The following is a 112,964-nucleotide window of genomic DNA, read 5'->3' as shown; positions in this document are numbered from 1 at the left end:
CGTACCGATCTTCACCTGGTCGATCGCGAGCTCGATCGTCCTAAGCGGCCTGTTATTCCCGGTCATGAAATCGTCGGCACGGTGGCGGAAGTGGGCGCCGGCGTGACGGGTTTCGCTGTCGGAGATCGCGTGGGGGTGCCGTGGGTCGGCTATACGTGCCGCCATTGCCGCTACTGCCTCTCGGCGCGGGAAAATCTCTGCGACGAGGCCCGTTTCACCGGCTATACGATCGACGGCGGTTACGCTGAACGCACGGTTGCGGACAGCCGCTACTGCTTTCATCTGCCGGTACAGTACTCCGATATCGAGGCGGCGCCGCTGCTATGCGCAGGACTCATCGGCTACCGCACCTTGAGCATGGCGGGCGACGCACGGCGCATCGGTATTTACGGTTTCGGTGCCGCGGCGCATATCGTCGCTCAAGTGGCGCGTCATCAACGGCGCACGGTCTATGCATTCACGCGGCCCGGCGATCAGGCGGCGCAGCAACTCGCACTACGGATGGGTGCGGCGTGGGCTGGTGACAGCAACGAGGCGCCGCCCGACGAACTCGATGCGGCGTTGCTGTTCGCCCCGGTCGGCGCGCTCGTTCCACAGGCTTTGCGCGCAGTCGTGAAAGGCGGTGTAGTAGTTTGCGGCGGAATCCACATGAGCGACATTCCGTCGTTTCCCTATTCGTTTCTATGGGGCGAACGGCGCCTTGTTTCGGTCGCAAATCTGACTCGCGACGACGGGCTGGCTTTCATGCGCATTGCGAGTGAAGCGCGGCTCACGCTTGAAACCACGACTTATGCGTTGGAGGACGCAAATCGCGCACTCGCCGACCTGCGCGATGGCCGCCTGACGGGCGCAGCGGTGCTCGCCATCAAACCCGAATGAGGCCGTCGTGATCGAGAATCCGGATGTCCTTGCCGCGCGCATCGAGTAAGCCGTCGCGCTGGAACCGCGACAGCATCCGGCTCACCGTTTCGAGCTTGATCCCAAGATAGCTGCCAATTTCCTCGCGCGTCATGCGCAGATGGAACTCGGCCGGCGAATAGCCGCGCTTTCTCAGGCGCTCCGACAGATTCAGCAGGAACGTGGCCACACGCTGTTCCGCTGACATCGTGCCGAGCAGCATCATCTGCGACGATTCACGCACGATCTCGCTGCCCATCATACGGTGCACGTGCTGCTGAACGGCCTTCACTTCGCGGCACATCGTCTCGAGCAGATGAAACGGAATGATGCAGACCTTGCTGTCCTCGAGCGCTACCGCATCGCAGCTATGGTGACCGGAGCACACGCCGTCGAACCCGAGGGAATCGCCGGCGAGATGAAAGCCCGTCACATGCTCCCGGCCGTCGCGGTGCATGACGACGGTCTTGAACGACCCCGCCCGCACTGCATAGATGCTCTCGAACGGATCGTTCGTGCGGAAGATCGTCTCACCCTGCCTGATAGTGCGTGACGGACAGATGAGCGCTTCGATTCTCTGCAACTCCTCGGGCGTCAGGCCTTGCGGCATGCACATCGGACGCATCGAACACGACGAGCAGCGCATCGCGTCCTTGCGCGTCGCGCGGTCCGTGGTACGTCCCTGTTCCGGCGTCGATGCAACATGCAGCGGGACGAATGTGCGAGAGCTGACCGGATAAGAGACAACGTCAGACATGATTTGCTCCAGATTGAAGAGGGGTGCGTGCACGATGTTCGCTGGCGATCCGCTGGATCGCGCTTCGCGCAAGTTCGAATTCGCGAGTCTTGTCGAAAAAGTATTGCGCGCCGCACGTCAGGCACGCGCGCCGGAACCAGGCGCCGGATCGGTTCGTCAGCACCATCGTGATGACGTGAGGCATGCGTTGCGCGAGCAGGGCCAGCAATTCCATGCCGCTACCGCCGTTCAGATGCAACTCCGTCACCACAAGGTGAGCTGCGCGAGCCTCGATGCCCGCGAATGCAGCACCGGGCTCCTCGGCCTCACCGACAATTTCTACGCCCTCGAGTGAGCCGAACAGCGCAGCCATACGGCGCCGTACCGGGAATGCATCGTCGACGAGAAAGACACGCAGGGCGGGGTGGTTGAGGCCTGAGTTCATGCCTCGAAGTATCGGCCGCGCCATCTCAAAATAAAATCGGCGAGGAGCGAACTTGGAGTAGGCGACGAAGAAGGGCTGTAGGGCGATTCCTACAGCATGCGTCGCAGGCCGCCAGCGGGGCGGTGGGGGCGTTTAAATATCGTCCTCTTCGTCGCTGACCAGTTTGTGACGCATCGCATAACGCACCAGCGCGGCTTCGTGCGGCATCTGCATCTTTTCGAGGATGCGCGTCTTGTAGGTGCTGACGGTCTTGGAGCTCACGCACAGCTCCGTCGCGATTTCCGTGATCGTCTGACCGGCAGCAATGCGCTTGAGGACGTCGAACTCACGGTCTGACAGGCGCTGATGTGGCAACAGATCGGTGGGCTCGTTCAGGCTCTGCGCGAACCGCTCGGCCATCGCAAGGCTCACGTAGACGCCGCCTGCGGCCACCTTTGTCACCGCCGCCACAAGCTCGGCGCTTGCGCTTTCTTTCGTCAGATAGCCGGACGCGCCCGCCTTGAACGCGCGCACTGCGTATTGCTGTTCGGCATGCATGGTCAGCACGAGGATACGCAGCGCCGGCTTTTCCTCCTTGATCTGTTTTATCAGTTCGACGCCGTTGCGGCCCGGCATCGACAGATCGAGCACCAGCACGTCTGCAGCGGAAGCGCGAATCAGCGCGATGGTACTCGCACTGTCACTTGCTTCGCCCACCACTTCGAAGCCGCTGGCCCCCTTGAGGATATGACGTAGACCATCGCGCACAAGTGCATGATCGTCGGCGAGCAAGACCCGGGTCATGATTGCAGCTCCTGCATTTGCACTGCCTCCGCTGGAATGGTGACGCTCAACGCAAAGCCGTTGCCTTGTGAGGTTTGAATGTCGACGGCGCCCCCGAGCATGTGCGCGCGTTCGCGAATGCCGAGCAGACCAAACGACTTGCCCGCCAGTTCGCCGTCACGATGCGCGCCCTGGCCGTTGTCGGCGATGCGCAGCACGAATGCCTCGTCGCCGGCGCGCAGGCTGAGTGTGACGAGCGTGGCGTCGGCATGGCGCGCAACGTTCGTCAGCGCCTCCTGCACGATCCGGAAGAGGGCAGTTGCGCCCGCGGGGCTGAAGCGGGCGTCGCCGGTTTCGATGTCGCGCTCCACGTCGATGCCATAGCGGTTCGTGAAGTCGTTCGCGAGCCACTCGACTGCGGGGATCAGTCCGAGGTCATCGAGCATCACCGGCCGCAGATCGGCGGCAATGCGGCGAACCGACGCCACGGTCGCGTCGATCAGGCGGCGCATGCCCTGCAAATGGTCGCGCACCAGCTCGCTGGCTGACCCGCCAAGCGTCTCTTCGACCGATGAAATGTCCATTTTCAGCGCAGTCAATTGCTGACCGAGGTCATCGTGCAGTTCGCGTGCGATGCGCGTCTTTTCGTCTTCGCGGATCTTCTGCAGGTTGGCGGACAGTTCGCGCAGTTCCTCGCGCGCCCGCTGCTGGGCATGCTCGGCTCTGACCCGTTCGGTGACGTCCCGCAGCATCACGGTGTAGAGCCTCGCGCCGCCGTCGCGAGTCTGCGAGATGGAGGCCTCGATCGGGAATTCCTCGCCGTTTGCGCGCAAGCCGGACAGCACGCGCTGCCGGCCCATTTGCCGGTCGGACACGCCCGTCACGCCGAACTGTTCGACATGCCGGGCGTGCGCTGCGCGAAACCGCTCCGGAATGAAGCGTTCGAGCGATGCGCCGATCGCCTCCATTGCCGTGCAGCCGAAAACCTGTTCTGCCATTGGATTGAAGAGCACGATGCGCTGCTGTTCGTCGATGGTGATGATGGCTTCCATTGACGAACGGATGATCGCCATCATGCGCGCTTCGTTCACACCGGACTGATTGATTGCAACGCTTGCCTCGCTGCGCGCGGAAGAGGCTTCCCGGCGCGCGCGCAGAAGCATGAATGCACTCGTGGCGACGAGCAGCGCCGCGGCGACGCAGATGAACAGCACCGGATCGAGCCAGCGCCGCGCGGCCAGCATCACTGCCAGTGCCGCGACGAAGGCGGCGGCTGCCGCGAGCGCGGGTCGCGCCGCAAACCAGTTCGACCGCTCGTGCGGCACCGCAGTGTGCGGCGTGGGCGTTTTACCGCTGACGGGCATGTGCGCCTCTTGACATGATTGCAAACGGGAATCCTTGCGCTGGAAAACGCCGCCGCAATGCTGCGCCAGAGCCAGGCACTTCGGTTGAGGGGCGGGTCTGCGGTCCACGTGGCGGGGGACCGCAGTCTATTCGCGCGCAAAGCTGATAGTTGCTCTCATTGTCCGCGATACGCCGGATTCGTGCTAGTGCGCGCAAGCTGCACCGGCGGATGCTTGCCGATCAGTGCGACATCAGTACGGGCACGGTCATCGACTTGAGGATCGTGCGCGTCGCGCCGCCCAGCACCAGTTCGCGCCAGCGTGCATGACCGTATCCGCCCATCACCAGCAGGTCGGCTCCTGTGTCGGCAACCTGCGAGAGAAGCACTTCGCCGATCGAGCCATCCGCACCTGTTTCGATGTCGAGCACATCGGCACGCACGCCGTGCCGCGCGATCACGGTGGCGATATCCGCGCCGGGAATGCGTGCGCTCCCGTCTTCCTGCATGCCGTTGACAGTGAGAATCGTGGTGTTTTGCGCCGCGCGCATGAACGGCAGGGCATCATGCACGGCGCGCGTGGCTTCGCGGCTGCCGTCCCATGCCACCAGGATCCGGCTGCCCGTCGTCCGCTCGTTGCGCGCATACGGCACGAGCAGCACCGGACGGCCGCTCGAAAGAATCAGGTTCTCCGGAAAGAAGTCGCCGACATACGATTCGGCATCGTCCGGATTGTCCTGGCCGGCGACGATGAGATCGGCACAGTGGCCAAGTCGCGGCATCGCAAAGCTCGCGGACTCGTCCACGGCGATCCATTCGCCTTCTACTTCGGCACGCCGCAGTTCCGCATGGAATAACCGCTGGAGCGCCTCGCGCCGTTCCGCGCGTCGCTCTGCGTGCTCGCGGTAGTACTCGGCGGTACCGGCCATCACGTACAACGACCGCGGGTCGGGCGAGAACAGCGCGAATACGCCGGTCAGATGCGCGCCGAACTGTTTCGCGAGAGACAGTGCGGTCTCGAGCCGCGGATGGGCATTCGCGCTCGTGTCGAGGTGAACAACGATGGTCTTGTAGCTCATGGCGGAGGCTCCGGGAGAGTGAACGTGACTCTGGGACAGGTGAGCTTGAGTCTAGGAACGATGGCGTCTGTCCCGTTGATGCAGATCAATGGCGATACACGCGCCCCGGGTCACGGGATGGTTTGACCTGGGTCATGTGCAGCCGTACGTCCGCCTCTATGCTCGGGACATGCATGGCGCACGAGTGCGCGCCAGTGAGCTTTCCATCAAAGGAGCGAGTCATGTCAAAGCCACGCGTTCTCATCGTCTTTTTCTCACGTACCGGTAGCACGCGCGTGCTTGCTACCGCGCTTGCGGGCGTCCTGTCCGCCGACGTCGAGGAAATCTGCGACCTCAGCGAGCGTCGCGGAGCGTTGGGATATCTGCGCTGTGTTATCGACTCGTGGCGCAAGCGGCGGGCCGAGATCGTCCCGGCGGGGCTCGATCCTTCACAGTACGACCTCGTGCTCGTGGGCACGCCTGTCTGGGCGGGAGCGGTGTCGGCGCCGGTTCGCGCGTACCTGCTCCAGCACCGCTCCAGGTTTCGCCACGTCGGGTTTTTCTGCACTTTCGGCGGCCTCGGCGCCGAAGCCGCTTTCGAAGAAATGCACTCGCTTGCAGGCAAGGCGCCGGTCGCGCAATGCAAGGTGCGGGCTGCCGAGATGCAGCGCGGCGTGGCGACGGCGTCGTTTGAACTGTTCGTCGGCGTATTGGAACGTCACCTCGCGCACTACACCGCGCTCGAATGGGCTTGCTGATTCGCTGGCTCGTCTAGCGCGGCGGCGATCGCGTTTCCCCTTGAGCAGGCGCGTGCTTCGTCGAGGGTCATCGGCTCGACAGCCGCCCGGCGCACAGCATCGTTCCGTTAGTGATGGCGTAGCTCGGAAGCCGCGCCGTAGACCACGCGCGGATCGTGTTGACCTTTATACACAGCCGGAGCCGCCCGGTTCAACCCGAGCAGCGTGTAGACAGCGGTCTGAGCAGAGCGAATCGAATATTCGACGGTGAACACGACGTCGTTCGGCAACTCGCAGAACTGTCCGACAAACGCGAGGTTCGCCCAACCTTCGGGTACGACTTGCGGCCGGTCGCCGCGCTTGCGGCGCAGGAACTGACTGGTAATAAACGGCATCACGCAGGGGATGCAGATCGCGTCGTCGAGAATACGCTGGGCCTGCGCCTCGATCTTCAGATGGCCGAGCAACTCCGTCATGATTTCGCGGCCTGTGCATTCGACCATCGGCTTCGCGATGAAATTGCCCGGGCGGTCGACAAAAAGCCCGTAACCCCACAGCACCTGGACGTCTTTCGGCTGACCGATGAAATGCGGTTGATGCGGCAGCACGATTGACGCGAGCCAGTTCGATTGCGGGAACGTGATCAGACCGCCTTCGCCCGGCACGTTGCCGGTCAGATCGCGAATGAGACGGAACAGCGTAGGATCGTGCAGCGTCGCGGTGAAGGAGAGCCACCTGGATTCGTCGACGTGATCGGCGAAAACGGAAGGATGGCCGAACTCGGTGCGCCCGGCGGCGATGGTTTTCCAGAGCGCCCATGCGCCGCTGCTGTCGTTGCTGTCGTTGCCAGCACATGCGGCTGGGCGGTCCGTGCCGCCCAGGCTCGAGCCCGCTGTCATCGAGCCGAGCGTAACGATTACTTTGTCGTGTTCGCCAAGCGGAATTTCATCGCGACGATTGTCGTGCTCGCAGACGATGGCCGCAACCCTGTACAGCTCGCCGCTTTCGTCATATCGAAGGTCCACCACGCGTGTGTGGTTGCGGAACACCACGCCGTGTTCGTCGAGCCATTTGCGCAGCGGCCGCACCATCGAGTCGTACTGGTTGTAGACCGTGCGCATGATGCCGTGCAACTGATTGAAGCCCGGCGTCATGTGCGCGAACCTCAGCAGATAGCGGCGAAACTCGGCGGCGCTGTGCCAGGGCTGAAAGGCAAACGTCGTGCACCACATGATCCAGAAGTTGGTGTCGAAGAAATCAGCGTCGAAGTGATCCGAGATGCGGCTATCGCCAAGCAGCGCTTCCGGTTCGAACGAGAGGCGGCCTAGCGTGAGCAGATGCGATTCGGCGAGGCCATAAGCGGGTGCGTCCTCGCGCTTGCCGTCGCGCACGAGCCGCGCTTTCGACGACGTGCGTATCGTCCTGTTCCAGTCGAAGATTTCCTTCGTCACGCTGCTGCGGCCGTCGAGGGTGGGGATCGAGTCGAACAGATCATACGTGCACAGGTACTTGCTTTCCAACATGCGGCCGCCGCGTACGACGTAACCGTCCCGCGGTGTGCCCGCGCCGTCGAGGCTGCCGCCCGCGTCGCCGAGTGCTTCGAGAATCGTGATGCGGCAGCCTGGCACATCGGCGTCGCGGATCAGAAACGCCGCTGCCGCGAGCGACGCAATACCGCCGCCGACAAGATAGAAATGGCCAGAGTCAATCGCTTCGTCGCGAGCCTGACGCGTGAGTGCGCTCACGCCGGCATAGTCGGATCTTTTCATGATGGTCCCGCAAGGTAATGGCCGTGAACGTATAGACCATACCCGCGGAGTGGAAATGCGCGTTGCGCTGGATCAACGGGGCCTACGGTGGCGCGGCCCCAATACCTCGTTGACGCAAGTCAACCGCCAGGCATGGATACGCGCCCATGATGGTCTCGTCGGCTCACCGATCCGCGTGGCTTTCGCGGCCGCAGCGGTCGAGAGGAAGTACAGTTCGCGCGGAGGCGGTATGGGAATCGATATGCAGATCGTCTATCTCGGCTTTGCGGGGTCTGCGAAGATCGAGTCCGAGGCGGCCGCACAACTGGTGCGCCTCGAGCGGTTCGGCAGATGCATCTCGGGGTGCCATCTGGCGCTGGAAGCCATCCGCGAGCGTGCAGGGTACGGCGTACCGGGCGTGCGCCTTGACGTGCCCGAAAACGTTTCAGACCAACGCCTGTTCGATGCGCGCCTTGACCTCGTGCTGCGCACGGGAGAACTCGTTCCCATTGAGCATCGGCAAAACCACGATCCGGATGAAGCGGTGCGAGCAGCCTTCGACGCGGCTGAGCGGTTTCTGGGGCGCCGTATTGCTCGCGCCTGACTTGCGATACGGGTTCCGGGTGCCAGGACCAACGTTTTTCAGGAGGCAGCTATGTACGCAAATGTTGTGGTGGCGCTCGACGGCAGCCAGGCAGCGAAGCACGCGCTAAGCGAGGCGATTCAATTAACGAAGCTCTCTCGCGGCAAATTGACGGCCGTCTACGTGCTGGATCAGTCGGCGGCTTTCACCTACGCAGGAGCATGCGATCCGCATCTTCTGACTGACGCCGCACGGCAGATCGGAACTACGCTGCTACACGACGCGCTGCACCAGATGCGTGAACTGAACGTCGTGGGCGACAGCGAGATCGTGGAGACACAAGGCTTCGCGGAAGATATTGCCAGCGCGTTGCTGCGCTGCGTGCAACGGCGCGGCGCGGACCTCGTCGTGATGGGCACTCACGGACGGCGCGGGTTTCGGCGCATGGTGCTTGGCAGCGTTGCCGAGCGCTTCGTTCGCCATACGACCTGTCCCGTTCTACTGGTTCGCGAGCCCGCAGATGCAGAGCGTCAGGCGCCGCTTTGAGCGATCACGCCTTCGGTCTATCTACTCATTCGATGCATGCCACCGCCGGCGCTTTGACCCGCGAGCGCGGTCCGCACGGGTCGCTAGTCGATTGCGCATACCGACCCTGCGATCGCCGTCGCGCTCGACCTCGAACAGACGCTTCATTGCGGCTCTCACAAATCGGCTGCATCGAAGTGGCCGACGGTCTGTGCGAGGACCGGCACGCTATCGCGCGACAGGCGCATTTCGGCACCCAAGGTGCTTCGGTTCAGCCAGCTTCTCGCCGCTACCGCCAATCCAGCCGCGGCACAAAATAGATAGACGTTTTGCACAATGGCGCCAGCGCTTGCATAGGCAAACGGCTCGCGTTGAGACGAGGCAATGTCCTGCATGCGCGCGAGGTCGGCGACATACACCAGTTCGACGGGCGCCTCGCCGACAAAATCCTGATAGCCGGTCAACGCCCGCAGATCGGCTGCGATCACGAGATCGAGGCCATGCTGTAGCGGATCGTAGAGATACATGCCGCGTGCGAGTGCAACATAAATCTGGATTTCGTGGAGTGCAAGAACAGAAGGCGCTGTGCGTCTGTCGTTTCCTTCGGGGTCTCTCCGGTTCACGCCGTTGGCGGCCCAGAGCAGCTGTCCGAGCGTTGCGTCGTCAAGCCCGGTTGGCGCAAAGCGTCGCGTCGTGCGCCGTTTGGAGAAGGCGTCCATGATGGGCATGCCGCCGCTCGACTTGGGCGGTGGCAAGACGATGCGCGGTATGGGCTCGCCATGCACTGGGCGCGCCTGCGTCGCGTTGGGTGTAGTCGTGCCAAGTCTAAAAAAATGCTTCATAGCAGCTTCATCAAACGGACGTTGGCCCTTCAGGACACGCTTTCGGCAAGCGGTCGGCGCGGTGAATGAACCGCCTGCTGGCCACGTCCGACGCGCAGCAGGACTTGCGGAACGGCGTCCATTTTTAGCGTGGTACGCAGCCGCTCGCGCAGCGTACTTATCTCGGTCGGCTGATTAAGATAGGACGCAGTGATGCCGGCGTTCGCCGCGACCAGCAACAGCCGCTCGAGTGCCTGGCCGGCCGAGAGCCACGCAGGCGCGTCGTCCGTCGACGTCCCAAGGCAGATGAGAAGCGGTGAGCCCGCGGCGAGCGCATGGTGCGCGGCGGCAAGTCCGCCGCCCAGATCGAACGTGCGAACAACCGAGGCAAGCAGTGGCGCGGCAACATCGAGCAGCGCGGCCATGCCGTGCGACAGGGCAGGCATGCCGTCATCGCGGCGTCGAGGGTGAATCCAGCTCGCCAGTTCCCGGCGAAAGCGCGGGTCGTCGAACTGGATGCGGTCAGCATCGGCGACGAGCTCGGCAAGTTTCTCGCGCAGCGATGCGCCCAAAGCGCAGGCGGCATCGGCGCCCTCGGCCTCGGCGGCATCGACGAATTGTTGAAGGAGCCCTGAGGGTAATGGCTCGTCCTGGAAGATCTCGCGTGTCGTAACACGTTGGCGGATTGCCGGAAACAGCGGTGGCAGCGCTGCGTCGCAACGGCCGTCGGGAACGATTTGCACATGCGCCAGCACGTCTGGATCGAGGCGCGAGGGAAACAGCGTGATAGCGTAAGCGAGCGCGAAGTGGCTGAGCGCCACCCGCAGGTTAAATAGCGCCGCGCCGCAACTGATGATCAGCTCGCGATCGAACGGATCGACCACCGGCAATGCGCGCCGCCGGTCCGCGCAGAGCGCCACGCTGTCGCCGTCGACGATGAAATGCCAGGGCTGCGTGTTGTGGTTGGAGGGCGCCAGCACCGCATAGCGCAGCGCAAATCGCAACTTTTCGTGGATGCTCGCGGTGCTGTCCAGCTCATGTTCGTCGACGGACCAGGCGGCCCTTTGCGGCAGTGCGCTCATGTCGTGGTCTCCTGCACGAATTCATGTCGTCACTGTGTCAGGCCGGGCCGTGCGCGGGTTGATCTGGATCAGCCGTCGTGCAGCGGGTTACCGGCACACGAGATCGCGGCGAGCTCGTCGGCGGATTCCAATTACGCAGCAGCAGATAACCGTACAGTCCTCCATCAAACGTGAACCTGCGATGCGGCTCGCTTGACGCACGTCAATCGGGCTACCTGAGCCGGGTCTAGAGTCATTCATACAGCGCGCGGCAGTCACGCTGACGTGTAAGGTCGACTCGGTAGCCGTGCGCGGTGCTGCGTGGGCAGTGCCGGGTGTGCATGCGGTCGTCGACAACTTGACGGGGGCATACATGCGCCTCTGCCCGCTTGACCACAGGACCGGTGCCGCTGACGCGTCCCGGTCCGTTCGATTCACGGAACTCCGAGTAACGGGGAGCGTTTCATGACGATTTCGGGCAACGTGGGCGACGGCGACTGGTCCGTTGTTGCCACTACACACTGTACGGCGGGCGGCTTCGGCTGCGCGATCCAGATCAGTCATCACACGCCGCAAGGCGTATTCAAACACGAGTTCACACACAGCAGCATCTTTCCGACCGAGCGCGAAGCGATACTCGCGGGTCTGAGCGAGGGGATGGACTGGGTCCGGCTCAAGATGTCGAACACGCTTTCCGTGCGTGCTGGCTAATGCAGGGTGAAGGCGACAGGGTGAAGGCGGCAGGGTGAGGGCGGCAGGGTGAGGGCGGACGGAGCTTCGCGCCGCCCGCCACTGGCGCCGCTCAGTCGAGCTTCAGCACGATGCGGCCATCTACCTTACCGTTCTTCAGTTCCGCGAGAACGTGATTGATGTTGTCCAGCCGGTCGAGGTGAATCCGCGCGCGCACGCGACCTTGTGCGGCGAAGTCGAGCGATTCCTGCAAGTCCTTCCGGGTGCCGACAATCGAGCCGCGCACAGTAATGCCGTTGAGCACCGTTGAAAAGATCGGCAGTGGAAAGTCGCCGGGCGGCAATCCGTTCAGCGCCACGGTGCCGCCACGGCGGACCATGCCCAGCGCCTGTGCAAAAGCGCTGCGTGAGACGGCGGTCACGAGCACACCGTGCGTGCCGCCTATTTCCTTCTGGATTGCGGCTGCGGGGTCGCACTCCAGAGCGTTGAATGTCAGCTCAGCGCCAAGCTCGCGTGCAAGAGCCAGCTTGTCGTCCGCGATGTCGACGGCCGCAACGCGCAGGCCCATCGCGATCGCATACTGAACCGCAACGTGGCCGAGTCCGCCGATTCCGGAGATCGTGATCCATTGGCCGGGCCGCGTATCCGTCACGCGAATGCCCTTGTACACGGTCACGCCGGCACACAGAATGGGCGCGATTTCTTCGAACGGGACAGACGCGGGCAAATGTCCGACATAGTTCGGATCGGCCAGCACATATTCGGCGTAAGCACCGTTGACGGAGTAGCCGGTGTTCTGCTGCTCGTGGCACAACGTTTCCCATCCGCCCAGGCAATGCTCGCAGTGACCGCACGCCGTGTAGAGCCATGGCACGCCGACGCGATCGCCTTCCTTGAAATGGGTGACGCCGTCGCCGACGGCCGCGACGTACCCAACGCCTTCGTGGCCCGGAATGAACGGCAGTGCGGGCTTCACCGGCCAGTCGCCGTCGGCGGCGTGCAGGTCCGTATGACAGACGCCCGATGCCTTCACATTGACGAGAATCTTTCCGCGCTCGGGCTTCGGGACGGGAACTTCCTCGATGCGCAAGGGCGCACCGAATTCGTGAACCACAGCGGCTTTCATAAGCTGAGCCATGAACTTTCTCCTCATGATGGTTACCTAGCGTCCAGTATCGGCTTCATGCATCCAACGAAATTGACCTCGGTCAGTCAACCGTGACGAAACGCTGTCGCACGCAAGCGTCGCCGGGATGATCCACGTCAAGCGGAAGGGGGGCGTGCAGGCCTAATCTGATATTGCACAGGGGCTTGTCGGCGTCACGGATTGACATGTGCGCCGTCTAGCCCCGAACTGAACGACTTAACCTTGAGGAGGCTTACCATGCGCGCATCTGATGTCATGACCACCAACGTGATCTCTGTCACGCCCGACATGACCATCCGTCAGGTTGCCAAAGTTTTTGTCCATAACGGCATCAGCGGCGCGCCGGTGCTGGATACGGACGGCAGCATCGCCGGCATGATCAGCGAGGGCGATCTGCTTCGCCGTTGCGAGATCGGAACCGACGAGCGCAAGCCTACGTCGTGGCTGGATATCTGGTCCGCGAGTCACGAGGCGCGCGACTACGTCAAGACCCATGCGCTCAAGGTGAGCGACGTGATGACCACCGAGGTGGTGACCGTGCAGCCCGACACGCCGCTAGGCGAGGTTGCTGGCATTCTCGAGGCACGGCACATCAAACGAGTGCCCGTGACGAATGCCGGACGTGTCGTCGGAATCGTTAGTCGTGCCAATCTCGTCCAGGCGCTCGCGAGCGTGCCAGATGAACCGGTGTCGGACGCGACACTCTCCGACGCCGAAATCCGTGCTGCCCTGATGGGCGAACTGGCAGGGCGCAAATGGGGTTTTGCTGGCCGCAATATCGTGGTGACGGACGGCGTCGTGCATCTATGGGGCGTCTTCCAGTCGGCGGAGGCGGTGAATGCCGTTCGCGTTGCGGCGCAAAACATACCCGGCGTCACGCATGTGGAGGATCACACCGAGCCGTATCAAATGATACCTGGCATCTAGCAGGCGTGGGGCAAGGCGGGCCGGTTCGGCGCACCGCACCCGGAGCGTCATGATCGTGTCGCCTATGCGGTCCCTGGCAGTGGACTGGAGACGAGAACGGCAGCCGAGACGAGCACAGCTGCGAGCACAATCGATTCGACGTGCAAGACAGCGGCAAACCGCTTCAACGGTCGTGCACTGAACTCCGTAGACGTTTCTCTCAGCGAAGTGAGCAGCTGGGGCATCTCGAAGAACCGGTTATGTCCGCCAAGCGCGGCGGCAATACCCACGAGAGCAAGCTTAACCATCAGGACGCGTCCATACGTCGATGTCCAGAGGTACTCCGCTGCATTGACTCCGCGCCAGCCACTGTAGGCGCCAGTGATGAAGATAGTGACGAGCGCCAACGTCGCGGCGTCGGAAAGCGATTGAATGAACGCCGCAGTGTCCGCCCGCTCAGCGGCGGGCGCACGACATATACGGGGCATCACGATGTAAGTTGCGACAAGCACGAGCCCCACCCACACGCTGATAGCAAGCAGGTGCACCCAGTCTACCCATACCGGAAGACTGAATGCGCCTGCATCGATGGGGTGTCCTCCGTGGCTGCGCGCCAGCGCAACTCCTGCGAGAGCGAGCCAGATCGCGGGCTTGAAACGAATCGGACGTCGAGCCTGCACTAGCGACAGAATCACCACCAGTAGCATGAACCCCGCGCCTGCCAGCCAGGCATGGCCGAAGTCGGTTTCCACAAGCATTGCACGAGCGGCTGGACCCGCCTCTTCGAGGGTCGACTCACTCATTAGCGCGCAATGAATCCAGAACGCGAAAGCACTGGACACCAGCGCGGTAAAAGAAGCGATGCGCAAGGTGAGAAGCAGATGGACACTGACGCTCGTCTGCCATCGTGAAGTGCTGCGGGAAAGCCACCTGTCACTGAGCAGAACACCTATAAGAATAGCGAAGCTGATGTTCTGCAGTGCCACAGATGCCAGCCGCAAAATGCCGAGGAAACCGTCGTTCATTACTTCACCGCGAATGTATAAGAGCCTTTGGTTTTGTGAGCATCATGCGTCATGACTGCCCACTGCACCGTGTACGAGCCGGAGGCGAGCTTGGGGACCTCGACCATGAGTACGCGCGGGTTCGACGAATCTACCTTTGCTTTGTCCTTACTCGCCGTTGTGCCCGACGCGTCAACGACCTTGATCGAGCTAAACGCGGATTCGAGGTCTTCATTGAAAGTCAGACGCAGCATGTCAGGCGACGAGTCGACCGCGCTGCCGGCCGCTGGGATGGCGCTCTCCAGCTTGCCGTGCGCGAACGTGATAACAGGTGAAAGCGCGGCAGCGGCGGTCGCCGCTGCTGTAACGAGTAATCTGGATATCTTGATGTTCACGAGTGTGTCCTCCCTTAACTCAATCGCGGTGCAGTGTGTACTGCACCGCTGGAGCGCTATTAAAAGCTCACTGCTTCTGCAGTTTCGTCACAGTGAGCGCGCCGTCAATTTCTTCGGCAACGAAGTCAATCTTGTCGCCCACTTTTACCTGTGAAAGCATGGCTGGGTCTTTGACCTTGAAAACCATCGTCATGGCCTCCATATCCAGATTTTTGAGCGGCCCGTGCTTGATGGTCAGCTTCCCGGCGCCGTTGTCCACCTTCTTTACTTCGCCGTGCGACATGTCGTTCTTCGCGTCTGCGCCCTGTTGTGCGCCGCCTGCCATATTCATGTTGCCCGTATCGCCCGCGGCATATGCGGTCGCGGATACGGCTACAGTGCAACCCATCACGATGGAAACAATTGCGTTCTTCATCAAGACTTCTCCCACAGTTGAATTAACAAATATCGGCCGGAGCCATGTCCGGCGTGTCACGAAATCAGCTATCCGGCAGCTCACCGGTGTATTCGTACGCGACCGTTCCCTTCGGATGTTTGAACCAGCCTGGGTCACGGTAGTCGTTGCGGCCCAGTCCCTCGCGCACCTTCACGACGCTGAACATGCCTCCCATTTCCAGGGCACCGAACGGCCCGGTACCGGTCATCATCGGTAGCGTGTTGTCCGGTAGCGGCATTTCCATCTCGCCCATCGAACCGCCCGCGCTGCCCATTGCCATGTAGTCCGGGACGAGCTTGTTGATGCGTTTGGCGAGGTCCTTCTGCGGCACGCCAATCAGGTTCGGGACTTGATGCCCCATCGCGTTCATCGTGTGATGCGACTTGTGGCAGTGAAACGCCCAGTCGCCAGGCCGGTCCGCGGTGAACTCGATGGCACGCATCTGACCGACGGCAACGTCGGCGGTCACTTCAGGCCAGCGTGCGGCGGGAGGGATCCATCCACCGTCTGTTCCTGCGACCTCGAAGCTGTACCCATGCAGATGGATGGGATGATTGGTCATCGTCAGGTTGCCGAAGCGGATGCGCACGCGGTCTCCTGCGCGGACCGGCAGCGAGTCGATGCCCGGAAAGACCCGTGCATTCCATGTCCACATGTTGAAGTCCGTCATCTCATTGACGCGCGGCGTGAAGCTGCCCGGGTCGATGTCGTAGGCGGACATCAGGAACACGAAGTCGCGGTCCACCCGCATGACGCCGCGGTCTTTCGGATGGACGATGAAGGTGCCCATCATGCCCATCGCCATCTGCACCATCTCGTCGGCATGCGGGTGATACATGAACGTGCCGTGCTTCTCGAGCTGGAACTCATAGACGAACGTTTTGCCCGGCGGAATGTGCGGTTGCGTGAGACCGCCCACACCGTCCATGCCGGACGGCACCAGCATTCCGTGCCAGTGAACCGTCGTGTGTTCCGGCAGCTTGTTGGTCACGAAGATTCGAACCTTGTCGCCTTCCACCGCCTCGATGGTCGGACCGGGCGCCTGGCCGTTGTAGCCCCACAGGTTCGCCTTCATGCCGGGCGCCATCTCGCGCACCACGGGCTCGGCAATCAGATGAAATTCCTTCCAGCCGTTCTTCATTCGCCATGGCAGCGTCCAGCCGTTCAGTGTGGCTACGGGCGTATACGGTCGGCCGTTGGGCGGCACCAGCGGCGGTTGCGTGGCGGTCTTGTCCATAGTTGGCGCTTCTGGAAGTGACGCTGCGCCAGCCTTGCTGACCAATGCTGCGCCGAGTAGCGCCGCGCCGGAGCCGCCGAGAAATGTTCGACGTGAGACCATGATCATTTACCCTCTGAATTCGTCGGCGATGCCGGGTGGGTCGCGGAAGCAGACAACGGCGAGTCCTGCATCGGGGCCGGTGGAGTTGGCGGCGCGTCGCTCTGCGGTGCGCCAGGCGTCGGTGCCATTGCGAGCGGCGGAAGGCGGCCGCCAAGCGACTGTTGCAAGTCCGTCTCCGCAAGCCAGTAATCTTTCAGCGCGTCGATGTATCCGTTGACGGCAGCCACCTGGTCGCGCGAATCGGCAAGCAGTTCGAACACGCTGGCGAGCATGCCGTTGTAGCGCAACAGCATTTCGTCCGAGATAGTCTTGCGTACGGGCACGACCTCGTCGCGGTAATGCTTCGCAACGTCGTAGCTCGTCACATAGCCGGAGTACGACTCGCGCACTTCGGAGCGGGCGTCAGTCGCCGTCTGGGCAAGCCGGTTCGCCGACTGCATATAGATGGCTTCGGCGCGTGCGACCTTCGCGCTGCCCCAATCGAAAATGGGAATCTCGACACTGATTTCGTATCCGTGCTCGTGTCCTTTATCGGTCTCGAAGTTGTCGAGATAGCCGACATCGAGCGCATTGATGAATCGGGTCGCCTTGCTGAGTCCCAGCGAGGTTGCAACGCCTTGTGTCCGCAGCTTCGCCGCCTGTATGTCGAGGCGGTTCTGCATCGCAAAGCTTTCTAGGTCGTTCAGTTGCGGCCTGTCCTTCGGGAGGTCAGGCAGACGGTCCGGCAACTTGTATTGGGTCCCTGAGCCCCACAGGCCCATCGTGCGCGTGAGCTTTTCCCGGGCCATGACTGACTGCTGCCGTACCTTGGCCAGCTGCGCAACCGACTCGGCGTAAAAGGCCTGTTCGCGCGCATAATCGAGCTTGCTGAAGTTGCCTGCCTGCCGCATGCGCAACGCAAGTTCTGCCCCGGCCTCGGCGGAATCCTTGACCTGAGCGGCGTATTGGGCTGCCTGCTCCGCGGCCACGGCATTCACATAGGCCTTGCGGGCCTCGGCGGCGACGATGAGCATCGCGTTGGCCGTCTCGAGCTTTGTCTGTTCGAACCCCCGGCTCTCGATGCGCGTCGCCACAGGCAGCGTGAGCACACCCAATACGCCCATGGAGAACGCTCGGCTGATACCGAAGCCATCGCTCCAGTGCGTCCGGCTGAACGTAAAACCGGGATTGGGCAGGCGGCCCGCCTGGACGAGGTCGGCTTCGGAAATACCGAGCTCGGCGTACGACGCCTGAAGTCCCCGGTTATTCAGCAGCGCGACCTGAACGGCGTCATCCATGCCGAGTGGCTTCGACAGCAGTTCCTGCGTACGCTTGAAAGCAGCGACGCGGTCTTCGTCGTTTTTCAGGTAGACGGCGTCCTTACCAAGTCGCTCGGACGCAGTCGTCGATACGGTGTTGAATCCGCCGTCCTTTGAGAACGTCGTGCAGCCGGCCAGAAGCATCGTCGCGAGGGCAATGCATCCCACGCGGTTCGGGGCGAGATATCGAATCATTTCGACTCGCCTCCGTGCCCGTGGCCGCCTTTTTCACCCGCTGTCGCAAGTGGTTGCTGACTGTGCTTGATGCCCGCCGTGCTTCGGGTTGGCGCAACGGCACGGTTTAGCTGCTGCCAGCTCGGCGCGTCACGGTCTTGCCATGACTTGTAGCCGTCGAAGGCAGACTGAACGGTGACGACCGGGACCGATGCCGCTGCATCAGTTGGGTCGGGAACTGCAGTCGTAGCGTGCGCGAGCGACGACAACGCTGCGCCCGCGCCCAGGAGCGCCGCAGAAATTGTTCGCATGAATTTTTCTCGTCGTGAACCATCCAGCGTCCGTTACGGACACCGGAAAACTTGCAAGCGCAGCCAACGGATGCGCTTGCGCGGACTAGACGAGATTGAAGCGGGGAGGACGTTCGATGCCGTCAGTCAGAAACGACACGACAGCGGCAGCAGGGGGCAGTGGAACGGGGAAGTGGGCCCGGTCAGCCGAAGCGGAAACCGCAGGCACGGGCGGTAGCGCAGCACCGACGCAACAGGAGGCGCAAGTCAAACACGCATGAGTGTGATGGGCACCGCTGTGGTCGTGGCCACGATGGTCGTCATGGTCGGCTACGAGCACATGTCCGTCAGATGATTCGTCCAGATGGAGATGGTCAGCGGTTGCTTCATCGACCGCTTCCGGGGCGGCACAAATCATCGAGACGGCCGCAAACGACTGAACCGGAAGGCTCAGTGCAAGCAGCACGACGAGGAAGAGTTTGCGCCAGTAGGACATGGGTGCAGAGTCTAGCATGCGCTCAAGACTTCTGTAATCGTCCGGAGGTGTCAGTCAGTAACGTTAAAGCGGGTGCGTCGTGGCAGCGGCCTTCGGCACCCAGTCTCATTCGACGTCGCGCGAGGAAGGATTAGGAGCCAGAATCACTTCGTACTCGGGCTCCCACGTCACGCTGTCCAGTTCGGCGATCTGCTCGCCGCTGTCCGGACGCGGATCATGACGAGCAGCGAGATAGACGGGCGCGTCGGCGCGCAGCGGCAGAATCGTCAGCATGAGCGGTGCGTCCGGATCGATCGCCACATTGCGCACGCCAATCCGCCACGGCAAACCGTTATAGAAGTGATCGTCGATCAGTTCCGTCCCGCTGAAAAGGCGCGCCACGTCGCCCCGATAGCGGATCGTCAGGTGAGCGTTGCTGAGACCATGTGCATCGACCGCGTCGCGAGTCACATCGATGCGCCAGGCGGCCGTCTTGCCGAACGTTTCCGGCAACGGCGCGACAGCGGCGTTGGCCGTGCCGCCGCGCATGACCGGCGGTACGGCTTGCGGCGCGCGAAGCGGCGTGACGCGCACGTCGAATGCCGACTGTGGAACGTGCACACGCAAACGCTGGAACACGCCGTGGCTCGATGCGTCGATGGTTGCGTAATCCGCCTGCAATGCGGACGGCAACTTTTGCAGCGGCGGATAGACATCGACATCGAACGCCGAAGCACTGTTCGAGCGCAGCACGAGATGGCCGTCGCGTTCGAAGGCGAACGCGTCGCTCAATATGAGCCTGCGCCGGCCGTCGAACGGCAACACGCTCAGTCTCTCCGCGTCCTTCCGCAAAAGCGTGAGGAAGACGAGGCGCGCGCCGTCGCGATCCGTGACGACGAACGCCGCGCCGTTGCGCGGCCGCACCACGAGCACGCCGTCGTCTTCATGCTGGCTCAACGCCGGCTCACCGCCAGGCGCGGGCGTCATACTGCTTTCCAGCGCGGCGATCGTCGCCACGCTGCGGGAGTCGAATGCGAACTCGGGCGCGATGCCGTCGGTGGCCGCGAACACCTGAACATCGCCATCGTCGCTCGATATCCGCGTCACCGGCTGCGCGGTCGCGTAACGCAACTGCACGCTGCCGAATCGCAAGCCGACCGGCCAGATGAACGATGTGCCCGGCGCAATGTCGACGGGCTCCACAGGCAGCGCGACGCTGCCGCTCGCAAGCTTCACCGAGAAACGCATGCCTCGATGCGCTGGCATCGCATGTTCGCGGACGTGATTGTTGAAGAACAGGAACCCCTGGTCGCCATTCGCGCGTACGGCGAAGCGCGGCGTCGCGAGGTCGGCGGGGCCATGCGATACGGTGTCGGGTGCATACACATCACATGGCGCAAGCACTGCGCCCCACTGCTTTAGGAAAAGGTGAATCGGCCGCAGCTTGCCGAGCACTTCGCGCGCCTCGCCATTCGCGCCGAACGGAGCCTGGAAGTCGTAATTGACGATCGGCACGTCGTTGTAGCCGCCGCTAGCCGTCGACTCCTGGCCGTCCATGTCGCCGGGCGGATTGCGTCCGCCGTGCAGCATGTAGTAGCCGTACAGGTTGACGCCCGAGCCGAGTTGCACGGGCAGCATCGCGGCGATGTCGTCGGCGTCGAGGACCGGCCGCCGCCGGTACATTGCGGGCACGCCGCCGCCGAACTCCGCGCCGAGAAAGGGCGTTTCGTGCGCGACGGCGTCGGCATCGCCCGGCGCGTCGCTGTGAGTCTGAGCGCCGAGATCGCCACCCACCCGGCTGGCGAAGCGGAATCCATAGACCTCGTTCGGCGGCGACATGTGCGGCGACACGCCCCACGGCAGATCGGAATAACCGCCGAACACAGGCGCGACTTCGCCGCGCGGAAAGACCGCGTTGTCCCACCCCGTCACCGTGTACAGCGGCACGTCGAGCCCCGCATCGCGCGCGAGGCGCTTGAGCGTCGCGATGTGCGCGGCACCTTGCTGCGGACCGCTCAGGTTGTACTCGTTCTCGAGCTGGATACCGATAACAGGTCCGCCGTCCTTCCATAACAGGCCGTGCAGCTGCGCGGCGATCTGCGAGAAAAGTCTTGCCACGTAGTGCAGATAAAGCGGGTTGTCGCCGCGCGTGGGCATCTGGTCGACGACCCAGCCAGGCAGCCCGCCATAGCGAACCTCCGCATGCACCCACGGCCCCACGCGAATCAACGCGAGCAGATCACGCTTCGCGCATGTTTCGACGAAGCGTCGCAAGTCCAGGCGTTCGCTCCAGTCGAACGTGCCCGCGCGCGGCTCGTGATGGCGCCACACGACATACGACGCGACGATATCGACGCCGGCTGCCTTCGTCTTAAGGAGCGTGTCGTCCCATTGACTGGCCGGCAGCCGCGCGTAGTGAATCTCGCCCATCACCGGCAGCCACGGCTTGCCGTCGCGTGTCAGATAGCGGCTGTTGATGCCGAGGGTGCCGCCGTCGGGCGAGGTCGATGTACCGACGCGCAGCGTGTCGTGCAACGGCGCGGTGGCGGGCGCGCTGGCGTCGATGCTCAGCGTGAGCGTTGCATGGCCGCCGGCCGCGCTGCCGGTGTTTGCGTCGGCGTCGTCGGCGGCGTGGCCGGTCAAGCTCGTCATGCCTGAGTCCACACGCACACGTCCGCGGTGCCGAGCGTACGGCTGCCCAGCACGAAGCGGGCGTTTGCCGGTGCAGGCGCTTCGACGGCTTGCGCGCCGAAGTTGAACGCGAAAGTCAGCGGGCCGCGCCTGCGAATGCGCACGCCTTCGGGCAGGTGAACGGGATTCAGCGACGCATCGCGTGCCGCCGCTTCGAGCAACGCGCGATGCAACGGCGGATCGAACCATGCGCTCGCGTAGCGGACGCGATCGCGCGCGACGACAGCCGGCCAGCCGTCGTCGAAGCGCGCCAGCACTTCGACGCCGTCGCGCGTTTCCAGATGCTCGCGCCAGTGCAGTGCGATCCCGGACACGCCGCCGAGTGTGGTGGAAGGTTGCAGACTCGGGCGCAACGAGTCGACCTCCAGCACCTTGAACGGCAGCAGCGTCTGCAACGGCCCCGGCGGCAGTTCGGAAGGAATCGCGAAGTCGAGTGTCTTCGAGCCCGTGCGCGGCCCGATCACCCACTGCGCGCCCGAGCGGCGAACCGTGTCGACGAAGCCGGGCGGCAAGACTGCGAGCCCCGGCACGACGATCAGTGCGTAGCCTTCCAGGTCCGCGTGCGCCGATACGATATCGACGTCCAGTGACATCTCGCGCAAGGTCCGGTAGTACTCGAACGCGAGCGTCTGATAGTCAAAGTCTTTGGCGTGGCGCTGAATCTCGAACATCCATTGCGTCTCGTAATCGAACACGAGAGCGACGGGTGCGCGGCCCGCCGGCCCGCTTTGCGCGAGCGCCGACAGTTCCGCAGACTTCGCGATTTCCTGCGCCGCACGCGCCACCTCGCGACCGCCGGGCGACGGCGTGTTGTCAGGCAGGTGCAGGCCCGAATGCATCTGCTCCTGGGCGAACGGCGCCTGACGCCAGCGGAAATACGACACCAGTTCCGCGCCGTGCGCGAACGCTTCGTAGGCCCACAGCCGCACCATGCCGGGCGCGGGCACGGGATTCCACGGCGCCCAGTTCACCGGTCCGGCCTCCTGCTCCATCACCCAGAAACGGCCGTGGCCGATGCCGCGATAGCGGTCGTGATCGAACGCGGACACGTCGGGATGTCCGGTGCGCGCATAGCGGGCCTTGTCGGCTTCCGTGAGCGCAATGACTTCGGTGCGCGCAATTGGGTAACTGTCCCATGTCGCCACGTCGATGCTGCCGTTCGAGGCAAAGCGGTAGTGATCGAAGGTGGTGAAGAAGCCCATGAAATTGTGCAGCACGTCTGCATGCGGCGCGTGCCGCCGCACTACCTCGGCCTGTTCCCGATGGAAGCTCGTCACCTCGTCGGACATGAAGCGGCGGAAGTCGAGCAGATGAATCGGGTTTGCGTCCGTCGGCGTGAGGTTCGGCAATTCGATCGAGTCGAACGACGGATACTCCATGCTCCAGAACACGTTGCCCCAGCGCGTGTTCAGTTCGCCGACAGTCTCGTAGCGGCGCGCGAGCCATTCGCGAAACCGCTGGCGAGCCGCGTTCGAATAGCTCGGCACGGTCTCGTGACAGCCGAGTTCGTTATCCGTCTGCCACGCGACGACGGCCGGATGCGCGCCGTAGCGCGCGGCCATTGCTTCGGTGATGCGCACGCATTCGCGCCGGTAGGGCTCGCTGCAAATGTCGTAGTGACGGCGCGAGCCGTAGTTCCATGTCGTGCCGTCGGCGCGCACCGGCAGCATGTCGGGAATCGCTTCGACGAGCCACCTTGGCGGCGACGCCGTCGGCGTGCCGAGCACGATTTTCAGGCCCGCGCCGGCCAGCGTGTCGATCGCCCGGTCGAGCCATGCCCATTCATAGACGCCCGCGCGCGGCTCCATGCGGCTCCATGCGAATTCGGCGATACGCACGTGCGTGATGCCCATGTCGACCATGCGTCGCGCGTCGTCGGACCACATCGTGTCGGGCCATTGTTCGGGGTAGTAGCAGACACCCAGTTGCATTGTCGTGATCTCCAAAGATCGGTGTTGTGCCGCGCTGCGCTCGCACGCGCGGTCTACGTTGAGCGACCGCTCAGCCCTTGCTGGCGCCGAAAGTGAGTCCGGCAACGAAGTGCTTCTGCATCGCGAAGAACATCAGCACCGACGGCAGCGCGGCCAGCACCGAGCCCGCCGCGACCAGGTTCCAGGCGGTCGTCCATTGGCCTTTGAGCGCGGCGACGCCGACGGTGATCGGCGCGGCGTCGTCGCCTTGGGTGAGGCACAGCGCCCAGAAATAGTCGTTCCAGACGAAGGTGAAGACGAGGATGCCGAGCGCCGCGAGGGCAGGGCGGATCAGCGGCAAGACGATGCGCGCGTAGATGGTCCATTCGCTCGCGCCTTCGACGCGCGCGGCCTCGATCAGCTCGAAAGGCAATTGCTTGATGAAGTTGCGCAGAAACAGCGTGCAGAAGCCCGTCTGAAATGCGACATGAAAAATGATGAGCGCCCAGACGGTATTGAACAGGCCCACTTTGAGCGCCATGTCGCGCACGGGAATCATCAGGATCTGCACCGGCACGAAGTTGCCGGCGACGAACGTGAACAGCACGACGATGTTGCCGCGAAAGCGATACGTGGCGAGCGCGAAGCCAGCCATCGACGCAAGCAGGATCGCGCCGAGCACGGACGGCACCGTGATCAGCATGCTGTTGGCGAAGTAGTGCAGCATCGGCGTTTGCGTGAGCGCCGCGCCGTAGTTGTCGATGAGCGCGAAGTGCTTCGGCCAGGTCCAGTAGTCGCCTTGCGACAACTCGTCGGACGAACGGATCGACGTGATGAGCACGGCGAGCATCGGCAGCAGCCACACGAACAGCGCGACGGGCAGCGACGCTTTGTACAGCGCGCGGCTCCACGGTTTCCAGTGTTCGACGGGAAGAGGGTACATGTGAGTCTCCTTTTTCGCTCTATCGGGAAGCGCGCGGCTCAGCGTTCCTCGCGCAGCATGCGGCGCAGATGGAACACGATGTAGACGAGCATGATCGCGAACAGCACGACGGCAATCGACGCCGAATAGCCTTCGCGGTAGTACTTGATGGCCTGGTCGTACATGTAGTACGCGAGCACGGTGGAGCTGTCGAACGGACCGCCGCCGCTCATCACCGAAATCAGATCGAAGCTGCGCAATGCGCCGATTACCGTCAGCACGACCGCCATGAAGGTGGCCGGGCGCAGTTGCGGAAGAATCACGTGCCAGAGCAGGTTCCAGCCTTTCGCGCCTTCCATGCGGGCGGCCTCGACGACTTCCGGATTGATGGAGGTCAGCCCCGTCAGATACAGCACCATGCAGTAGGGCGTTTGCGGCCACAGCGCGGCGAAGACGATGCCGAAGGTCACCGTGCGCGGGTCCCCGAGCACGGGAATGCCGTGTCCGACGATCAGCTTGAGCAGACCGAAAGCGGGATCGTAGAACCAGCTGAACACGAGTCCCACCACCACGCCGGACAACACGAACGGCGCGAAGAACAGCGACTTCACCACGCGCATGCCTTTGATCTGCTGGTTCAGATACAACGCGAAAAGCAGGCCGAGCGGCGGAGCGAGCAGGAAGAACACGAGCCAGATCAGGTTGTTCTTCAGCGCGAGATAGAACGTGTCGGCATGGAACAGCTCGACGTAATTCGCGAGACCGATGAAGGTCCTGGGCGTCATGCCGTCCCAGTTGTAGAAGCTGAGCGCGATGCTGGAGAAGATCGGATAAATCACGCAGAGCGCGAACAGCGCACAGCCTGGCAGCAGGAAAAAGAACGCGGCGCGATGGCGGGCGCGGCCCGAGGCGGACGCGCGTCGGCCGCGCGCCGTCGGCAGACGGGCAATGGACGTGGACATGACGAATCCCTCTTTCGATGCAGAAGCGGATCAGTGTGGCGGAGCGTGGCGCGGCGCACGATTGCCGGCGAGCCGCGCTGCTGCGAAGCCCTGCGGCGGCGTGGACGTCTGCACGACGACCACGCTGGACACGCCTGCCGCCAGCAGACTCAGTTGTGGTAAATGCGCTTGCGCGTCGCTTCGAGACGAGCAAGCAGCGAGTCGAGTTGCGATGGGTCGTTGTAGAACTGCTGCATCGCCTTCATGCCTTCGTCCGCCATTTCTTTCGTCATGTCGCGGTCGTAGAACTGCGCGATGCCGCCGGTCGTGCTGGCGAGCGTCTGGAACCCGACTCGGGAAATCGGATCGGCGGGTTCCGTTGCCTTGCTGTTCGACGGCAACTGGCCCCAGCCGCGCGCGAGGTCCGCGTTGATCTCGGGCGTCTCCATGAAGGCGAGCAGACGGCGCGCGTCAGTCTTGTTCTTCGCTTTTGCGGGGATCAGCAACACGTTCACAGGGCCGTCTTCCGCCACCGGCACTTTGGGATCGATCACGGGGAAGCGCATGAAACCGATCTGTCCTTTCACACTCGACGGAAGGCCCGCCGAGAAGAACGTGCCCATCAGCATCATCGCGGCTTTGCCGTTCACGAGGAAAGGCCCGATCGAATCGAGGTCGTACGAAAGCGCGTTGTCGATGTAGTAATGGTCGTCCATCAGCGTCTTCCAGGTCGTGTAGACCTTCTTCACGCGCGGATCGGTGTAGCGCACTTCACCTGCCATGAGCTTCTGGTGGAACGCGTTGCCGTTGATGCGCAAGTCCAGATAGTCGAACCACGCGGCGAGCGTCCAGCTATCGCGCGCGGCCACGGCAATCGGCGCGACGCCGCTCGCCTTCAGTTTTTTGCAGGCGTCGAGCAGTTCGTCCCAAGTCTTCGGTTCGCTCGAAATGCCCGCTTTCTCGAACAGATCCTTGCGGTAGAAAAAGCCATATGCGTCGTAGCCGAGCGGCGCGGAATACTGCTTGCCGGCGTATGTCGATGCCTGTTTGACCGACGCATACTGCTGGTCCCAGCCGTTTTTCTTCCAGTCGCCCGAGAGATCTTCCAGCAAGCCGCGCTTCGCGTAGTACGCCATGCGCTCGCCGTTGTGCCAGGAGACGACATCGGGAGGATCGGTCGCGAGCCAGCCGCCCATTTGCACCTTGTACGCTTCCTCGGTGATGTACGTGACCTTCAGGTCGACGTCGGGATTCGCTTTCTTGAACTTGTCGAATGCGTCCTGCCACGTCGAGCGCTGATTGCCGCGCGCCGACACGTTGATGTTCAACTGACCGGCGTCGGCTTGCGTCGCGAAACCGCTCAGCACCGTTGCCGAGAGAGCGAGCGCGACCGTGACGGCGCGCGGACTGAATGAGGCAAGCCGTGCAAAGCGGCTCGTGTGCGTAAAGGCCATCGTGTTGTCTCCTGTGACTGCGTTGTCGGCCGCCCGCGTCCGCGAACGGCGGTTGCTGCGAGCCGCGACGGCTCTATGACCGGCTGCGGCGTTTCGCGCGCGACAAGGCCTGTTGCGAGCCTTGCGCGCCGCATTCTCATGCCGTCTGTAGCGCGACGGCCTGCGCGTTGCCGACGATGGTCCGGTGCAGTGCAATGCCGTCTTCGTCGAACAGGTGACTCGCATCGGCGGGCAGATGCAGTGCGAGCCGCTCGCCGGTGCGCACATGCAGGTCACCCGGCGCTTTCGCGATCAGCGTGCCGCCCGCATGGTCGGCGTGAAGATAGCTGTGCTCGCCGAGCTGTTCGGTCAGCAATGCGTTGACGGCGAGCGTCTGCGTGCCGCCGGCGAACCGCACGTGTTCGGGACGAATGCCAAGCGTGACGCGCTGTCCTGGCTTGAGGCGCCTGCCGTCGACCAGCACGCGCAACGCGGTGCCGGCCATGCTGACTTCCACGCTGTCGTCGGCGATGCGCTCCACGACGCCGTCGATAAAGTTCATGCGTGGCGAACCAATGAAGCCCGCAACGAACTTCGACCGCGGCCGGTGATAAAGCTCCAGCGGCGCACCGATCTGCGCGATGCTGCCGAAGCGCTGCGTTTCCGCGCCTGCGTGCAGCAGGACGATCTTGTCGGCGAGGGTCATCGCTTCAATCTGGTCGTGCGTCACATAGACGACGCTCGCCTGTGCGTAACGCTGATGCAGCCGCGCGATTTCGATACGCGTCTGACCGCGCAGCGCGGCGTCAAGATTCGACAGCGGTTCGTCAAACAGGAACACACCCGGCTCGCGGACAATCGCGCGGCCGATCGCCACGCGCTGGCGTTGCCCGCCCGACAGTTCACGCGGCTTGCGTGCGAGGAGGGCGTCGAGTTGCAGCACGTGCGCCGCTTCGCGCACCTTGCGGTCGATCTCCGCTTTTGGCGTTTTCGCCAGCTTCAGACCGAAGGCCATGTTCTCGTAGACCGTCATGTGCGGGAACAGCGCGTAACTCTGGAACACCATCGCGACGCCGCGCTCGGCAGCCGGCACGCTGTTCATCGTACGGCCGCCGATGCTCACGTCGCCGTCGGTCTGATCTTCGAGTCCGGCGACGATGCGCAGCAAGGTCGACTTGCCGCAACCCGAAGGGCCTAGGAACACGCAGAACTCGTGTTCGCTGATCTCGAGGTTCAGGTCGCGAAGGACCGGCGCGTTGCCGCCGAAAGTTTTCTAGAATGCCGCGCAGGGAAATGGCCGCCATGGTTCGTCCTCCGTTTAAGCGCTTAAAAATCGGTTTACGAAAAATGCCGAAACGCTTGCGGCGTGGTCATTTAAGCGGTTAAATTGGGGGATGCGCGGCAGGGTGCTCATGACTGTCTCCTGATCGTTTCGAGAAAAGGTAGCGCAAGCCGGATGCGTCGCGCAACATCTGATTGGCGCTCCCTGAATATGGGAAAATTCTTAATCTTCTGCTTATGGCCACATTGAGTGATGTCGCGCGTCGCGCGAATGTGACGGCGGCGACCGTTTCGAATGTGCTGCGCAATCCCGACAAAGTGCGGCCCGAAACGTCCGAGCGGGTGATGCGCGCGATCCGCGAACTGGGCTATCGGCCGAATCTCAATGCCCGCGCGCTCGCGGAGGGCCGTTCGCCAACACTCGCGTTGATGCTTTCCAGCATCGCCAATCCGTTCTATCCGGAGTTCGTGCTGGCGGCCGAACGCGCCGCGCGTCGCGCCGGCTATTTCCTGATGGTGTGCAACACCGACGACGACGCCGAGACAGGGCGCGCATACCTCACGCAGATCGCCGGCACGCTTGCCGAAGGTGTGCTCGTGCTGAACACGGACATCGCGATCAACGAGCTGTGCGCGTCCGCGGCGGTCGGCGCGCCAATCGTGTTGAGCCTATGGGAGCATCCCGAGGACTTGCCCGCCTTGCCGTGTGTCGCCGTCGACTTCGCGCATGCGGGCGCGCTGGCGGCGCGTCATCTGCTGGAACTGGGACACCGCGACATCGGCATGCTGGTGGGAGACGGTTGCGGCGGCTTGCAGGACGCGCGCGCGAACGGTTTCAGATCGGTGATGCGCGATGCGGGCCTCGAACCCGACGACGCCGCCGTGCTGCAGATTCCCGACACGATCGACGCGGGCTTCACCGCCTGCATCGAATTGATGGAGCGCGAGCCGCATCTGAGCGCGCTGTTCGCGACCAACGATCTGCTGGCCATCGGCGCGTTGCAGGCGCTTGCCACGCTCGGACGCAAGGTGCCCGACGACGTGTCGGTGATCGGCATCACCGATATCCAGCTGGCGCACCAGGTGCGGCCCTCGCTGACGACGGTGGCTATCAACACGCAAGCCATCGCGGAGGCGTCGATCGAGTTGCTGATCCGGCTGATTCATGCGCCGGATGCCGCTGCGCCGCCGCCTTCCGTCGTCGCGCCGTTGCCGACGCTGGTGCGCCGGCAGTCGACGTGAGCGGAAGTTGATGAATCCGACAGTTGAACGATGGGGCACGCCGTTTTCTTATTTGGCAATTTGGTGGGCGAGGTCGTCTTGCGGGAGATCATCGTTGGTGATTTGACATAAGATAAATTATCACCTGAATGGATGTCAGGGCTTTTTAGAAATGTCCGGTTCGAGCCAGTTAGAAATGTCCGGTTCAGGACTGCCCGGGGCGCATGCTATCGACGCGCAATCCGGCGGAGCCTGCCATGAATGAGCCAGGACTGGTGACGATCAGCATGAACGAGCTACGACGCGTCAAGATTATCGAATCGGTCGTTGAAGGCCGTCTGAGCGGCGTGCGCGCGGCTGGGCAGATGGGACTGAGCGAGCGTCAGGTGTCGCGTCTGCGGCGCCGCTTCGAGGCCGCCGGGGCTGCCGGTCTGGTGTCAGCCAAACGCGGCAGACCGAGTAACCGGCAGTTTTCGATGAATCTGCGTGCCCGGGTGCTGGCCATCATCCGAGAGCGCAACGCGGATTTCGGACCGACGCTGGCGTCGCCGATGCTGCGATTGCCGCCAAGGACGCCGGGCTTGATGTCATCGCGATCACCGATACCCTCGCCTCGCCGCTCGTGCCGCCCGCGCGTCATGCGTTCTTGGTTCCGCACGATAGCAGCTTCTTCAGCAACAGCATGAGCGCATATCTGGTGTTTTGTGAGGGCCTGATGAATGTCGTCGCGGCCCATCTCGGAAAGCGCTCGCTGGAGGCGCTCGAACGGCGCGAGCGTCTAATCACGACGCTTGGCATCGAAATGTCCTGACAAGAACACCGGGAATGCCTGAGAGCGCGCGTCAGCAGATTACGTTCGTAGGTCTATAGGGGAGCTCGGCCGCGCGAAGACCGCCCCCCGAGCCAGCGAATGACGCTTCATGGCCGAACCCGGAAATCCAATGGCGGACTACGAACCGCCCGCGCGATCTGAGCGGCGGACCTTCCCTAGCCGCCCCACAACCGCCGATCAATATTGCCTGCAAATAACGTCCGCCTCGGAAACCGCTCCGACATCGTCGCTCTTTGAACAGTGACGCGAAGTTACGAGCCCACACGATTCCCTGGCAGCTACTTCTGACATTGGCCGTACCGCCGTGTCGACGCTTGATTGGTTGCGTTGCGGCGGCGTCAACCGACCGCTTACCCCAACGCGTGATTCGGAGCAAGCCGGAATACGCGGACAGTCGCCCTCAAACGCGCAGCCTGTTCGTCGAGCGACGCCGCCGCCGCGGTCGCCTGCTCGACCAGCGCCGCGTTCTGCTGCGTGACTTCGTCCATCTGCGAGACCGCGCGATTGACCTGCTCGATCCCGGTGCTCTGCTCGAGCGACGCGGCGGCGATCTCGGCCATAATGTCGCTCACGCGCTTGATCGATTGCACGATGTCGCGCATCCGTTCGCCGGCCGTCGCGACCTGCGCCGTGCCGCCCTCGACACGCGCCACCGACGAGCCGATCAGCGCCTTGATGTCCTTGGCCGCTGTCGCGCTGCGTTGCGCGAGCGAGCGCACCTCTCCGGCGACCACCGCGAAGCCGCGCCCCTCTTCGCCGGCGCGCGCGGCTTCGACCGCCGCGTTCAACGCAAGGATGTTGGTCTGAAATGCGATCCCTTCAATCACGCTGATGATCTGCCCGATCTTGTGCGACTCGTCGGCGATCTCCTGCATCGTGCCGATCACCTGATCGACCGCCGCGCCGCCGCGCGCGGTCGCGTCCGACGCGAGCACCGCGAGCTCACTCGCCTGGCCAGCGTTGTCGGCGTTCTGCTTCACGGTTGCGGTCAGTTGCTCCATGCTCGCCGCGGTTTCCTGCAGCGATGCTGCCTGCTCTTCGGTGCGTTGCGACAGATCGGTATTGCCTTGCGCGATTTCGCCGCTGCCGCTAGCAATCGTTTCGCTCGCGTTCTGAATGTCGCGCACGAGATCGCGCAGCTTCACGCGCATTTCGTTCAGCGCATAGAGCATGCTTGATCGGTCGCCGGGCGCGAGCGCGATTTGCGCGGCGAGATTGCCCGAGGCGATCTGCGCGGCGAACTCGCTCGCGTCGGCCGGCTCGCCGCCAAGCGTGCGACGGATGCTGCGCGTCATGAACCACGCCATCGTGGCGACCACCGCGAAGATCACTATGCCGATCGCGATCAGCGTGCGCGCGAGCCGCCAGAACACCGCGTTGATGTCGTCGTAAAAGAAGCCGGTGCCGATCCACCATTGCCATTGCGGAATCGCTACCACGCCTTGCAGTTTGGGGACCAGCGGCGCGTCCTGCGCCCGCTTGATCAGCACGTCGACCAATGCGATGTGCCGCTCCTGAAGGCCCTTCGCGTACGCTTGCGTGTCGGTCAGATCGCCCTCGAGCGTGCGGTTGCCGCCGGTCTTCGTGCCGACCAATGCGGCATTCGGATGGACTAGGTTGACGCTGTCGGTGCTGGTAATCCAGTAATAACTGCTGGCGTTTGCATTCAGTTGCGCGATCGCTGTCTTCGCGGCAGCCTGTGCATCCGTGCGGCTCAGCTTGCCACTCGCCTCCAGCGATTGGTAGTGCAGCGCGAGATGTTCGGCCTTATTCAGCATCTCGGTGATCTGCGCCCTTCTGCCCTCAATCAGCGCGCGGTCGAGTTGGGTCAGCGCAATCGCGCCGATGCAGATGACACCGGCGAGGGCCGCACCTACCAAAGAAATGAGTTTTGTGGAGACTTTCATGTTTGTGCGCGTTGTGAGGCCATTGGCAACTGAATGGCTTGCCTTTTTATCGGCGCCACGCCGGCGAACTTGAGCGACAGTTGCGCGAAAGCTTCCGCGCCGGTCCCTTGAAAACCCGAACAGTCAGGCGGCCCGAGCCCGAGCCTGCGCGAATTCATTATCGAGTCCGCGCCCGGCGTCATTACTCCGTCGATGCCGTTTAACTTCGTCAGGCGCTGCGCAGCCCTGTCAAAGCCACGCTAAGCCCTGGCCGGTGGTTGTTGTTCTTCAGGCAAAGCGTGGCGTTATGGCGATCGGCAATGCGCGCCGCAATTGCCAGTCCCAGACCGCTGCCTTGCCCCTTGGTCCCTGCGCTGCGATAGAAGCGGTCGCAAACCCGATCCAGTTCGTGCTCGCAAATTCCGGGACCGCTATCGACAACCGTTACGCTGACCTCAGTTCCCGCCCGGGCAAGTATCACGTCAACTTTTCCATGTTCCGGCGTGTAACGGATAGCGTTGTCAATCACGTTATTCAGCAGGACTTCGATACCGGCGGCTTCTGCGTGGATGTCATACGGATCGTCAGTGATTGAAGGGTCGGCGAAGTCCAAGCCGAGATCGATCTTCCTGGCTTCGGCAAGAAAGGAAGCGTCCGCTACGGCACGCTCCGCGAGTCCACGCAAACTGACGACTTCAAACTGATCAGCGCGGGGCGCATCTTCGCGTGCAAGAATCAGCAACTGGTGCACGAGGTGAATCATCCTGTCGAGTCGTCCCTTGATGCGCTCGAATGTACCTGGACTAGTCAACGAGCCATCCCGCTCGGCCGCCTGGATCTGAAGCTTCAGCGCGGCCAGCGGCGAACGAAGTTCATGCGCGGCATCTGCAACGAAGGTGCGTTGTGCACGTGATGCAATGTCGAGCCGGTTCAGTAGATCATTCAACGCATTGACGAGCGGCTCCAGTTCGACCGGACTACGTCTGTCCAGACGCAACGGAGCAAGTGAATTCAATGAGCGCGCCGCGAGCGCGTGAGAAATTCGTTCAAGCGGTGACAGAGCCCGGCCCACGACGACGAGCACGATCAGAATAATCGCCGGAAAGAATACCCCCAATGGCCACAACGTACGCAGCGCGAGACGCAACGCCAGATCGTTGCGTACCGATACGGGTTGCGCAACCTGCACGAAACGATCGCCCTGCTGTGCACCGAATACACGCCAGTGAACCTCCTGGTGTTCGATTGTGCGAATGCCAGCGGGATACCGGGGAAGATCGACACCGCCCAGCGACGCGTAAACCGGCGTCTCGGTGTTGCCCCAGATTTCGATGAAAAGCCGGTCTTCTGCGAGACCCTCGAAGTTGGGGCCGCGATGCTCTAACGACTTACCGTCGGTAAGGGTGGACGGTAGAGAAAGGGCGACCGTGCGTAGTTCGTAGTCGAACAGTTCGCTCGCCTCTAATCGCGCGGTATGAAAAATGCCATAACCTGCAGTCAATACCGCGGCACCGAGCCCTGCGATCAACCACCCGAGCAGCCAGCGGCGGATCGACGTCATTCGCACCTCTTGAGCCGATAGCCGACGCCGCGCACGGTCACGATGTGCTCAGCCCCCAGCTTGCGACGCAAATAAGACACGTGAACTTCGATCGTGTTGCTGCCGACCTCCTCGCCCCAGCCATACAGTTTCTCCTCTTCGATAAGTGCCTGTAACAGGCTGAATTCCCGTGGAAGCAGTGACAGTGGCTCGCCACGCAACGTCACCTCGTGGCTGACGGGGTCGAGCGTCAGGTCACCGTGCGTGTACAGCGGGCTGGTTTGTCCAGTGCGACGGCGCAGCAGCGCCCGCACCCGCGCCGCCAGTTCGTCGAGATCGAAAGGCTTGACGAGATAGTCATCGGCGCCGGCATCGAGACCCGCGATGCGGTCTTCGACTGCATCGCGCGCGGTCAGGATAAGCACCGGGGCACTTCCGCCACGCCGACGATAGCGGTTGAGAACGTCTACGCCGTCCGCCTTCGGCAGCCCAAGATCGAGCAACACGAGATCATAGACATCGTGATCGAGTGAGAGCTCGGCCTCACGACCATCGCGGGCCCAATCAATCGCATAGCCCGCGCGCCGCATGGTCTCCATGATCGGCTCGCCGATCATCTCATCGTCTTCCACTAACAACATTCGCATGGTGGTGCACCTCCTGACTCGTCCGTCACTGCCGATTGGCGAAGCTTAGCGCGGATGCGAGCGGCGCAACGGTATTCGAGAGTGCGGCGCATCGCTCAATGATGTGCGAAAAGGCCGCTCGCCGCGCCGGACGAGACGGCATTCAGCGAGGGCACCGTCCGCGATTCCGACGATCCCCCGGGCTGCTTACCGTAGCCTGTATCGGCGGACCCGGTTAGATTCGCCGACTGCTCTGTCGCCGGATAGTGCACCTTCGACTGCGTGCGATGGTCTTGCGCCGCCTGAGCGCTTTGCGCGCGCACGTCCGCGCGGGTCAGCGGGCCGTTCTCGGGTTGCTGCGCAAAACTTGCAACCGGCACGGCGGCGGCGATAACGACGAGGCTGATCGACAGTAGGTTTTTCATGGTGTATTCCATTTGAGTGAGTCTGCGATGGATTGCGCACGCCGGTGTCTTTACGTGTCCGTCGTGGACTGCAACGTTAGGACATGTTGCGACGCACTGCCTCAGATTACGCACGCAACCTTAGCGGACGCTTATGCGCCTTTCTCGTTCCTCGCGAACACTGAACTCAAAGCTGTCGGGACACTTCCGCGTCATTGAACCAGCCGACAATCAAGCCGCGAACGAAGGCGCAGGTGCGCAGATATCAAGCAGAAGAAACGTGCCGGGAAGCCCCCGTTCTAAAGCACAACACGGCGAGTTAAGGGTTTCTTAAGCGGCAATATGGAGAATAACCCGCTTTTTCAGGCATCCAGTTACGGCTGCCGCACATATTGTTTTGGGAGCCGATTTTGAGCGTACGCAGAATCGCAGAGGTCAATGCCTGGGCGGCGAAGGTGGCAGCACGTTGGTCTGCAGCGACACCGCCGGAAAGATTGCCGGATGGGGCGACCGCTGCACACGCTCACGGCGTCTCATACTGATCTGCTGGATTTTTTAGGGGTTCTTAAGTATTTCTTAAGACTTCGTGAAAAACGCTTTAGAGAAGTCTGCGAAACGTCGAGCGCGATCTCACCGGCAACTGCGTGCGCGGCAGGAAGATCGATGCGATCGCGCCGAGCGACGCCGCCTTCGATCCCACTCGCCCTCCCACGCCGGCAAGTGACTTTCCGCCATTTGTCCTCCACAGTACGCCCTATCAAGGAGCGTCATCGATGCATGCACAGTCCACCCGTTAGCATGATTTCTGCAACCGCTAATAGGCGCCTGCCCATTCCATCAATTCGGGCACTCGCATCCGCGTTGCTGACGTTGATTCTCGAAGGAGGTAGCTTTGTTCGATTCCAACGGGATTGTAAGCACTGCGAGACGACTCAAAAAAATTATGGAATGGCCTATTCATAAGTTCATGCCGGTTGCAATCAAGGCGTGGATTATGCAGCCGAACAACGCCTCGATCTCGAATACGACATGGAATGACGAGTACGATTCCGGAGCTTGGGATTATCTTTCCAGTACAAAGGAAGTCGGCCGGTACAGCGTGATCGTGGGATATTGCCTGCACTTCAAACCGGCGGCGCGCATTCTGGACGTTGGGTGCGGCACGGGCATCCTTGCGCGCTGGCTGTCGAATGCCGCAATATCCAGTTACCTGGGTATCGACCTGTCGGAAGCCGCCATCGAGAAGGCACGCCAGTCGAACATCCAAAGAGCAGAGTTCGCTGTAGCGGACGTCACCACGTTCCAGACTTCACAACTGTTCGACGTCATCGTCTTTAACGAAGTGCTCTATTACCTTAGGAATCCGGACGACTATCTCGGGCGATTCGCACGTTACCTTGCGCCCGATGGAATACTTGTCGTCAGCATGTGGCATCACGCCGATGGCATAAACACATGGAAACGGCTGAGGGCCGGGTTTGAGGAACTTGATCGTGTCCGTATTGTGCACGTCCAGTCTGGACTGAGATGGAATGTGGCCGTGCTGAGACCACGATAAATCTATCAACCGGTCCACTTGTAAATGCATAGGGCTCGCCCAGCAATCAAGCGTTCGTGGTCACCAGGCGATGCAGACAAATGGTTCAAAGAGCCGGGAGCGAGGCTCAAGGCGAGCAACGTTGCTTGAGTATCGATACCTCGGGCCGACCGGATCTAAGCTTGCCGAATCGGTCCAAGCTACTGCGCGAGCCTTCGAAAATGCAACGATGACGGCCAGGGTTTCCACTGTTTTCGATTGCGCGCGCGTAGAAACATGGGCCCCATTTTCCATTCTTTCGCCACCGGTCAACGCGGTAGGCACTCGACCTCGTCGGCGTCGATCCAATCTTCCGAAAGTCGCCGTAACCGGCCGTCCTCCTGCAATCACGGGTATGGCAGCGCGCGCCACATGCCAGTTTGAACTACTAGCCAAGGAACGTATCTATGCCAGCCTTTTCGATAATCGTGCCGGCCTACAACGTGCAGGACTACATCGAGGAAGCGCTGCAAAGCATTGCCGGACAGTCGTTCACCGACTTGGAGGCGATTATCATAGACGACGGATCGACAGACGCCACAGGCGCGATTGCGAAAAAGCTGTGTGCGCGCGACCCCCGTTTCAGATATATCCGTCAGCAAAACCGCGGCCAATCTGCTGCGCGCAACTTAGGCACATCAGTCGCAGTCGGCTCCTATCTGTATTACATGGATAGCGATGACATCATCGACAACGATACCTTGAATGTCTGCTATCAGGAATTCAAGGACCGGGAAGTTGACGTGGTCGTCTTCGAGGCAGTGGTCTTCCCGCCTGGCTCACCGGAGTACAGGCTCGAAGAACACTACTACCAGCGGCCGCTGGCAGACTCACCGATATGGTCTGGAGATTTCGTCGTTCAATCGCTGCGACAAGGGCGGTATTGCGTGTCGCCATGCTGCCTTATCGCACGACGGACTGCCATAGGCGACCTGCGCTTCATGGATGGCACCGTATATGAAGACAATTGTTTTTTTGTGTCGTTGATGCTGAATCAGAGGCTTAAAGTCGCCGTGCTGAACCAAAGGCTATACAAAAGACGGTTGCGGGCGGATTCAACGATGGTCGCAGCAAAAACACTCCACCATTACAACAGCATGTATCGAATACTTCGAGAAATGTCAGGGCTCTCGTTTGATGCACTCGAGCCACCGGAACGGGCCGTAATAAGAGAAGAAATCATCGGCAATGCGCTTGGGGATCTGCACTTTGTCAGCGCGCTCGTCGGTCCCGACATGAGGCTCCGCAAAATGAACGTTGCTGCCACGTGGCATGTCGCGACACACGTCTCGGCGCGGTTATTCACGCCCAAACGCATCCTGCTTGCGCTGGTGCCAGAACTGTATAAATTCAAGGCCGAAGGCCGGCGCTACCGCTAAAGACCATCTCCGCCGCATTGAAAATCCATGCGCATCACTTTCCTTGATCTGGCGCAGCGATATGTGAGTCGACGCTGCGAGACAAGGGTCACGACGGCATTGTCGGCGAAACCGAGCGCGCTGGCAGAGTGTGACGATGAAGAACGCAAAGGCTACTGCGCCTGTCTGGGCGTGCCGCGCATGGGCAAAGACTCGGCTCCTGTCCCAGCCTCTGCCACTCGACATGGAAGGACTGTGTTTTCTCACAAGGCCAGATGTGCTCGGCGTCAACGTGTTGCATGGCGAGAACTATCACCTCGGAATGTCGGTCAGTTTCGACTTCCAGTCGCGATCGTCGTCCGACGATGCGCGACTAAAAGGCTTGCCCGATGTGCACTTCGGACCGAAGCTGCGACTCTTCGGCGATTACACGGTGTGGGCGTTCACCGGCGCGGTGGCGGCCTATCAGGACATCGCGGGAACAGGACAAGGTCTGACGGCGACGGCCGATTTATTCATGTCGGCGCCAATCGGTAACTGGCTCATTTCGATGGGCCCGGGCCTCACCTGGGCCAACGCGACCTATACGAAGACCCTGTTCGGCATTACGCCGCAGGAAAGCGCGGCATCGGGATTGCCGCACTACGATACCGGTTCCGGCATGCGCGATATTCACTTCAACGTGAATGCAACCTACAAAATCAGTCCGCACTGGTCGGCGAGCGTCGAGGCCGTTGTGGGACGCCTCGAGCATTACGCCGCAGGCAGTCCAATTACCGAGCGGCGGCTCGACCTCAACGGCGTGGCGTCCGTGCTGTACCGCTTCTAGCAACGAAAATCGTTCGCGCGATCCTGGCGGCCCGAGTAAACCCAGCGCTCATACTTCACTGTGGTAAGAGAGGAAACAGCCGGCAAGCAGTCGAGCCATCATCATGGCAACGTTCGCTGTGTCCCGCAGAGCCGACCCCTGAACGTCCGACCGACGGCGCATGTGAACGGCGGGTTGTGGCCGAACCCGGAAGTCCCCCGCCTCCCGCAGGTGCCGCACTCACATCAACGACGCCATGCAACCGAGCCTCTGCTGGCTTCAGCGCCTTTATGTTCGAAAGCGACTCGCCGCCGACCGGAGTGTCTGCGCCTGGTCGGCAAGTGACAGTGCTGCCGCAGTAGTCTCTTCCACCAGCGCCGCATTTTGCTGGGTCGTTTCATCCAGTTGTGAGACAGCGCGGTTGACCTGTTCTATGCCATCCCGTTGCTCTTTCGCGGCCGCCGCTACTTCCTGCATCACGTTGCTCACTTTTTCGATCGACTGCACGATCTCCATCATCGTGCGGCCTGCCTGATCGATGAGCCCCGATCCTTCAGTCACGCCCGTCACGGCTTCGTCGATCAATGCCTTGATTTCCTTTGCCGCGCTGGCGGAGCGCTGTGCGAGCGTACGCACTTCAGCGGCAACCACAGCAAAGCCACGACCCTGCTCGCCCGCGCGGGCCGCTTCGACGGCGGCATTCAATGCCAGGATGTTCGTCTGAAAAGCGATCCCTTCGATCGTGCCGATGATGGACGCGATCTTTGTCGACTGATCCGATATGCCGGCCATGGTTCGCACAGCGCGATCCATCACGACACCGCCCGTCTTCGCGATGCCCGATGCGTTGCTGGCATATTCGGTAGCGAATCCGACACGCTCGCTATTTTGCGCAACGGTTGCTGTCAGTTCTTCCATGCTTGCCGCCGTTTGTTCCAGCGCGGCCGCCTGCGCCTCGGTACGCCGGGACAGGTCCGAGTTACCCGATGCGATTTCGCTCGTGGCGCTCGCCATCGACTCGCTGCTCGAGAGGACGGTTGTGACCGTCGATCTCAGGCCCTCCTGCATCGATGAAAGGCCTTGCATCAGCGCACTCATCTCGTGACGGCCTTCCACTTGAACCTTGTTCGAGAGGTCTCCGTTTGACATCGCCGAACAGACCTCCAGCGCTCGGGTCAAAGGACGGCCAATCGCGCGATGCAGGCCGATCGCGCACACTAGTGACAGAAGGATGGCGACGCAGAGTGCTCCTACCGATGCGCCGCTCACCGTGCTGAGTGTCGACTGGAAATTCTCGTAGCTCGACTCGCCGCTCGTCATCAGGTAGTCGTTGAGCGCGTCGGTGCTCCTGGTGAATGCGAGCGCCAGCGGCGGCATCACGTCCATCGTGATCCGGTTAGCGGCAACCGCATCGCCCGTTTCGAGCGACTGCAGCGTGGGCTCGATCGCACCTTTGATCAACCGGTCGAATGTCAGCGAGACGGCCTCTGCCAGCTTTTGCTGCTCAGCGGATTTCGGCAGCGCGAGATAGCGTTCGTAGGCCTTCTTCGACGTCGCCAGATAGGCGCGTGCTTTTTGCAGAAGCACTTTTACGTCCGGCGATTCCGGGTGCAGGAGCGCCCGGTCCATCGAAACGCGCGCGATCGCCATGTTGTACCTGGTGTCGCCAAGCGCGACCGCTGACGATAATTGCACCGCATAGATTTCGTGGAGCGCCGACTTCCCCTCTTGCGTTCCCCACTGACCGAACGCGGCAACGACCAACATCAGGGCGACGAGCAGGCCGAAGGCGAGCGAGATCCGCGCCCTGATTGAGACTTTCGAAAACATGTGTAAATGTCCGCTGGATGACGTGAGCCCCGCAGGGGATTAAACCGATATGTCCGTACATATTGTTTATCGGTCGCATCACCCGAACATGGATCGGTGTAAACCCTCACGCTCCTGAGCGCTTCAACCTCATCGATACGGCGAACCGGTCGGCGGGATGCACACTCACCGACACTTCGAAGGCCACGCCCGTCGAATCGATATAGCGGCGCACAATTTCCAGCGCCGCCGAAGCGATTGGCATCTGAAGTCGCTCGGCCATCTCTTTCGTGACGTTCACAGCCTGCACGTTTTGCTGGATTTCAACGACACAGCGGCCGTAACGCGCCTCGATCAGCGAACTGATCAGCGTGTCGGGCGCTGCCTTCGCTTCCTCGGCGATCTCCGTGTAGGTCGGATCGATGTAGACATCCGTCCAGCCGAGAGGCGGACGCGAACGGTCGCGTTCGATACGCAGGCTCGACACACGCAGCCAGTGCGCACCTTCTTCGCATTGCAGAACCTCAGCGAGCCTGCCGGTCACGGTAACCTCTTTTACCGACTGGATGACCCGCAGATGTTCCGAGCCGAACTGCACCAGATCCTCGACTGAACCCAGCGAAGGACGGAAATCATTCTTCGGCTGCGCCGACTCGACGCGCGTACCGGCGTTCTTGCGCCGAGACACGAATCCGAGCTGCTGAAGCTCGTTTAGCGCCGCGCGAATCGTGTGCCGGCTGGTGTTGTACCGATCGCGCAACTCCAGTTCGGTCGGCAGATAGGAGCCGACAGGAAAGCGTCCGCTGGCGATGCCCTCGGTCAGATCGCGAGCGATGTCGGCGTAATGAGGTCTGTTCATGCTTTGCAAAGTGAGGAGAAACGTACGGGATCGATGCGCATCCAGGGTTAATCATAACTTGAACGATATGTTCGAACATATTATCTTCCATATGTCCGGACATATTAGCAACCTGTCTGCGCTTCGCACACTCCCGCTTGCTCGACTCAAGGCATCGTCATGACTACCCGCACCACTCCGCTTTCCAGCACCGTCTTCGATTCGATCCTGTTTCGTGACGCCTTCGGCACCGCCAAAATGCGCGCCCTGTTTTCTGATTACGCGCTGGTGCAGCGCTATATCGACGTCGAAGTCGCGCTCGCGAAGGCGGAAGCGCGCGTCGGCGTGATCCCGGCCGACGCTGCGGATGTGATCGCGCGCGAGTCGCAGATCGAGCGCATCGACTTCGACCACATGCGCGAGGAGACGGACATCGTCGGCTATCCGATTCTTCCGCTCGTGCATCAACTGGTCGGCATGTGCGGCGAGGCAGGCCGCTATGTGCACTGGGGCGCGACGACGCAGGACATCATGGATACGGCCGTCGCGCTCCAGGTCCGCGACGCGCTCGATTCGATCGATGCCGATATCCGCGAACTGCGCGGCATCCTCGTGGATCTGTCGAAGAAGCACCGCGACACGCCGATGGCGGGCCGCACGCATCTGCAGCAGGCGTTGCCCGTCACCTTCGGTTACAAGACCGCGATCTGGCTGGCGATGTTCGACCGCCATCAACAGCGCATTGCGCAACTGCGACCGCGCGTGGCCGTGGTCGAGTTCGCGGGTGCGGCCGGCACGCTGGCATCGCTGGGCGACAAGGGCTTCGACGTGCAGAAGGCGCTTGCCGCCGAACTGCAACTCGGCGTGCCCGCGACGACCTGGCACGTCGCACGCGATGGCTTCGCCGAGGCCGTCAATCTGCTTGCGCTCGTCACCGGGTCGCTCGGCAAGATTGCAACCGACATCATGATCATGGCGTCCAACGAATTCGGCGAAGTGTACGAGCCGTTCGTCAAGGGTCGTGGCGCGAGCAGCACGATGCCGCAAAAGCGCAACCCCATTTCAAGCGAGCTGATGCTCGCAGCCGCGAAAGCCGTGCGACAGCAGGCCGGCCTGATGGTCGACGCGATGATCCAGGACTTCGAGCGCGCAACGGGACCGTGGCACGCGGAATGGATTGCGATTCCCGAAAGCTTCATCCTCGCTTCGGGTGCGCTCCATCAGGCGAAGTTCGCGCTGGGCGGCCTCATCGTCGACACGGATCGCATGAAGCACAACCTCGGCATCAGCAAGGGGCTGATCGTCGCCGAAGCCGTGATGATGCAGATGGCACCCTACACCGGCCGCCAGCAGGCGCACGACATCGTCTACGATGCGTGCCGTACCGTGAACGAAAGCGGCGGCACACTCGCCGAAGCGCTGGCGGCACTGCCAGAGGTCACCCGGCATTTCGATCGCGACGCGATCAACGCGATGACCGATCCCGCCAACTATCTGGGCCTCGCGCCGCAAATGGTCGATCGCGCCATCGCGCTGTCGAGCGAGATCTGACGAACGCTGCGGAGGAGCTACACCATGACGAACGACAACACATCAGGTAACGGGTCAGTCACGCCACCGGCAAAGCGGCCGTGGTATCGCAAGCTTGGGATGCAAGTGCTGATCTCACTCGTGCTTGGTATTGCTGTTGGCCTGATCTTTCCGAAGTTCGGCGCGCAGCTGAAGATCCTCGGCGATATTTTTCTCGCGCTGATCAAGGCAGGCGTTGCACCGCTCGTGTTTCTCACTATCGTGCATGGCATCGCATCGGCGGGCGACGTAAAGAGCGCGGGGCGCGTCGGCTGGCGCTCGATTGTCTACTTCGAGGTCGTGTCGACCATCGCACTGGCCGTCGGACTGCTGGCGGGCAACCTGCTGCAGACAGGCAAAGGCATGACGGCCGTCACACCTGGCACGGCGCCTGTCATCGCGGCAAAGGCCGCGCCGCAAGGCTTCACCGAGTTCGTGATGCATCTGGTGCCCGACAACTTCATCGGCGCGTTCGCGAAGGGTGAATTACTTCAGGTCGTGGTGCTGGCCGTGATGGTCGGGATCGGTATTCTGGCGATTCCCGAAAGCCGCCGCGTGCACATCAACGAAGGGCTCGATCTTATTTCGCAGGTGCTGTTCTCGTTCATCAATCTGGTGATGAAGCTCGCGCCGCTCGGCACCTTCGGCGCAGTAGCGTTCGCGGTCGGCAGCAACGGCACGGCCGTGCTGGTCGCGCTCGCGCAACTCGTGCTGAGTTTTTATGCGGTCATCGTTCTGTTCATCGTCGTCGTGATGGGCGTCATCGCGAAGCTCGCGGGCTTCAGCATGTGGCGCTTCATGCGCTACATCAAGGATGAAATCCTGATCGTGCTCGGCACGGCATCGTCGGAAAGCGCGTTGCCACGCCTGCTCATCAAGCTCGAACGCCTCGGCTGCACGAAACAGACGGTGGGCCTCGTCCTGCCGACGGGTTATGCATTCAACCTGGACGGCACGTCGATCTTCATGTCGATGGGCGTCATGTTCATTGCTCACGCGTACAACGTACCCATTACGATCGAACATCAGATCGGCATCCTGCTGCTCATGCTGCTGACGTCGAAAGGCGCGGCGACTGTTTCAGGCGGATCGTTCGTCGTGTTCGCGGCGACGGTCACGTCCACGGGCATTCTTCCCGTGGAAGGACTGGCTGTCATTTTCGGCGTGTACCGCTTCATGTCGATGGCAATCGCCACGTGCAACACGATCGGCAACAGCCTTGCTACCGTGGTGGTCGCGCGCTGGTCGGGCACATTAGACGCGAAAGTCGCGAAGCGTCATCTCTATCCCGAGCTTTTTCCTGAAGTCGCGGAAGCGGATGAGCGCGTGACCGACGGCGAACTTTCGCCCGAAAACCTCAATCAGGTGAACCCTCGTCCGGCCACGCTTCGATAACCTGCGTTAATCGAACACTGGCATCGACGCATGACGAAGGCGGCTGGCATCAGTTTGATCCAGCCGCTTTCCGCTTTCGAATGCGGAGCCGCTCGTTGACGCGTGATGGGCTCCGCCCGTTCATATTCGACCTGGAAACGCCCACCATGAATACGCGCACTGAATCGGATGCGTTCGGACCCGTGGATATTCCCGCGCATCGCTATTGGGGCGCGCAAACTCAGCGTGCGCTGGACGTGTTCGGCGCGGCAGAAGAGCGCTTTCCCGCCGCGCTGACTCACTCGTTCGGTTTGCAGAAACGTGCGGCTGCACGCGCTAACCGCGAGTGCGGCGTCATTGATCCGCATCTCGCCGATGCAATCGAGGCAGCCGCCACGGAACTGAGTGACGGGAAATGGGACGATCACTTTCCGCTGAGCATCTGGCAGACCGGCTCAGGGACACAAACCAACATGAACGCGAACGAGGTCATCGCCAACCGCGCCAATGAACTGCTCGGCCAGCCGTTGGGGACAAAGTCGCCGGTCCATCCGAACGATCACGTCAATGCGTCACAGTCATCCAACGACAGCTTTCCGACCGTCATGCATGTCAGCGCCGCGCTCGAACTGACCGGGCGTCTCCGACCTGCGCTCGTATCGATGCAGGCGTCGCTTGACGAACGCGCACGCGCATTCGCCGATGTGGTGAAAATCGCGCGCACCCATCTCATGGATGCCGTGCCGACGACGATGGGCCGCACTTTCGCAGCGTACGCTCATCAGATGGAAGCGGCGATTTCGCGCATCGACGCAGCGCTGCCACAGCTCATGGTGCTTGCCCAGGGCGGCACGGCCGCAGGCACAGGACTGAATGCACCGGCGCAGTTCCCGGAGCGCTTCTGCGCGGAACTCGCTGCCAGCACAGGCCTGCCCTTTCGAACGCATCCACACAAGCTGGAGGGCATGGCGTCGCACGATGCGTTGGTCGATGTCTCGGGCGTACTCAATACGATTGCGACATCGCTTTTGAAGCTTGCCAATGACATTCGACTGCTTGGTTCGGGACCGCGCTGCGGGCTCGGCGAACTGATTGTCCCCGATGACGGCCTCACTTCCTCGATCATGCCGGGAAAGCGCAATCCGACGATCGCCGAAGTGCTGGTGCAGGCGTGCTTCCAGGCGATGGGCAATCACCAGACGGTGACGCTTGCGGGGGGGTCCGGTCTGTTCGAGTTGAACGTCGCGAAGCCGGTGCTCATCTACAACGTCCTGCAGTCGATACGCGTCCTGACCGATGCATGTCGAAACTTCGACGAACGCGTCGTAAAGGGTCTTCAGGTCGACACGACGCAACTTGCAACGAACGTGGAGAACGCACTGTTGTCGGTGACAGCGCTCAATCCGGTGCTTGGCTATGATGCCGTCGCGCGGATCACTGCGCTCGCGTTGCGCGAAGGCATTACGCCGCGGGCTGCGGCGCTGTCGCTCGACCTCATCGACGCGAACCGGTACGACAGGATCGTCGATCCCGCGCGGCTGGCGAATGGTGAATAGCATACACGGGGCGTTCGAGGACGGTCGCGTTTGTACGCGTTTATACGCGTTTGTACGCGGCCGTCCTCGAACGCCTCAAATCGACCCACCGCGGACCTTGGACTTCGAGTGGCCTTGACGGCGGCTTCGAGAATTACAACGGCCACTCGCCATCAGTCCAGAAAGACGATCGATTTCCGCCTCAGCGCGAGGCGCGACGTGGCTGCATCAAACGCAGCCCGTCGCCCGCAAGCCCTTACAAGCGGTCGAGAAACACGAACGCGGCCCCGAGCGGGTTGATGATGCTGATCAATACGGTGAAGCCGACCAGCATGTTCGAAATGAGACCGCCAGTCACGAGGCTCTTTGCTATATGCTGGTACAACGGTGCTTCCGATCAATAGGCCATGGGCGACGGTTTGGGCACGCGCCGTACATGCGCGAAAAGATCATAGGGGGTTCCCGTCGTTACCCGCAAACGGCATCAACAAGGAGGCAGGCATGGTCAAGACAGCGTTGTTCGTCCGGCTCGAAGCAAAGCCGGGCAAGGAACAGGAAGTCGAAAGCTTCTTGATGGGCGGACTGCCGCTCGTCGAGCAGGAACCCGCGACCATCGCGTGGTTCGGGCTGAAAATCGCGCCGTCGGTGTACGGCATCTTCGATGCGTTCCCCGACGACGCCGGCCGCCGCGCGCACCTCTCGGGCAAAGTAGCCGAGGCGCTGATGGCGAAGGCGCCGGATCTCTTTGCCAAACCGCCGGAAATCATGAACATCGATGTACTTGCGGCGAAGCTGCCGTCGTAGCCGCGTCGGGTTCGGGTGCTGACTTCCTCGTGTCGCAACGCATGAACACCCTGCCCGTCGAAAAACTGCATAAAGCCTGCGCGGCTTCGTGCGCGTACGATGCGCGCCGGAACACAACCTCAAGAACGTGAATGTCGATATCCCGCGGGGCGCGCTCGTCTGATTTGCCGGTACAACGAAAAGAACGAAAAGATCGGCCGCGTCGACGACCTGATTGTCGCGCCCGATGGCTCTCGGCCGCGATTATCGACGTCGGCGGCTTTCTGGGGATGGCGACTGGCGTCGCATGGACACGGCACAGTGACGACATTACTTCGGTCTACGACATCGCAGCGCGGTCGCGTCTTCCATTCGATGCTTGCTGGTGCCACGGTGGCAACGCCGGCAAACCAGTCCGACTTTCTAACGGAAGTGATCGGCAACGTCGAGATGCCCGTCACTCAGCAGGTGTCGCGCTATCTGGCCGCTCACCGGAGCTTTAACACCAATCAACTGGTGCTCGTCTGGGCCGGCGCGAACGATGTGCTTCGCGCCGGGGCGCTGCCGGCCGCTGCGCAGACCGTGGAGACGGCGGCGACTACTTTGGCTGAGGTTGTAGCGCAGATTGCACAGAACGGCGCCACGCATATCGTGGTGGTCAATGTTCCAAACATCGGTCTGTCGCCCAAAGGGCTTGCCTCGGCCGACGGTGGGGCCAACCTTGCCCAGTTGTCGCAACTCTTCAACGGTAGCCTGAACGCGGCCTTGCAAAGCAATGGCCTGCAAGGCAAGGTCATCCAGATCGATTCTTACAGCTGGATGAACCAGATCGTCGCGAACTTCAAGGCCAATGGCTTCGCCGTGTCGAACACCAGCGTCGCCTGCGACCCTACGAAAACGCCCCATGCCACGGCATTGCTGTGCTCGCCGCCAACCTATGTGACCGCCAACGCGGACCAGATATACATGTTCGCCGACGACCTTCATCCGACGACGCATCTGCACACGCTGTTCGCCCAGTACGTGGAGCAGCAGATCGCCAGCCGCGGTCTGGGTCACTGAGCCGGGAGCATGATGACTCACCGACAGCATCGTCGAGTTCTCCCGCATTCTGTCCGATCGCGTCTGGGCTATCGCGTCGCGCAGCGAATGATCGCGTGGAAACGGTGTCCGGCGAGGCAAGCGCGCGCTACCGACGCTTCGCCGCAGCTGACATAATCCGCTCACCGGTGCCGAATGAACTGATGGCGTCGGCGATTTTCGCTGCCGACGTCGCCGGCGGCAACAATGTACGGAGAACAAATGTCGAAACGCGTGTGGTTTGCGGTATTGCTACTGACGCTTGGCGTCATCAGGCATTGTGCAGCCGCGCAACCCATGATCGAACTTACGATAGGCGGCAGTACTCGGTCGTTTAGCGGTGCGGCATTGCTGGCGCGCCCCGATGCCGCGGAGATTCATGTTCCGCGAGATGTCGCCTACGGTACGTCGACGACCTACCGCGCAGTGCCGCTGGCCGACCTGCTCGACAGTACCAGGTTACCTGCGGACAGCGTGCTCGAGGCACGTGCAACCGACGGCTTCGCCGCACAATTACCGATGGATCTTGTGAGTAACCGCGATCCAGCGACAGCCGTCGCATGGCTCGCGGTCGAGGACCCGGTGAAGCCATGGCCGAACCTGCCGGGCAAAGCGGTCAGTGCGGGACCGTTCTACCTGGTCTGGGTCGGCAGGGAAGCGGCGTCCGTGCGCAGCGAGCAGTGGCCTTATCAGATCGCGAAACTCGCTACCCAACCGTCCCCATCCACGCGTTGGCCGGTGCTCGCCGTCGATTCAGCGCTACCGGCAACCGATCCGGTTCGCGCGGGCCAAGGTCTGTTCATCACTCAGTGTCTCGCCTGTCATCGGCTCAATCACGCGGGGAGCGCGGACACTGGCCCCGACCTCAACGTGCCGATGAATCCAGTCGAGTACTTCCAGCCCGCCGCACTGCGCCGCTATATTCGCAATCCTGCATCGGTCCGAGACTGGCCCGGCCGCACGATGCCCGCTTTCCCGCGGGACCAGCTGAGCGATCGCGAGATCGATCTGATCGTCGCTTACCTTGCGTATATGGCGCAGCGGAAGGTTGGCGAGTAAGGCATACGAGTTTAGGTTTGGGCGCGGTGCGGAGTAGTACTTCACCTGCATGGACATGATGTTGCCGGGCATTTCGCTGCATCACGAGGATTGTTGCGAGGGTCGAGTCGAAAGAGCTCGCGCATCATTAGAAGATCTTTCCGGGATTTAGGATCGAGCGCGGATCCAGCGCCGTCTTAATGAGCCGCATTGCAGTAATCTCCACGTCGCTGCGCGTATGGCCGAGGTAAGCCTTCTTCTTGACGCCGATGCCGTGCTCGGCGGACACCGAGCCGTGAAATTCGCGCGTTACGTCGTAGATCACACGGTCGATCTCTTCGTGCAATCGCCCTTCTGAACCGGGGATATCGACAACAATATGGAGGTTGCCGTCGCCAAGGTGCCCATAGATCATGACTAGCGCATCAGGCCACCGTTCCTGCAGACGTTGCTCGCAATGCGCGGCCACCTGGCCGACGTCACTGATTGAGAAGCTCACGTCATACGCGCAGTGGTGCGGAATAAACTTCGGATACTCGCCGGGCGCATCGCGAATCGTCCAGAAAGCCTGCGCATCCGCTTCGGACTGCGCAAGCGCCGCATCGCTGACCACGCCCGCTTCGAGCATGTCGCCGAGAAACGCCTCGAATGCGTCGGCATGCCGCTCGGGATCGCTGCCCACACTTTCGAGCAGCACGTAGTAAGGATAGTGTTTGTCCAGCGGCGCGCGTAACGGGAGATTCGCCAGCACCGCGTCGTAATAGCCCGCCCACATCACCTCGAAAGCGGACACGCCAGCGGACAGTTGCGCCTGAGAGCAGGCCAGCAGTTTCGTTACTGCGTCGTAGTCGGGCAATGCGCACCATGCGGTGGCGACGGCTGTCGGCCGTGGACGCAGGCGCAGCACTGCCCGCGTGATCACCGCGAGCGTGCCCTCGCTGCCGATCAGTAGATGCCGCAGATCGTAGCCGCTATTGTTCTTGATCATCTTGTGCATGCCGCTCGTCACTTCGCCGTTGGCGAGCACGGCTTCGATACCGAGCACCTGGTCGCGCATCATGCCGTACTTGATCACACGATTGCCGCCCGCATTGGTCGCGAGGTTGCCGCCGATGGTGCAGCTGCCACGCGCGCCGAGGTCGAGCGGAAAATAGAAGCCCGCATCGAGCGCCGCCTCCTGAACGACCTGCAGAGGCACGCCCGCCTCGACCGTCATCGTCGCCGAGGTGCGATCCACTTCGACAATCCGGTTCATCCGCTCGAGGCTCAGCGCCACCTCGCCGCCGAGCGCGTTCGCTCCGCCGACAAGACCGGTCAGGCCGCCCTGCGTCACGACGGGCTGAGAGAACGCATGGCACACGCGCAACGCCCTGGCGACGTCTTCCGTACTGCGCGGCCGGATCAGGGCAGTCGGCACCGCGCCGGGCAACCCACTCCAGTCATGTAGTTTCCGGCTGCCGAACTCGGCCGGCAACTGCACGAGATCCGCGCCGAGCTCGGCGAGCAGCGCATCGATTACTGTCGATTTCGACATGTCAGCTTTCCATTCCAGATGTATGTTTCCGATAGCATGCGCTCACGAGCGTTCACCAGACGGAGTAGCCCGCCGTCTATCACCAGGTCCGAGCCCGTCATGAGCGCGCTCGCTTGATCTGTATCGCCGCGCCGGTGGCGGGATTGCGTCCAGTCCTGGCGGCACGTTGACCCGTTGAAAACGAGCCGAATCCGTTCATTGCGCAGTACCGTCCTTCGTCACTGTCGTCGTGACGATGCCGATCAGCGCATCCAGTGTTCCGGCAGTCTGTGCCTCCGTGGAGCCCGTCTTCGCGGCGACCGCATCGATCAATTCCTGCATGTCCATTGTTTGCCTGCAAGGGCATGAAGTTAAGTTGACACCCTACCCGATCCGCGGGCGTGCGCGCAATTGGTGGACTCCGGAAGCCGCGCCGGTTGCGCTACGTTGATCCACATCCCCTTCATCGGGGTGACCGTTGCGTCAGTTGGTTCCGGGGGCTACGCAACGCCGCAATCACAGGACCGGAGCGTTAGCACGCGCATTCGTGACGGCTTTCTCCCCCTCCCTGACCATGCTTTCATAACAATACTTATTTTGATAGGCACGAGGAAACGGCGGTGCGCTCGTCTATTTTTGCGTCTCCTGAGTTCAACGATGAGCCCGTGTCCAAAACCAATTGACTGAAATCGGACGCGAAGCTGTCATTGCGCGTAGCGACCGGGCAAGACAGCTTCCGAAGCAAGAAGCGCCATTCGCTAATTTCGAGCGAGTGGACCGAACCAGTAGGACGCCGTAGCGGACGTGGCCGACTTCGCCGACCTTAACCGCCTGTCCTCAAATCAAAGCCGCCCGTCGGCTGACGCGAACCGCGGCACACGGAGAGCGCCGTCAAACAGGAACATTGGACGCGGTTTTCTTCCTGCGAGTGTCCGTACGCAGGCTGTCGTATTCCTCCTGACTGATCGGCGATGCATCTCGTTGCCCGAGCGCGTTGACGGGCAGCCGATAAGTTTCGCGCGCCGTCCATGCGCCTAGCGCGCCGATGCCGCAGACGGTCAGCGTGATCGTCCCCACGATTAACGGAATGTGCTGGGTGCCGGGCGGCACGGCGGCTGCGATGAACGCCGGCAGGATGGCGGTTATGGCCGTGCCGATGTTCTGGCCGATCGCCATGGCGGTAACCCGGATACGCGTCGGGAACAGTTCGGGCATGAAGCTCGGATAGACCGCGTTGAAGCATTGATACACCACGCCCCACATCACAATTGCGATGACGATCGCCAGCATGGCATTGTGCAGACTGATCGCATAGAGATACGCATAAGACAGCAAGCCTGAGGCAAGCGCACCGAATATGATGAGTGGCCGGCGTCCCCATCGATCTGACAGACTGCCTGCGAAGGGAATGAAGAACATCGCAGTCAGATTGGCGAGCAGCGGAATCCAGAGAAAGAAGCCTTTTGAAAGACCGATACCGTAAGCGGGCTGCACCGCATACGCCGCGCCAAAGATCGAAGTCACCGCCAGGATGATCGCAATCAATGCGATTGCCGCGATGCGGACGATATCCCGCCAGCCATCGCGTAACGCTTCCTTGACGGGCGACGCGGGAATCTGCCGATGTTGCGCTTCATCGACGAAAGCCGGCGTCTCAGACACTTTCCGCCGGATTACATAACCGGCCACCAGCACGAGCACGCTCAGTAGGAACGGTACGCGCCAACCCCACGCCAGGAACTGCTTCTCGGGCAGATAGTAAGCGAGCGGCATGAAGATGGCCGCAGCGAACACCTGGCCGGCGGTCACGCCCTGCATCGCATAACTTGCAAAATAGCCGCGACGGCCGAGCGGCGCATGCTCGAGCACGAGCGAACTCGAACCCGATATCTCCCCGGCGACCGCGAAGCCCTGGATGAGGCGCAAGATCACAAGCAGGATCGGCGCTGCGAAGCCCACTTGCGCAAATGTCGGCAGAAGACCGACGGCGAGCGTCGACAACCCCATCATGAACATGCAGGTGAGAAGCAGATTCTTGCGGCCATGCGTATCACCGCGACGGCCGAGCACAAATGCGCCGACTGGTCGTGCGAGATAGCCGACGCCATAGGTCGCAAGCGACGCAGCGATCGCAACGCGACCGTCCTGGGAAGGAAAGAAAAGTTGCGGAAAAACCAGTGCGGCGGCTTGCGCGTAGATGAAGTAGTCGTAGTACTCCAGCGCAGAGCCGATCCACGCGCTCGCGGTGGCGGTTCGTGCCTGATTGCTGCCCTGCAGATGCGTAGATGCCATTTCGTCTCCTGCGTGTGTCTTGTCGATGCTCGCGAACAGAACTCGCGTAGCGTTGCGCGCTCAATATGTCGCGCGGCCGCCTGACAGGTCGAAGGTAAAGCCCGTCGTGAAACTGCATTCGTCGCTTGCGATCCACGCCACCATCGCGGCGATTTCCGGAACGGTCAAAAACCGCCCCATCGGAATACGCGCTTTGCTGGCCTCGATGTGCTCCTCCGTCATCTCCCGGAAAAGATCAGTTTCGGTGATCGCAGGCGCGATGCCATTGACCGTGACGCCCGTCCCGGCCAGCTCGCGCGCGATCGATTTCGTCAGACCTATGACACCCGCCTTCGCTGCGGAATAAGCGCAAATGTTCGGATGCCCTTCCTTGCCTACGATCGACGCCACGTTGACGATGCGTCCCGCGCCGCGTGCGCGCATGTGCGGCACGGCGAGGCGGCAGGTGTGGAACACGCTATTCAGATCTACCGCGAGGACGCGGTTCCATGCGTCGACCGGATAGTCTTCGATCGGAACGACCGGTCCGTTAATGCCGGCGTTGTTTACGACTATGTCGACATGACCGAACGACTCGAGCGTGGCGGCGAACGCCGCCTCGACGGCACGCGCGTCTGCAAGATCGACATCCTGGACAAGCGCGGCGAACGAGCCGTCGCCTGATTCGAGCGATGAAACATCGTTATCCCAGCAGGCGATCCGGCAGCCTTCCTCTGCGAGACGCTGTGCGATGCCGCGCCCGATGCCGCGCGCGGCGCCCGTCACGATCGCCGTGCGTGCCTCGAATCTTCGTTGCTTTAGCGGTTGCATTTCCATGTTCGTCTGTTCCTCCATATAACCTGGTTCCCATACTAGAAACGAGATTTCGACTCGTCAACGGTGATGCCGCCGTTCATTCACATACGGGAACAAACCAGGGAATGTCCCGGTTCGCGACAAAAACCGCTTGACCACGCAGCGTCATGAGTACCACCATAGAAACTAATTTCTATACATGAACATGGAGGACCGATAGATGGAACAGGCGATGATTGAACGATTGACGATTCGTGAGACGATCGAAAACTGGGCGGTATGGCGAGATGCGGGTGACTGGGAGCGTTTCGCGACGCTCTGGCATCCGGACGGCCGCATGATGGCGACGTGGTTTCAGGGAAGCGGCCGCGAGTTTATTGAAGTGACGAAGGCCGGTTGGGCGAACGGCGTGAGCATTCTGCATTTTCTGGGCGGCACGTCGATCGAAGTGAACGGCTCGCGTGCCGTCGCTCAGACCAAGATGACCATTTCGCAGCGTGGAGAAGTCGAAGGCACGTTATGCGACGTCGTGTGTACCGGCCGCTTCTACGACTTCTTCGAGAAGGTCGACGACCGATGGCTGCTGCTGCTTCGTCAGCCCATCTACGAGAAAGATCGTCTGGATCCGGTCAGGCCGGACGCCCGTCCCATTCTCGATGCGGCGCTGCTGGCCGAGTTTCCCGCTGGCTACCGGCATCTCGCGTATATGCAGACCCGAATCGGCTACGAGGTCAAACGCGATATGCCGACGCTGACGGGCACGGAAGTCGAAGCGCTCTATGCGCGCGGCCGCCATTATCTGCAAAGCGGAGCACTGTGATGGAGGACGTCCTACCGGTGCGCTTCGATTACCACGCGCTGCCTTCGCGCGTGCTGTTCGGCGCGGGCAGGCGTCGGGAAACGCCTGAAGTGGCGCGGCAACTGGGCTGCGCACGTCCGTTGATCGCCTCCACGCCGGAGCAGAAGGATTTGGCTGGCGCCATCGCGTCGTTGTTCTCCGCTTCGTCGGCTCATATCTTTCCCGAGGCCGCGATGCACACGCCATGGGATGTGACATCGCGTGCACTTGCGGTCGTGCAGGAGAGCGGCATCGACTCCTTGATAGCCGTGGGCGGCGGCTCGGCGATAGGCCTCGCGAAAGCGCTTGCACTGCGCACCGGCCTGCCGCAAATCGTCCTGCCCACCACCTACGCCGGCTCTGAAGTCACACCGATCATCGGCGAGACGCAGGACGGCCAGAAACGTACACGTCGTACGCTCGACGTGCTGCCGGAAGTCGTGATCTACGATGTCGACCTCACCCTGACGCTGCCCGCGCGCTTGTCGGCCACCAGCGGTCTCAACGCGATAGCGCACGCGGTGGAAGCGCTCTATTCCGTCGACGCCAATCCGGTCACGTCGATCCAGGCTGGACAGGGTATCGCGGCCCTCGCCGCCGCGTTGCCCGAGATTCTCGCCAATCCCGCGAGTCGCGATGCGCGCAGCCGCGCACAATACGGCGCGTGGTTGTGCGGGACCTGCCTCGGCTCTGTCGGCATGGCACTGCATCACAAGGTCTGTCATGTGCTCGGTGGCACCTTTGATCTGCCGCATGCCGACACGCATGCGGTCATGCTTGCACACGTCGTTGCTTATCAGGCTGGCGCGGTACCGCATGCAATGCGTCGCATTGCACGCGCGCTTGACGCCGATAATGCATGGACTGGACTGCACGCGCTCGCGGCCACGCTGCATGTTCCCCAGTCTCTTGCTGAAATCGGCATGCGGCACGAAGACCTCGGTCGTGCGGCCGAACTGGTGCTGCAGGAGACTTATGCAAACCCGCGCACGCCGGACTATGAGTCGATCAGGGCGATGCTCGAAAGGGCATGGCGCGGCGCAGCACCACAACCCGATTCGCTGTGAGGAGTACGCCATGCGCAATTTCAACGAAGACAACATCACGGCAGCCGTCATCGAGCGTCTTGCGGGAAGCACGAGCAAACGTGTGCACCAGATCAGCGATGCGCTCGTTCGTCATCTGCATGCGTTCGTGAAGGAGATAGAACCCACCGAGGACGAATGGGCCGCTGCGATCCGCTTTCTCACGCAGACGGGGCAGATGTGCACCGACACCCGGCAGGAGTTCATTCTGCTATCCGACACCCTCGGTGTATCGATGCTGGTCGACGCGATCAATCATCGCTATCCGGGCGACGCGACGCAAACCACTGTGCTCGGTCCGTTCTATGTCGAGGAAGCCGCTGAGCTTCCGCTCGGCGCTTCGATCGCAGATGGCGAGCCGGGCGAGCCTCTGCTGGTGGAAGGCACCGTACGCGATCTGAACGGAAAGCCGATCGCGGGCGCCCTGGTCGAGACGTGGCACGCGGACAGCCATGGCTTCTATGACGTGCAAAAGGCGGCAGGCAAAACGGAGCTGCACATGCGCGCGCGCTTCCTGACCGATCCGGACGGGGCGTTCTGGTATCGCTCGATTGTGCCCGCGGCCTATCCGATTCCGAACGACGGCCCGGTTGGCCGCATGCTCGATGCACAGGGACGCCATCCTTACCGCCCGGCTCACGTGCACTTTCGCGTCAGTGCACCCGGCTTCGAGACGCTCGTTACGCACGTGTTCGTGAGCGGCGACGTCTACCTGGATTCGGACGTCGTGTTCGGCGTAAAGGACGCACTGATCGAGCCGCTGGTGCCGCTCGCACCGGGGCTGAGTCCGGCAGGACATCGCGTCGATGTTCCGGGTGCCCTGCTTGCCTATGATTTCGTGTTACCGCCGCAAAACTGATTTCTATGCGCCACGAGCCATCTTTTACGTTATGGACGCGTTCCCATGCATGAACTGTCGTTGCATCATCTGACTATCCTTGATGCGCATCCGCTGCAACTCGTCGATGCAGCCGCCGCTGCGGGATTTGAATATTGCGGCTTGCGGCTGGTCGCGCCTACCGCTGCGGATACGATCGTGGACGTCGCGAACAATCCCGCTCTAATCCGCGAGCTACGCGCGCGCCTCGACGCAACCGGCGTCAGGCTGCTGGATATCGAAGCCATCTGGCTGAGTCCGCAGACGGATGTCGAGTCACTATTGCCTGCACTCGAAGCGGGTCATATGCTCCGCGCGCAGCACGTACTCTGCGTCGGAAACGACACCGAACGCGGTCGCCTGCGGGACAACTTCGGCCGTCTTTGTGAGGCGGCAGACGGTTTCGGCCTTTCGGTCGGACTCGAGGCCATCACGTACTGCGCGGTGGGCACGCCCGCCGAGGCACTAGAGGTCGTGCAAGCCAGCGGACAGGCAAACGCGCGGATACTCATTGACGCATTGCAATTCTTCCGCTCGGGCGCGACATGCGAGCGGATCGGCGCAATCGACCCGGCGCTGATCGAATACATCCAGATTTGTGATGCACCGGGCGCCGCACCGCAGTCTCTCGAAGCACGGAGACAGGAAGCGAGGACGTCCCGGCTGCTGCCTGGCGATGGCGAATTACCGCTGCGCGAGTTGCTGTCGAAACTGCGGTCCGATCTTCCACTCGCCGTCGAGGCGCCGACGCTCGCGCTGCGTGGCCTGCCTTTCGACGAGCGGGCGAGACGCATCCACGCGCATATGCGAACGTTCCTCGCTGGTCCAGTATCCTGGTGCTAGTATGTTTCCATACGTAAACTGGAGCCGGATATGCTGTTGGAAGACGAAACGAATGGAGTGGTGAAGTCGGCGGATCGCGTGCTTGACGTGATCGAGTTGCTCGCGAGATGGGGACGCGAGATGTCCCACACGGAAATCGCAGAAGCGCTGGACATACCGAAGAGTTCGCTGACCAAGCTGCTCAAGAATCTTACGGCTCGTGGCTTTGTCGAATTCGTCCCTGTGACCAAGGGTTATCGCCTCGGCGAAGCGCTGATCCGGCTTTCTCAACAGTCCACACATAGCCGCTCGCTCGTCAGTTGCGCGCAACCGGTGCTGGCAGAGATCACGCAGCAGACGCTGGAGTCGTGCGCGCTCAATCAACTCAAGGGCGATCAGGTGGAAGTCGTTGCGACGGTGACCAGCCCGCAACGGTTGGTATCGCATCTGCGACTCGGCGATCTTGCGCCGCTTTATGCAGTGTCGGGTGGAAAGGTGATTCTCGCGTTTCTTCCGGATCAGATGCGCAGCGAGTACATCAAGACCGTGAAAATGCAAGCCATCACACCAAACACGATCACGGCCAAGAAGGCGCTGCTCGCACAGATTGAAACGATCCGACAGACCGGAGCCGCCTATTCGATGGACGAATACACGCCGGGCATCGTCGGCGTGGGCGTGCCGGTGTTGTCGTCGTCGGGATTTCCGCTCGGATCGCTGAACGTCGCGATTCCGTCGGTGCGTTATTCGGAACGTGTCGGCGCACGAGCCGTCGCTGTTCTCCAGGCCGCCGCGGAACGCGTGCGGCGCGATTACATCGCCGCAAACGAACATACCAGCTAAGTCCGCCGACACATTTTCGGCGGCCGAAGTCCTCGTGGCCGCCACAGAATTGCTTGCGATTCTTTGAACTATTTATCAAGGATAACGAATTTAATGAACGCACGAATTGCAAAGCCGAACGGAGCCGTTCTGCTTCCTCGGGTGGGAGTCGGAGCTGGCAGCCTCGCGAACGCCGCGGGTGAGCAGGCGTTCTTCAATATGATTCATGCAGCGTGGGCGAGCGGTGTTCGATATTTCGATACCTCAGCGGCTTATCTTGGCGGTGAAAGCGAGCAACGCCTTGGTGCGGCGCTGGCAGCGTATCCGCGAGAAGAGCTTTATGTATCGACGAAGCTCGGCAGGTACTTGAGCCAGCCTGGCGCAAGCTCGCTGCCAGGCGGTAGCGACTTCTACCTGGATTACACATACGATACGACGCTCCGATCGGTCGAGCGCAGTCTGTCGCGACTTAAGGTCGATCGTCTTGATGCGGTTTTTATTCACGACCTCGATCCCGGCTTTGCCCAGGCGGCGTATCGCGAAGAACTCAAGACGGCCGTCGAAGGTGCGTTTCCCGCGTTACAGCGCCTCAAGGACGAAAAAGTGGTCGGCGCGATAGGTGTCGCCAGCATGGACTGGCAGGCCTGTCTGGACTTCGCCGAGATGGCCGACGTCGATGTCGTCATGCCCGCCGGAGAATACTCGTTGCTTCGCACGCGCAGCACCGCATTGTTGGAGCACTGCGTCGAGAAAGGCATTGCGTGGATCGCCGCGTCGCCATTCAACTCGGGCATTCTCGCGACCGGTTCGCGCCCAGACGCCTTCTACAACATGCGCCCCGCGACACGGCAAGTCCTATCGCAAACGGAAGGACTCGAATGCATTTGCCGGCGCCACGACGTGCCGCTGGCTACCGCTGCCCTGCTCTTTCCGCTGCGGCATCCGGCTGTAAGCACGATCGTTTTCGGCGCAAAGACTTCGGATGAATTCAACGAGTCATTCGCACGACTCTCTGGGAACCTTCCCGATCAGTTCTGGTATGAAATGGACGCATTCCTGACCAAGACGAAGGACTGGGAAAAGCACGATTAAGCAGGTGTTGGCGCAAGCAATCACAAAGGACTTCGCCAGAGAGACATTTGAAGGAGGCTGAAATGACCCGTGGTAGTCAATTAAACATCCAGGAGTGTCTGGACTCCCGGCCTTTCGGTTCGTTTCACTGGAGGATCCTGCTGCTGGGACCGCACCATAGGTGCCAACATGCCACTGAATGTATGTGTGATTCAGCGGCTGGTCTTATGCAATAGCGTCCATCAGCCGATACCACGCCACACCCGCCGTGATGTAAAAACGCTGCAGGCCATGAAACGGAATCGATCTGACGGGCGTCACTGCAAACGGGAACGCTGCAGCCGATCCGCTGCACATGCGCTCGGCCAGATGCTTGCCGACCGTCGTGGCCATCGCGATACCGCGTCCGTTGTAGCCAAGCGCAATGCTCAGCCCGGGCGCCGGCTCATGCACGTGCGGCAGAAAATCCGCGGTGATCGCTACACGCCCGGCCCATCGATATTCATAGCCGATCCCCTTCAGTTGCGGATACATCAGTTCGACCGCGCGTTCCAGATGCGCCCAGTCGCCGTTGGCGCTCGGCTCGGAGAACGGTCCCCGTCCGCCCATCAGCAAACGCCCCGCTGCATCGCGCCGGAAGTACAGCAGTAGACGCCGCGAGTCCGACGCGACTTCGCCGCCGCGCAGAATGTCATCGCCGATACCGGTCGGCAGCGGTCGCGTCGCAACGATAAAGCTGTTCGCCGCGATCACCGATTGCCGCAAACCCGGCCACAATGCGCCCGTATAACCGTTGGTGGCGACCAAGACCTGCTGCGCTTCGGCGCTGGCCCCACCCTGCGTCTCGACGCGCCAGCCGCGCTCATTACGCACCAGGCGGGACACAGCCGTTCGCCCGTGTACAGCGACGCCGAGTGATTGCGCGGCGCGCGCAAGGCCGCGCACATAGCTTAGCGGCTGAATACTTCCCGCGCGATGATCGATCCATCCGCCGATGTAGCTCTTCGTGCCGAGCCGCCGCGACACCTCCGCGCCATCGAGCAGACTGACCTTCGCGCCGCGCGTTTCCCATTGACGCGCGCGCCGCGTCACGGTTTCGAGCATCGCGCGCGACGGCGCCGGTTGAATCCAGCCGCTCCGCACCGCCGAGCATTCGATGCCGTACCTGTCGATCAAATCGAAAACGTTATCCGCGGCGCCGCCGACCACCTCGACGAGACGATTGCCCGCGGTTTCGCCAAAGCGCTGCACGAGTTCGTCAGGATCGTATTTGAGCCCGGGAATCACCTGCCCGCCGTTGCGGCCCGACGCGCCCCAACCCGGCTCGGCCGCGTCGAGCACGCACACTTTCACACCGCGCTCGGCCAGATGCAAAGCCGTCGACAAACCAGTAAAACCCGCGCCGACAATCGCCACATCGAACGACGCCGATTCGCGCAGCGGCGGCGTGTCCGGCGCAGGCTGCGCCGTCGCGGCCCACAACGAGTCGGGCAGCGCGGCTCCTTCTTTCACTTCGATCATGTTCAGTTCGGGTTGGCAGTGGCGTGAGCGTCGCTGGACGAAAGCAGGCGCCGAAGGAATTCCTGTGTGCGCGGATGCTGTGGCTCGGTCAGCACATCGCGCGCAGGCCCGGTCTCGCAGATCGTGCCGCCATGCAGGAAACACACGCGGTCGGCGACCTCGCGCGCAAAGGCCATCTCGTGCGTGACGACGACCATCGTCATGCCGTCGCGCGCGAGCGAACGCATCACGTTGAGCACTTCGCCGACGAGTTCGGGATCGAGCGCCGACGTCGGTTCGTCGAACAGCAAGGCCTCGGGCTCCATCGCAAGCGCACGCGCAATCGCGACGCGCTGCTGCTGACCGCCCGACAGCTCCGACGGATACGCATTCATCCGATGCGAGAGCCCGACCTTGTCGAGCAGTTGGCGCGCTTGCTCGCGCGCCTGCGCAACCGGCGTGCGTCGCACGTACACGGGCCCTTCCATCACGTTTTCGAGCGCGGTCCGATGCGCAAACAGATTGAAGCGCTGAAACACCATGCCCACGCGCATGCGCAACTCGTGGATGTTCTTCGCGTTCGCATCGACACGCACGCCGTCGATCGTGATCGAGCCCGCGTCATAGGTCTCGAAGCCGTTGATACAGCGCAGCACCGTCGACTTGCCCGAGCCCGACGGGCCGATCAGGCACACCACTTCGCCCGCCTTCACGCTCAGGCTCACGCCCTTGAGCACTTCCTGGTTGTAAAAGCGCTTGTGTATCGCATTGATCTCGATCATCGGCTTTTCCTCAGCGCGAGTTGCTTGCCCAACTGGTTGACGCCGAACATCAGCGGCAGGCTGAGCGCGAGGTAAAGCAGCGCGACGAGCGTGTAGACCGTCATGTTCTGGAACGTCGACGATGCAATCAGTTGACCGGCACGCGTGATTTCCGCGACGGTGATCGTCGACGCCACCGACGAATCCTTCAGCAGCATCACGAGCGTATTGCCATACGGCGGCAGCGCGATCCTGAACGCCTGCGGCAACACCACGCGTCGCATGATCAACGGGCCACGCATGCCGATTGCGTGGGCTGCTTCGATCTGTCCGTGATCGATCGCTTCGATGCCGGCGCGGAAGTTCTCCGCCTGATACGCCGAGTACGCGATGCCAAGGCCGATCACACCCGCCTGAAACGCGGACAGTTGTATGCCCATGTCGGGCAACACGAAATAGATATAAAACAGCTGGACGATGATGGGCAGTCCGCGGATCAGATTGATCACGGTGCTGCCGAACGTCGATAGTGCACGATTGCGCGACACCTTCATCAGCGCGAGCACGAGGCCGAGGACGGAACTGAGCACGAACGCACAAGCCGTGATCTCGATGGTGATGACCGCGCCTTTCAGCAGGATTGGCAGAAAGTCGATCGCGTTCTGCAAAAACATCGCGCCTCCTGATACGCCTGGCAGATCGCCCGCGCCTTCATGTAGCGCGGACAGGTTATAACGCTGCGATACGGCGTGCCGTTCAGCTCATGTGCCACTTCTGCAGAATCTGCTGCAGCGTGCCGTCGGCCTTCATCTTTCTGATCGCGCTGTTGAGCTGTTCGAGCGTCGCGGTGTCGCCCTTACGCACGATGAAGCACACCTGCCCCTTCACGGCCGACTGATACTCGGGCACGAGCCGAACCTGAGTGTTGGCACCCTGCTGCAGCTGATACGCCACGATCGGCTGATCCGCGAAGCCTGCCTTGATGCGGCCGAGCGCGACGTCGCGCATGATGTCCGCGACGGAATCGTAGGTGCGCACTTCCTTGAAGATCCCCTTCTTGTTGAGCGCATCGACGAACGCGGTGCCGACCTGCGCGCCGACCACTTCGCCCTTGAAGTCGTCCATCGACGTGTAATGGCCCTTGTCGTCCGCCTTTACAACGAGGCCTTCGCCGTACGAATAGACGGTGTCGGAGAAATCGACGCTCTGCTGGCGGGCCGGCGTCTTCAGCATCGCGGCCGAAATGATGTCGATCTTCTGCGTGGTCAGCGACGGAATCAGCGCCGAGAACACGCTCTGCTGCACATCGACCTTGAAGCCGGACTCGCGGCCGGCGGCGGAGATGGCGTCGACCATCATTCCCTGGATCGAGTTCGTCTTGACGTCGAGGAACGTGAACGGCACGCCCGTGGCCGTTGCGCCGATCCGGTAGGTCGGTTCGGCGGCATGCGCTGCACCCGGCGCAATCGCGAAAGAAGCGGCAAGACCAGCTGAAAACAGGGTGAAGCGTTTGGCGAACGTAACCATGCATATCTCCAGACAGGGCCAGCGTGTCAGCGACGAGCACTGGCGATTTCGTTATGTGACCGCCAAACCATAATAATCGAATCAAAAAAATCGCAAACAGATTTTTGCGTATCGATATTCGATACGCTATGATGAGATATCTCGTTCAACGTTGAGACGGCAATGGACATTTCGCCTGCAGACGACGGTGCCAGGAACGGCCCCGACCTGCTCTTCAACCAGTCGCTGGAAAAGGGTTTGAGCGTGCTGCGCGCGTTCAGCGCGAAGCGCCGCACGATGACGCTGGCTGAAGTCGCGGACGCGGCGTCGATGTCGAAGAGTTCGGCGCAGCGAATGGTCTACACACTCGAAAAGCTCGGCTATATCCGCAAGCATCCGTTGACGCGCCGCTATCAGCTCACGCCGCGCGTGATGCAGATTGGCTTCAACTATCTCGCCGCCGATACGCTGATCGATGTCGCGAATCCTTTCCTGTCGGAACTGACGAACAACACGGGCGAGACGACAAACCTGACCGAGCCTGACGACGACGAGATGGTCTACGTGTCGCGTTTCGTGTCGACGAAGTTCGTGCCGATCCATATGCCCATCGGCAGCCGCATTCCCATGTATTGCACAGGCAGCGGGCGCGCGTTTCTGAGCGCATTGCCGGCCGACGAGGCGCTCGCGCGCCTCGAGCAGATGAAGCGGGTGGCGTTCACGCCGAACACCGTGACGGAACTCGCCGCGCTCGGCGAAAGGCTCGCCGAGGCTCGTCAGCAAGGCTATGCGACCAACCGCGAGGAGCTGTTCATCGGCGACATGTCGATCGCGGCGCCCGTAGTGGGCAGTCAGGGACGGCCCGTGGCTGCCGTGCATGTCGTTGCACCCACAAGCAGATGGACGTTTGAGGACGCCCGACAGAAACTCGCACCTGCCGTTATCGACTGCGCAAGAGGGATCAGCAATTCGATACGGACCCTGGAGTAACGGTCATCGGGACTCGCGATCGCAACAGTCCAGAGAGCGGCTACACAAACTCCTTCGAATAGGTCTCCCGTTCGTTATCGAGTATCTGCACGCCTAGCTGGGTTTGCACGCCCGCCAGCGGCTCGAAGCAGTCTCGCAGCGCGGTCAGCATCCGCGCGGACAGGCCAGCTTTTGTCGCTATATCGCGGCCCGACAATATGATGATCTGCAAGTGGACGAACGCGTGGTCTTCGGTGGATCGTCCGATCAGAAAGCGCTCGCAACGAATAATGCGGCTTTTGATGTCGACCTCGTTGAACAGACCTGAGTCGATCAGTGCTTCGTTCAGCCGCAGAAGCGTTTGTTCAGGATTGAACTGACTGTCGAGGTTCGAAGAATATTCGAGTCTGACTTGTGGCATGGCAGTTTAAAAATGATCGACCGTCTGGCCGATAGACAGATTGTTTTGCTTTCAAGGTACGAGCTTGACCGCACGCAGAACAATCACCCCACTCTCTCCGCGGCCGCGCGCACTCGAATCGCCGCGAACGCCAGCGCGATGGAGGTGAGGCAATCGAACACGAACAGGCCCGCGGGCGTCAGGACCGTCATTGCAAACGAGGCGATCGGCGGTCCGCTTACGCCGCCGATCGAAAATAGTATCGTTACCGACGATCAATACCGCATAGCTCGTAAGCAAGCCGACAAGCGCCGTATAGTCGTACGTCGACGGCACGGAACTGGCCTCGCCTGACGTCATGCCGTTCGCCGCCCCGCCTCGGCGCCTGAAGTCCGACACCAGTCCTGATCAGAAAAGATGCCGGAACGACACGAGCACGGCGGTCTGATTGAGACTCGACGACGGCGCGTCCGTGCCGACCAGCACCGCCTGTCCGAGCGGCGCCGCGAAGCTGTCCGTATGCGATGCCCGCTGATACGCGACCTGCATGTAGACGTCGGTACGCTTGGTCAGGTTGTAGTCGATCATTCCGCCAAAGTTACCCCAATGCGGCCGCGACTGGCCCGCGTTGCTCTCGTAATGCGCCATCGTGTACGTGTACATCAGGCCCGCATAGAACGCCGGCGTGAACTGATATTTCGCGTTCACTTCGAAGTTATTGAACCTCAGCGAATTGGCCGCGTTGGCGAGATCGCCGAAGTACTCGCTGCCGGTCGCATTGGTCAGATTCGTGTGCGTATAGACAAACCCAACCGTGGCCGCCGACGTCAACGCGTAGTTGATGCCGCCGCCATAAATCTGGTTGCGCGTGGCGGTGAAGTTAGTGTCGGCCGCGGAAACCGCGCCGCCGGCATTGGTCGTCGCGTTGCCGTTGACCTGGAGGTATGCGCCCGCCACCGTCACGGCGCCGCTCGAGTACTGCCCGGCCAGTCCATAAAGACGATTGTTCGCAAAGCCGCCAGCCGCGTTACTGAACGCGTACATGCCTTCGAACGTGAAGCCCGCATATTTGTTGCTGACGAACTTCACCGCATTGCTCACCCGGATCGAGTTGTCGGTATTGTCGTTGTCGTAGACGTGCGAGAGCAGGCTACCGGCCCAGTTGCCGTTCGCGGTAAGCGGCCCAAGCAGATCGACCAGCGGGTCGTATTGGCGGCCGAACGTGACCGTCCCGAGACTGTCCGACTGAACGCCGACATATGCCTGACGGCCGAAAATTCGCCCGCCGTTTCCAAGCGCGCCGGTATTCAGATTGAAGCCGTTCTCGATCTGGAACACCGCCTTCAGGCCGCCGCCGAGATCTTCGGTACCCTTGAGACCCCAGCGGTCGCCGGAATCCTGACCCGACGTTGTTTCGATATTGTCTTGCCTTTCACGTTGCTCGTGTATTGCAAGCCTTCGTCGATCGCACCGTAGAGCGTCACGGTGCTCTGCGCCGACGCATACGTGGGCACGGCGACGACGCTGGCAGCCGCAAGGGAGAAAAGCACGCTTTTTGTCTTTTGGTTCATTGGTTGATTGCCCCTGTAAGAAGATTGATTCGACTTTCCGGCCTCCTCTTGCGCCCGGAAAGTTGCGAAGACAGTGCAAGACTAAATTGGAGGAAATAATGTCAGCGTGAAATACAGTATTGACGGAAATTCGTTGCCTGAGACCCACAGTCCTACTTAACAATCATGTTCCGTGGGCCTATTCATTGCCTATGCTTTGTCATCCTAATTAACGTTTTCGAACCGCGAGTGTCCTCACGGCACATGCTTTACACGCTGGCGATCAGCCCGCCGTCCACCCGCATGATCGAACCGGTCACGTAAGACGCGGCTTCGCTGGCGAGAAACGCCACCGCCTGCGCGTACTCTTCAGGACGGCCATAGCGGCCAAGCGGAATCGAACCCGTGCTTTCGATGGAGACTTCCTCCACGGTCCGTCCTTCGCGCTTCGCTTTCGACTCGTCGAGAAAACGGATTCGGTCCGTGCCGATGCGACCCGGCACGACGAGATTCGCTGTAATGCCGTCACGGCCCACTTCGCGCGCCAGTGTCTTGGACCAGCCGACCAGCGACATCCGCAATGCGTTCGACACCGCCAGCCCCGCGATCGGCGCCACGACGCCGGACGAAGCACTCGTGACCACGCGTCCCCAGTGTTTCTCTTTCATGCCTGGCAGCACACGGTCCGTAATGCCAATAACGGAAAGGACCATCGAGCGGAAATGGCGCTCCCACAAATCCGCCGGCTGACCGGAGGCCGGTGTCGGCGGCGGCCCGCCCGTGTTATTGACCAGAATGTCGACCGTGCCGAAGCGTTGCTCGATTGCATCGATACGCGCGTCGATGACGCCGAGATCGCCGAGATCCCATTCCAGCGACATCACTTCCGCCCCGGCCTCGCGCACCCGGTTAGCGACGGCTTCCAGCGCGGCCGGATTAATATCCGCCACCACGACCTTCGCGCCTTCGTTGGCCAGAGCCAGCGCGATCGCACCGCCTAAGCCGCCGCCCGCGCCCGTTACCAGCGCGATCCTGTTCCTGATTCCGAGATCCATGTTCTATCCAGTGTGTCCGGCAACCGCGCCGGCTTGAGTTGAAGAGCGGCCTGCCGGCCGGTCGTGCAAAATCTGAAAAACGATGCTTTTCATCGACGCGCCTGTGCGCGTCAGAACGGGCTCGCGATCATCGCGCCGGTCCGCCTCGCTTGGGAGGCGGGGTCGAGCAACGGACTGTCCGGCAGCGGCGTATCGCGCCGGTAATGCGCAACCGCGAAATCGATGAAGCGTCGCACTCGTGGCGTCATATAGCGATGCCCTGAGTAAAGCATCCACAGCGTGCGTACCCCGCTCTCGAGTTCGAAGCCTTCCAGCAGCGGTATCAGCGAACCGTCCTGAATCTCGGCGGCGACCAGCGAGGCCGGCAAGCGGGCGATGCCCAGTCCGGCTTTCGCCGCGCGAATCAGCGTCAGCAGATTCGAAGAGCTGAGAACGGGTCGCAGCAGGACACGCTGAGCGCCGTATGCATCGCCGAATTCCCACGAACGCACGCACGGGTCGGAGGTCGTGAGTACATCGTGTTCGGCCAGATCGGCGGGCCGATCCGGCGCCTCCTTCTGCGCGAGATAGGCGGGCGACGCGACGATCACATCCCGCAGCCTCGTGAGCGGGCGGCAGACGAGAGATGAATCGCGCAAACGCCGCTCCGCAACGAAGCACGCGTCGAAGCTGCCGACCGTGAGATCGTGTGTCGACGCGAACACCGTGAGTTCAAAATCCACGCGCGGCTCCAGCGCGCGGAACTTGCCGATCAGCTCGCTCAATTCCGCGGCCGCGAACGATTCGTGCGCCGCTACCTTCAACGATCCTCCCGCCTCGCGCGCGGCCGAGCAGACGTTCGCTTCGAGCGTATCGAGGTGCCGCAATACCTCGTGGCAGCCTTGCCAGTATTCCTGCCCCGCTTCGGTCAGCGACACGCTGCGCGTCGTGCGGTTCAGCAGTCGCAGATTGAGATGAGTCTCCAGAGTTGCGACGCTGCGCGTCACCATCGCGACCGACACCCGCAATTCCTTTGCGGCAACGGTGAAGCTGAGCGTCTCGGCAACCTTGGCGAAACTGCGCATGGCGGAGAGCTGGTTCATATCCCTACTACCCCCTAAACAGATTGACCGGCTGCTAGCCCGCCATCCAGCCGCCATCGACCATCAGATTGATGCCGGTCACGAAACTCGCGAGCGGACTGGCGAGAAACAACGCGGCGCCGGCCACGTCTTCCGGACGCCCCAGCCTCGGCCACGGCGTGCGTTGATGCGAATACTCCAGCGCGCGCGGATCGTTGGCCGCGCCGGGCTTGCCCGTAATGATCTTGCCCGGCGCCACCGCATTGCAGACGATCAGGTCCCGCGCGTGGTCGACCGCAATCTGCCTCGTCAACTGCACCGTGCCGCCTTTGGTCACGCCGTATGGAAAATCGCCGGGTGAAGCGACCATGCCGTGCTGCGACGAAATATTGACGATGCGTCCGCGCACTTCATCGGCAGGCTCCTGAGTGAGCATCTGCTGAACCGCTCGCTTGCAGCCGTTGAACATACCGGTCAGATTGACCCGGACGACCTGTTCCCATTGCGTCTGCGTGGTCTCGACGAGATTCGTGCTGGTGTAGATCGCGGCGTTGTTGACCATCACGTCGAGGCGGCCGTAACGCTCCACGGCGATGGCGACCAGCCGGTCGACCTCTTCCCAGTGCGAGACGTCGGTCGGCACGCTGATCGCGGATCCTCCTGCGCGTTCGATTGCGATCTGCGTCGTGTCGCCGCCTTCGATCGGCGCTTCGCGCAGATCGGCCAGCACCACGCGCGCGCCTTCGGCGGCGTACCGGATGGCAATCGCGCGGCCGAGGCCGGAACTCGCCCCGGTCACGACCGCGACCTTGTTCTCAAGCAAACCCATGTTTCGTCGCTCCTATTACCTGGCCGGTCGGTTCCGGCCTCGTCGTGCGACCGCTTTCGTCAATCAACGTGCCGCGCAGATACACGGCGGTGAGCCTGCCGGGCACGCGCATGCCGTCGAACGGGGTGTAGCCGGCACGCGAGAACTGGTCGGCGTGCGCGATACGTGTGTCGAGCCGCGGGTCGAGCACCAGAATGTCCGCGTCGCGTCCGCGTGCGAGCGTGCCCTTGCGCTCGCCGATGCCAAAACGCTGCGCGGGATTGGTCGAACACATGCGAACGAGCGCAGGCAGATCGATATCGCCGGTCGCGACGAAATGCAGCATCGTGGCAAGCAGCGTCTGCACGCCCGGCATGCCGCCGGGGATATCGGCGAAACTGCCGTACGCGGCGGTCTTTTCCGCGCGCGAGTGCGGCGCGTGATCGGTCGCGACGATGTCGATCAGGCCGTCGCGCAACGCGGCCAGCAGCGCGTCGCGATCTTGCGCCGTGCGCATCGGCGGCGACGCTTTCAGGTCGGCGCCTTGCGTGGCGTAATCGTCGGCGGTGAACAGCAGGCACTGCGGCGTGGTTTCGATACTCACGTCCGCAAGACCGCGCATTCGCCGGAACGTGTCGATGCCGAGCGCGGAATTGGTCTGCCGCACATGAACGCGTGTTTGCGCCTGCGCGGCGGCAAGGATGATCTTCGCGATACCGGTCGCCTCCGCGAGCGGCGAGCGGCTGGCGAGAAATTCGGCCACGCCGCCTTTCGCGACGGCTTCCAGGATCGACTGGTCGCCCGGCGACACGCACGCCAGCGTGCCCAGCGGCTTGACCGATCTGAGCGCGTGCAGCAACGACGCCTGCGTGTGGTGCAGATAGCCGGCCGGAACGTCGGCCGTGAAAATTTCGAACGACACCGGACCCAGCGCCCGGATCGCTTCCAGTTGAGTCGCGTCGCGGCGCAACGCGACCTGAAGCCCGACGTCGACGTGCAAGCGCCCACGTGCGATGCGTTGCTTGTCGACGAACGTATCGACGCTGTCGGTCCAGGGATCGTCGGTCGGCATGTCGAGCAGCGTCGTGACACCGCCCGCCGCCGCGGCCCGCGTGCCCGACGTGAAGTCTTCCTTATGCGTGAGGCCAGGATCGCGCAGATGCACATGTGCATCGACCAGACCCGGAAGCAGATAGCAGCCGTCCACACGACGCTCGACCTTTGCGGCCGCCGGCGCGTCCGGATCGAGCAATGCAGCCACACGTCCGTCGCTCACGCACAGATCGGCGCGTAACGTTCCGCACGCCTCGACGATCGTCGCACCGCGCAGCACCAGATCAAACACGATGGGTCTCCCGTAAGCGGTTCATCAGCAGAGCCCCGCGAGTCGGCTTTCTTCGTGCGTCACGACTTCAAGCAATGCCGCGCGCCCGTCCCGCACCGTCGCGACGCAACGCCGCAGCGCCGCGCTCAGGTCCTCCGGGTCGATGACACATTCGCCGTGTCCACCCAGCGCCTCAGCGATGGGTGCGTATTCGCCCGACACGCGGTTGGCCTGATACTTCTTTGTCGCCACCGGCATGCTCGCGGCGTAGCCGCCGAGTACATGATTGCGCAGCACGATCGCGAGCACCGGCAGCTTGCAGCGCACCGCCGTCTCGAAGTCGAGTCCGACCATGCCGAACGCGGACTCGCCCATGATCGCGGCGACGGTTGCGTCCGGCCGCGCCAGTTTTGCGCCCATCGCAAATCCGAGACTGCTGCCGAGCTGCGTAGTCTTGCCCCACCCCAGATAACCGCGCGGCTCGGTGACGTCGTAGAACGGACTGAACTGGTCGCGCGGATTGCCGGCGTCGTGAGTGACGATGACTTTTTCGCGTTCGAGTGCCTCCATGATTTCCCACACCACCCGATACGGAGAGATCGGACTGCCGCCCGCATTCAGCAGCGGCATCCAGTCGTCCATGAACTGGCGGCGGCACGTCGCGATCTCGTGCGTCAGATCGCCGTCGTTGCGAGCGCGTTCGGCCCATGCCGCCGGTTCCTCTCGAACCCGTGCGAGCAGCTGGCGCAGTACAGAGCGGCAATCGCCGACCACCCCGAGCGCAATTGGATAGTCCTTGCCGAGATCGTCGGGATCGATGCTGACCTGCAAGACCCGCTTGTTCGCCGGCACGGGCCGGATGTAATACGACCGCGTAAGACTGCTGCCGAGCGCAAGGATCACATCGGCGCGCTCGATGAAGCGGTCCACCGTGGCGGGGCGCGCGCGCCCAGCGGTGCCGAGCGCGAGCGGATGCCGCTCGGACATCGCGCTCTTCGCGTTCGGCGTGGTCATCACCGGAATCCGCGTGAGTTCCGCGAATTCGGTGAGTTCCGTGGTCGCATGAGCGTTGAGCACGCCCTGTCCGGCAAGGATCACCGGATGTCGGGCGGCCAGCAACGCCTGCACGATCTCGTCGATTTCGGCGGCATCGGCTTGCGGTCGCGCGCGCCGCACGAGCGGTCGATTCGACGCGCCGATACCGCATTCCTGCTCGAGCAGATCCACCGGCAGTTCGAGCAGCACCGGCGCGGGCGGCCCGTTGCGCACGCGCGAGATCGCGCTATGCAGCAGCTGCGGCAGGTCTTCCAGCCGTACCACCGACTCGCACCATTTGGTGATGTGCGTGAAGTTACGGCGCGCTTCGAAATTCGGCGCCACCGCTTCCGAGCCGCGCGGATATCCGGTCGGCAGGAACAGCACCGGCGCGCGGTCGTTCCATGCCTGCGCCACGCCGGCAAATGCCGCTTCGGCGCCTGGTCCATATTGCACGGTGACCACCGTCAGGTCGTCGGTGGCCGTGGTCCGCGCATGTCCTTCCGCAATGTTGACAGCGACGCGCGGCGTGCGCGCGATCACCGGCGGAATGTCCAGCTCCGCCGCCGCATCGAACAACCCGCTGCTCGGGAAGCCGATGATGTGTTTCATACCCTGCTGCTTGAGAATTGCGGCTACCGTTTGCGCTCCCGTCATTGCGCGCTCCGGTACGACCAACACCTGGCTGACACCGTCACGTTCAGGCTCCCTTGCGAAACTGCGTGTGGTTGGCCAGCCAGTGACGCGCGATGTCCTCGCGTCGCATGAAAGCGGCTTGTCCGCGTGAACGCCCGACGTGCTCGATCACCTCTTTCAGTCCCGACGCGCGATTGGGCTGGCCGCTCCAGCGCGCATGCGCCGCGATGGTCAGCATCTTGCCGCCGGCCTCGTCTGCTTCGTCGATCAGATAGTCGATCGCGCAACGGCAATCCTCGGCGAAATCGCGGGGATTGCTGTAGCCCGGCGCCATCAGATAGCGGCTGTCGTTCAGCGTCTTCGAGTACGGGACGACCAGCAATTCGCCGTCGTCGTGTTCGACAAAGTACGGAATGTCGTCGTTGCACGGGTCGGAGTAGTACAGAAAGCCGCCGGTTTCGATAATCAGATCGCGTGTATTCACGCTCGGAAACGACCGGCAATTCCAGCCAGGCGGATGCACGCCGAGCACCTCACGGTAGAGATCGATCGCCGCCCGCATTTGCCGCCCTTCCTCTACGCGGCTCATGCCGGGATAGTCGGTCCAGCGCAAGCCGTGACCGAGCAGATCGTGTCCGCGCTCTTTCATCCATGCGGCGACCTCCGGATTGCGCTGCAGGGCGACCGCACACGCGGATACGGTGACGGGAATCCGGTAACGGTCGAACAATCTCGCCAGCCGCCAGACACCGGCGCGGCTGCCGTATTCGAAGTGCGTCTCCGTGCCGAGGTCGCGCAAATTCGGGCTCGAGCTCAGGTTGTACTCACCCCAGTTGTCGTTGCGGCCGTCCTCCAGCCACGAGTATTCGGAACCCTCTTCGTACACCAGCACGAGATTGATCGCGACTTTGGCGCCGTTGGGCCACGTCACCAGCGGCGGCCTCGCGCCGTAGCCGATGAAATCCCGCGCCGGGCCTTGAGTTTGAGTGTCGGTCATGAATGCAGGTCTCTCGTTCAGGAACGACTGGCGACGAGCCAGTCCATGTAATCGTGAAAGGCGACGCGGCCCTCGCGCGGACGCCAGTCCGTATCGCGTTCAAGCCGCGAAATGTCGTAGGCACCCCACATGCCGGTGGCGAGCGCCGGGTCCTGGATCACGTTCGCGCCGGCTTCGCCGGTCACTTCGTAACGAACGCCGGGTACCCGTTGCGCCGCCCAGCCGATGATGTCGCCGATCGTCGTAGTCACGCCGCTCGCAACGTTGTAGTGCCGGTAACGCAGCCGCGACGCCTCGGTGAGCGCGAGAATCGCGCGCGCGGCGTCGACGGAATGGAGGTAGTCGCCGACCGGCGTCAGGCTATTCGGTTTGATGAGCTCGCCGTCCAGCGCCATCTGTGCGACCCGGTTCGGCACGTGGCGGAAATCGCGGCTTTCGGTGGCCCGATCCATCGGCCCATAAATTGACGAGAGCCGCACGGAGGCCGCCGACAATCCGAACAGATCCGCGTAACGGTTGACGACCATCTCCGAAGCAAATTTGGAAATGCCGTACAGCGTGAGCGGCGCGACGTAGCCGTCCTCCGGCAACGGCTCGTGCGACCAGTCGGGCCCGTGGTGACGGTAGACCGACCCGGAACTGATATAGATGAAACGCTTGAGCGCGGGCTGCTGCCGTGCCCACTCCAACACCTGCACCGTACCCATCAGGTTGACGTCGACGATGCGCGCGGGCGTGAGCGCTTCGGGCGGCAGACGCGCTGCTTCCTCCGCGCTGCCGCGCGAGATCGGCGTGACCGTCGCGCCGTGCACGACCGCCGAGATATCGTGACGGTCGAGTTCCGCCGCCCAGCCCGTAGGATCGCGCACGTCGCCTTCGATCACGGTGAGCCGATCCCGCACCGACGCGAACCAGGCTTGCGCGGTGTCGTCGAGTCCGGCGCGGTCGAGGATGACAGCGCGCCGATCGGGATGCTGGTCGAGCCATTCGCGGGCGACCACGCTCATGACGAAACCGGTCCCGCCTGTAATCAACAAGTTCATCTCATTCCCTGACAAAATGGATTGCAGCGCGCGTGCGGCGGTTGTGAATCAACGCGCCGTATAGCCGCCGTCCACGAGCAGATCGGTGCCGGTCACGAACGACGCGTCGTCGCTCAGCAAGAATGCCGTGCTCGCGCCGATCTCATCCGGACGGCCGATGCGGCCCAGCAGATGCGCCGGGCCGAGTTCCGCATCGGCGTGGTCGAGCGACGCAAACGAGCGCAACAGCCGCCCCGTGCGTACCGCGCCGGGCGACAGACTATTGACGCGAATACCGGCGTCCGCGTGATCGACGGCCATCAGCCGCGCGAGGTGAATCAACCCCGCCTTGGCCGCGCAATAGGCCACCGAACGCGCCGCCGCCACGTGACCCAACTGCGACGCCACCAGCACGATGGAGCCGCCGCCGCTTTCGCGCATCAGTGGTACGACAAAGCGGCTCAGCAAAAACGCGCCCGTGAGCGACACGTCGATTTCCTGATGCCAGTGCGCCGGCGCCAGATCCTCCACGGAACCGTCGTGCCACGGCGCCGCCGCGTTATGAACAAATCCGTCGAGACGGCCGAACCTCGCCCGCGTCAGTTCGACCGCCGCGCGCGCCGATTCGATGTCCGTCACGTCGCATTGCACGGATAGCGCGGCCGCGCCAAGTTGCGCGGCGGTGCGCGCGGCGGCGGTGCCGTCGAGGTCCGCGCACACCACGCTCGCACCTTCGGCAATGCAGCGCGCCGCGATTGCCACGCCGATGTCGCTCGCCGCGCCGCTAATCATCACGACCTTGCCTCGAAGGCGATCGCTCGTGTTCGTGACGCCGCTCATGCTTCGAGTACCGACGGCAACGTGGACTGCCGGGGGAACGGACGTTCGGCCGCAATGAACCGGCCGCGCCCCGGCGTCGAACTGACCTTGCCCTCATGCCAGACCACTTCGCCGCGTGAAATCGTGGTGGTGGGCCAGCCCTGCACCACCATGTTTTCATACGGCGTGTGATCAGTCGCGTGATGCAGCATGCTGTTTTTGATCGTCACTTCGCGCTGCGCATCCCAGATCGCAAAGTCGGCGTCCGAACCGATCGCGATCACGCCTTTCTTCGGATATAGGCCGTACAGGCGCGCGGGCGTCGCCGCGGTCAATTCGGCGAATTGCATGAGCGACATGCGACCGCCGTTGACACCCGCGGAAAACAGCAGAGGCAAACGCGTCTCGATCCCGGGTACGCCATTCGGAATACGCGTGAACGGCGTATCCGGACCCTCGGCGATCTTGTCGCGGTAGTGCCACGGCGAGTGGTCAGACGAGAACACTTCGAGCGTGCCGTCCAGCAAACCGCGCCAGATTTCCGCCTGGTTCTCGCGCGGCCTCGGCGGCGGCGTGCAGACGCACATCGCGCCCGACAGGTCCGGTGTGTCGATATCCTCGGCGGCGAGAAAGAGATACTGCGGACAGGTTTCCGCATACACCGGCAGGCCGCGCTGCTTCGCCCGGCGGATTTCTTCGGTCGCGCTCGCAGCAGACACGTGGCAGATCAGAATCGGCGTCTCGATCACTTCGGCGAGACTGATCGCACGGAAGGTCGCTTCGCGCTCGCCAATGGCGGGCCGCGAGATGACGTGATAGCGCAGTTGCGTCTTGCGCGCCTTCAGAAAATGCTCGGTCAGCCAGCGGATGCAGGCGTCGTTCTCCGCATGCACCATGACCATCGCGCCTTCCTGGCGCGCCACGTTGAGCACTTCGAGCACTTCGTAGTCGTCGAGTTTCAGGCCTTCGTACGTCAGATAGATTTTCACCGACGTGCAACCTTCGGCGATCAGTTGCGGCAGTTCTTCTTCCAGCAGACGCGGCGTGGGGTCGCCCACGATCAAGTGGAACGTGTAGTCGATATGCGCTTTCGACAACGCGCGTTCGTGATAGTCGGCCACCACTTCAGCCAGCGACTGCCCGCGCATCTGCATCGCGAACGGAATGATGGTCGTGGTGCCGCCGCACAGCGCGGACAGCGTGCCGCTCTGGAAATCGTCCGCGGTGGATTTGCCTTCCCACGGCTGCTGATCCATATGGCAATGCGCGTCGACGCCGCCGGGCATCACGATGCGGCCCGCCGCCGACACCTCTCGCCGTCCGGCAGGCAATCCCGCCTCGATCGCGACGATGCGTCCGTCCCGCACACCGATATCGACTTCGGCTGTGCCGTCGGGCAGCACGACCGTGCCGCCGCGAATCACGAGTTCGAAAGAAAACGTGCCGTCGCTCATGCGCGGGTTCCTCCGGTGGTGCTTTGCTGAAACACGGGGCGCATCGTACGCAACTCCTCGAGGCTGATATGGCAGGCAATCTCATGCGTCGGCGATGCTTGCCGCACCGGCGGCGCGACGGTGTCGCAAATGTCGCCAATCTTGCGATGGCAGCGCGACGCGAAGCGGCATCCCGGCGGCACGTTGATGGGGCTCGGCGTTTCGCCGGTCAGGCGGATCCGCTCCTGTTGTTTGACCGACGCGTCCGGACTATGAACGGCGGACAGCAGCGCTTCGGTGTACGGGTGGTAAGGCGGCGCGAATATCTCTTCGGCGAGGCCTTTTTCCATGATCCGGCCGAGATACATCACGACGATCCGGTCCGCGATATGGCGCACCAGTGCAAGGTCGTGGCTAATGAAGAGCAGCGTGCTTTCCTGCTCTTTCTGGATGGCGAGCAGCAACGTAATGACGGCTGCCTGCACCGACACGTCGAGTGCCGAGACGGGCTCGTCGGCGACGATCAGCGACGGATTCGTCGCAAACGCGCGGGCAATCGCAATACGCTGTTTCTGACCGCCGGAGAGTTGCGACGGCCGGCGTTGCGCGAGTTCGGCGGGTAGCCGGACCAGTTGCAGCAACTCCTGCAAGCGCTTCTCGATCGCCGCTTTATCCTTGTAGCCGCCGAATTTGCGCAGTGCGCGGCGTATCGGCGAAGCCACCGAGTGAGAAGGATTGAGCGTGCTGTCGGGATTCTGGAACACCATCTGGATCGACTGCAGCATGTCGCGCGCGCGCTTCTTCGCCGGCACCTGGGCTAGCTCGACGCCGCCGTACTGTATCGAGCCCGAGGTCGCCCCTTCGAGGCCGACGAGCATGCGTGCGAGACTGGACTTGCCGCAGCCGGATTCGCCGACCAGCCCCATGATCTCGCCCTTGCCTACTTTGAACGAGACCGATTCGTTGGCCTGCACGGTGCGACGTCCGCCGTTGAGCAGGTATTGCTTGGACACGTCGGTGACCGACAGCGCCGTATCACGATCGACGCTTACTGCCGCCTCGCCGCTCAACGCGACGCTTGCGCGCGTAAGGTCCTGCCAGCGGATGCATCGAACCAGATGAGCTTCGTCTTCCGCCGGCGCCAGCGCAATTGCGTTGCGGCCGCATGTTTCCTGCTGGAAGTGAGCGCAGCGCGGTCCGAACCAGCAACCCTGCGGACGCTCTGTCGGCGACGGCAAATGCCCCGGAATCGGCGACAACGCTCGCACGCCCTTCGGGCTTCCAATGCCCGGAATGCAGCCAAGCAGACCTTGCGAATACGGATGACGTGGCTGGCGAAACAGTGTCTGCGTATCGGCTTCCTCGATCATCTCGCCCGAGTACATGATGCCGACCCGATCGCAGGCGCTCGCTATCAAGCCGAGATTGTGCGAGATGTACAGAAGACTCGTGCCGTACTGTTTTCGCAGGTCCGCGATCAGATCGAGAATCGCGGCCTCGACGGTGACGTCGAGGCCGGTCGTCGGCTCGTCGAGCAGCAGCAACGCAGGCCGCGCAAGCAACGCCATTGCAATCACGATCCGTTGTTGCTGCCCGCCTGACAGTTGATGCGGAAAGCGCTTGAGCATTGCGAGCGGATCGGGCAGGCGCACGTTCTCGAGCATGCTCGCAGACAGCTCACGCGCCTCGGCCCGTGAGGAACCCAGATGCTGCATCGGCACTTCGGCGAGTTGCGAGCCGATGGTCTTGACCGGATTGAGCGCGCTCATCGGCTCCTGATAAACCATCGCCACGCGGCGGCCGCGAATGGTGCGCAGCTTTTGCAGACTCGCGCCGACCAGTTCCTCGCCCTCGAAGCGAATGCTGCCGTTCGTCACCCGTCCGGTTCCGCCGAGATAGCCCATCACCGCCATCGCAGTCGTGGTCTTGCCGCAGCCCGATTCGCCGACGAGGCCATAGCTTTCTCCCGGCGCGATGGTCAGCGACACATTCGGCACGGCGACGACGGATTCATAACGGCCGCGATACTCGATGCGAAGATCGCGGATTTCCAGCAACGGCGTATCGCCCGACGACCTTGCATGGCGATTTTCCAGCACGCCTGATTCGATGATCGCATTCATGGCTTCCAGGCCTCCCGCATTCCGTCGGCCAGCAGGTTGAATCCGAGGACGAGGCTCACGATGGCGACCGACGGCGCAATCGACATGAGCGGCCACACGTTGATCACGGTCGTCGTTTCGCGCACCATGCCGCCCCAATCCGGATTGGGCGGCGGCAAGCCGAGCCCCAGAAAACCGAGCACACCGATCGTGATGATCGTGTAGCCGATCCGCAGACACGCGTCGACGAAGAGCGGTCCGCGACAGTTCGGCAACAACTCGCAAACGATGATGTAAAACGTACTTTCCGCGCGCAGACGCGCCGCTGCCACGTATTCCTGCTGCTTCAGGTCGAGTACCAGGCCGCGCACGATCCGGCCGATGCCCGGCGCCGACGCGATCGTGGTGGCCAGCACGATGTTGCCGACCGAGGCACCGACGTTCGCAATCAGGATCACGTAAAGGACGAGCACCGGAAACGCCAGCACCAGGTCCGAAAAACGGTCGACGATCGCTTCGATCCAGCCGCCGAAATAGCCCGCCAGCATGCCGAGCGTGATCCCGGCGAGCATCGCGACCGCGACCGACAGCGGCGCCACCAGTAACACGGTGCGAGCGCCGAAGACCAGGCGCGACAGGATGTCCCGGCCGAGAATGTCGGTGCCGAGCCAGTGCGCCGCCGACGGCGTCGGATCGGCCATCGCCATCGCATCCTGGGCGGTGGGCGACGGCAGCGGCAAGAACGGTGCGAGCACGGCCGCGACGACCCAGAACACGATCAGCGACAAGCCGACGACGGCCGTGGGGGAACTGAACAGACGCGTCCATGCACGCCGCGGAGCGCGTGAGGTACGCACCGCGAGCGGCACCACGCCGGGATCAATGGAAGACATACGATTACCTCACACGGATGCGTGGATTGAGCAGCATGTAGCCGAGGTCGCCGAGAAACTGCGTCACGACGGCGACGAAGACCGTGACCAGCGTGGCGGCTTCCAGCATGGCGATGTCGCCGAACATGCTGGAGTCGAGCAGCATCCGGCCGAAGCCCGGATAGGCGAACACCATCTCGGTCACCACCACGCCGCCGATCAGAAAGTTGATCTGCAGCAGCAACACGGTGAACGGCGCGATCATTGCGTTTCTCAATGCATGCCCGAGAATCACCTGGCGCGGGTTCAATCCTTTCAGGATCGCCGTGCGGATGTAGGGCTTTTCCATCACGCCGATCATCGACACGCGAATCATCCGCGCGACGTAGCCAAAGTCGTAGAGCACCAGTACCGCGACCGGCAACACCAGTTGCGACGCGACCGACCAGCGCCCGCCCTCGCTGCCGTCGAGCGGGCTCGTGCCCGGCAGGATCGGCCAGAGGATCACGAACAGTGTCACCAGAAACACACCCGACGCGAATTCCGGGATCGACGTGAAAGTGATGCAGACGACAGAAAGAATGCGATCGAGCGCCCCTCCTTCCTTGAGCCCGGACAGAATGCCGAACAGCATGGAGAGCGGTACGATCAACGCGAACGCAATCCCCGCGAGAATGGCCGTGTGCCCGAGGCGCTTCCACATCACATCGTTGACGGGGAGTTTATAAAGCGTCGAGTAGCCGAAATTGCCGAAATACTGCGAGCCGCGCGGATCGGTAAAACCCAATCCGTTCGCCGGATCTTCGAGCGGATCCGGCATTACGCCGGCCAGCACGCCGAGCCAGTGTCCGTAGCGCACCATCAACGGGTCGTTCCCGTGCATGCGTTGCGACAGCAGATCGACCTGTTGCTGGGTGGCGTACGGACCGAGCGTGCGGCGCGCCACACTGCCCGGCGTGAACTCGGATACGGCGAATACCACGAATGACGCGCACAACATCGTCACGATCATCAACGTGATGCGTTTAGCGAGAAATGAAGCCATGTCGACGGAACCCATAGTTGGTACGTTCTTGCGACCTCGGGCGGCGCGCCTTGAAGGCGCGCCTATCCGGTTCAGGCGCCCACGGCGTACTGATTCGCGAAGATGTATTGCGACGGATGCACCGTGAAGCCTTTCACCTTCTTATCCATCACCGTCGAGAACGCACGCCAGAACGGTTGCACGATCGGGCCGTCTTCCTGCATCAGCTTTTCGATTTTTGCCATCACCAGGCTGCGTTTCTTCGGATCGAGAATGCCGTCCGCCTGGTCGAGCAGTGCATCGAATTCGGGATTCGCGTAGCCCGACTCGTTCCACGCCGCGTTGGTCCGGTATGCGAGCGACAGCGTCATGACGCCGAGCGGCCGATGCCCCCAGCCCGTGAGACTGAACGGCACCTTGGTCCAGACTTCCCAGTATTGCGCGCTCGGCAGCGGCTTGATGTTGACCTTCACGCCGATGTCCTTGAACTGCTCGGCGAGTGCCTGAACCGTGTTCAACTCCCAGATCGGATCGGGACGCGTCACCATGTCGATTTCGAAGCCGTTCGGGTAACCCGCTTGCGCCAGCAGTTTCTTCGCCTGCACGACGTCGCGGCCGTATTTGGGCAATGCGTAGTATTCCGGATGAACCGGCGCGACGTGATGATCTTCCGCCGACACCCCTGCGCCGAGCAGCGACGTGGCAATGATCTTCTGATGATCGACCGCGAGTTTCATCGCCTTGCGCACGCGCGGGTCGCCGAAAATCTTGTGATCCACACGCATACGCGCCACGCCGGTTTGCGAGGTCAACACGCTGTAGGGCTGCACGTGCGGCAGGCGCTTCATCGCATTCACCTGAACCGCGTCGGCTTCGGAGAGACCGTCGACCTGGCGCGAAGCCATCGCCGAGATGCCGGCGCCCGCGCTGTCGCCCAGGTCGACGAACTCGAACGAGTCCAGATAAGGACCGCTGCCCCAATAGTCTTTACGCGCCTTGTACACCGCGCTCTTGCCGACTGTGTACGAGGTGAGTTCGAACGGGCCGGTGCCGTTGAAGCCCGCGCCGAACATGCCCTTGTCCGCCGGGTCGGTAATGAACATCGCGTAGTGGAACAGATGTTCCGGCACGGCGATTTGCGGTGCGAAACAGTTCAGCCGGACTGTCAGGTCGTCGACCTTCTCAATCGCATTATCGGACCAGATGCGGCTCGCCTTCTTCGGCTTGCCGCTCGCATCCTTCTGACCGGAGTCGTATTCCTGAACGAGGTAACCGGTGAATAGCCCCAGTTGCGACGAACCCACTGCCGGATCGCAGACACGTTTGAGATTCCACACCACGTCGTCCGCATTTAGCGCGCGTCCGTTGTGCCACTTCACGCCCTTGCGGATATGCAGTGTCCAGGTCTTCAGGTCTTCGCTGACTTCCCAGCGCTCCAGCAGATACGGGCGGGTGATATTGTCGTTGCCGGTGAACGTCAGGAATTCGCAAACCTGCCGGATGACATTCGACTTCTCGGCGAAGTCGGCCTGATGCGGACTCTTGATCTCCATGCAGCGCATCCCGATCCGCAGATGCCCGCCTTTGGGCAGCGCGTCAGCGGCTTGCGCGTCGCTAATGAACGGATTCGTTTCGCCGCTCAGCTTGTACGCCGTCATGGCCGACAATCCGAGCAACGTCGCCGTGCGAAGAAAATGACGGCGCGAGAGATTGCCGCTTTTGAGGTCGTCGATGAGAACGGGAATGTAAGGATGCGGCGTTGCTTCGGAATCGTTGGACACTGCATGGTCTCCGGAATAAGTGGGAAGCGGGCGTAAACGGCTGATGGACAGGTTAAGTCGATTCAAGATTTGAACAAAAACGCGAATGCGACATTTCAGGTACAAAAAGCGACATCGCACTTCTTGTGTGACATTGGTCGTGAAAGGTCAGCGTGAGGAATCAGTCAGCGGTTGACGGCGCGCAACACCGCCCTGGCGGACTTCTCTCGGCGTGCTGCCGTAATGCGCGCGATAGATTCGGCCGAAGCGCGCCGCCGACATATAGCCGCATATTTCCGCGACGTCGGAGATGGAGAGATCCGTCTGAAGAATCAGATCGTGCGCGCGGGCCATGCGCAAGCCGGCGTAGAAAGCCGACGGTGTTTTGCCGACGTGCGTGACGAACAGGCGTTCAATCTGACGCGTCGACAGTTGTACGCGGCGCGCGAGCACCTGGAGATCGACAGGATTCTGAATGCTCGACTCCATCACCTTGACGATTTCGAGCAGTTTGGGATTGCGGATGCCGAAGCGCATTTGCGCCGGCAGACGTTGAGCCGAATCCTGCTGACGGATCTCCGGATGATTGAACTGGTCGGAAATCGCGTTCGCGATGTCGCGGCCTTTGCTCGCCGCGATGAGGTGCAGCATCATGTCGAGGGTCACGGTGCCGCCGGACGACGTGACGAACGGACCATCCACCGCAAAGATGGCGTTGGACGCCACGCTGCGCGGAAACTCTTCCTGGAACGCCGCGAGTAGCTCCCAGTGAACGGCGCAACGGCGCCCGTCGAGCAGGCCCGCCTTGGCAATCAGAAACTGACCGGCGCAGATGCCGCCGAGCACGCATCCCCGGCCATGCACCGAGCGCAACCATTTGAACACAGCAGGTTTGTAAGCCTTCGTATGATTCAGCCCCGCGCAGAGGATGATCAGATCGCAGGGGGGCATGTCGGCGATCGAATAGTCGATCGGAAACGGGACGCCCGCGCTCGAGTGAACAGGCGCGCCATCGATGGATATGAAGCTCCATTTATAAAGCCCGCGCCCGGAGATGCGATTGGCCTGGCGGAGCGGATCGACCGCGGCGCCGAAGGTCATCATCGGAAAATCAGGAACCAGAAAGAATCCGACGCGCAACGGGTCGGCCGCCGCTGCGATCATTTCGAGGGCGTTATTGGAGGATCGTTCCATCATCGGGTCACCCGTCGGCATTTGTGAAACCGACAAACTTGCCCTTATTGCTGGAGACTTGTCAACGATTGATCAGAAAGGAAGGAGCGGCCAGAGCGCTTTGGTCGGCCCCTTACAGTTGCGAATGTGTTCGACTCCGGGTCTTAAAGCCAGAACAAGAAGGGGAAAAGTAGTCGTGCCGGGCGGAACGGCCCTCGTTCGGACTCCACGCTCGATGAAAATCGGGTTTTGGCACGTTAGGCCTCGCACGATGAAGACAAAGCGTGTAACCGAACTCTCGCGGCGTTAGGGGTTTCCGTCAGCAGTAGCTTCTGTAGCCCAAACCAGCGTCCAGACATGTCAACCCAGTCTCAAAGCCGTCGTTGTGCTTGCCTCCCTGGCAGGATCACCGGCGCGCCCGATCGACACACCATCCTTAAACGGCGGATGGTGTGGGCGACTCCCTTCACCGCCCCGCGCGCTTGCGCAAGATCACGCCGTACCACCCCATCCCTTCGTATGTTTCGTAGCCCGGCGTGAGGGCGTAGGCCACCAATGTGTCCGCGTCCGGTCTATACGCGCCCGCCTTCGGATCGCTCACTTTGAGCGGCAGCACTTCCTGCAGGACGCCTTTGTCGTCTGAACTGGCGATCACGCGCTTGCGTGCATCGACGAGCAGGCAGCGCGTACGCGTCCACTCCTCCACCGACAAACGCACGCCCTTGACTACCGTCGAAGCTTGCGGGGTCCAATTGAAGAATACCGCCAGTACGCCGAGCGGACGCCCCCGGTTAGCGCCGCCTTCGCGAATCGCCGCCGCGTACGTCGCCACGGCGGCGCCATTGAGCGCCGCCATCGACGCGAGTTCGGCCGCCGCATACTCGGCGCCCGACGCCGACTTCGCCGCCGCCTTGAACCACGGCTCGTCCGCCACGTTCGCTTGCCCTGCCGTGGCGAACTGGCCAGGCCGGCCGGTGGCCACGACGTTGCCCTCCATGTCGATCACCCACAGATCGAGGTACACGGTGTAGCTGTCGAGAATCACGCCCAGCCGCTCTGACGCGAACGCGCGCTGTTCGCGGGTGTCGTGCGCAACGCAATCGACGATCGCGGAGTCGGTCGCCCACCAGCGCACATCGCAGGAGCGTTCGTAGAGGTTGCGATCGACGATCTCGATCATGTTGAGCGCGAGATCCGTGAGGCGCTGCGCTTCCTGCTGCTCGAGCTGCGTGATCATCCGGTCGCCTAGGGCCGTGAGTTCGCGGCCCAGTTCGGTGGTCAACTGTCCGATGCGTTGCGATACTACCTTGACCTGATTTGCGACCACGGCAAAACCGCGCCCGGCGTCGCCGGCACGGGCCGATTCGATCAGCGCGTTGATGGCGAGAAAGGTGGTTTCACGATTGATGTCGTTGATATCCGATACGTTGCCCTTCGCTATACGGTGAACTTCTCGCGTCAAATCGACAATCTCATTGGCGTCCGCCATGACTTTTCCCCGGGCTACGGTTTAGATTCATCTGCCTCGTGCGACCGACCGCACCAAAGTGATGCTGGCGAGCGCCGTTCTGGTGCTGTCGCATTCCTGTTCCTTCTTGTTGGGCGGTTCTTGTTGCCAACTGAATACTTCGAGGTGCAAACAACTCAAACAACTCATGAACGGCATCACAAGGGAATACTTTAGAACTCAATTTACGGTCGGTCGCAAGAAGCTTGTGTTCGGTCAACGAGCATGAACTCAGATATGCGCGCCCCGCCTCAATGCCGCCATCTGCTCACCGACGAGTTCGAGAAACTCGCCGACCAGCGGATTGCCTCGCGGCGTCTGCGGATAAAGCGTGAAGCCGCGAAACCAGATCGCCGGCGCGAACGGCCGGAACACGATGCGCGCAGGATCGGCATCCACGGTCGCGAGCGGATTGACGATGCCCACGCCCGCGCCGCGCGTCACGAGCGCGCAGATGGTCGCGCCATACGGCGTCTCGATCGCAGGCACCTGATCCGCGCCCGCCGGACGCAGCGCGCGATCGAGCGCGGCACGCGTATCGTCCGCATAGGAAGGCAGGATGAGCCGTTCGCCACGCAAGTCGGCCGCGCGAATCCGCGTGCGCGCCGCTAGCGCATGACGCGCTGGCAACGCGCATAGCCCCGCCAGTTCATAGAGTTCCTCGCTCATCACGCCGAACGCATCCGGCGTGGTGGTCGCGAAGCCTACGTCGCAGTGTCCCGACGACACCCAGCGCTGGATCGTGCTCTCACTGCGCATTTCGAGCGACACCGCGACCCGCGGATGGGCGTCCGCGAAGCGCGCGATCGCGGCAGGCAGAAACGACAGCGCGAGGACCGGCGCTGCCACGATCCGCAGCCGTCCGCTGCCGAGTTCAAGAATCTCTCGCGCCGAATGCTGCAGCTTCTCCAGACCGACGAAGCTGCGATCCACCTCGCGATAGAACGCGCTGCCAGCATCGGTGGCATGAATGCGTCCGCCATTGCGCACGAACAGCGTCAGTCCCGTGGCGGCTTCCAGTTCCGCGATTAACCGGCTGATGCTCGGTTGCGATGTGCCGAGTTCTTCGGCGGCGGCCGTCATCGAACCGCGCAGCATGACCAGCCGAAACGCCTCGACCTGCCTGAGATTCATCGTTTTCTCCGGACGTGGGCCGCGCAAAACATCGGCCGAAGTCTCAGCTTGCCATATCAGAAATGAATGGAAGCCGTTTTTGGCGCTATTTGACCGGATGATTTGCGAGCGCGACACTGGACTCGATCAAGCGAACAGGGTCAAGTCCATGCGTCCCGATGCGTTGCTGTTTCACGAAACCTTCCGCTGCACCCCGTACTGGTGGGACGCCGCACCGCCCGAGGTCGCGCCGGAGCCTTTGCCGGCGAACGTGGACCTGGCAATCGTCGGCAGCGGGTATTGCGGGCTGTCGGCCGCGGCGGAGGCCGCGAAGCATGGCGCGCGCGTCGCGGTGCTGGATGGCGCCGAGATCGGCGCTGGCGGCAGCACGCGCAGCGGGGGCATGGTGTCGAGCGGTCAGAAGCTTGCGCTGACCAACGCCATTCGCGGCGTGTCCGCTGAACGTCTCACGCGCCTGATGCAGGAGTCGATGGCGAGCTTCGACTATCTCAAGGGAATCATCGGAGACGAATCACTCGACGCAGACCTGCGTATCACCGGCCGCTTCTTCGGCGCCTATACGCCCACGCATTTCAACGTGCTGCGTCGCCAAGGCCAGTTGTTGCGCGACAAGACCGGCGTCACGGTGCACGTGATCGAGCGCGATGCGCAGCGCGGCATCATCGGCTCCGACTATTACTACGGCGGCATTCTCGTCGACGAATACGGCGGACTGCATACCGCGAAATATCATCGTGCGCTGCGCGACCTCGCGCGCCGGCGCGGCGCGACGCTGCATTCGCACGCAGCAGTGCAGCGGATCGAACGAATGGGAAATACGCGGTTTCGCGTGCACACCGCGCGCGGCGTGTTCGATGCGCGGCAGGTGCTGCTGGCTACCAACGGCTATACAGGTCCACTGCTGCCGTTCTTTTCGCGCCGCGTGTTGCCGGTCGCGAGTTATCAGATTGCTACCGAGCCGCTGCCCGAAGGCCTCATGGACGTCCTCAATCCGGGCCGCCGCATGATCAGCGATTCGAAGCGCAATCTCTTCTATACGCGGCCATCGCCGGACGGCACACGAATGATCTTCGGGTCGCGGCCCGCCATCCGCGAGATCGATGAACGCGAGGCCGCGCGGCGGTTGTACGCGAAGCTCGTGCAATTGTGGCCCGCCCTTCGGGACGTGCGCGTCACGCATTCCTGGAAAGGCTTCGTCGCAATGACCGGGGACAGGCTCGCGCACATCGGCCAGCACGACGGCGTGCACTATGCGCTCGGCTGTAACGGCAACGGCGTTGCGCTGATGAGCTATCTCGGGCATCGCATCGGCAAACATATGGCGGGTGTCGAGCAGGATGTCGGTGCGTTCGGCGAAGGCGCGTTTCCCCTCTCAGGTGCGGGAATGGCCAGCACGCTTGCGGTACCCGTCGGCAGTGCACTGTACCGTATCGGCGATATGTGGCACGGCCGCGTGCGAGCAGCGCTCTCTTGAAGCGATGACGAGCCGATTCAATCAGGAAGCCGAAGCATCTAAAGGAGCCACAATGATCGAGCTGAACAACGTTTCGAAGTGGTACGGCGGCATTCGCGTATTGAACCACTGCACGGCGAGCATCGCGCGCGGTGAAGTGGCCGTGATCTGCGGGCCGTCCGGGTCCGGCAAGTCCACGCTCATCAAATCCGTCAACGGGCTGGAAGCGGTACAGAGCGGGCAGATCGTCGTGGACGGCATCGACGTGACGGCGAAGCGCGCGAATCTTTCGCGGCTGCGGGCGCGGGTCGGCATGGTGTTTCAGCATTTCGAACTTTTTCCTCATCTCTCGGTGCAGCGCAACCTGATGCTCGCGCAGATGAACGTGCTCGGCCGCGCGCGCGACGAAGCCGGTGAGCGCGCACGCTCGCTATTGCGCCGCGTGGGCTTGAGCGGTCACGAGGACAAGTATCCGGCGCAATTGTCGGGCGGTCAGCAGCAACGCGTGGCGATTGCGCGGGCGCTTTCGATGGACCCGGTCGCCATGCTGTTCGATGAGCCGACGTCCGCGCTCGATCCCGAGATGGTCAACGAAGTGCTCGACGTGATGACCACGCTCGCGCAGGACGGGATGACCATGCTGTGCGTCACGCACGAGATGGGTTTTGCAAAGCGCGTCGCCGACCGCGTGTTGTTCATGGACCGCGGCGTGATCGTGGAAGACGATACACGCGAAGCCTTTTTCGAGCGGCCGCGCTCCGAACGCGCGCGAGACTTTCTTTCGCGCATCCTGCATTGATCCGACCGCTGTCCATTTCAAGGGAGCCTCACCATGCGATTACTTCGTCTCGCACGCCATCTCGCCGTGGCCGCATCGTTCCTGGTCGGCGCGACGACCGCCGCCCACGCCGCCGATGACGTCGGCACATTGACGCCGGGCAAGATCGTGGCCGGCGTCGATGCGAACAACAAGCCGTACTCGTACATCGACAACGGCAAGATGACGGGCTTCGATGTCGAGCTGGTACGCGCTATCGCCGCGAAACTCGGGCTCACGGCCGACTTCCGCGCGCAGGACTTCGCGGGTCTGCTGCCGAGCGTGGCGAATCAGCAGGTCGATCTTGCCGCGGGCTCGATCTCGATCACCAGGGAACGCCTCAAGATGGTCGATTTCTCGGAAGGCTATCTGACGGGTCTCCTGAGCGTCGGTACGCTGCCGGACAGCACGATCGGCGCGGACGTGGCATCGGTGAAGGACAAGCGCATCGGAGTCGTGCAGGGAACCATCGAGGACACGTATTCGCAGAGTTATCTGCCGGGCGCGCAGATCGTCCGCTTTCCGAACATCAACGCGGGCTTTCTCGCGCTGCGCAACAAGTACATCGACGGCTACTTCATCGACAAGACCTTGCTCGAAGCGCTGCAAGGTAAGTATCCGGACTTGAAGCTCGCCGACAAGCTCGACATCTCAGCTTCGAATCTTCCCGCCGGTTTCGCGATCCGCAAGGGCAATGCGAAGCTCGAAGTGGCGGTCAACAAGGCGATCGGCGAACTGGTGGCGGACGGGACGTGGCTCAAGCTCTATCAGCACTTCAATCCCGGCTATCCGAAGCCTGATCCAATGCCGCCGTACGCGATGAAGTAACCGCCCGCCATTGTTGGTTGCTTTGCCACGCCTCGTCAAGCGCAAGGAGAGAGTCTCCATGAATGCATTCCTGCAGAACTTCCTGGATTGGCCGCTGCTCGTCGAATCGCTGCCGACGCTGATCGGCACGGGTCTCGTGAACACGCTGATCCTGTCGGTGGTCTCGACTGCGCTCGGCATCGTGGCAGGAATGGCGCTGGCGCTCTGCGCCGTATCGCACACGCGCTGGCTGACGTGGCCCGTGCGCGTTTTCGTGGATGTCTTCCGCGGCCTGCCCGCCGCGCTCGTCATCCTTGTGGTCGGCCAGGGGCTGGCGCCGGTGGGACTCTCGCTGTTCGGGCCGAATCCGTATCCGCTTGCGATCGTCGCGCTGGCGCTGGTGTCGTCGGCGTATATTGCCGAGATATTCCGGTCGGGAATCCAGAGCGTCGGACGCGGGCAGATGTCCGCGTGCCAGGCGCTCGGCATGACGTACTGGAGCGGCATGCGTCATGTGATCGTGCCGCAGGGCGTGCGGCGCATTCTGCCCGCGCTTGCCAATCAGTTCATCTCGATCGTCAAGGATTCGAGCCTCGTGTACTTCCTCGGGCTGCTCACTTCGCAGCGCGATCTCTTTACCATCGGGCAGAACGCGGCGGTCAATACGGCCAACCTGTCGCCGCTCGTCGCGGCAGGCGCCGTGTATCTGCTCATCACCGTGCCCCTCACGCACACGATCAATCATCTGGACCGCTGGACCAATCGCTTCATCAACCCCGCCGCGCGCCAGCAGAAGACATCGCGCGCCGGGCGCAACGTGCGCGCTGAAGAAGCGCTGCAGTCGCAGACAGCGGCCGTGGCCGAGCGTCGTCCGTAACTCTCACTTCGTTGAAAGAAACCATGGGTCCTAAAGTCGACACCGTCGCCGACGATATCAAGCTGCCCGAACGCGCCGATGTGGTCGTGATCGGCGGCGGCATCATCGGCGTATCAACGGCGCTTGCGCTGCACGAAAAAGGGCTGTCCGTCGCGCTGTGCGAGAAGGGGCACATAGCGGGCGAGCAGTCGAGCCGCAACTGGGGGTGGGTCCGCGTGACAAGGCGCGATCCCCGCGAATTTCTGCTGAGCATCGAAAGCCTCAAGATCTGGCGCACGCTCGACAGAACGCTCGACATCGACACCGGCTTCAACCAGTGCGGCATCCTGTACGTATCGAACGATGACGCCGTGCTCGAACGTCACCGTGACTGGCTGAAGCGCGCTCGTCAGATAGCAGGCGACGATGCCTTCGACACGCGCGAAGTGGACACGCATGAAGTCTCACGCCTGCTGCCCGGCGCGACGCAGACGTTCAAGGGCGGCATCTTCACGCCGGGCGATGCCCGCGCGGAACCGCAAAAGGCCGCGCCCGCCATCGCTAACGCGCTGCGACGCAAGGGCGTCAGTATTCTAACGCCGTGCGCGGTGCGCGGCATCGAGACGAGCGGCGGGCGTGCGAGCGCGGTCGTCACCGAACATGGGACGATTCGCTGCGATGCGGTCGTCGTAGCAGGCGGCGCATGGACGCGCTATTTCTGCGGCAATCTCGGCGTGGAGCTGCCGCAACTGCTCACGCGTGCGTCCGTGCTGCGTACCGAACCCCTCGAAGGCGGTCCCACGTGCAGCGCCAATAACGAGGAATTCGCGTTTCGCAAGCGTGCGGACGGCGGCTACACGGTCGCGTACGGCCTGCGTACGCACGCCGATCTGACGCCCGATTCGTTCCGCCTCTTCTTCAAATACATTGAAGCATTGAAGAGTCAGATGGGCGCACTACAGATCCAGATCGGCAAGCGCTTTTTCGACGAACTCAAGCGGCCGCGCCGCTGGGCGCTCAACGAATCGACGGTTTTCGAACATGTTCGCACGCTCGATCCTGACCCCGTGGTGCCATACGTCGACAAGGGTCTCAAGGCGTTCACCGAAGCGTTTCCGCAGCTGTCGGGCGCGCGCATCGCGCAGCGGTGGGCCGGCTACATCGACGTGACGCCGGACGCGATCCCCGTCATCTCCGAAGTCGCGCGCGTGCCGGGCATGTTCATCGGCACCGGTTTCTCGGGACACGGCTTCGGAATCGGGCCGGGCGCGGGCCGGCTGATGGCCGACCTCGTCAACGGCGACGCACCGCTCGTCGACCCGCACGCGTTCCGTCTTGGGCGCTTCAGCGACGGCTCCAAGATCACGATCGACGCGGGATTCTGATAAGCGAGGACGGAAAGCACATGGAATTGCACCTGGACAAAGTGGCGATGGTGTCGGGCGCGAGCCGCGGCATCGGACGCGAGATTGCGCTGGAACTGGCGCGGCGCGGTTATAGGCTGTCGCTCGGTCTGCGCGATACGCACGCTTACGATGGCGTGCCCGATGCGTTCCTGCATCCCTACGAGGCGCGCGATCCCGAAGCCGCCCGCGCCTGGGTGGATGCGACGATCGCGCGCTTCGGGCGCATTGACGTGCTGGTGAGCAACGCGGGCATCTGCCGCATGATCGACTTCGATACCGGCACCGATGCGCTCTTGACCGAAACCTTCGAGATCAACGTGAACGCACCTTTCCGGCTCGTGCAGGCGGCGCTGCCGCATTTGCGCCGTGCAGGAGCCGGACGCTTCGTGCAGCTTGCATCGCTTTCCGGAAAACGCGTGAAGAACCTGAACGTCGGCTATCAGATGTCGAAGCACGCGATGGTGGCGCTCACCCATGCGGTGCGCCGTGCGGGTTGGGACGACGGCGTGCGGGCGACCGCGGTATGCCCCGGCTTCGTCAACACGGACATGGCCGCAGGCATCGCCGATATTGAACCGATGGCGATGACGCAGCCGCAAGACCTGGCGCTTCTGGTGGTGAATACTATCGAGTTGCCGAATACGACGAGCCTGGCCGAACTGCTCGTTAATTGCCGCTATGAGGAGACGCTTTAGTGGCTGAATGCGCTTCTTGAGCTAAAGCCAAGCAACGGTGGCCCGGCTGTCTGCCTGCGTGCAATCTCTGACGCCTATGAGTGTCCGGCGCCCTGCGTGATCGATTCGACGTACTGCTCGACAGACCGAGCACGGTAATCGATCGGCGTAGCGCTCAGATACATAACGAGAGCATGGTCGCGCGAACTTGCGGTCGCATAGCCCTGTCCGCCGAGTGCGCGTGCCAGTTGTACCGAGACATGTCCTGCCCTCTACTGATAATCGCTGAACCGCGAGGTGGGCTCTTCCACCGTCGATGTCGGCGTGAAACCCGGCACGTTAGCGCGAAACTGATTGAGCAAACCATTGTCGACCTGCGAAACGCCCTTTAACTGAAGCTGCATGAGCGCCCGCGTGCCGGTACTCGGCGACGTCGCGGAGCTCGTGGCATTGGTGTACTTCTCAAACGCAACCCCGAACGACCAGCAATCGGCGTCGTACTGAACTCCGAGCAAGCCGGCAATCAGACGATGCGTGCTCATGTCGTAGTTGACGCGCGCAACACTCGCCACATTAAGCGCAAGCGGCCATTGCCCCGAAACAATGAACTGATTGACCGGCTGGTAATCGAGCGTGCTGTTGGCGCGCGTGTAGCGGTACGCCACGTTCAGCACCTGATGTGCGCCGGGAGCCCAACCAAATCCGGCTTCCGCATGCGTGAGGTAATGATTGGCCTGACTGTACTCAACGGCCTGCTCCGCGCTGAGATTCGGCCCAACCTTGTACGACGCACCCAGAATGATTCCGGTACGCGCAACGGTACTGATCGCGTCGTCCGACTGCAGCGTCACACGCGGCGTGCGAAAGTCATATTGTTCAGCGAGCACGAATCGCGCGCGCTCTTCGCCGCTCGCTGGGTCGATGAAACGCGTGGTCAATGCTGCCGTCGCCCGATTTGCATCGGACACTCGGTCGTTGCCGACAAAGCTGTTTGCCATGAAGAGTTCTGCGAGCCCGAAGTCCGCTGTGGCGGTGTCAAATAGCGGAACATAGGATTGGTTGCGATAAGGTGTGTACACATAAAACAGACGCGGCTCTAGCGTCTGAATGTACGACTGGCCGAAAAGTCGAACGCTTCGCTCGAAGCGCATGCCCGAATCGAGGCTGAACGTCGGCACGTTGACACTGAACGATTTCGGCTCGCCTGCAGGCACGTCCGATCCGATGGACGTCAGATCATATGCGGCGAAATGCCATGCGAGCTTCGGCGTGATGAACCAGCCCGGCCGCTCGATCGGATAGCTCACGTAAGGGTTGAAAACGAAACGATTGCCCTGCGTCATATCCGACGACGAGATCGTGAAGCGTGTCGCATCCGCTTCCGCGCCGATGTCGAATCCGGCCACGTTATAGCGTGCGTACCGCACATTGACCTGCGGCTCGCGGTTATAAGTCGAGTCACTGGAGAACGACTGCCAGCGCTGCTCTCGAGCCAGTACGGTCCACGGGCCGTCGGAATAGGTCAGTCCGGCTTCCTGCTGGTATAGGGTGGTTGAACCCGTCGGAAAGGCGACGCCGGAGGCGAGATCGGTCACCACCGTGGAATCGGAGACGCGGTTGTAATTGACGTATGCGCCAAAGCCCGAGCCGAAGCTCCAGTTCTCCTTGAGCGCAATCGAATAGCGCTGCGTCCTGGTAATCGCATCGTGCGGCAAAAACGCCACGGACAGGGAGCCCGAATCGTTGGGGCGCAAGTAACGGTAGTCCGCTGTGAGCATCGCGCCCCGGCGCGTCATGATGCGCGGCGTCAGCGTGAGATCGTAATTGGGCGCGAGGTTGAAGTAGTACGGGAGCGCCACGTCCACGCCATTGGTCGAACTCATCGAGAAAGTTGGCGGCAGCAGGCCGCTGCGTCGCGCGCCCGACAGCGGAAACGAAAGCCACGGACTCGCGAGCAGCGGTATGCCCTGAAAGAACAGCACGCCGTTATGAGCGATACCCTCGTCAGTACCTGTGTCGATATCGAACTCGGACGCGTTCACGTACCACGCCGGCTGCGATTCGCATTGACAGGTGCTGTACGTGCCGTGATGCACGACCGAGCGCTCCTTATCCACGAGATCGATACGCCGGGCGCTGCCCCAGCCTCCGGTCAGATGGAACCTATACTTTGGCACGCTGATATAGCCCTCATTCGCGTCCACGTAGAAATGCGCGTCAGGTCCAGCGAACACGTTGCCATCTCGAACAAGCTGAACGTTGCCATAGGCATCGGCCTTGTCGACATCTACGTCGTAATGCAACGCGGCGCCCTTCACGATCGACACGTTGCGCCGCAACTGCGCGTGTCCCTTGAGCGATACGTCGGTGTCCGTCGTGGCCGTGACAGAGTCGGCGAACGCCGAGATTGCCGGCCGATCTTCCGCGCGCATGGGCTGCTCGGTCAGTTGCGGCGCGAGCCGCAGTCCCCATGGGCCATCCACCGATTCCGGCTGTGCCGAGGTGCCGCTCAATTGCGCGTGACCGGCAAGCGGTATGTAGCCGGCGGTGAAGAGCATCAGGGAAACGAGCGGCCTTAAGCGAAAGCGCCGAAATACACTGCGTAGTTTCAAATGAGGTAACGATAGGAAAGAATGAAGGACGCAGCGATGCGAGAGAAGTCGCGTCGATGCCGGCAATGTGTCGCCAATGCGCCGGCAAACGGCGCGGCGCTATTGCAGCGTCGTGCCGCCGGCGCGAGGCTCCTCCGCAGCCACCACGCCGCCAAGCGCTTGCAGCAGATAGGGAATCTGGTCGGCGGGCAATGAGAAGGACAGTCCCGCATTCGCCGATAGATGAAAGCGGATCACCACCATTCCCATGCCGTTCAGCCTGCCGACTTCCCAGCCCTGGCACTGCAGCGCGAAGCCCATCTGCTGATCGTTATGAGCTACGCGGTCGGCGTGTTCTATTGCATTGGGCAGCGCCACGAGCAGATCGTTAAGTACCGAGCGATGCAACGCGGCCGTGGGCTGATTGCCGTGAATCAGAAGGTACTGACCATCGGCAGTTAACTGCATGTCGGTAATCGAATTGAGCAAGAAAGCCGAAATGTCAGACACGGGTTGCGTCCTCTCCCATAGCGCGGGCTCGCTCCACGGTGCCGACCTCATGACGCGATGCATCGCGGCGAACCAACAGCGACACCATAGCGAGGCGCGCGGAAAAGATCGGCGACGAACTGACGCGCAAGATTGCCGCAACCACTGCCGGTGAAAAATATTCCATCATGACCAACCCTCCAGATCGCGTTATGCGGGTGGCGCAATCGCCGATCTGACAATAGCAGCGTGAATGCGCCGCCGGGTTACACGCGCCCTACGCTTCCTTCATCTGTGTAACGCACAATTTCTACGCCTGTCGCACAAGTCCTCGCGCGGCCGCCTGCCGCCGTATCGTATGGCGCATCAGCCATAAGGGGCGGAAAGTTTTCAGTAACGTCAGGCGCGGCACACGTCCCTATACTTCGCGCTTTCCAGAGCCAAAGACCGCCGTTTCGAAAGCGTTGCTTGCCTTCGAGCGTTCTCATCTGCGCTTTGTGCGCTGTATCAGGACCAGAAACCCAAGATGAATTTTCGAGCCTTAACCAGCCGGCTAGCAGGCGCGCTTTCGTTCGCCGGCATTACGCTGGCAACTAGCCCGGCTCACGCCGCGGAGCCGTTCGTCGTGCAGGACATCAAGATTGAAGGCTTGCAACGCATCGAACCCGGTACCCTCTTCGCCTACCTGCCGATCAAACAGGGAGAAATGTTCACAGAAGATAAGGCTTCCGAAGCAATTCGCGCCTTGTACGCCACCGGCTTCTTCAACGACGTACGTATCTCCACGGAAGGCAACGTCGTCACAGTGCATGTGCAGGAACGCCCAGCAGTGGGAACGATCGACTTCGCGGGTATTCACGAGTTCGACAAGGAAAATCTGACGAAGGCGCTGCGCGCTGTCGGCTTGTCGCAAGGCCGCTCCTACGACAAGGCACTGGTGGACAAGGCGGAACAGGAATTGAAGCGCCAGTATCTGACGCGCGGCTATTACGCCGCCGAAGTCACCACGACGATTACTCCAATCGACCGTCACCGCGTCGCGATCCTCTTCTCCGTGGCCGAGGGCCCGAGCGCCAAGATCAGGCAGATCAATTTCATCGGTAATAGCACATTCGATACGAACACGTTGCGCGACGAAATGCAGCTGTCCACGCCGAACTGGTTCTCGTGGTACACGAAGAACGATCTATATGCAAAGGACAAGCTTACCGGCGACCTCGAGCACGTTCGCTCGTACTACCTGAATCGCGGCTATCTGGAGTTCAACATTGAGTCGACACAGGTATCGCTGACGCCGGACAAGAGGGAGATGTACCTGACGGTCACGTTGCACGAGGGCGAGCCATACACCATTTCGTCCATCAAACTGGCGGGTAATCTGCTCGACCGTGAAAGTGAACTGACCAGGCTCGTCAATATCAAACCCGGCGAGCGCTTTTCCGCTGAAAAACTGCAGGCCGCGACCAAGGCGGTAGTAGATAAGCTTGGCGAATATGGGTATGCGTTCGCCACGGTGAACGCACTGCCGAAGATCGATCAGCAGCACCATACGGTCGATCTCACGTTGCAGGTGGACCCGAGCCGCCGCGTGTACGTGCGCCATATCAACGTCACCGGCAACACCCGCACGCGCGACGAAGTGGTACGCCGCGAAATGCGTCAACTGGAGAGTTCGTGGTTCGACTCGAACCGGTTGATGTTGTCGAAAGACCGCGTGAATCGTCTCGGCTATTTTACCGATGTCGATGTGACCACCGTGCCGGTAGAAGGATCGTCGGACCAGGTGGATGTGGACGTCAAGGTCAACGAGAAGCCGACCGGCGCTATTACGCTCGGCGCGGGCTTCTCATCCACCGACAAAGTCGTGCTTTCGGCCGGCATTTCACAGGACAACGTATTCGGCTCCGGCACGAGTCTCGCTCTGAATGTGAACACGGCAAAGACTTACCGTACGCTTTCCCTCACGCAAACCGACCCCTACTTCACCGTGGACGGCATCAAGCGGATTACGGATGTGTACTACCGCACCAGCTATCCGCTCTATTACTATACCGACACGAGTTTTCGCATTGTCACCGTGGGCGCGGATCTGAAGTTCGGTATTCCGTTCTCCGAAGCGGACACTGTCTATTTCGGTTTGGGGCTAGAGCAGAACCGGTTGCGCACGGATTCCTCGACGCCACAGAGCTACAAAGACTACGTTGCCGAATTCGGCAACGTAGTCAACAACGTGCCAATTACAGCAGGCTGGGCACGTGACAACCGCGACAGCGCACTCGTGCCGAGCCGCGGCTACTTCGTGCAGGCCAATAGCGAAATTGGCACGCCGGCTGGAGGCACCGAGTACTACAAGACCGACGTTCAGGCCCAGTACTATTACTCGTTCTCGCGCGGCTTCATTCTGGGTATGAATCTTCAGGGCGGTTACGGCAATGGATTTGCCGGCAAGGCGTATCCGATTTTCAAGAACTATTACGCGGGCGGGATCGGCTCGGTGCGCGGCTATGAATCGGGCTCGCTCGGCCCGACCGACAAAACAACGGGCGATCCGATCGGCGGCTCGCGAATGGTGGTGGCCAACGTCGAAATGACTTTCCCATTGCCTGGCACAGGATGGGACCGGACGTTGCGCGTGTTCACCTTCCTCGACGCCGGCAATGTATGGGGCAACGAGGGTAACAGTACGGGCGCCAATGGCTTGCGCTACAGCTATGGCGCGGGACTCGAATGGATATCGCCGATTGGCCCACTCAAACTTTCGCTCGGCTTCCCGGTCGTCAAACACGCTACCGACAAGTACCAGAAGTTTCAGTTTCAGATCGGCACATCGTTCTAACGTTAATTGCGCGAAAGCCGGGCTGACAAAGCAGCCCGGCTTCTCTCGCAACAACACACTCAGCTAGAAACGGTCAGAAGCGGTGAATAACGCCCACGCCGAAAGCAAACTGATTGCCTGTGGACGAAGGCGCGGAATTGTAGCCGTCACCAAGCGTCGCGGTCGCGTCGATGATTTGCCCAGCGCCGTTGGTGCCAAGCGTCTTGCCCTTCGCGTGCTGATAGGCCTCCAGTGCATACAGGCCAGTACGCTTAGACAACGAATAGTACTGGGACAGGTTGAACTGGTGATACTGCGCGCTGTCCTCAATGCCGTTCGCGCGGGTAGCACGCGTGTAGCTGTAGCCCGCGCCGAAGTCCCATGCAACCATCGGCTTCCAGTGCAACACGAGACCACCCGTATTGAAGATCGCCGTGTCGTGGAACTTCGAACCCGTGCCCGGAATGTATTGGACATTCGAGTACGTGGCCGTGACGTCCCACGCGCTATTGAACGTATAGCCGCCACCCACCGCGAAACGCTGTTGCGCCTGTGCGGTCTGATAGCCATTCGTCAGCGCCGATACCCCGATCTGCGAGCCGCCGTTCGTGGTCGTCGAATCGGCGCCCCAGGTGCCGCCGCCCAACGTCGAGTTATTGATGCGCGAGAAGCCGACCGCAAGGCCGATCGGACCCAACGCATATTGCGCCGCCGTCGACCACGTCGAGCCGCGGTTCGTGCTGCCCGCCACGCCGCCGAGCGAATAGGAACCGCTGACAGTCAATCCGTACAGCTTGGGCGAGGTGTACTCCAGCGTGTTATTTGCACGGTAAATGGTATCCAGCCCGTCGATGTCGCCAGGATGCGCACCGTAGTAGCCGGTGAGCCACGTTGTCGGGCTGTAGGGTGAGAGCATCTGGTAGTACGACGCATATTGGCGTCCCGCCGTGAACGTGCCGTACGCCGGGTTGGTCACACCGACCCACGCCTCGCGGCCGAACATCGCATTGGTGTACTGCTGTGCCCCCGTGCCCGAGTTAAAACCCGATTCCAGCTGGAAAATGGCCTTGGTGTTGCCGCCAAGATCTTCCCCGCCCTTCAGACCGAAGCGGCTTCCAGCCCACACCCCCGGCGCGAGCTTGACAGCGGATTTGCCCCCGCTCGTCGAGCCGAGCGTAGAAGTCTGATTGCTGGTGTAGGAAAGGCCGTTATCGACGATACCGTACAACGTCACGCTGCTTTGCGAGAGGGCCGGTACGGAGGCCGTCACTGCTGCACCGAACAGCACGGCGTCGATTCGCCTAAGACTTATTTTCATTCTCCAGATCTCCAGTTGCTACGTCTTTGTTGAAATGCTTTTTTGCGTCACTGCTCGCGGCGGTTGGACAAAACCGCCGCGTTACTGCGCTTGTCTTTCGAACTGGCGTTTCACTGTCAAAGCGAGCGGCACAGTAAAAAAGATGTGCGACATGAATCCGCCGATGATCACCGCGGGGTCGTAGTAATTTGGGTGGTTGTCCGAAGCGATCATGATGGCCACGTGCATGACGATCCACGCGAGCACCGCATAGCCGAGGGCTACCAGCGTCGCTTCAACGCCGCGTCGGCGGAAGTACGGCCAGATCGCGGCGAACAGCACGCCCCAGGCAATCGCGAATACGAAGTGAATGCCTGTTCCCACCACATAGGCCCACACGCCGATCGACTCCTGCACCGCCTTGCCGAACACAAGGCCCGTTGCGTTGCGCGGAATGCCGGCAAGCGGCATCAGATGCTGTGCACCCACCCATATCAACGCCTCGTAGATCCAGATAATGACTGCGCCGAGCAATCCGCCCGCAACACCGGCGCGAAGCATTGCCTGCCGGCTTGGCCATATCCACGCGGATGGCAGATCTGTCCGGTTCAGCTCGCTTCTGCTTACATTCAAATTGCCCACGTCTACCCCCTTTGTGAGCGCGCCGAAAAGCGCGCTCTGCCATCACACCGGATGCGCGAGCGGGCGCACAAGCGAAGGCCACCAGCTCTCGCAGGACTCAGGAATGCCGACTTATGCAACGGCCGCGATGAGCGCGGGCCAATCAGATAGGTTGCAGGAAATCTTAAAACTGTCCTCGTCACCTTCTTGGGATACGAAGATAGAAATTACGCAGGGTTTTGAAAAGTACGGGTAAACGTGTGACGGGTGGCGAATCGTCGGTGTGAAAGCCATCCAGTTGCCCTTCCACTATCTTTCGCCCGCGTTGAAAACCGCATCGAGCCGGGATAAGTTGGTATCCCAATTGCCGCCCGTGATTGCGCAGAAGCAAAAGCGAAACACCCCGGGCGATAAACAGATTGGATGTCATCGAAACTAACTAGCAAGTTGCTATTTCGCGCGGAGTGCCGTGAGTTGTGCGTAGCTACACTCGACAGCGTCCAATGATGCCGATGACGATGAACGAAACGACACAGCAGGCTGTCGTTCAGACCTTACGCGAGAAGATCGTCGCAGGAGAACTGTGGGCGGGCCAATGCCTGCGAGGCTTTTGCATTTGATCGCAGCCGCCGCATGACGCACCGCACATCGCCGGTTCGGTTCAGGAGGGCGGCAACTGCGCGGGCATCTGAGCCATATCCGACTAGGCATGCACAAATGCTCGCGCGAAGGAAACGGCGCGCGTAGTCGCGCAAGACCTGTTCAATCTTGCGCGACTACGCGCGTCCTGGCTTGTCGCCGATACTGGCAGCGCAACGCGTGCCGAGTTGGCCGAATCAGAACTTGTGACGGATACCCACGATCGCAAGCGCTTGCGAATCGGTGCCGTTGTAGCCATACGAACCGATCGAAGCCTGGGCGTCCTGCGTCGTGCCATCCGCGAGCCGCTGCGTGCCGCTCGCGTGCTGGTAAGCCGCAACTGCGTAGAAGTCGGTGCGCTTCGAGATGTTGTAGTCCGCGCCGATGCTGACCTGGTCGTAATGCGCGGACGTATCGCCGGATGCCGCCGTGTACGCATAGCCGACGCCCGCGACCAGTGCCGGCGTAGCCTGGTACGCAACGAACGCCTTACCGCTGTTGTACTTCTCGGTACTTGTAAAGGTCGACGAGGCGTCGCCCTTCAATTGCGTGTTGCTATACGAAGCGCCGAGCGTCACGGGACCGATCACGTATTGGCCGCCAACCTGCGCGATGCTGACCGACTTTGCCGTCACGTAACCGTCGTTGATATGGCTGTCGAAGATCGAATCCGTCGTGCTGCTGGCCCAGCTCGTGCGCGCACCGGTCGCCGAGGCATTCGTCGCACGCAGGTAGCCGCCGGCCAGCGAGAACGGACCGTTGGAATACGACACCGCACCGCTGTAGGTGTAGCCCTGACCCGCCTGGCCCGCGACGCCGCTGAATGCGTACAGGCCTTCGAACTGCAGGCCGCCGTAGGTCGGCGACACATATTTGACCGCGTTCGACACACGAGCGCTGTTGTCGTTGTTGTCGACGTCGCCCGGCGTCGCGAAGGCGGACCCGAAGAAATTGTCTGCCGTGACGCCCTGCACCATGTCGACGATCGGATCGTACTGGCGGCCTGCAGTGACCGTACCCCACGTAGCGCCGGTCAGCCCGACGAATGCCTGCCGTCCGAACTCGCGCGAACCCTGACCGAGCTTACCGGTACCGACGTCGAAGCCGTTTTCCAACGTGAAGATCGCCTTCAGCCCGCCGCCGAGTTCTTCCTGCCCCTTCAGGCCCCACCGGTCGCCGCTCAGGTTGCCGTTGAGCATGCCGGTGAGGTTGCTGCCGGAATCGGCGTTATGTACGTAGCCGATACCGGCGTCGATCACGCCATACAAGGTCACGCTGTTCTGTGCATGCGCGGATCCTGCCGCGACCAGCAGTGCGAGAGACGCCGAAGTCAATGCTGTCTTTTTCATACTTGTTCCTTCTATTGAAGTTCCGATAAAAGCATTACGGGTTCGCAGCATACATTGATCAATTGAAATTTCAATAAAAGTGTTTGCTAATCAATACACAGTTAGCATGCCAAAATAAAACAAATAATTAAGGGCTATGTGCGAACACATAGCCCCGAGTCCGGCGCAACACCTTCTCTGCGTGGAATCGTGGAGAAAGAACCGAACGTGGCGAATTTAGTGATCGGCAAGCGCGACGTCAAGTCGCCATGGAATAACTTTCCTTGCTTAATCTTTCAGATGCCAATCAAGCGGGTTTTATTATTTTGAATTATTAAATCATCTTTCCATTTCTGCTTCCGGGTGCCGATCGTTGGGAAGGTCAATGACATCCTATCGCGCAGCCCAGCAAGCCGAAAACACTGACAATGCCAACGCCTGCGCCCAGACCGAAGGTCTCGAGTGAGGTCGCGCATCCCTGCATACTGAACAGTATCGTCACGGCTGGAATCAGCATGATCCGGCGGATGCTGTGCCGCATTGCACTGTTTGCGTGAGTGGTATCGATCATCTTTCTCCTCGTCTCGTGGCTCACAAACAACGCGGGTGTAGCGAGTTCGTGGTGGCGCAAAGCGTCGAATACTCAGTGGGAAAGCGGCGGCAGTTACAAAATCTTGCGTCGGCGAGGTGCCGCCGCTCACTCGGCTCGGCACCATCAAGCAGTAATGGTTTTGCCGTAGCCGTCCATCAGCGCGCATGGCGATGAAATCACCTAGACTTTTCTATATGCGCGACGAAGACGGAGGCGGCTATGCGCGACGAAACCGCAGCTTGGCAAATGGTCGAGTACGAGGGCTTCGAGATTCACGTGGAGCCGCTCCTTAAAAATGCGCCGGGCGAAGTTAATGCGTCCAACGCGGTGGAGAACCGCTACACGTATGTGGGCTACGTTTGTCATCCGGGCATCGATCCGACGATTCCGGGACATGCAGTGCGGTTTCACGCGGACGGCGAAGAAAGTTTCGGTAGCAAAGAGGAGGCTCTCGGCGAGGGCGTGCACGTTGGGCGCAGCATCGTCGACGGCACGCATCCTGATCTTACCGTGCTGCCCCTCGTCACCGGCGGTGTCTGACGCGTGCGGCGACGCATGCAACTGTGGTCAGCCGACAGAGCCACCACATGCAGGTCCAGCTGCGCACGGCGCGGGACACCGATCCCCGGTAAGTGCGTCAGTTCAAGACGCTGGACGCCGCCATTCGGGCCGCTGGTGCAATCGGCTTTGAAGTGCGCACGATCGGCATAGCGCCCCACGAGTCGTTGCACTCGCCTTCGTAAACCGCTTACTTCGGCGACGTCTGCGACGACGTTTTTGCATCCGCCGGGCCAATGCCTGCGTAAGTCTTTATGGATCCCAGCAGATCCGTCCCCGCACAGTTCTCACCGGAGTCCTAGCATGCGTACCGCGCTTATTTTCATGGGTTATGCCATCGCCCTCACCGCCCTTCCCGTTTCGCAAGCTCACGCGGATATGTCCGCGCGCGACGACGTTAACTCGCCGCTTAATACGCTCGCGCTGACTCCCGACGCGCCGCTCGGCAGTGAGTATCCGACGCACGGTAACCGGCAGGCCGGCGAACTGCCGCTCAAGGTCACGGATCCCCGCGCCCAGTTGTCCAACGGGCTGCCTAACAACCCGCAATCGGGCGGATACGGCAGCCCGCTCGCCGGGGTTCACCCGCTCGATAACCGGTAATACGCGAACACCCGTTGGCGGCTTGTCACGCGGTCGCGCAGCACAACCGTCTGCCGATCCGCGCGCGAGGCAGTCCACCGCCTCGCCGCCCGCTGTTGCCCGCGATCAGTCGTGCGGCAACCTGGCGACGGTGAGCGGATCCGGCTTATCGTCGCAGTACTTGCGAAGCGCCGATTCGAATACCGCGTTGTCTTGCGCGGCGCGCACAAACAGCGTCATCGACGAACAGAATTTTCGATTGTCCGGGTAGCCGAAGATCTCATCCAACGTCTTGCCTTCGATACCGTTGACGATTGCCGTGCACTCTCGCAGACGTGGACCAAGCAGCGGATGCGCGAGATAGGAGCGCGCCTCGTCGAGCCCGGAGATCGCGTAGCGCTGCGCGGCCGGGCTGCTGCCGATTCCCTCTATTTGCGGAAAGATGAACCACATCCAATGGCTGCGCTTGTCGCCGGCGCGTAGTTCGTCCGTCACTTGGGCATACACCGGCTGCTGCGCGTCCACGAAACGTTGCAAATCATATCGGTCGACCATAGCCATGCCTCCTTCGTGCGTGTCACGAGAAACGCCCGTCACAGAGTTTGATTGGAGGGCGGGCACGGTTTTTCGGCTAGTGCTTTCGCCCATGGATCCCAAGCATTACGAGTGCCCGACTTCGGCACGCCGAAACGCTTTCTGATTGACAGGTTCCAATGCGATGGCCTTGGCGGCGGCATGGTGACGTCCCGCCGGCGGCACCATAAAGCAAAATTAAGAACTGTTAATGCTCGCATAAGGACTTTCGGAGGCCGCGTTCTGTAGTCTGTCGGTTTGAGACACTACAGCCGCCTACGGCGCTGAACGATTAAGGAATCGACATGAACCTGCCCCGCCGGTCCGCTCGTCTGCGACGTGCCACCTCGACCATATCGGGCGCTCGCCCGTGACGCGCTTTTCGCCGACCGATGCCGCGCTGCTGTTCCTGCGCGTGAGCGCAAGCGTCCTCGTGTTGCTGGTGCATGGCTTGCCGAAAGCCTTGCACTACTCGCAGGAGTTAAACGCGATCGACGATCCGCTGCACATGGGTAAGACGCTGACCTTCTGGTTCGCGCTTTTCGCCGAAGTGGCTTGCCCGCTTCTGATGATCGCCGGCATCGCGACGCGGCTCGCCGCATTGCCGATTCTGGTTGTCACGGCGATCGCACTCGGCTTCGTGCATCGCGAATGGACGCTCTTCGAAGCACAGTTCGCGTGGATGCTTCTGATTCTGTTCGGAACCGTCGCCATCGGCGGCGCGGGACGTTACCGGATCGCCATGCGACCGCGAGCACCCTCGCGCGGACAAGCCTGACGCGCGCCGCATCATTTCCCAGCCCCGACCACGCCATGCCCCAGACGACACTCACACGCGACGCATCCGCCCCAGCACTCGACCATCTGCCGGGTGAGGACACCTGGCTCGCGTCGATCGCGGGATACGTCGACACACTCGGCTTTATCGCTCTATTCGGCCTTTTCACCGCACACGTCACGGGCAACTTCATCCTTATTGGCTCGGGGCTGGCAGGTGCCGGTCAGGGCCTGCTGATCAAATGGCTGGCGTTTCCTGCGTTTGTCTGCGGAATCATCGCGGCGCGCGTGCTGTACAACCTGTTGTCGCCGCGCAGTCACGGCACACGCGCGTTTGCGCTGTATGTGATGCAAGCCGCGCTGCTCGCCGGGTTCATGGTGGCGGGCGTCGTCGCTGCGCCCGTCACCAGTCCGGATACGCCGATTGCAATTGCCTGCGGCCTGCTCGGCGCTGCCGCGATGGGCGTGCAGAACGCGCACGGACGCCTGACCGCGCGCTCGGTCGTCGCAAACACGGTGATGACGGGCAACGTGACTCAAGCCGTGATCGACGCCTTCGACTTGCTGACTTCCCGGCGCGACATCAAGAGCCGTCAGACTGCGCGCACACGGCTCATGCGAACCCTGCCGCCCGTGGCCGGGTTCGCGATCGGCGCCAGTGCGGGTGCTGCGGGCTTTCTGATCGCCTCTTTCTGGGCGCTGCTTTTGCCGCTCGTGGCGCTATGCATACTCGCTTCGTGCGCGTGGCACGCGCGCGGCCGCTGACTCGCGCTTTCGGAGCCGCAGGCCTTCGCTCGACGGTTTGACTGGCGTGCGTAGCGCAAACCAAAGTCTTGATCATTGCCCCGGATAGTGTCCCGCCGCGATGTCCACGAGCAACGTCGGATGAACTGGCTCCCAACCGAGCAGCGAGCGTGTGTGGGCGCTCGACGCGGGGATGTCGGCACCGAAGAACATGCTGAGCCAGTCGAATCGCGACTGCGCCTGATCGGCGGGAATCGACTCGACCGGCACGTTCAGGAACCGGCCGAGCGCGCCGGCGATCTCGCGGGTGGCGACGCCTTCTTCGGCGACTGCGTGCAGGGCCGAGCCGGCCGGCGCCTTGTCGATCGCGAGGCGCACCAGCTTGCCGGCGTCGAGCCGGTTCACTGCGGGCCAGCGATTCTCCCCGTCGCCGATATAAGCCGACGCGCCGCTTTGGCGCGCGATTCTCGCGAGTACCGCGACGAATCCGTGATCCCCGCCGGCGCCATGCACCGTGGGTGCGAAGCGCACGACCATCGAACGGATGCCACGCTCCCGCAGGCCGAGCACATATGCTGCATTGGCGAGGCGCGGATGACCGTCCGGGGCCGGCGTGTCGCTCTCGATGCCGACGCGCCCCGTTGCGAGGCCGAGCGTACCGGACGCGATCAGCAGCGGTCCGCCCGTGCCTGTCAGCACATCCGCGAATGTTTCGATGGCCACGCGATCGGTCTGGGCCGCCGCTGCCATTTGCGAAAAGTCGTGGTTGTAGCCGAGATGCACGACGCCTTCGGCCATCGTGGCCGCGACACGCAGGCTGTCGAGATTGTCGAGGCTGCCGCGCACCACTTCGGCGCCGAGCGCGGCGATCTTCGCGGCAGCCTCATCGTTGCGAGCGAGGCCGAGCACATGATGACCGACGTCGATGAGTTCCGTGACGCTCGCGGATCCGATCCAACCCGACGCGCCAGTGACAAGAATTCGCATGGCATGCTCCGTTGATGTCATTGAGTGACATCAGTATAGCGCTATGATGTCACACAGTGTCAACACCTTTCTGGAAGGGATCATGGGTCGCTGGGAACCCAACGCAGAGCAGCGCTTTCTTGTCGCCGCGATCGAGCTGTTCAAGGAAGTCGGTTTCGAGGGCACGACGGTGGCCGCCATCGCCCAGCGTGCCGGCCTGACGGCGCGTACGTTTTTTCGCTACTTCACCGACAAACGCGAGGTCCTTTTCAAAGGCTCCGAGCAGTTGCAGCAGACGATGGTCGATGCGCTCGCGCAAGCGCCGGCCGACGCATCGGCTATCGACGCGGTCGCCGCGGCTCTTGCAACCGCCGGCGAATTTTTCACCGCTGAGCGCCGACCTTACGCACGCGTGCGCCATGCGGTGATCGCCGCCAATCCAGAGTTGCACGAGCGGGAGTTGATCAAACTGGCGACGCTGTCAGGCGCACTCGCCGACGCCCTGCGTTTGCGCGGTGTGCAGGAGCCTGACGCGAGCCTCGTCGCCGAGGCGGGCATTGCAGTTTTCCGGGTCGCGTTTGGCCAATGGATTGCCGACGGCGAAGAGCGCGCATACGGCGAGATCGTGAGCGAAGCGCTTGTGCGATTGCGGACGCTGGCTTCACTCTGAAGCCACCTCGAAATTGGCGGTCTTGCTCCATCCTTGCCGGCGCGTCAAAGGTACGCCGACGTGAACGCCTTTCCCGCCGCTCGTCTCCGGAAACGAGCGCGGGCCGACCTCGTCAGGCACCACCCTCAGGAGCATGGTGAGCCCGTAGCGAATAGTGATGACAGAAACGCCCGTCTATATCGAGACGATCAGGGCGCGCGCAACAACTCAAATTCCTTCAGATGACCCGATGGCAACTTGTCCCGTCCCGGGTCCGCGGGCAGTTCAATACCATACTCACGCCTGACTACGTCGGAGATGAGTTCGTAGCAGCTACCAATCCGAACCACTTCAACTTCAGGAAACCGGAGGATGGTTGCCGACCGTTGATAGTGGTGATACTTGCGCAAGCCGTAATTCAGGATGATATCGGCGGCCGCTTTGATCTCCGGCTCGATATCGTCGACACGAAACTTGGGGCCGCTTCCACTGAGGTTCGCGGACGAACCAAAAAGAGGTTGCACCGCTTCGCGGCTCAGGCGACAGAGTTCGTTGTAAATGGGACCCGCGTTCAGCAACATGGCGATGGTGCCATTTGCTGTACTTGCCTCGAGCAACTCGTCGTCGATCTTCCGAAGAAGCGGGTGGTCGAGACGGCACGGTGCGATTGCACCAAGCGGCAAGTTGTAGTCGAGGGTGATCGACTCGATGATGTCCTGCGAACGTTTGTCTAGCGCATGAATCTCTCGTTGCGTGATTGCGTCGCCGAGGATGGCATTGCGCTTGTGGCTGCCTCGCTTCTTCGTGTCGAAGATTTTCTGCATGGCGGCCTTACTGCTGCCGACCATGCCGTATCCGACATCGTTTGGCCAGATTGCAATGCCTCCTCCAGCAACGACTTCAAAGACCCTGCGTACATCGCTTGCGATATCGATTCTCGGCATGCTCGTCTCCAATGTAAGAGATTCGTGAATGTTGTTCCAATGGTTGTACAAACCATTACGACATGGCGGACGCGCGTAGCACCGGCGGGACGCTGCACCGGCCCTGCGAGTCCATCAGCCTCAATCGTACTTCATGTCATAACATCTTTGTACATGGTAGTATACCTAGTACGCCATGCCAATACCCGCACATTTCTTTGCGCATGCGCTGCTACCAATGGAGGATTACCGCAATGAGTGTGACGACGCTCGATTCGAACACAGCACTAGTAGTCATCGATCTTCAGAAAGGCATTGCTGCCCTTCCCGTCATTCATCCGGTCGACCAGATTGCTGAGCGCGCCAATGCGCTTGCCGCGGCGTTTCGCAGCCGCGGGCTGCCGGTGGTACTGGTGAATGTCGCCGGTGGCGCGCCCGGTCGGGCAGAGTACGCCCACAATACGGCCGACTTCCCCACCGACTGGACCGATCTGATTCCGGAACTTACCCGTGACGCGGAAGACCATCTCGTTACCAAGCAGACCTGGGGCGCTTTCCCGGGCACGGCGCTCGAGTCCTGGCTTCGTTCTCAGGGCGTGACGCAAATTGTCCTCGCCGGCATCGCCACGAGCATCGGTGTCGAGTCAACGGCACGCGAGGCGCACGCTCTTGGCTTCAACGTAACGTTGGCAGTCGATGCGATGACCGATCTGAGCGCAGAGGCGCATGACAACAGCGTTTCCCGCATCTTCCCCTGGCTCGGAGAAACCGGTACGAGCGAGGAGATCCTGGCGCTCGTGCAGAAAGCAGGACCCTGAGGGGTAGCTCCTACCTTTGTGCGTAGCTGGCCTGAGGGAAAGAAGGCCGCGTTGCACTAAAAGACATCGCGGCCTTGGCTCAGCTACAACTTGTCGGGCCGTCCGTCAACTGAACAACCCTGCCGCCTCCATTCTCATCGGCTGACCAGCCTCGGATTCAGAGGCCGATACGATCCGATACGTGAAGCTGTCCGCCCGGAAAGTGGCCGTCATGCTTTGTATGGGTCGTCCAGTCGTGTCGGACACGAGGCGCTCCATGACAAACACGGGATCGCCCTTTTTCAGTTCGAGATGCTCGGCGACTTTTGCGTCGCACGCTTGAGCACGCATCTCCATTTCGGTCCGGGCGGCGCGCAGACCGCGAGTCGCCAGCTGGTCGAGCATGTTGGTCGCTTCCAGTGCCTCTTTTGTCAGAAGCGCCCCGATCGGCGCCGGCACCCGCGCAACAGTATGCAGAACCGGACGCTCGTACCGGCGCCGCAAGCGCGCCACCTCGAGAACGGGTTCGCTGGCGTCGACCTGCAAGCGTTGCGCTTCGTCCGCACTTGGCATCTTCCAGACGTACGAAAGCACGTGGGCCACAGTGCCACGTCCGATCTCCAGGATCGACGGAAGGTCCTGGTCGATAGCCATGGTCGTAGATGCGACCAGCGGAGCAGCGACTCTGGCAGGCCGTCCCCGGCCGCGCTCGATCAACCCGGCTCGTTCGAGGTCATCCAGTGCCCGTCGCACGGTAATGCGACTGACTCCGTACTGCTTCTCCAGCTCCTTCTCGGTAGGAAGCACGGTTCCGGGCGCGAGTTTGCCGCGCTGGATCGCCTCCACCAGGGCCTGATGCACGCGCGCGTAGAGAGGGCCTTCTTTAGGTTCTGTCATATCGCTAGCCACGCTTAAAGAAGTCATATTACCTCTCCGCCACATAGACTGCCAATGCCGGTTGTCCTGCCTACCGAGAAAGAATATTTCTCATGGTAAACACTTCCAACTAGATATAACAACAACTTGCATCTAGTCATAACACGTTATACAGTAAAAGCACGCTGGCACCACCGGAGAAGAAATTGGAAGCAGTCAACAAGCTGCGAAAGCAGCTGGAATCGAAGGAACTCATCGTTGCGCCGGGCGCGTGGGACGGCATAAGCGCGCGGCTCATCGAACAGGCGGGTTTTCCCGTCGCCTATATGACGGGCGCCGGTGTTGCCGCGGCGAACGGCTATCCGGATTTCGGGCTGGTCACCCTGACCGAAATGACGGCGGCCGCGCGGACCTTGACGCGTTCGGTGTCCATTCCTGTTATCGCCGACGCGGACACGGGGTTCGGGAACGCCCTGAATGTGCGACGCACGGTTCAGGAATATGAAAAATCCGGCGTCGCTGCCATCCAGATCGAAGACCAGTTGTTCCCGAAGCGCTGTGGTCATCTGGAAGGAAAGGAACTGGTCCAAACGACAGAATTCGTCGAAAAAATTGCGGCCGCTGCCGCCGCACGTGGCGAAGGCGGAATGTTGATCGTTGCGCGCACCGATGCTCGCGCTGTGACGGGGCTGGACGATGCGATCGAGCGTGTGAACCGGGCACTTGATGCGGGCGCCGACATCGCTTTCGTCGAGGCTCCGCAATCGGTCGAAGAGGCTGCGGCCATTGCTCGCCGAGTGAATGGCCCGTGCCTGCTCAACCTGGTCCCGGGCGGCAAAACGCCCAATATTCCTTTGAAAGACGTTGCAGAACTCGGCTTCCGTATTGCGATCCTGCCCGGGCTGTTGCTGACCAGCATGATGGGCGCCGCAGATCTCGCACTCTCGACCGTACGCAACACGGGTCGCGTCGAGGTGCGTCCCGACGCGCTTCCTATCCGCGATTTGTTCAACCGGCTCGGTGCGCTCGAATGGCAGTATCCGGCTGCGTCTGCCACCGGTCGTGACGGAGCAAGATAATGGCGCAGACACTGTTCGACCGGATCTGGGATGCTCACGTCGTCACTGACCTGGGCGGCGGCTGGGCGCTTCTGGCAATTGACCGCCATCTCCTCCACGACCTTTCCGGCCCCGGAGGTTTTGAAACGCTCGCTGCGCGTGGACTCCCCGTGAGCCGGCCCGACCTCTCGTTCGCGACGGCGGACCACGCGGTCAGTAGCGCCCCGCACCGTACCGGCGAGACGAACCCGGCGGGCGCAAAGCTGTACGCGAGCCTGCGCCGCTTTTGCGACAGCGCGTCCGTTCCCTTCTACGACCTGGGCAAAGCGGGTCAGGGCATTGTTCACGTGATGGCACCGGAAATGGGCCTCACGCTGCCCGGTACGACTATCGTGTGCGGCGACAGCCATACGTGCACGCATGGCGGCCTGGGCGCACTCGCATTCGGTATCGGATCATCGGAGCTGGCACACGTACTGGCAACCCAAACCGTTCGCCAGAAGAAGCCCCGTCAGATGCGCATCACTTACACGGGTACGCTGGCCAAGGGCGTGTTCGCCAAAGACCTCGCTCTCCATGTGATTGCAAAACTCGGTTGCTCAGCCGGCGTGGGCTACGCCATCGAGCACTCTGGGCCAGCGCTGAAAAAGCTGAGCGTCGAGGAGCGACTGACGCTGTGCAACATGTCGGTCGAACTCGGCAGCAAGATTGCCTTCTGCCCACCCGATGACGTGACCTTCGACTTTCTCCGTGGCCTGCCCTATGCACCTGCAGGTAACGAATTCGAGCATGCCGTCAGCGAGTGGCGCAAGCTCCGCTCCGACGACGATGCCCACTTCGACGTCGAAGTCAGCATTGACCTGAGCGACGTGGAGCCGATGGTGACCTGGGGCACGACTCCGGAGCACGCGTTAGCCGTTACGTCGGCAGTTCCCGATCCGACGGACAGCACCGACGCTGAGCGCCGCAAGGGTGTTGAAGCCGCACTGGAATACATGGGTCTTTGCGGCGGGCAATCGCTGGCAGGCACCAGCGTGGACTGGGTGTTTATCGGTTCGTGCGCAAACTCCCGCATTTCCGACCTGCGCGAAGCGGCGTTGATCGTGCGAGGCAAGCACGTTGCGCCCAGTGTGCGGGCATGGGTCGTTCCCGGCTCCCACCTTGTCAAGGAGATCGCCGAGGCCGAGGGACTCGCGGACGTATTCCGCAGCGCCGGCTTCGAATGGCGCGAGCCTGGATGTTCGATGTGCGTCGCCGCTAATGGCGACGTCGTGCCGCCCGGCCAGCGCATTGTCAGCACATCTAACCGCAACTTTATCGGCCGTCAGGGACCGGGCGCGCGCACGCACCTGGCGAGCCCCGCAACGGCTGCGGCTGCCGCCATTGCAGGGGCCATCGTCGATCCAAGAAGGGGATAAGCAATGGAACGCTTCCAGACTGTCAGCGGGCCCGCAGCGCCCCTGCTGCGGCGCGACGTCGATACAGACATCATCATTCGCATTGAAAGGCTGACCGGGCTGCCCAAGGATCAACTCGGCCAATACGCTTTTGAAGTCTGGCGTGGACCCGATTTCGTCCTTGATCGGGAGCCCTTCGTCGGAGCGCCGATTCTGATTGCAGGCGCGAACTTCGGTTGCGGTTCATCGCGTGAAGCCGCCGTATGGGCATTGCAGGGTTTGGGACTTCGGGTTGTCATTGCCCCGTCGTTCGGCGAAATCTTCATGTCCAACTGCTTCCAGAACGGCGTGTTGCCGGTCGTGCTCCCCGAACAGCAGGTCACAAATCTTGCAGAGCAGGCACAGAGCGGCGCAGCAGTCACTGCGGACCTCGACACCTGCGTCATCACGGCTCCCGATGGAACATCGTTTCCATTTCAGGTAGACCCCGTACGGCGCGAGATGTTGATCGAAGGAGCCGATGAAATGTCGCTCACTCTTCGCAGACAAGACCTCATCCGCCAATGGCAGGCAGACGACGCACGTCGTCGTCCATGGGTCTACGTCGGGTCGCGCTCAGCTGACTAGCTGTTGAACTCGATGCTCAGAACTACTACGGAGACAGAAATGAAAGGCAAGAAGGGAATTCTGGTTGCGATATGGCTGCTGCAGGTCGTCAACTATATCGATCGCGTCGTCCTCGGCTTTGCAGGACCCGCGATGATGCAGACACTTCATCTCAACCCGCAGACATTCGGCGTCATCCTGTCGGCGTTCGCCGTGGGTTACCTCGTATCGCAGATGCCGGGAGGTTGGCTCGCTGACCGCTTCGGCACACGAGTCGTTCTGGTCGTCGCACCGCTCTTCTGGGCATTGCTGACTGGGCTGACGGGGCTATTTACCGGAGTCGCGATTCTTGTCTTCGTGCGCTTTGCATTTGGTGTGTCCGAAGGATTGTCAAACCCTGCGATCTACAAGCTGGTTGGCGACACGTTCGACGAGCGTGAGCGTGCCCAGGCGGTTGCCTGGTGGGCCACGGCCATCGCGGCAGCGCCCGCCCTGTCCGGCCCGCTCGTCGGGACACTGCTCACCTCGTTCGGCTGGAAGGCGGTGTTCGTCATGCTCGCCGCTCCGGCAATCGCAATCGCTGCGCTCAACGCTATCCTGCTGCCGAAGAAAGCCGAAGTAGCACGTGCTGTCGGAACGACCGACGAAGTCAGAATCCCGTTCCGGATTCTGGCGCAACAACCGGCGCTCTGGCTTATCAGCGGTGTCTTCTGCTTCTGGAACGCCGCGTACTGGGGCCTGCTCGGCTGGATGCCAAGCTATCTCGCGCTCGAACGGCACATCGACCTGAAATCCGCTGGGATGCTCGGTGGCATTCCGTATGTCTTCGGCGTGATCGGGCTGATTGTGACCGGCTGGCTTGGCCGGGGTCCCATGCTCAAACAACGACCTCAACTCCTTAGCGGTATCAACCTGCTCGGCGCCCTTTGCCTGTTCGCCGCCTATTACAGCAACACGCTTCAGTTGTGTATTGCTGGCTTGTGCGGTGCTGCGTTCTGCATCTACGGCGGTCTTGGCACATACGGCACCCTCGTGCTGGATTTCGCGCCGAAGGAAGCCCGCGCCGCCTACGCCGGGATCGTGGCAACCGTGGGCATGATCGGCAGCGTACTCGCCCCGCTAGTGATCGGAACACTCGTGAAGGACACGGGCACATTTGCGAGCGGGTTCGGCGCAATGATGGCTT

Annotated in this window: 106 protein-coding genes and 4 pseudogenes (2 of these 110 running past the window's edge); 43 read left to right on the top strand and 67 right to left on the bottom strand. The window is 61.8% G+C overall.

The genetic code is table 11. The features are described from left to right. Nucleotides 1-879, top strand: partial view of a zinc-dependent alcohol dehydrogenase family protein gene (locus SB753_RS01060; protein ID WP_410798566.1) — the 3' portion only. 114 nt of this gene lie to the left of the window's left edge; 879 of the gene's 993 nt are visible here — the last part of the coding sequence; its start codon lies beyond the left edge, outside the window; the stop codon is at nucleotides 877-879. On the opposite strand, the gene fnr is transcribed toward SB753_RS01060, so the two are convergent. From fnr to SB753_RS01035, 5 genes are all read right to left on the bottom strand, one after another. Next, nucleotides 866-1,654 (bottom strand): fumarate/nitrate reduction transcriptional regulator Fnr, encoded by a 789-nt coding sequence (fnr, locus tag SB753_RS01055; RefSeq protein ID WP_087750389.1) that lies wholly within the window; start codon nucleotides 1,652-1,654, stop codon nucleotides 866-868. The genes SB753_RS01060 and fnr overlap by 14 nt on opposite strands. After that, nucleotides 1,647-2,078, bottom strand: coding sequence for a response regulator (locus tag SB753_RS01050; RefSeq protein ID WP_392395065.1), 432 nt, complete (start codon nucleotides 2,076-2,078; stop codon nucleotides 1,647-1,649). Before SB753_RS01050 ends, fnr begins: the two co-directional genes overlap by 8 nt. 132 nt (nucleotides 2,079-2,210) lie before the next feature. Continuing rightward, nucleotides 2,211-2,861, bottom strand: coding sequence for a response regulator transcription factor (locus SB753_RS01045; RefSeq protein ID WP_087750391.1), 651 nt, complete (start codon nucleotides 2,859-2,861; stop codon nucleotides 2,211-2,213). Beyond that, nucleotides 2,858-4,204, bottom strand: coding sequence for a PAS domain-containing sensor histidine kinase (locus SB753_RS01040; protein ID WP_410798565.1), 1,347 nt, complete (start codon nucleotides 4,202-4,204; stop codon nucleotides 2,858-2,860). Before SB753_RS01040 ends, SB753_RS01045 begins: the two co-directional genes overlap by 4 nt. Nucleotides 4,205-4,424: 220 nt before the next feature. Then, nucleotides 4,425-5,261 (bottom strand): universal stress protein, encoded by an 837-nt coding sequence (locus tag SB753_RS01035; RefSeq protein WP_392395067.1) that lies wholly within the window; start codon nucleotides 5,259-5,261, stop codon nucleotides 4,425-4,427. A 221-nt stretch (nucleotides 5,262-5,482) separates the two neighbouring features. On the opposite strand from SB753_RS01035, the gene SB753_RS01030 reads away from it, so the two are divergent. Continuing rightward, nucleotides 5,483-5,998, top strand: coding sequence for a flavodoxin family protein (locus SB753_RS01030; RefSeq protein ID WP_087750394.1), 516 nt, complete (start codon nucleotides 5,483-5,485; stop codon nucleotides 5,996-5,998). 107 nt (nucleotides 5,999-6,105) lie between these two features. On the opposite strand, the gene SB753_RS01025 is transcribed toward SB753_RS01030, so the two are convergent. Next, entirely contained in the window at nucleotides 6,106-7,746 is a 1,641-nt protein-coding gene (locus SB753_RS01025) for an oleate hydratase (protein ID WP_410798563.1), read from the bottom strand. On the opposite strand from SB753_RS01025, the gene SB753_RS01020 reads away from it, so the two are divergent. Both SB753_RS01020 and SB753_RS01015 read left to right on the top strand, forming a co-directional pair. After that, nucleotides 7,745-8,329 carry a hypothetical protein gene (locus SB753_RS01020; protein WP_410798561.1) on the top strand — a complete coding sequence of 195 codons (585 nt, stop codon included), beginning with the start codon at nucleotides 7,745-7,747 and terminating at the stop codon, nucleotides 8,327-8,329. The genes SB753_RS01025 and SB753_RS01020 overlap by 2 nt on opposite strands. A 51-nt stretch (nucleotides 8,330-8,380) precedes the next feature. Further along, complete coding sequence (locus tag SB753_RS01015) at nucleotides 8,381-8,854, top strand: universal stress protein (protein WP_204521377.1); 474 nt, start codon at nucleotides 8,381-8,383, stop codon at nucleotides 8,852-8,854. A 155-nt stretch (nucleotides 8,855-9,009) separates the two neighbouring features. Here SB753_RS01015 and SB753_RS01010 read toward each other — a convergent pair whose 3' ends face one another. Both SB753_RS01010 and SB753_RS01005 read right to left on the bottom strand, forming a co-directional pair. After that, on the bottom strand, nucleotides 9,010-9,675 hold the full coding sequence (locus SB753_RS01010; protein WP_410798559.1) for a nitroreductase family protein: 666 nt from the start codon (nucleotides 9,673-9,675) through the stop codon (nucleotides 9,010-9,012). 29 nt (nucleotides 9,676-9,704) lie between these two features. After that, nucleotides 9,705-10,736, bottom strand: coding sequence for an Acg family FMN-binding oxidoreductase (locus SB753_RS01005; RefSeq protein WP_410798557.1), 1,032 nt, complete (start codon nucleotides 10,734-10,736; stop codon nucleotides 9,705-9,707). A gap of 444 nt (nucleotides 10,737-11,180) precedes the next feature. Here SB753_RS01005 and SB753_RS01000 point away from each other — a divergent pair, with 444 nt between their 5' ends. Further along, on the top strand, nucleotides 11,181-11,426 hold the full coding sequence (locus tag SB753_RS01000) for a UDP-glucose 4-epimerase (RefSeq protein WP_204521374.1): 246 nt from the start codon (nucleotides 11,181-11,183) through the stop codon (nucleotides 11,424-11,426). A 91-nt stretch (nucleotides 11,427-11,517) separates the two neighbouring features. On the opposite strand, the gene adhP is transcribed toward SB753_RS01000, so the two are convergent. Further along, nucleotides 11,518-12,543, bottom strand: a complete 1,026-nt coding sequence (gene adhP / locus SB753_RS00995) for an alcohol dehydrogenase AdhP (protein WP_087750400.1) — start codon at nucleotides 12,541-12,543, stop codon at nucleotides 11,518-11,520. A 246-nt stretch (nucleotides 12,544-12,789) separates the two neighbouring features. Here adhP and SB753_RS00990 point away from each other — a divergent pair, with 246 nt between their 5' ends. Continuing rightward, entirely contained in the window at nucleotides 12,790-13,479 is a 690-nt protein-coding gene (locus SB753_RS00990) for a CBS domain-containing protein (protein ID WP_410798556.1), read from the top strand. A 62-nt stretch (nucleotides 13,480-13,541) separates the two neighbouring features. Here SB753_RS00990 and SB753_RS00985 read toward each other — a convergent pair whose 3' ends face one another. From SB753_RS00985 to SB753_RS00925, 13 genes and pseudogenes are all read right to left on the bottom strand, one after another. After that, nucleotides 13,542-14,483 carry a copper resistance D family protein gene (locus tag SB753_RS00985; RefSeq protein ID WP_410798555.1) on the bottom strand — a complete coding sequence of 314 codons (942 nt, stop codon included), beginning with the start codon at nucleotides 14,481-14,483 and terminating at the stop codon, nucleotides 13,542-13,544. Beyond that, nucleotides 14,483-14,857, bottom strand: coding sequence for a copper homeostasis periplasmic binding protein CopC (copC, locus tag SB753_RS00980; RefSeq protein WP_288825717.1), 375 nt, complete (start codon nucleotides 14,855-14,857; stop codon nucleotides 14,483-14,485). Before copC ends, SB753_RS00985 begins: the two co-directional genes overlap by 1 nt. A 67-nt stretch (nucleotides 14,858-14,924) precedes the next feature. Next, entirely contained in the window at nucleotides 14,925-15,272 is a 348-nt protein-coding gene (locus tag SB753_RS00975) for a copper-binding protein (RefSeq protein ID WP_410798554.1), read from the bottom strand. Nucleotides 15,273-15,336: 64 nt separating this feature from the next. Next, the gene (locus SB753_RS00970; protein ID WP_027804569.1) at nucleotides 15,337-16,632 is read right to left on the bottom strand and encodes a copper oxidase; all 1,296 of its coding nucleotides are present in this window, start codon (nucleotides 16,630-16,632) and stop codon (nucleotides 15,337-15,339) included. Between the two features lie 2 nt (nucleotides 16,633-16,634). Continuing rightward, nucleotides 16,635-18,125 (bottom strand): TolC family protein, encoded by a 1,491-nt coding sequence (locus SB753_RS00965; protein ID WP_410798552.1) that lies wholly within the window; start codon nucleotides 18,123-18,125, stop codon nucleotides 16,635-16,637. Then, complete coding sequence (locus SB753_RS00960) at nucleotides 18,122-18,415, bottom strand: hypothetical protein (RefSeq protein WP_410798550.1); 294 nt, start codon at nucleotides 18,413-18,415, stop codon at nucleotides 18,122-18,124. The genes SB753_RS00965 and SB753_RS00960 overlap by 4 nt, the downstream gene beginning before the upstream one ends. 85 nt (nucleotides 18,416-18,500) lie before the next feature. After that, the gene (locus SB753_RS00955; protein ID WP_087750407.1) at nucleotides 18,501-18,908 is read right to left on the bottom strand and encodes a hypothetical protein; all 408 of its coding nucleotides are present in this window, start codon (nucleotides 18,906-18,908) and stop codon (nucleotides 18,501-18,503) included. A gap of 87 nt (nucleotides 18,909-18,995) precedes the next feature. Further along, nucleotides 18,996-21,521 (bottom strand): beta-galactosidase, encoded by a 2,526-nt coding sequence (locus tag SB753_RS00950; RefSeq protein WP_410798548.1) that lies wholly within the window; start codon nucleotides 21,519-21,521, stop codon nucleotides 18,996-18,998. After that, nucleotides 21,518-23,491, bottom strand: a complete 1,974-nt coding sequence (locus tag SB753_RS00945) for a beta-galactosidase (protein ID WP_310350220.1) — start codon at nucleotides 23,489-23,491, stop codon at nucleotides 21,518-21,520. The genes SB753_RS00950 and SB753_RS00945 overlap by 4 nt, the downstream gene beginning before the upstream one ends. A 70-nt stretch (nucleotides 23,492-23,561) precedes the next feature. Then, nucleotides 23,562-24,413, bottom strand: a complete 852-nt coding sequence (locus SB753_RS00940) for a carbohydrate ABC transporter permease (RefSeq protein WP_288825728.1) — start codon at nucleotides 24,411-24,413, stop codon at nucleotides 23,562-23,564. Between the two features lie 38 nt (nucleotides 24,414-24,451). Beyond that, on the bottom strand, nucleotides 24,452-25,354 hold the full coding sequence (locus SB753_RS00935; RefSeq protein WP_410798546.1) for a carbohydrate ABC transporter permease: 903 nt from the start codon (nucleotides 25,352-25,354) through the stop codon (nucleotides 24,452-24,454). 149 nt (nucleotides 25,355-25,503) lie between these two features. Further along, nucleotides 25,504-26,787 (bottom strand): ABC transporter substrate-binding protein, encoded by a 1,284-nt coding sequence (locus SB753_RS00930; RefSeq protein ID WP_410798545.1) that lies wholly within the window; start codon nucleotides 26,785-26,787, stop codon nucleotides 25,504-25,506. Nucleotides 26,788-26,923: 136 nt separating this feature from the next. Then, a pseudogene (locus tag SB753_RS00925) lies at nucleotides 26,924-28,070 on the bottom strand (ABC transporter ATP-binding protein). A 214-nt stretch (nucleotides 28,071-28,284) separates the two neighbouring features. Between SB753_RS00925 and SB753_RS00920 the strand changes: the two are divergent. From SB753_RS00920 to SB753_RS00910, 3 genes and pseudogenes are all read left to right on the top strand, one after another. Then, nucleotides 28,285-29,289 (top strand): LacI family DNA-binding transcriptional regulator, encoded by a 1,005-nt coding sequence (locus tag SB753_RS00920; protein ID WP_410798543.1) that lies wholly within the window; start codon nucleotides 28,285-28,287, stop codon nucleotides 29,287-29,289. A gap of 203 nt (nucleotides 29,290-29,492) precedes the next feature. Then, nucleotides 29,493-29,675 (top strand): annotated as a pseudogene (locus SB753_RS00915) (hypothetical protein); the annotation flags it as partial. Between the two features lie 137 nt (nucleotides 29,676-29,812). Then, a pseudogene (locus SB753_RS00910) lies at nucleotides 29,813-30,079 on the top strand (RpiR family transcriptional regulator); the annotation flags it as partial. A gap of 371 nt (nucleotides 30,080-30,450) precedes the next feature. On the opposite strand, the gene SB753_RS00905 reads toward SB753_RS00910, so the two are convergent. From SB753_RS00905 to SB753_RS00890, 4 genes are all read right to left on the bottom strand, one after another. After that, nucleotides 30,451-32,007, bottom strand: coding sequence for a methyl-accepting chemotaxis protein (locus tag SB753_RS00905; RefSeq protein ID WP_410798541.1), 1,557 nt, complete (start codon nucleotides 32,005-32,007; stop codon nucleotides 30,451-30,453). 208 nt (nucleotides 32,008-32,215) lie between these two features. Beyond that, nucleotides 32,216-33,547, bottom strand: coding sequence for an ATP-binding protein (locus tag SB753_RS00900; RefSeq protein ID WP_410798539.1), 1,332 nt, complete (start codon nucleotides 33,545-33,547; stop codon nucleotides 32,216-32,218). Beyond that, nucleotides 33,544-34,173, bottom strand: coding sequence for a response regulator (locus SB753_RS00895; protein ID WP_410798537.1), 630 nt, complete (start codon nucleotides 34,171-34,173; stop codon nucleotides 33,544-33,546). Before SB753_RS00895 ends, SB753_RS00900 begins: the two co-directional genes overlap by 4 nt. A gap of 95 nt (nucleotides 34,174-34,268) precedes the next feature. Continuing rightward, nucleotides 34,269-34,577: a DUF2673 domain-containing protein gene (locus SB753_RS00890; RefSeq protein WP_408472923.1), complete on the bottom strand. Its 309-nt coding sequence runs from the start codon at nucleotides 34,575-34,577 to the stop codon at nucleotides 34,269-34,271. 871 nt (nucleotides 34,578-35,448) lie between these two features. Here SB753_RS00890 and SB753_RS00885 point away from each other — a divergent pair. The 3 genes from SB753_RS00885 (at nucleotide 35,449) to SB753_RS00875 (ending at nucleotide 38,319) form a co-directional block, all read left to right on the top strand. Next, a complete protein-coding gene (locus SB753_RS00885; protein WP_410798535.1) occupies nucleotides 35,449-36,114 on the top strand; it encodes a class I SAM-dependent methyltransferase in 666 nt (221 codons plus the stop codon). A gap of 425 nt (nucleotides 36,115-36,539) precedes the next feature. Beyond that, nucleotides 36,540-37,511 carry a glycosyltransferase family 2 protein gene (locus SB753_RS00880; RefSeq protein ID WP_410798533.1) on the top strand — a complete coding sequence of 324 codons (972 nt, stop codon included), beginning with the start codon at nucleotides 36,540-36,542 and terminating at the stop codon, nucleotides 37,509-37,511. 136 nt (nucleotides 37,512-37,647) lie between these two features. Next, nucleotides 37,648-38,319 (top strand): MipA/OmpV family protein, encoded by a 672-nt coding sequence (locus SB753_RS00875; protein WP_410798531.1) that lies wholly within the window; start codon nucleotides 37,648-37,650, stop codon nucleotides 38,317-38,319. Nucleotides 38,320-38,586: 267 nt separating this feature from the next. Here SB753_RS00875 and SB753_RS00870 read toward each other — a convergent pair whose 3' ends face one another. Continuing rightward, entirely contained in the window at nucleotides 38,587-40,128 is a 1,542-nt protein-coding gene (locus tag SB753_RS00870) for a methyl-accepting chemotaxis protein (protein WP_410798529.1), read from the bottom strand. 106 nt (nucleotides 40,129-40,234) lie between these two features. After that, a complete protein-coding gene (locus SB753_RS00865) occupies nucleotides 40,235-40,966 on the bottom strand; it encodes a GntR family transcriptional regulator (protein ID WP_410798527.1) in 732 nt (243 codons plus the stop codon). 159 nt (nucleotides 40,967-41,125) lie between these two features. Here SB753_RS00865 and SB753_RS00860 point away from each other — a divergent pair, with 159 nt between their 5' ends. The 3 genes from SB753_RS00860 to SB753_RS00850 all read left to right on the top strand — a co-directional run bounded on the left by SB753_RS00860 (nucleotide 41,126) and on the right by SB753_RS00850 (nucleotide 45,444). Then, nucleotides 41,126-42,496, top strand: a complete 1,371-nt coding sequence (locus SB753_RS00860) for an adenylosuccinate lyase family protein (protein WP_131320648.1) — start codon at nucleotides 41,126-41,128, stop codon at nucleotides 42,494-42,496. 24 nt (nucleotides 42,497-42,520) lie between these two features. After that, nucleotides 42,521-43,909, top strand: coding sequence for a cation:dicarboxylate symporter family transporter (locus SB753_RS00855; RefSeq protein WP_408472906.1), 1,389 nt, complete (start codon nucleotides 42,521-42,523; stop codon nucleotides 43,907-43,909). A gap of 146 nt (nucleotides 43,910-44,055) precedes the next feature. Beyond that, entirely contained in the window at nucleotides 44,056-45,444 is a 1,389-nt protein-coding gene (locus tag SB753_RS00850) for a class II fumarate hydratase (RefSeq protein WP_410798525.1), read from the top strand. 235 nt (nucleotides 45,445-45,679) lie between these two features. Here the strand turns inward: SB753_RS00850 and SB753_RS00845 are convergent, their stop codons facing one another. Then, the gene (locus tag SB753_RS00845) at nucleotides 45,680-45,808 is read right to left on the bottom strand and encodes a hypothetical protein (protein WP_410798523.1); all 129 of its coding nucleotides are present in this window, start codon (nucleotides 45,806-45,808) and stop codon (nucleotides 45,680-45,682) included. 116 nt (nucleotides 45,809-45,924) lie between these two features. Between SB753_RS00845 and SB753_RS00840 the strand changes: the two genes are divergently transcribed. The 3 genes from SB753_RS00840 (at nucleotide 45,925) to SB753_RS00830 (ending at nucleotide 48,345) form a co-directional block, all read left to right on the top strand. Further along, the gene (locus SB753_RS00840) at nucleotides 45,925-46,227 is read left to right on the top strand and encodes a putative quinol monooxygenase (RefSeq protein WP_020067623.1); all 303 of its coding nucleotides are present in this window, start codon (nucleotides 45,925-45,927) and stop codon (nucleotides 46,225-46,227) included. 354 nt (nucleotides 46,228-46,581) lie between these two features. Continuing rightward, on the top strand, nucleotides 46,582-47,268 hold the full coding sequence (locus SB753_RS00835; protein WP_410798521.1) for an SGNH/GDSL hydrolase family protein: 687 nt from the start codon (nucleotides 46,582-46,584) through the stop codon (nucleotides 47,266-47,268). Between the two features lie 240 nt (nucleotides 47,269-47,508). Further along, nucleotides 47,509-48,345 carry a c-type cytochrome gene (locus SB753_RS00830; RefSeq protein WP_410798519.1) on the top strand — a complete coding sequence of 279 codons (837 nt, stop codon included), beginning with the start codon at nucleotides 47,509-47,511 and terminating at the stop codon, nucleotides 48,343-48,345. Nucleotides 48,346-48,472: 127 nt separating this feature from the next. On the opposite strand, the gene SB753_RS00825 is transcribed toward SB753_RS00830, so the two are convergent. The 4 genes and pseudogenes from SB753_RS00825 to SB753_RS00810 all read right to left on the bottom strand — a co-directional run bounded on the left by SB753_RS00825 (nucleotide 48,473) and on the right by SB753_RS00810 (nucleotide 52,945). Further along, nucleotides 48,473-49,858 carry an FAD-binding oxidoreductase gene (locus SB753_RS00825; protein WP_410798517.1) on the bottom strand — a complete coding sequence of 462 codons (1,386 nt, stop codon included), beginning with the start codon at nucleotides 49,856-49,858 and terminating at the stop codon, nucleotides 48,473-48,475. Nucleotides 49,859-49,955: 97 nt separating this feature from the next. Further along, nucleotides 49,956-50,185 (bottom strand): annotated as a pseudogene (locus tag SB753_RS00820) (HU family DNA-binding protein). A gap of 543 nt (nucleotides 50,186-50,728) precedes the next feature. Beyond that, nucleotides 50,729-52,129, bottom strand: a complete 1,401-nt coding sequence (locus SB753_RS00815) for an MFS transporter (protein ID WP_410798515.1) — start codon at nucleotides 52,127-52,129, stop codon at nucleotides 50,729-50,731. A gap of 60 nt (nucleotides 52,130-52,189) precedes the next feature. Continuing rightward, complete coding sequence (locus SB753_RS00810; RefSeq protein ID WP_256971868.1) at nucleotides 52,190-52,945, bottom strand: SDR family NAD(P)-dependent oxidoreductase; 756 nt, start codon at nucleotides 52,943-52,945, stop codon at nucleotides 52,190-52,192. A 211-nt stretch (nucleotides 52,946-53,156) separates the two neighbouring features. Here SB753_RS00810 and SB753_RS00805 point away from each other — a divergent pair, with 211 nt between their 5' ends. From SB753_RS00805 to SB753_RS00780, 6 genes are all read left to right on the top strand, one after another. Beyond that, a complete protein-coding gene (locus SB753_RS00805) occupies nucleotides 53,157-53,744 on the top strand; it encodes a nuclear transport factor 2 family protein (RefSeq protein ID WP_410798514.1) in 588 nt (195 codons plus the stop codon). After that, nucleotides 53,744-54,829, top strand: coding sequence for a maleylacetate reductase (locus SB753_RS00800; protein ID WP_410798512.1), 1,086 nt, complete (start codon nucleotides 53,744-53,746; stop codon nucleotides 54,827-54,829). The genes SB753_RS00805 and SB753_RS00800 overlap by 1 nt, the downstream gene beginning before the upstream one ends. Before the next feature lie 10 nt (nucleotides 54,830-54,839). After that, entirely contained in the window at nucleotides 54,840-55,706 is an 867-nt protein-coding gene (locus tag SB753_RS00795) for an intradiol ring-cleavage dioxygenase (protein ID WP_310066975.1), read from the top strand. Between the two features lie 45 nt (nucleotides 55,707-55,751). Further along, complete coding sequence (locus SB753_RS00790; protein ID WP_410798510.1) at nucleotides 55,752-56,567, top strand: sugar phosphate isomerase/epimerase family protein; 816 nt, start codon at nucleotides 55,752-55,754, stop codon at nucleotides 56,565-56,567. A 30-nt stretch (nucleotides 56,568-56,597) separates the two neighbouring features. Next, complete coding sequence (locus SB753_RS00785; protein WP_088176307.1) at nucleotides 56,598-57,389, top strand: IclR family transcriptional regulator; 792 nt, start codon at nucleotides 56,598-56,600, stop codon at nucleotides 57,387-57,389. A gap of 93 nt (nucleotides 57,390-57,482) precedes the next feature. Then, entirely contained in the window at nucleotides 57,483-58,460 is a 978-nt protein-coding gene (locus SB753_RS00780) for an aldo/keto reductase (protein WP_410798508.1), read from the top strand. 204 nt (nucleotides 58,461-58,664) lie between these two features. Here the strand turns inward: SB753_RS00780 and SB753_RS00775 are convergent, their stop codons facing one another. The 4 genes from SB753_RS00775 to SB753_RS00760 form a co-directional block, all read right to left on the bottom strand. Then, on the bottom strand, nucleotides 58,665-59,960 hold the full coding sequence (locus SB753_RS00775) for an NAD(P)/FAD-dependent oxidoreductase (protein ID WP_410798506.1): 1,296 nt from the start codon (nucleotides 59,958-59,960) through the stop codon (nucleotides 58,665-58,667). Nucleotides 59,961-59,962: 2 nt separating this feature from the next. After that, nucleotides 59,963-60,721 carry an amino acid ABC transporter ATP-binding protein gene (locus tag SB753_RS00770; RefSeq protein ID WP_088176304.1) on the bottom strand — a complete coding sequence of 253 codons (759 nt, stop codon included), beginning with the start codon at nucleotides 60,719-60,721 and terminating at the stop codon, nucleotides 59,963-59,965. Continuing rightward, on the bottom strand, nucleotides 60,718-61,374 hold the full coding sequence (locus tag SB753_RS00765; protein WP_088176303.1) for an amino acid ABC transporter permease: 657 nt from the start codon (nucleotides 61,372-61,374) through the stop codon (nucleotides 60,718-60,720). Before SB753_RS00765 ends, SB753_RS00770 begins: the two co-directional genes overlap by 4 nt. Nucleotides 61,375-61,456: 82 nt before the next feature. After that, entirely contained in the window at nucleotides 61,457-62,227 is a 771-nt protein-coding gene (locus SB753_RS00760) for an ABC transporter substrate-binding protein (protein ID WP_410798504.1), read from the bottom strand. Nucleotides 62,228-62,389: 162 nt separating this feature from the next. Here SB753_RS00760 and SB753_RS00755 point away from each other — a divergent pair, with 162 nt between their 5' ends. Continuing rightward, nucleotides 62,390-63,196, top strand: coding sequence for an IclR family transcriptional regulator (locus SB753_RS00755; RefSeq protein ID WP_020067605.1), 807 nt, complete (start codon nucleotides 62,390-62,392; stop codon nucleotides 63,194-63,196). A 40-nt stretch (nucleotides 63,197-63,236) separates the two neighbouring features. Here SB753_RS00755 and SB753_RS00750 read toward each other — a convergent pair whose 3' ends face one another. Further along, entirely contained in the window at nucleotides 63,237-63,596 is a 360-nt protein-coding gene (locus tag SB753_RS00750) for a 5-carboxymethyl-2-hydroxymuconate Delta-isomerase (RefSeq protein WP_410798502.1), read from the bottom strand. A gap of 12 nt (nucleotides 63,597-63,608) precedes the next feature. Between SB753_RS00750 and SB753_RS00745 the strand changes: the two genes are divergently transcribed. Next, on the top strand, nucleotides 63,609-63,929 hold the full coding sequence (locus tag SB753_RS00745) for a hypothetical protein (protein WP_410798500.1): 321 nt from the start codon (nucleotides 63,609-63,611) through the stop codon (nucleotides 63,927-63,929). A 54-nt stretch (nucleotides 63,930-63,983) separates the two neighbouring features. On the opposite strand, the gene SB753_RS00740 is transcribed toward SB753_RS00745, so the two are convergent. The 18 genes from SB753_RS00740 to SB753_RS00655 form a co-directional block, all read right to left on the bottom strand. After that, complete coding sequence (locus tag SB753_RS00740) at nucleotides 63,984-64,994, bottom strand: porin (protein ID WP_410799586.1); 1,011 nt, start codon at nucleotides 64,992-64,994, stop codon at nucleotides 63,984-63,986. Continuing rightward, entirely contained in the window at nucleotides 64,919-65,146 is a 228-nt protein-coding gene (locus SB753_RS00735; protein ID WP_410799644.1) for a porin, read from the bottom strand. The genes SB753_RS00740 and SB753_RS00735 overlap by 76 nt, the downstream gene beginning before the upstream one ends. 248 nt (nucleotides 65,147-65,394) lie before the next feature. Continuing rightward, complete coding sequence (locus SB753_RS00730) at nucleotides 65,395-66,180, bottom strand: SDR family oxidoreductase (RefSeq protein ID WP_410798498.1); 786 nt, start codon at nucleotides 66,178-66,180, stop codon at nucleotides 65,395-65,397. A gap of 110 nt (nucleotides 66,181-66,290) precedes the next feature. Beyond that, nucleotides 66,291-67,262, bottom strand: a complete 972-nt coding sequence (locus tag SB753_RS00725; protein ID WP_204521341.1) for a LysR substrate-binding domain-containing protein — start codon at nucleotides 67,260-67,262, stop codon at nucleotides 66,291-66,293. Nucleotides 67,263-67,296: 34 nt separating this feature from the next. Further along, nucleotides 67,297-68,070: an SDR family NAD(P)-dependent oxidoreductase gene (locus SB753_RS00720; RefSeq protein ID WP_087750706.1), complete on the bottom strand. Its 774-nt coding sequence runs from the start codon at nucleotides 68,068-68,070 to the stop codon at nucleotides 67,297-67,299. Further along, complete coding sequence (locus SB753_RS00715) at nucleotides 68,057-69,394, bottom strand: dihydroorotase (protein WP_218779303.1); 1,338 nt, start codon at nucleotides 69,392-69,394, stop codon at nucleotides 68,057-68,059. Before SB753_RS00715 ends, SB753_RS00720 begins: the two co-directional genes overlap by 14 nt. 24 nt (nucleotides 69,395-69,418) lie before the next feature. Continuing rightward, nucleotides 69,419-71,065 carry a thiamine pyrophosphate-requiring protein gene (locus tag SB753_RS00710; RefSeq protein ID WP_087750708.1) on the bottom strand — a complete coding sequence of 549 codons (1,647 nt, stop codon included), beginning with the start codon at nucleotides 71,063-71,065 and terminating at the stop codon, nucleotides 69,419-69,421. 43 nt (nucleotides 71,066-71,108) lie between these two features. Continuing rightward, nucleotides 71,109-72,041, bottom strand: coding sequence for a polysaccharide deacetylase family protein (locus SB753_RS00705; RefSeq protein ID WP_087750709.1), 933 nt, complete (start codon nucleotides 72,039-72,041; stop codon nucleotides 71,109-71,111). A gap of 17 nt (nucleotides 72,042-72,058) precedes the next feature. Further along, entirely contained in the window at nucleotides 72,059-73,084 is a 1,026-nt protein-coding gene (locus tag SB753_RS00700) for an NAD-dependent epimerase/dehydratase family protein (RefSeq protein ID WP_087750710.1), read from the bottom strand. Nucleotides 73,085-73,132: 48 nt separating this feature from the next. Beyond that, on the bottom strand, nucleotides 73,133-73,903 hold the full coding sequence (locus SB753_RS00695; RefSeq protein ID WP_410798497.1) for an SDR family NAD(P)-dependent oxidoreductase: 771 nt from the start codon (nucleotides 73,901-73,903) through the stop codon (nucleotides 73,133-73,135). After that, a complete protein-coding gene (gene hydA / locus SB753_RS00690; RefSeq protein WP_410798496.1) occupies nucleotides 73,900-75,336 on the bottom strand; it encodes a dihydropyrimidinase in 1,437 nt (478 codons plus the stop codon). The genes SB753_RS00695 and hydA overlap by 4 nt, the downstream gene beginning before the upstream one ends. Further along, the gene (locus SB753_RS00685; RefSeq protein WP_410798494.1) at nucleotides 75,333-77,438 is read right to left on the bottom strand and encodes an ABC transporter ATP-binding protein; all 2,106 of its coding nucleotides are present in this window, start codon (nucleotides 77,436-77,438) and stop codon (nucleotides 75,333-75,335) included. Before SB753_RS00685 ends, hydA begins: the two co-directional genes overlap by 4 nt. Further along, a complete protein-coding gene (locus SB753_RS00680) occupies nucleotides 77,435-78,310 on the bottom strand; it encodes an ABC transporter permease (protein WP_410798493.1) in 876 nt (291 codons plus the stop codon). The genes SB753_RS00685 and SB753_RS00680 overlap by 4 nt, the downstream gene beginning before the upstream one ends. A 4-nt stretch (nucleotides 78,311-78,314) precedes the next feature. Then, a complete protein-coding gene (locus SB753_RS00675; RefSeq protein WP_204521332.1) occupies nucleotides 78,315-79,349 on the bottom strand; it encodes an ABC transporter permease in 1,035 nt (344 codons plus the stop codon). Between the two features lie 56 nt (nucleotides 79,350-79,405). Beyond that, entirely contained in the window at nucleotides 79,406-81,094 is a 1,689-nt protein-coding gene (locus SB753_RS00670; RefSeq protein WP_410798491.1) for an ABC transporter substrate-binding protein, read from the bottom strand. A gap of 147 nt (nucleotides 81,095-81,241) precedes the next feature. After that, nucleotides 81,242-82,270: a GlxA family transcriptional regulator gene (locus tag SB753_RS00665; protein ID WP_310066994.1), complete on the bottom strand. Its 1,029-nt coding sequence runs from the start codon at nucleotides 82,268-82,270 to the stop codon at nucleotides 81,242-81,244. A 442-nt stretch (nucleotides 82,271-82,712) separates the two neighbouring features. Further along, nucleotides 82,713-83,735, bottom strand: coding sequence for a methyl-accepting chemotaxis protein (locus SB753_RS00660; protein ID WP_410798489.1), 1,023 nt, complete (start codon nucleotides 83,733-83,735; stop codon nucleotides 82,713-82,715). A 249-nt stretch (nucleotides 83,736-83,984) separates the two neighbouring features. Further along, complete coding sequence (locus SB753_RS00655) at nucleotides 83,985-84,887, bottom strand: LysR substrate-binding domain-containing protein (protein WP_410798488.1); 903 nt, start codon at nucleotides 84,885-84,887, stop codon at nucleotides 83,985-83,987. A 148-nt stretch (nucleotides 84,888-85,035) separates the two neighbouring features. Between SB753_RS00655 and SB753_RS00650 the strand changes: the two genes are divergently transcribed. Genes SB753_RS00650 through SB753_RS00625 form a run of 6 tightly spaced genes read left to right on the top strand, consistent with a single transcriptional unit; the run spans nucleotide 85,036 to nucleotide 90,921 of the window. Then, a complete protein-coding gene (locus SB753_RS00650) occupies nucleotides 85,036-86,361 on the top strand; it encodes an FAD-binding oxidoreductase (protein WP_310357664.1) in 1,326 nt (441 codons plus the stop codon). 52 nt (nucleotides 86,362-86,413) lie between these two features. Continuing rightward, nucleotides 86,414-87,139 (top strand): amino acid ABC transporter ATP-binding protein, encoded by a 726-nt coding sequence (locus SB753_RS00645; RefSeq protein ID WP_410798487.1) that lies wholly within the window; start codon nucleotides 86,414-86,416, stop codon nucleotides 87,137-87,139. 33 nt (nucleotides 87,140-87,172) lie between these two features. Beyond that, complete coding sequence (locus SB753_RS00640) at nucleotides 87,173-87,985, top strand: ABC transporter substrate-binding protein (protein WP_410798486.1); 813 nt, start codon at nucleotides 87,173-87,175, stop codon at nucleotides 87,983-87,985. Between the two features lie 58 nt (nucleotides 87,986-88,043). After that, on the top strand, nucleotides 88,044-88,841 hold the full coding sequence (locus tag SB753_RS00635; protein ID WP_020067597.1) for an amino acid ABC transporter permease: 798 nt from the start codon (nucleotides 88,044-88,046) through the stop codon (nucleotides 88,839-88,841). A 23-nt stretch (nucleotides 88,842-88,864) separates the two neighbouring features. Then, nucleotides 88,865-90,205 (top strand): NAD(P)/FAD-dependent oxidoreductase, encoded by a 1,341-nt coding sequence (locus tag SB753_RS00630; RefSeq protein ID WP_087750718.1) that lies wholly within the window; start codon nucleotides 88,865-88,867, stop codon nucleotides 90,203-90,205. A gap of 20 nt (nucleotides 90,206-90,225) precedes the next feature. Continuing rightward, complete coding sequence (locus SB753_RS00625; protein WP_410798484.1) at nucleotides 90,226-90,921, top strand: SDR family NAD(P)-dependent oxidoreductase; 696 nt, start codon at nucleotides 90,226-90,228, stop codon at nucleotides 90,919-90,921. 251 nt (nucleotides 90,922-91,172) lie between these two features. Here the strand turns inward: SB753_RS00625 and SB753_RS00620 are convergent, their stop codons facing one another. The 3 genes from SB753_RS00620 to SB753_RS00610 form a co-directional block, all read right to left on the bottom strand. Further along, the gene (locus tag SB753_RS00620) at nucleotides 91,173-93,458 is read right to left on the bottom strand and encodes an LPS-assembly protein LptD (RefSeq protein ID WP_410798483.1); all 2,286 of its coding nucleotides are present in this window, start codon (nucleotides 93,456-93,458) and stop codon (nucleotides 91,173-91,175) included. Nucleotides 93,459-93,611: 153 nt separating this feature from the next. Further along, nucleotides 93,612-94,001 (bottom strand): hypothetical protein, encoded by a 390-nt coding sequence (locus tag SB753_RS00615; protein WP_020067592.1) that lies wholly within the window; start codon nucleotides 93,999-94,001, stop codon nucleotides 93,612-93,614. Next, on the bottom strand, nucleotides 93,994-94,170 hold the full coding sequence (locus SB753_RS00610; protein ID WP_410798481.1) for a hypothetical protein: 177 nt from the start codon (nucleotides 94,168-94,170) through the stop codon (nucleotides 93,994-93,996). The genes SB753_RS00615 and SB753_RS00610 overlap by 8 nt, the downstream gene beginning before the upstream one ends. Before the next feature lie 336 nt (nucleotides 94,171-94,506). Between SB753_RS00610 and bamA the strand changes: the two genes are divergently transcribed. Beyond that, the gene (gene bamA, locus SB753_RS00605) at nucleotides 94,507-96,816 is read left to right on the top strand and encodes an outer membrane protein assembly factor BamA (RefSeq protein ID WP_410798479.1); all 2,310 of its coding nucleotides are present in this window, start codon (nucleotides 94,507-94,509) and stop codon (nucleotides 96,814-96,816) included. A 73-nt stretch (nucleotides 96,817-96,889) separates the two neighbouring features. Here bamA and SB753_RS00600 read toward each other — a convergent pair whose 3' ends face one another. From SB753_RS00600 to SB753_RS00590, 3 genes are all read right to left on the bottom strand, one after another. Further along, a complete protein-coding gene (locus SB753_RS00600; protein ID WP_410798477.1) occupies nucleotides 96,890-98,113 on the bottom strand; it encodes a porin in 1,224 nt (407 codons plus the stop codon). A gap of 81 nt (nucleotides 98,114-98,194) precedes the next feature. Further along, nucleotides 98,195-98,653 (bottom strand): hypothetical protein, encoded by a 459-nt coding sequence (locus tag SB753_RS00595; protein WP_408130626.1) that lies wholly within the window; start codon nucleotides 98,651-98,653, stop codon nucleotides 98,195-98,197. 896 nt (nucleotides 98,654-99,549) lie between these two features. Then, entirely contained in the window at nucleotides 99,550-100,701 is a 1,152-nt protein-coding gene (locus SB753_RS00590; protein WP_410798475.1) for a porin, read from the bottom strand. Nucleotides 100,702-101,491: 790 nt separating this feature from the next. Here SB753_RS00590 and SB753_RS00585 point away from each other — a divergent pair. Both SB753_RS00585 and SB753_RS00580 read left to right on the top strand, forming a co-directional pair. After that, a complete protein-coding gene (locus tag SB753_RS00585; protein ID WP_087750724.1) occupies nucleotides 101,492-101,812 on the top strand; it encodes a hypothetical protein in 321 nt (106 codons plus the stop codon). A gap of 321 nt (nucleotides 101,813-102,133) precedes the next feature. Then, entirely contained in the window at nucleotides 102,134-102,433 is a 300-nt protein-coding gene (locus SB753_RS00580) for a hypothetical protein (RefSeq protein WP_020067584.1), read from the top strand. 105 nt (nucleotides 102,434-102,538) lie between these two features. Here SB753_RS00580 and SB753_RS00575 read toward each other — a convergent pair whose 3' ends face one another. After that, complete coding sequence (locus tag SB753_RS00575; protein WP_410798474.1) at nucleotides 102,539-102,967, bottom strand: DUF1810 domain-containing protein; 429 nt, start codon at nucleotides 102,965-102,967, stop codon at nucleotides 102,539-102,541. 388 nt (nucleotides 102,968-103,355) lie between these two features. Between SB753_RS00575 and SB753_RS00570 the strand changes: the two genes are divergently transcribed. Together SB753_RS00570 and SB753_RS00565 are read left to right on the top strand one after the other, a co-directional pair. Beyond that, nucleotides 103,356-103,763, top strand: coding sequence for a DoxX family protein (locus SB753_RS00570; RefSeq protein WP_087750725.1), 408 nt, complete (start codon nucleotides 103,356-103,358; stop codon nucleotides 103,761-103,763). Nucleotides 103,764-103,798: 35 nt separating this feature from the next. Continuing rightward, entirely contained in the window at nucleotides 103,799-104,527 is a 729-nt protein-coding gene (locus tag SB753_RS00565; protein ID WP_204521317.1) for a YoaK family protein, read from the top strand. A gap of 72 nt (nucleotides 104,528-104,599) precedes the next feature. Here the strand turns inward: SB753_RS00565 and SB753_RS00560 are convergent, their stop codons facing one another. Further along, nucleotides 104,600-105,493 carry an SDR family oxidoreductase gene (locus SB753_RS00560; protein ID WP_410798472.1) on the bottom strand — a complete coding sequence of 298 codons (894 nt, stop codon included), beginning with the start codon at nucleotides 105,491-105,493 and terminating at the stop codon, nucleotides 104,600-104,602. Nucleotides 105,494-105,575: 82 nt separating this feature from the next. Here SB753_RS00560 and SB753_RS00555 point away from each other — a divergent pair, with 82 nt between their 5' ends. Then, entirely contained in the window at nucleotides 105,576-106,142 is a 567-nt protein-coding gene (locus SB753_RS00555; RefSeq protein WP_410798470.1) for a TetR family transcriptional regulator, read from the top strand. Here the strand turns inward: SB753_RS00555 and SB753_RS00550 are convergent. After that, nucleotides 106,134-106,277 carry a hypothetical protein gene (locus SB753_RS00550; RefSeq protein WP_408422930.1) on the bottom strand — a complete coding sequence of 48 codons (144 nt, stop codon included), beginning with the start codon at nucleotides 106,275-106,277 and terminating at the stop codon, nucleotides 106,134-106,136. The genes SB753_RS00555 and SB753_RS00550 overlap by 9 nt on opposite strands. A gap of 53 nt (nucleotides 106,278-106,330) precedes the next feature. Continuing rightward, complete coding sequence (locus tag SB753_RS00545; RefSeq protein WP_410798468.1) at nucleotides 106,331-107,065, bottom strand: Sua5/YciO/YrdC/YwlC family protein; 735 nt, start codon at nucleotides 107,063-107,065, stop codon at nucleotides 106,331-106,333. 233 nt (nucleotides 107,066-107,298) lie between these two features. On the opposite strand from SB753_RS00545, the gene SB753_RS00540 reads away from it, so the two are divergent. Next, nucleotides 107,299-107,862 carry an isochorismatase family protein gene (locus SB753_RS00540; RefSeq protein WP_020067576.1) on the top strand — a complete coding sequence of 188 codons (564 nt, stop codon included), beginning with the start codon at nucleotides 107,299-107,301 and terminating at the stop codon, nucleotides 107,860-107,862. 105 nt (nucleotides 107,863-107,967) lie between these two features. Here the strand turns inward: SB753_RS00540 and SB753_RS00535 are convergent, their stop codons facing one another. Further along, complete coding sequence (locus SB753_RS00535) at nucleotides 107,968-108,765, bottom strand: GntR family transcriptional regulator (protein ID WP_020067575.1); 798 nt, start codon at nucleotides 108,763-108,765, stop codon at nucleotides 107,968-107,970. A gap of 158 nt (nucleotides 108,766-108,923) precedes the next feature. Between SB753_RS00535 and SB753_RS00530 the strand changes: the two genes are divergently transcribed. The 4 genes in view from SB753_RS00530 to SB753_RS00515 are tightly spaced (at most 39 nt apart) and all read left to right on the top strand, a layout consistent with a single transcriptional unit that may run on beyond the window. Beyond that, entirely contained in the window at nucleotides 108,924-109,796 is an 873-nt protein-coding gene (locus tag SB753_RS00530; RefSeq protein WP_408174012.1) for an oxaloacetate decarboxylase, read from the top strand. Further along, complete coding sequence (leuC, locus tag SB753_RS00525) at nucleotides 109,796-111,193, top strand: 3-isopropylmalate dehydratase large subunit (RefSeq protein ID WP_410798466.1); 1,398 nt, start codon at nucleotides 109,796-109,798, stop codon at nucleotides 111,191-111,193. Before SB753_RS00530 ends, leuC begins: the two co-directional genes overlap by 1 nt. 3 nt (nucleotides 111,194-111,196) lie before the next feature. Next, on the top strand, nucleotides 111,197-111,799 hold the full coding sequence (gene leuD, locus SB753_RS00520) for a 3-isopropylmalate dehydratase small subunit (RefSeq protein ID WP_310067012.1): 603 nt from the start codon (nucleotides 111,197-111,199) through the stop codon (nucleotides 111,797-111,799). Between the two features lie 39 nt (nucleotides 111,800-111,838). Further along, nucleotides 111,839-112,964: the 5' portion of an MFS transporter gene (locus tag SB753_RS00515; protein WP_410798464.1), read on the top strand. It continues 80 nt past the right edge of the window; the window shows 1,126 of its 1,206 coding nt (coding positions 1-1,126); its start codon is at nucleotides 111,839-111,841; its stop codon lies off the right edge, out of view.

Source organism: Paraburkholderia sp. SIMBA_053 (genome assembly GCF_046534895.1).
Lineage (GTDB): Bacteria > Pseudomonadota > Gammaproteobacteria > Burkholderiales > Burkholderiaceae > Paraburkholderia > Paraburkholderia caledonica.
Note: the sequence above shows the minus strand (reverse complement) of the source record. Positions and strands in the feature narration are given on the sequence as shown.

What these genes read in the sequence shown, in the direction of transcription:
- SB753_RS00960 (WP_410798550.1), bottom strand. Translation starts at nt 18,415, where the DNA reads ATGCGAACAATTTCTGCGGCGCTCCTGGGCGCGGGCGCAGCGTTGTCG.
- SB753_RS00610 (WP_410798481.1), bottom strand. Translation starts at nt 94,170, where the DNA reads ATGATGGAATATTTTTCACCGGCAGTGGTTGCGGCAATCTTGCGCGTC.
- SB753_RS00905 (WP_410798541.1), bottom strand. Translation starts at nt 32,007, where the DNA reads ATGAAAGTCTCCACAAAACTCATTTCTTTGGTAGGTGCGGCCCTCGCC.
- SB753_RS00865 (WP_410798527.1), bottom strand. Translation starts at nt 40,966, where the DNA reads ATGAACAGACCTCATTACGCCGACATCGCTCGCGATCTGACCGAGGGC.
- leuD (WP_310067012.1), top strand. Translation starts at nt 111,197, where the DNA reads ATGGAACGCTTCCAGACTGTCAGCGGGCCCGCAGCGCCCCTGCTGCGG.
- SB753_RS00545 (WP_410798468.1), bottom strand. Translation starts at nt 107,065, where the DNA reads ATGCCGAGAATCGATATCGCAAGCGATGTACGCAGGGTCTTTGAAGTC.
- SB753_RS00765 (WP_088176303.1), bottom strand. Translation starts at nt 61,374, where the DNA reads ATGTTTTTGCAGAACGCGATCGACTTTCTGCCAATCCTGCTGAAAGGC.
- SB753_RS00535 (WP_020067575.1), bottom strand. Translation starts at nt 108,765, where the DNA reads ATGACTTCTTTAAGCGTGGCTAGCGATATGACAGAACCTAAAGAAGGC.
- SB753_RS00705 (WP_087750709.1), bottom strand. Translation starts at nt 72,041, where the DNA reads ATGACCGACACTCAAACTCAAGGCCCGGCGCGGGATTTCATCGGCTAC.
- SB753_RS00680 (WP_410798493.1), bottom strand. Translation starts at nt 78,310, where the DNA reads ATGTCTTCCATTGATCCCGGCGTGGTGCCGCTCGCGGTGCGTACCTCA.
- SB753_RS00825 (WP_410798517.1), bottom strand. Translation starts at nt 49,858, where the DNA reads ATGTCGAAATCGACAGTAATCGATGCGCTGCTCGCCGAGCTCGGCGCG.
- SB753_RS00975 (WP_410798554.1), bottom strand. Translation starts at nt 15,272, where the DNA reads ATGAAGAACGCAATTGTTTCCATCGTGATGGGTTGCACTGTAGCCGTA.
- SB753_RS00965 (WP_410798552.1), bottom strand. Translation starts at nt 18,125, where the DNA reads ATGATTCGATATCTCGCCCCGAACCGCGTGGGATGCATTGCCCTCGCG.
- SB753_RS01005 (WP_410798557.1), bottom strand. Translation starts at nt 10,736, where the DNA reads ATGAGCGCACTGCCGCAAAGGGCCGCCTGGTCCGTCGACGAACATGAG.
- SB753_RS00720 (WP_087750706.1), bottom strand. Translation starts at nt 68,070, where the DNA reads ATGGGTTTGCTTGAGAACAAGGTCGCGGTCGTGACCGGGGCGAGTTCC.
- SB753_RS00660 (WP_410798489.1), bottom strand. Translation starts at nt 83,735, where the DNA reads ATGGCGGACGCCAATGAGATTGTCGATTTGACGCGAGAAGTTCACCGT.
- SB753_RS00800 (WP_410798512.1), top strand. Translation starts at nt 53,744, where the DNA reads ATGGAGGACGTCCTACCGGTGCGCTTCGATTACCACGCGCTGCCTTCG.
- SB753_RS01010 (WP_410798559.1), bottom strand. Translation starts at nt 9,675, where the DNA reads ATGAAGCATTTTTTTAGACTTGGCACGACTACACCCAACGCGACGCAG.
- SB753_RS00640 (WP_410798486.1), top strand. Translation starts at nt 87,173, where the DNA reads ATGCGATTACTTCGTCTCGCACGCCATCTCGCCGTGGCCGCATCGTTC.
- SB753_RS00860 (WP_131320648.1), top strand. Translation starts at nt 41,126, where the DNA reads ATGACTACCCGCACCACTCCGCTTTCCAGCACCGTCTTCGATTCGATC.
- SB753_RS00695 (WP_410798497.1), bottom strand. Translation starts at nt 73,903, where the DNA reads ATGAGCGGCGTCACGAACACGAGCGATCGCCTTCGAGGCAAGGTCGTG.
- SB753_RS00850 (WP_410798525.1), top strand. Translation starts at nt 44,056, where the DNA reads ATGAATACGCGCACTGAATCGGATGCGTTCGGACCCGTGGATATTCCC.
- SB753_RS00710 (WP_087750708.1), bottom strand. Translation starts at nt 71,065, where the DNA reads ATGACGGGAGCGCAAACGGTAGCCGCAATTCTCAAGCAGCAGGGTATG.
- SB753_RS00645 (WP_410798487.1), top strand. Translation starts at nt 86,414, where the DNA reads ATGATCGAGCTGAACAACGTTTCGAAGTGGTACGGCGGCATTCGCGTA.
- SB753_RS00575 (WP_410798474.1), bottom strand. Translation starts at nt 102,967, where the DNA reads ATGGTCGACCGATATGATTTGCAACGTTTCGTGGACGCGCAGCAGCCG.
- SB753_RS00945 (WP_310350220.1), bottom strand. Translation starts at nt 23,491, where the DNA reads ATGCAACTGGGTGTCTGCTACTACCCCGAACAATGGCCCGACACGATG.
- SB753_RS00900 (WP_410798539.1), bottom strand. Translation starts at nt 33,547, where the DNA reads ATGACGTCGATCCGCCGCTGGCTGCTCGGGTGGTTGATCGCAGGGCTC.
- SB753_RS00920 (WP_410798543.1), top strand. Translation starts at nt 28,285, where the DNA reads ATGGCCACATTGAGTGATGTCGCGCGTCGCGCGAATGTGACGGCGGCG.
- SB753_RS00985 (WP_410798555.1), bottom strand. Translation starts at nt 14,483, where the DNA reads ATGAACGACGGTTTCCTCGGCATTTTGCGGCTGGCATCTGTGGCACTG.
- leuC (WP_410798466.1), top strand. Translation starts at nt 109,796, where the DNA reads ATGGCGCAGACACTGTTCGACCGGATCTGGGATGCTCACGTCGTCACT.
- SB753_RS01020 (WP_410798561.1), top strand. Translation starts at nt 7,745, where the DNA reads ATGATGGTCCCGCAAGGTAATGGCCGTGAACGTATAGACCATACCCGC.
- SB753_RS00560 (WP_410798472.1), bottom strand. Translation starts at nt 105,493, where the DNA reads ATGCGAATTCTTGTCACTGGCGCGTCGGGTTGGATCGGATCCGCGAGC.
- SB753_RS00785 (WP_088176307.1), top strand. Translation starts at nt 56,598, where the DNA reads ATGCTGTTGGAAGACGAAACGAATGGAGTGGTGAAGTCGGCGGATCGC.
- SB753_RS00540 (WP_020067576.1), top strand. Translation starts at nt 107,299, where the DNA reads ATGAGTGTGACGACGCTCGATTCGAACACAGCACTAGTAGTCATCGAT.
- SB753_RS00770 (WP_088176304.1), bottom strand. Translation starts at nt 60,721, where the DNA reads ATGATCGAGATCAATGCGATACACAAGCGCTTTTACAACCAGGAAGTG.
- SB753_RS00635 (WP_020067597.1), top strand. Translation starts at nt 88,044, where the DNA reads ATGAATGCATTCCTGCAGAACTTCCTGGATTGGCCGCTGCTCGTCGAA.
- SB753_RS00650 (WP_310357664.1), top strand. Translation starts at nt 85,036, where the DNA reads ATGCGTCCCGATGCGTTGCTGTTTCACGAAACCTTCCGCTGCACCCCG.
- SB753_RS00970 (WP_027804569.1), bottom strand. Translation starts at nt 16,632, where the DNA reads ATGGTCTCACGTCGAACATTTCTCGGCGGCTCCGGCGCGGCGCTACTC.
- SB753_RS00835 (WP_410798521.1), top strand. Translation starts at nt 46,582, where the DNA reads ATGCTTGCTGGTGCCACGGTGGCAACGCCGGCAAACCAGTCCGACTTT.
- SB753_RS00935 (WP_410798546.1), bottom strand. Translation starts at nt 25,354, where the DNA reads ATGTCCACGTCCATTGCCCGTCTGCCGACGGCGCGCGGCCGACGCGCG.
- hydA (WP_410798496.1), bottom strand. Translation starts at nt 75,336, where the DNA reads ATGAGCGACGGCACGTTTTCTTTCGAACTCGTGATTCGCGGCGGCACG.
- SB753_RS00755 (WP_020067605.1), top strand. Translation starts at nt 62,390, where the DNA reads ATGGACATTTCGCCTGCAGACGACGGTGCCAGGAACGGCCCCGACCTG.
- SB753_RS00630 (WP_087750718.1), top strand. Translation starts at nt 88,865, where the DNA reads ATGGGTCCTAAAGTCGACACCGTCGCCGACGATATCAAGCTGCCCGAA.
- SB753_RS00775 (WP_410798506.1), bottom strand. Translation starts at nt 59,960, where the DNA reads ATGATCGAAGTGAAAGAAGGAGCCGCGCTGCCCGACTCGTTGTGGGCC.
- SB753_RS00730 (WP_410798498.1), bottom strand. Translation starts at nt 66,180, where the DNA reads ATGGATCTCGGAATCAGGAACAGGATCGCGCTGGTAACGGGCGCGGGC.
- SB753_RS00840 (WP_020067623.1), top strand. Translation starts at nt 45,925, where the DNA reads ATGGTCAAGACAGCGTTGTTCGTCCGGCTCGAAGCAAAGCCGGGCAAG.
- SB753_RS00795 (WP_310066975.1), top strand. Translation starts at nt 54,840, where the DNA reads ATGCGCAATTTCAACGAAGACAACATCACGGCAGCCGTCATCGAGCGT.
- adhP (WP_087750400.1), bottom strand. Translation starts at nt 12,543, where the DNA reads ATGGCTCAGCTTATGAAAGCCGCTGTGGTTCACGAATTCGGTGCGCCC.
- SB753_RS00750 (WP_410798502.1), bottom strand. Translation starts at nt 63,596, where the DNA reads ATGCCACAAGTCAGACTCGAATATTCTTCGAACCTCGACAGTCAGTTC.
- bamA (WP_410798479.1), top strand. Translation starts at nt 94,507, where the DNA reads ATGAATTTTCGAGCCTTAACCAGCCGGCTAGCAGGCGCGCTTTCGTTC.
- SB753_RS01050 (WP_392395065.1), bottom strand. Translation starts at nt 2,078, where the DNA reads ATGAACTCAGGCCTCAACCACCCCGCCCTGCGTGTCTTTCTCGTCGAC.
- SB753_RS00890 (WP_408472923.1), bottom strand. Translation starts at nt 34,577, where the DNA reads ATGAAAAACCTACTGTCGATCAGCCTCGTCGTTATCGCCGCCGCCGTG.
- SB753_RS00655 (WP_410798488.1), bottom strand. Translation starts at nt 84,887, where the DNA reads ATGAATCTCAGGCAGGTCGAGGCGTTTCGGCTGGTCATGCTGCGCGGT.
- SB753_RS00590 (WP_410798475.1), bottom strand. Translation starts at nt 100,701, where the DNA reads ATGAAAAAGACAGCATTGACTTCGGCGTCTCTCGCACTGCTGGTCGCG.
- SB753_RS00550 (WP_408422930.1), bottom strand. Translation starts at nt 106,277, where the DNA reads ATGCTCCTGAGGGTGGTGCCTGACGAGGTCGGCCCGCGCTCGTTTCCG.
- SB753_RS00565 (WP_204521317.1), top strand. Translation starts at nt 103,799, where the DNA reads ATGCCCCAGACGACACTCACACGCGACGCATCCGCCCCAGCACTCGAC.
- SB753_RS00880 (WP_410798533.1), top strand. Translation starts at nt 36,540, where the DNA reads ATGCCAGCCTTTTCGATAATCGTGCCGGCCTACAACGTGCAGGACTAC.
- SB753_RS00580 (WP_020067584.1), top strand. Translation starts at nt 102,134, where the DNA reads ATGCGTACCGCGCTTATTTTCATGGGTTATGCCATCGCCCTCACCGCC.
- SB753_RS00930 (WP_410798545.1), bottom strand. Translation starts at nt 26,787, where the DNA reads ATGGCCTTTACGCACACGAGCCGCTTTGCACGGCTTGCCTCATTCAGT.
- SB753_RS00870 (WP_410798529.1), bottom strand. Translation starts at nt 40,128, where the DNA reads ATGTTTTCGAAAGTCTCAATCAGGGCGCGGATCTCGCTCGCCTTCGGC.
- SB753_RS01030 (WP_087750394.1), top strand. Translation starts at nt 5,483, where the DNA reads ATGTCAAAGCCACGCGTTCTCATCGTCTTTTTCTCACGTACCGGTAGC.
- SB753_RS00735 (WP_410799644.1), bottom strand. Translation starts at nt 65,146, where the DNA reads ATGAACCAAAAGACAAAAAGCGTGCTTTTCTCCCTTGCGGCTGCCAGC.
- SB753_RS00675 (WP_204521332.1), bottom strand. Translation starts at nt 79,349, where the DNA reads ATGGGTTCCGTCGACATGGCTTCATTTCTCGCTAAACGCATCACGTTG.
- SB753_RS00685 (WP_410798494.1), bottom strand. Translation starts at nt 77,438, where the DNA reads ATGAATGCGATCATCGAATCAGGCGTGCTGGAAAATCGCCATGCAAGG.
- SB753_RS00595 (WP_408130626.1), bottom strand. Translation starts at nt 98,653, where the DNA reads ATGCTTCGCGCCGGTGTTGCGGGCGGATTGCTCGGCGCAGTCATTATC.
- SB753_RS00700 (WP_087750710.1), bottom strand. Translation starts at nt 73,084, where the DNA reads ATGAACTTGTTGATTACAGGCGGGACCGGTTTCGTCATGAGCGTGGTC.
- SB753_RS00780 (WP_410798508.1), top strand. Translation starts at nt 57,483, where the DNA reads ATGAACGCACGAATTGCAAAGCCGAACGGAGCCGTTCTGCTTCCTCGG.
- SB753_RS00805 (WP_410798514.1), top strand. Translation starts at nt 53,157, where the DNA reads ATGATTGAACGATTGACGATTCGTGAGACGATCGAAAACTGGGCGGTA.
- SB753_RS01035 (WP_392395067.1), bottom strand. Translation starts at nt 5,261, where the DNA reads ATGAGCTACAAGACCATCGTTGTTCACCTCGACACGAGCGCGAATGCC.
- SB753_RS00625 (WP_410798484.1), top strand. Translation starts at nt 90,226, where the DNA reads ATGGAATTGCACCTGGACAAAGTGGCGATGGTGTCGGGCGCGAGCCGC.
- fnr (WP_087750389.1), bottom strand. Translation starts at nt 1,654, where the DNA reads ATGTCTGACGTTGTCTCTTATCCGGTCAGCTCTCGCACATTCGTCCCG.
- SB753_RS00940 (WP_288825728.1), bottom strand. Translation starts at nt 24,413, where the DNA reads ATGTACCCTCTTCCCGTCGAACACTGGAAACCGTGGAGCCGCGCGCTG.
- SB753_RS00665 (WP_310066994.1), bottom strand. Translation starts at nt 82,270, where the DNA reads ATGATGGAACGATCCTCCAATAACGCCCTCGAAATGATCGCAGCGGCG.
- SB753_RS01040 (WP_410798565.1), bottom strand. Translation starts at nt 4,204, where the DNA reads ATGCCCGTCAGCGGTAAAACGCCCACGCCGCACACTGCGGTGCCGCAC.
- SB753_RS01015 (WP_204521377.1), top strand. Translation starts at nt 8,381, where the DNA reads ATGTACGCAAATGTTGTGGTGGCGCTCGACGGCAGCCAGGCAGCGAAG.
- SB753_RS00790 (WP_410798510.1), top strand. Translation starts at nt 55,752, where the DNA reads ATGCATGAACTGTCGTTGCATCATCTGACTATCCTTGATGCGCATCCG.
- SB753_RS00855 (WP_408472906.1), top strand. Translation starts at nt 42,521, where the DNA reads ATGACGAACGACAACACATCAGGTAACGGGTCAGTCACGCCACCGGCA.
- SB753_RS00830 (WP_410798519.1), top strand. Translation starts at nt 47,509, where the DNA reads ATGTCGAAACGCGTGTGGTTTGCGGTATTGCTACTGACGCTTGGCGTC.
- SB753_RS01000 (WP_204521374.1), top strand. Translation starts at nt 11,181, where the DNA reads ATGACGATTTCGGGCAACGTGGGCGACGGCGACTGGTCCGTTGTTGCC.
- SB753_RS00555 (WP_410798470.1), top strand. Translation starts at nt 105,576, where the DNA reads ATGGGTCGCTGGGAACCCAACGCAGAGCAGCGCTTTCTTGTCGCCGCG.
- SB753_RS00745 (WP_410798500.1), top strand. Translation starts at nt 63,609, where the DNA reads ATGATCGACCGTCTGGCCGATAGACAGATTGTTTTGCTTTCAAGGTAC.
- SB753_RS00620 (WP_410798483.1), bottom strand. Translation starts at nt 93,458, where the DNA reads ATGCTCTTCACCGCCGGCTACATACCGCTTGCCGGTCACGCGCAATTG.
- SB753_RS00760 (WP_410798504.1), bottom strand. Translation starts at nt 62,227, where the DNA reads ATGGTTACGTTCGCCAAACGCTTCACCCTGTTTTCAGCTGGTCTTGCC.
- SB753_RS00725 (WP_204521341.1), bottom strand. Translation starts at nt 67,262, where the DNA reads ATGAACCAGCTCTCCGCCATGCGCAGTTTCGCCAAGGTTGCCGAGACG.
- SB753_RS00810 (WP_256971868.1), bottom strand. Translation starts at nt 52,945, where the DNA reads ATGGAAATGCAACCGCTAAAGCAACGAAGATTCGAGGCACGCACGGCG.
- SB753_RS00950 (WP_410798548.1), bottom strand. Translation starts at nt 21,521, where the DNA reads ATGACGAGCTTGACCGGCCACGCCGCCGACGACGCCGACGCAAACACC.
- SB753_RS01045 (WP_087750391.1), bottom strand. Translation starts at nt 2,861, where the DNA reads ATGACCCGGGTCTTGCTCGCCGACGATCATGCACTTGTGCGCGATGGT.
- SB753_RS00875 (WP_410798531.1), top strand. Translation starts at nt 37,648, where the DNA reads ATGAAGAACGCAAAGGCTACTGCGCCTGTCTGGGCGTGCCGCGCATGG.
- SB753_RS00990 (WP_410798556.1), top strand. Translation starts at nt 12,790, where the DNA reads ATGCGCGCATCTGATGTCATGACCACCAACGTGATCTCTGTCACGCCC.
- SB753_RS00895 (WP_410798537.1), bottom strand. Translation starts at nt 34,173, where the DNA reads ATGCGAATGTTGTTAGTGGAAGACGATGAGATGATCGGCGAGCCGATC.
- SB753_RS01025 (WP_410798563.1), bottom strand. Translation starts at nt 7,746, where the DNA reads ATGAAAAGATCCGACTATGCCGGCGTGAGCGCACTCACGCGTCAGGCT.
- SB753_RS00815 (WP_410798515.1), bottom strand. Translation starts at nt 52,129, where the DNA reads ATGGCATCTACGCATCTGCAGGGCAGCAATCAGGCACGAACCGCCACC.
- SB753_RS00955 (WP_087750407.1), bottom strand. Translation starts at nt 18,908, where the DNA reads ATGCTAGACTCTGCACCCATGTCCTACTGGCGCAAACTCTTCCTCGTC.
- SB753_RS00585 (WP_087750724.1), top strand. Translation starts at nt 101,492, where the DNA reads ATGCGCGACGAAACCGCAGCTTGGCAAATGGTCGAGTACGAGGGCTTC.
- SB753_RS00600 (WP_410798477.1), bottom strand. Translation starts at nt 98,113, where the DNA reads ATGAAAATAAGTCTTAGGCGAATCGACGCCGTGCTGTTCGGTGCAGCA.